107 protein-coding genes (2 of these 107 running past the window's edge) are annotated in these 115,092 nt (G+C 58.1%); 60 read left to right on the top strand and 47 right to left on the bottom strand.

The annotated features are described in order from the left end of the window. The 6 genes from TRM7615_RS13890 to TRM7615_RS13865 all read left to right on the top strand — a co-directional run. A protein-coding gene (locus TRM7615_RS13890; protein WP_108788517.1) for an MFS transporter crosses the window boundary here: on the top strand, positions 1-827 show its 3' portion. 595 nt of this gene lie to the left of the window's left edge; 827 of the gene's 1,422 nt are visible here — the last part of the coding sequence; the start codon falls outside the window, past its left edge; the stop codon is at positions 825-827. 71 nt (positions 828-898) lie between these two features. After that, on the top strand, positions 899-2,338 hold the full coding sequence (locus TRM7615_RS13885; RefSeq protein ID WP_108788515.1) for a coniferyl aldehyde dehydrogenase: 1,440 nt from the start codon (positions 899-901) through the stop codon (positions 2,336-2,338). A 9-nt stretch (positions 2,339-2,347) separates the two neighbouring features. Further along, complete coding sequence (locus TRM7615_RS13880; protein ID WP_108788513.1) at positions 2,348-2,656, top strand: hypothetical protein; 309 nt, start codon at positions 2,348-2,350, stop codon at positions 2,654-2,656. Positions 2,657-2,695: 39 nt separating this feature from the next. Further along, positions 2,696-3,130: a DUF2141 domain-containing protein gene (locus TRM7615_RS13875; RefSeq protein ID WP_108788511.1), complete on the top strand. Its 435-nt coding sequence runs from the start codon at positions 2,696-2,698 to the stop codon at positions 3,128-3,130. 168 nt (positions 3,131-3,298) lie between these two features. Then, positions 3,299-5,071 (top strand): DUF1800 family protein, encoded by a 1,773-nt coding sequence (locus tag TRM7615_RS13870; RefSeq protein WP_108788509.1) that lies wholly within the window; start codon positions 3,299-3,301, stop codon positions 5,069-5,071. A gap of 3 nt (positions 5,072-5,074) precedes the next feature. After that, the gene (locus TRM7615_RS13865) at positions 5,075-6,460 is read left to right on the top strand and encodes a DUF1501 domain-containing protein (protein ID WP_108788507.1); all 1,386 of its coding nucleotides are present in this window, start codon (positions 5,075-5,077) and stop codon (positions 6,458-6,460) included. A 123-nt stretch (positions 6,461-6,583) separates the two neighbouring features. Here TRM7615_RS13865 and TRM7615_RS13860 read toward each other — a convergent pair whose 3' ends face one another. The 9 genes from TRM7615_RS13860 to TRM7615_RS13820 form a co-directional block, all read right to left on the bottom strand. Next, a complete protein-coding gene (locus tag TRM7615_RS13860; protein WP_108788505.1) occupies positions 6,584-7,177 on the bottom strand; it encodes a cyclase family protein in 594 nt (197 codons plus the stop codon). Positions 7,178-7,279: 102 nt separating this feature from the next. After that, positions 7,280-9,049, bottom strand: coding sequence for an acyl-CoA dehydrogenase family protein (locus tag TRM7615_RS13855; RefSeq protein ID WP_108788503.1), 1,770 nt, complete (start codon positions 9,047-9,049; stop codon positions 7,280-7,282). A gap of 12 nt (positions 9,050-9,061) precedes the next feature. Further along, the gene (locus TRM7615_RS13850; RefSeq protein ID WP_108788501.1) at positions 9,062-11,362 is read right to left on the bottom strand and encodes a 3-hydroxyacyl-CoA dehydrogenase/enoyl-CoA hydratase family protein; all 2,301 of its coding nucleotides are present in this window, start codon (positions 11,360-11,362) and stop codon (positions 9,062-9,064) included. Beyond that, positions 11,362-12,543 carry an acetyl-CoA C-acyltransferase gene (locus tag TRM7615_RS13845; protein WP_108788499.1) on the bottom strand — a complete coding sequence of 394 codons (1,182 nt, stop codon included), beginning with the start codon at positions 12,541-12,543 and terminating at the stop codon, positions 11,362-11,364. Before TRM7615_RS13845 ends, TRM7615_RS13850 begins: the two co-directional genes overlap by 1 nt. An 83-nt stretch (positions 12,544-12,626) precedes the next feature. Next, positions 12,627-14,249, bottom strand: coding sequence for a long-chain-fatty-acid--CoA ligase (locus tag TRM7615_RS13840; RefSeq protein WP_108788497.1), 1,623 nt, complete (start codon positions 14,247-14,249; stop codon positions 12,627-12,629). A gap of 75 nt (positions 14,250-14,324) precedes the next feature. Continuing rightward, the gene (locus tag TRM7615_RS13835) at positions 14,325-15,701 is read right to left on the bottom strand and encodes an amidase family protein (RefSeq protein ID WP_165821434.1); all 1,377 of its coding nucleotides are present in this window, start codon (positions 15,699-15,701) and stop codon (positions 14,325-14,327) included. Between the two features lie 39 nt (positions 15,702-15,740). After that, the gene (locus TRM7615_RS13830; protein WP_165821433.1) at positions 15,741-16,118 is read right to left on the bottom strand and encodes a nuclear transport factor 2 family protein; all 378 of its coding nucleotides are present in this window, start codon (positions 16,116-16,118) and stop codon (positions 15,741-15,743) included. A 17-nt stretch (positions 16,119-16,135) separates the two neighbouring features. Continuing rightward, positions 16,136-16,636, bottom strand: a complete 501-nt coding sequence (locus TRM7615_RS13825) for a flavin reductase family protein (protein WP_165821432.1) — start codon at positions 16,634-16,636, stop codon at positions 16,136-16,138. Positions 16,637-16,686: 50 nt separating this feature from the next. Continuing rightward, positions 16,687-17,820, bottom strand: a complete 1,134-nt coding sequence (locus TRM7615_RS13820; RefSeq protein ID WP_108788489.1) for an LLM class flavin-dependent oxidoreductase — start codon at positions 17,818-17,820, stop codon at positions 16,687-16,689. 502 nt (positions 17,821-18,322) lie between these two features. Between TRM7615_RS13820 and TRM7615_RS13815 the strand changes: the two genes are divergently transcribed. Both TRM7615_RS13815 and TRM7615_RS13810 read left to right on the top strand, forming a co-directional pair. Next, positions 18,323-19,015, top strand: a complete 693-nt coding sequence (locus TRM7615_RS13815; RefSeq protein ID WP_165821431.1) for a TetR/AcrR family transcriptional regulator — start codon at positions 18,323-18,325, stop codon at positions 19,013-19,015. Between the two features lie 93 nt (positions 19,016-19,108). Beyond that, positions 19,109-19,699 carry a TetR/AcrR family transcriptional regulator gene (locus TRM7615_RS13810; protein ID WP_108788485.1) on the top strand — a complete coding sequence of 197 codons (591 nt, stop codon included), beginning with the start codon at positions 19,109-19,111 and terminating at the stop codon, positions 19,697-19,699. A 71-nt stretch (positions 19,700-19,770) separates the two neighbouring features. On the opposite strand, the gene TRM7615_RS13805 is transcribed toward TRM7615_RS13810, so the two are convergent. From TRM7615_RS13805 to TRM7615_RS13785, 5 genes are all read right to left on the bottom strand, one after another. Next, entirely contained in the window at positions 19,771-20,472 is a 702-nt protein-coding gene (locus TRM7615_RS13805; RefSeq protein ID WP_108788483.1) for an ABC transporter ATP-binding protein, read from the bottom strand. A 1-nt stretch (position 20,473) separates the two neighbouring features. Continuing rightward, positions 20,474-21,238, bottom strand: coding sequence for an ABC transporter ATP-binding protein (locus TRM7615_RS13800; protein ID WP_085794569.1), 765 nt, complete (start codon positions 21,236-21,238; stop codon positions 20,474-20,476). Further along, entirely contained in the window at positions 21,235-22,527 is a 1,293-nt protein-coding gene (locus tag TRM7615_RS13795; RefSeq protein WP_108788481.1) for a branched-chain amino acid ABC transporter permease, read from the bottom strand. The genes TRM7615_RS13800 and TRM7615_RS13795 overlap by 4 nt, the downstream gene beginning before the upstream one ends. Further along, on the bottom strand, positions 22,524-23,480 hold the full coding sequence (locus TRM7615_RS13790; RefSeq protein WP_108788479.1) for a branched-chain amino acid ABC transporter permease: 957 nt from the start codon (positions 23,478-23,480) through the stop codon (positions 22,524-22,526). Before TRM7615_RS13790 ends, TRM7615_RS13795 begins: the two co-directional genes overlap by 4 nt. A gap of 103 nt (positions 23,481-23,583) precedes the next feature. Beyond that, complete coding sequence (locus TRM7615_RS13785; RefSeq protein ID WP_108788477.1) at positions 23,584-24,831, bottom strand: branched-chain amino acid ABC transporter substrate-binding protein; 1,248 nt, start codon at positions 24,829-24,831, stop codon at positions 23,584-23,586. Between the two features lie 382 nt (positions 24,832-25,213). Between TRM7615_RS13785 and TRM7615_RS13780 the strand changes: the two genes are divergently transcribed. The 11 genes from TRM7615_RS13780 (at position 25,214) to TRM7615_RS13730 (ending at position 37,569) form a co-directional block, all read left to right on the top strand. Next, a complete protein-coding gene (locus tag TRM7615_RS13780) occupies positions 25,214-26,077 on the top strand; it encodes an FAD binding domain-containing protein (RefSeq protein WP_181892876.1) in 864 nt (287 codons plus the stop codon). After that, entirely contained in the window at positions 26,070-28,817 is a 2,748-nt protein-coding gene (locus TRM7615_RS13775) for a molybdopterin-dependent oxidoreductase (RefSeq protein ID WP_108788475.1), read from the top strand. Before TRM7615_RS13780 ends, TRM7615_RS13775 begins: the two co-directional genes overlap by 8 nt. After that, positions 28,807-30,294, top strand: a complete 1,488-nt coding sequence (locus TRM7615_RS13770) for a 6-hydroxynicotinate reductase (protein WP_108788473.1) — start codon at positions 28,807-28,809, stop codon at positions 30,292-30,294. Before TRM7615_RS13775 ends, TRM7615_RS13770 begins: the two co-directional genes overlap by 11 nt. Then, positions 30,291-31,154, top strand: coding sequence for a UPF0280 family protein (locus TRM7615_RS13765; protein WP_108788603.1), 864 nt, complete (start codon positions 30,291-30,293; stop codon positions 31,152-31,154). The genes TRM7615_RS13770 and TRM7615_RS13765 overlap by 4 nt, the downstream gene beginning before the upstream one ends. Continuing rightward, complete coding sequence (locus tag TRM7615_RS13760; RefSeq protein WP_108788471.1) at positions 31,147-31,728, top strand: amino acid synthesis family protein; 582 nt, start codon at positions 31,147-31,149, stop codon at positions 31,726-31,728. The genes TRM7615_RS13765 and TRM7615_RS13760 overlap by 8 nt, the downstream gene beginning before the upstream one ends. Further along, entirely contained in the window at positions 31,725-32,309 is a 585-nt protein-coding gene (locus TRM7615_RS13755; protein WP_108788469.1) for an amino acid synthesis family protein, read from the top strand. Before TRM7615_RS13760 ends, TRM7615_RS13755 begins: the two co-directional genes overlap by 4 nt. 97 nt (positions 32,310-32,406) lie before the next feature. Then, positions 32,407-33,621, top strand: coding sequence for an ABC transporter substrate-binding protein (locus TRM7615_RS13750; RefSeq protein WP_207775238.1), 1,215 nt, complete (start codon positions 32,407-32,409; stop codon positions 33,619-33,621). 85 nt (positions 33,622-33,706) lie between these two features. Continuing rightward, a complete protein-coding gene (locus TRM7615_RS13745; RefSeq protein ID WP_108788467.1) occupies positions 33,707-35,563 on the top strand; it encodes an ABC transporter permease in 1,857 nt (618 codons plus the stop codon). Further along, entirely contained in the window at positions 35,560-36,342 is a 783-nt protein-coding gene (locus TRM7615_RS13740) for an ABC transporter ATP-binding protein (RefSeq protein WP_108788465.1), read from the top strand. Before TRM7615_RS13745 ends, TRM7615_RS13740 begins: the two co-directional genes overlap by 4 nt. Further along, on the top strand, positions 36,335-37,036 hold the full coding sequence (locus TRM7615_RS13735; RefSeq protein ID WP_108788463.1) for an ABC transporter ATP-binding protein: 702 nt from the start codon (positions 36,335-36,337) through the stop codon (positions 37,034-37,036). Before TRM7615_RS13740 ends, TRM7615_RS13735 begins: the two co-directional genes overlap by 8 nt. Before the next feature lie 95 nt (positions 37,037-37,131). Beyond that, positions 37,132-37,569, top strand: coding sequence for a MarR family winged helix-turn-helix transcriptional regulator (locus TRM7615_RS13730; protein ID WP_108788461.1), 438 nt, complete (start codon positions 37,132-37,134; stop codon positions 37,567-37,569). Here the strand turns inward: TRM7615_RS13730 and TRM7615_RS13725 are convergent. Beyond that, positions 37,564-38,676: a CaiB/BaiF CoA transferase family protein gene (locus TRM7615_RS13725; protein WP_108788459.1), complete on the bottom strand. Its 1,113-nt coding sequence runs from the start codon at positions 38,674-38,676 to the stop codon at positions 37,564-37,566. The two genes, TRM7615_RS13730 and TRM7615_RS13725, sit on opposite strands and share 6 nt — an antisense overlap. 364 nt (positions 38,677-39,040) lie before the next feature. On the opposite strand from TRM7615_RS13725, the gene fdxA reads away from it, so the two are divergent. Next, on the top strand, positions 39,041-39,373 hold the full coding sequence (gene fdxA, locus TRM7615_RS13720) for a ferredoxin FdxA (protein ID WP_108788457.1): 333 nt from the start codon (positions 39,041-39,043) through the stop codon (positions 39,371-39,373). A 17-nt stretch (positions 39,374-39,390) separates the two neighbouring features. Further along, a complete protein-coding gene (locus TRM7615_RS13715) occupies positions 39,391-40,197 on the top strand; it encodes a ferredoxin--NADP reductase (protein ID WP_108788455.1) in 807 nt (268 codons plus the stop codon). A gap of 505 nt (positions 40,198-40,702) precedes the next feature. On the opposite strand, the gene TRM7615_RS13710 is transcribed toward TRM7615_RS13715, so the two are convergent. Then, positions 40,703-41,065: a tautomerase family protein gene (locus TRM7615_RS13710; protein WP_108788453.1), complete on the bottom strand. Its 363-nt coding sequence runs from the start codon at positions 41,063-41,065 to the stop codon at positions 40,703-40,705. Positions 41,066-41,180: 115 nt separating this feature from the next. After that, positions 41,181-41,747, bottom strand: coding sequence for a carboxymuconolactone decarboxylase family protein (locus TRM7615_RS13705; protein WP_108788451.1), 567 nt, complete (start codon positions 41,745-41,747; stop codon positions 41,181-41,183). A gap of 101 nt (positions 41,748-41,848) precedes the next feature. Here TRM7615_RS13705 and TRM7615_RS13700 point away from each other — a divergent pair, with 101 nt between their 5' ends. Then, on the top strand, positions 41,849-42,421 hold the full coding sequence (locus TRM7615_RS13700; protein WP_108788449.1) for a TetR/AcrR family transcriptional regulator: 573 nt from the start codon (positions 41,849-41,851) through the stop codon (positions 42,419-42,421). Positions 42,422-42,733: 312 nt separating this feature from the next. On the opposite strand, the gene TRM7615_RS13695 is transcribed toward TRM7615_RS13700, so the two are convergent. Further along, positions 42,734-43,504: a crotonase/enoyl-CoA hydratase family protein gene (locus TRM7615_RS13695; protein ID WP_108788447.1), complete on the bottom strand. Its 771-nt coding sequence runs from the start codon at positions 43,502-43,504 to the stop codon at positions 42,734-42,736. Between the two features lie 11 nt (positions 43,505-43,515). Continuing rightward, on the bottom strand, positions 43,516-44,277 hold the full coding sequence (locus tag TRM7615_RS13690; protein ID WP_108788445.1) for an SDR family NAD(P)-dependent oxidoreductase: 762 nt from the start codon (positions 44,275-44,277) through the stop codon (positions 43,516-43,518). A gap of 210 nt (positions 44,278-44,487) precedes the next feature. Between TRM7615_RS13690 and TRM7615_RS13685 the strand changes: the two genes are divergently transcribed. The 4 genes from TRM7615_RS13685 to TRM7615_RS13670 are packed head-to-tail and all read left to right on the top strand — an operon-like array spanning position 44,488 to position 49,555. Beyond that, entirely contained in the window at positions 44,488-46,332 is a 1,845-nt protein-coding gene (locus tag TRM7615_RS13685) for a feruloyl-CoA synthase (protein WP_108788443.1), read from the top strand. Continuing rightward, positions 46,329-47,969 (top strand): acyl-CoA dehydrogenase family protein, encoded by a 1,641-nt coding sequence (locus TRM7615_RS13680; protein WP_108788441.1) that lies wholly within the window; start codon positions 46,329-46,331, stop codon positions 47,967-47,969. The genes TRM7615_RS13685 and TRM7615_RS13680 overlap by 4 nt, the downstream gene beginning before the upstream one ends. Positions 47,970-47,983: 14 nt before the next feature. Next, the gene (locus tag TRM7615_RS13675; RefSeq protein WP_108788439.1) at positions 47,984-48,394 is read left to right on the top strand and encodes a Zn-ribbon domain-containing OB-fold protein; all 411 of its coding nucleotides are present in this window, start codon (positions 47,984-47,986) and stop codon (positions 48,392-48,394) included. A 12-nt stretch (positions 48,395-48,406) separates the two neighbouring features. Next, on the top strand, positions 48,407-49,555 hold the full coding sequence (locus TRM7615_RS13670; RefSeq protein ID WP_108788437.1) for an acetyl-CoA acetyltransferase: 1,149 nt from the start codon (positions 48,407-48,409) through the stop codon (positions 49,553-49,555). Between the two features lie 246 nt (positions 49,556-49,801). Here the strand turns inward: TRM7615_RS13670 and TRM7615_RS13665 are convergent, their stop codons facing one another. Next, a complete protein-coding gene (locus TRM7615_RS13665) occupies positions 49,802-50,593 on the bottom strand; it encodes a siderophore-interacting protein (RefSeq protein ID WP_108788435.1) in 792 nt (263 codons plus the stop codon). A gap of 135 nt (positions 50,594-50,728) precedes the next feature. After that, positions 50,729-51,865, bottom strand: a complete 1,137-nt coding sequence (locus TRM7615_RS13660) for an LLM class flavin-dependent oxidoreductase (RefSeq protein ID WP_108788433.1) — start codon at positions 51,863-51,865, stop codon at positions 50,729-50,731. Between the two features lie 211 nt (positions 51,866-52,076). Between TRM7615_RS13660 and TRM7615_RS13655 the strand changes: the two genes are divergently transcribed. Continuing rightward, positions 52,077-52,313, top strand: a complete 237-nt coding sequence (locus TRM7615_RS13655) for a hypothetical protein (RefSeq protein WP_108788431.1) — start codon at positions 52,077-52,079, stop codon at positions 52,311-52,313. 13 nt (positions 52,314-52,326) lie between these two features. Here the strand turns inward: TRM7615_RS13655 and TRM7615_RS13650 are convergent, their stop codons facing one another. Continuing rightward, entirely contained in the window at positions 52,327-53,103 is a 777-nt protein-coding gene (locus TRM7615_RS13650) for a Stf0 family sulfotransferase (RefSeq protein WP_108788429.1), read from the bottom strand. 36 nt (positions 53,104-53,139) lie between these two features. Next, a complete protein-coding gene (gene ychF / locus TRM7615_RS13645) occupies positions 53,140-54,237 on the bottom strand; it encodes a redox-regulated ATPase YchF (protein WP_108788427.1) in 1,098 nt (365 codons plus the stop codon). 181 nt (positions 54,238-54,418) lie between these two features. Here ychF and TRM7615_RS13640 point away from each other — a divergent pair, with 181 nt between their 5' ends. From TRM7615_RS13640 to TRM7615_RS13600, 9 genes are all read left to right on the top strand, one after another. Continuing rightward, on the top strand, positions 54,419-54,907 hold the full coding sequence (locus TRM7615_RS13640; protein WP_108788425.1) for an acyloxyacyl hydrolase: 489 nt from the start codon (positions 54,419-54,421) through the stop codon (positions 54,905-54,907). A 92-nt stretch (positions 54,908-54,999) separates the two neighbouring features. Further along, entirely contained in the window at positions 55,000-55,791 is a 792-nt protein-coding gene (gene trpA, locus TRM7615_RS13635) for a tryptophan synthase subunit alpha (protein ID WP_108788423.1), read from the top strand. 145 nt (positions 55,792-55,936) lie between these two features. Next, positions 55,937-57,100 carry an alpha-hydroxy acid oxidase gene (locus TRM7615_RS13630; protein ID WP_108788421.1) on the top strand — a complete coding sequence of 388 codons (1,164 nt, stop codon included), beginning with the start codon at positions 55,937-55,939 and terminating at the stop codon, positions 57,098-57,100. A gap of 302 nt (positions 57,101-57,402) precedes the next feature. Beyond that, positions 57,403-58,554 carry a M24 family metallopeptidase gene (locus TRM7615_RS13625; protein ID WP_108788419.1) on the top strand — a complete coding sequence of 384 codons (1,152 nt, stop codon included), beginning with the start codon at positions 57,403-57,405 and terminating at the stop codon, positions 58,552-58,554. A gap of 132 nt (positions 58,555-58,686) precedes the next feature. Next, complete coding sequence (locus TRM7615_RS13620) at positions 58,687-59,331, top strand: 50S ribosomal protein L25/general stress protein Ctc (RefSeq protein ID WP_108788417.1); 645 nt, start codon at positions 58,687-58,689, stop codon at positions 59,329-59,331. 186 nt (positions 59,332-59,517) lie between these two features. Then, positions 59,518-61,434 carry a DUF3604 domain-containing protein gene (locus tag TRM7615_RS13615; protein ID WP_207775237.1) on the top strand — a complete coding sequence of 639 codons (1,917 nt, stop codon included), beginning with the start codon at positions 59,518-59,520 and terminating at the stop codon, positions 61,432-61,434. Positions 61,435-61,849: 415 nt separating this feature from the next. Then, complete coding sequence (gene pth / locus TRM7615_RS13610; protein WP_108788415.1) at positions 61,850-62,539, top strand: aminoacyl-tRNA hydrolase; 690 nt, start codon at positions 61,850-61,852, stop codon at positions 62,537-62,539. Between the two features lie 265 nt (positions 62,540-62,804). Then, positions 62,805-63,968: a serine hydrolase domain-containing protein gene (locus TRM7615_RS13605; RefSeq protein WP_108788413.1), complete on the top strand. Its 1,164-nt coding sequence runs from the start codon at positions 62,805-62,807 to the stop codon at positions 63,966-63,968. 9 nt (positions 63,969-63,977) lie between these two features. After that, entirely contained in the window at positions 63,978-64,346 is a 369-nt protein-coding gene (locus TRM7615_RS13600; protein WP_108788411.1) for a DUF2237 family protein, read from the top strand. Between the two features lie 307 nt (positions 64,347-64,653). On the opposite strand, the gene TRM7615_RS13595 is transcribed toward TRM7615_RS13600, so the two are convergent. Together TRM7615_RS13595 and TRM7615_RS13590 are read right to left on the bottom strand one after the other, a co-directional pair. Further along, positions 64,654-65,928, bottom strand: coding sequence for a pyridoxal phosphate-dependent decarboxylase family protein (locus tag TRM7615_RS13595; protein ID WP_108788409.1), 1,275 nt, complete (start codon positions 65,926-65,928; stop codon positions 64,654-64,656). Between the two features lie 150 nt (positions 65,929-66,078). Next, complete coding sequence (locus TRM7615_RS13590) at positions 66,079-67,566, bottom strand: aldehyde dehydrogenase (RefSeq protein WP_108788407.1); 1,488 nt, start codon at positions 67,564-67,566, stop codon at positions 66,079-66,081. A gap of 343 nt (positions 67,567-67,909) precedes the next feature. Here TRM7615_RS13590 and TRM7615_RS13585 point away from each other — a divergent pair, with 343 nt between their 5' ends. The 5 genes from TRM7615_RS13585 (at position 67,910) to TRM7615_RS13565 (ending at position 71,447) form a co-directional block, all read left to right on the top strand. Beyond that, positions 67,910-68,656, top strand: coding sequence for an SDR family NAD(P)-dependent oxidoreductase (locus TRM7615_RS13585; protein WP_108788405.1), 747 nt, complete (start codon positions 67,910-67,912; stop codon positions 68,654-68,656). Positions 68,657-68,682: 26 nt separating this feature from the next. Continuing rightward, entirely contained in the window at positions 68,683-69,537 is an 855-nt protein-coding gene (locus TRM7615_RS13580) for an SDR family NAD(P)-dependent oxidoreductase (RefSeq protein ID WP_108788403.1), read from the top strand. 67 nt (positions 69,538-69,604) lie between these two features. Beyond that, entirely contained in the window at positions 69,605-70,222 is a 618-nt protein-coding gene (locus TRM7615_RS13575; protein ID WP_108788401.1) for a glutathione S-transferase N-terminal domain-containing protein, read from the top strand. 9 nt (positions 70,223-70,231) lie between these two features. Next, a complete protein-coding gene (locus TRM7615_RS13570; RefSeq protein WP_108788399.1) occupies positions 70,232-70,429 on the top strand; it encodes a hypothetical protein in 198 nt (65 codons plus the stop codon). Positions 70,430-70,535: 106 nt separating this feature from the next. Next, the gene (locus TRM7615_RS13565; protein WP_108788397.1) at positions 70,536-71,447 is read left to right on the top strand and encodes a DMT family transporter; all 912 of its coding nucleotides are present in this window, start codon (positions 70,536-70,538) and stop codon (positions 71,445-71,447) included. Here TRM7615_RS13565 and TRM7615_RS13560 read toward each other — a convergent pair. The 5 genes from TRM7615_RS13560 to dctP form a co-directional block, all read right to left on the bottom strand. Then, positions 71,444-72,394 (bottom strand): DMT family transporter, encoded by a 951-nt coding sequence (locus TRM7615_RS13560; RefSeq protein ID WP_108788395.1) that lies wholly within the window; start codon positions 72,392-72,394, stop codon positions 71,444-71,446. The genes TRM7615_RS13565 and TRM7615_RS13560 overlap by 4 nt on opposite strands. 28 nt (positions 72,395-72,422) lie before the next feature. Then, complete coding sequence (locus TRM7615_RS13555) at positions 72,423-72,719, bottom strand: hypothetical protein (protein WP_108788393.1); 297 nt, start codon at positions 72,717-72,719, stop codon at positions 72,423-72,425. A gap of 20 nt (positions 72,720-72,739) precedes the next feature. After that, on the bottom strand, positions 72,740-74,053 hold the full coding sequence (locus tag TRM7615_RS13550) for a TRAP transporter large permease (RefSeq protein WP_108788391.1): 1,314 nt from the start codon (positions 74,051-74,053) through the stop codon (positions 72,740-72,742). Continuing rightward, a complete protein-coding gene (locus tag TRM7615_RS13545) occupies positions 74,053-74,589 on the bottom strand; it encodes a TRAP transporter small permease subunit (protein ID WP_108788389.1) in 537 nt (178 codons plus the stop codon). Before TRM7615_RS13545 ends, TRM7615_RS13550 begins: the two co-directional genes overlap by 1 nt. A 146-nt stretch (positions 74,590-74,735) precedes the next feature. Next, positions 74,736-75,776, bottom strand: coding sequence for a TRAP transporter substrate-binding protein DctP (gene dctP, locus TRM7615_RS13540; protein WP_108788387.1), 1,041 nt, complete (start codon positions 75,774-75,776; stop codon positions 74,736-74,738). Between the two features lie 352 nt (positions 75,777-76,128). Between dctP and TRM7615_RS13535 the strand changes: the two genes are divergently transcribed. The 5 genes from TRM7615_RS13535 to TRM7615_RS13515 all read left to right on the top strand — a co-directional run bounded on the left by TRM7615_RS13535 (position 76,129) and on the right by TRM7615_RS13515 (position 82,806). Beyond that, positions 76,129-77,061, top strand: a complete 933-nt coding sequence (locus TRM7615_RS13535; RefSeq protein ID WP_125133688.1) for a LysR family transcriptional regulator — start codon at positions 76,129-76,131, stop codon at positions 77,059-77,061. Positions 77,062-77,365: 304 nt separating this feature from the next. After that, positions 77,366-79,423, top strand: coding sequence for a hydantoinase/oxoprolinase family protein (locus tag TRM7615_RS13530; RefSeq protein WP_108788383.1), 2,058 nt, complete (start codon positions 77,366-77,368; stop codon positions 79,421-79,423). A gap of 18 nt (positions 79,424-79,441) precedes the next feature. Next, positions 79,442-81,235, top strand: coding sequence for a hydantoinase B/oxoprolinase family protein (locus tag TRM7615_RS13525; protein ID WP_108788381.1), 1,794 nt, complete (start codon positions 79,442-79,444; stop codon positions 81,233-81,235). Positions 81,236-81,237: 2 nt separating this feature from the next. Further along, positions 81,238-82,053 (top strand): SDR family NAD(P)-dependent oxidoreductase, encoded by an 816-nt coding sequence (locus TRM7615_RS13520; RefSeq protein WP_108788379.1) that lies wholly within the window; start codon positions 81,238-81,240, stop codon positions 82,051-82,053. 69 nt (positions 82,054-82,122) lie between these two features. After that, positions 82,123-82,806, top strand: coding sequence for an AroM family protein (locus TRM7615_RS13515; protein ID WP_108788377.1), 684 nt, complete (start codon positions 82,123-82,125; stop codon positions 82,804-82,806). 78 nt (positions 82,807-82,884) lie between these two features. Here the strand turns inward: TRM7615_RS13515 and TRM7615_RS13510 are convergent, their stop codons facing one another. Continuing rightward, positions 82,885-83,853: an NAD-dependent epimerase/dehydratase family protein gene (locus TRM7615_RS13510; RefSeq protein ID WP_108788375.1), complete on the bottom strand. Its 969-nt coding sequence runs from the start codon at positions 83,851-83,853 to the stop codon at positions 82,885-82,887. A 974-nt stretch (positions 83,854-84,827) separates the two neighbouring features. Between TRM7615_RS13510 and TRM7615_RS13505 the strand changes: the two genes are divergently transcribed. Then, positions 84,828-86,840: a calcium-binding protein gene (locus tag TRM7615_RS13505; RefSeq protein WP_108788373.1), complete on the top strand. Its 2,013-nt coding sequence runs from the start codon at positions 84,828-84,830 to the stop codon at positions 86,838-86,840. Positions 86,841-87,577: 737 nt separating this feature from the next. Further along, positions 87,578-87,898, top strand: coding sequence for a heme-degrading protein HmuQ (gene hmuQ / locus TRM7615_RS13500; protein ID WP_108788371.1), 321 nt, complete (start codon positions 87,578-87,580; stop codon positions 87,896-87,898). A gap of 140 nt (positions 87,899-88,038) precedes the next feature. On the opposite strand, the gene trpB is transcribed toward hmuQ, so the two are convergent. The 7 genes from trpB to TRM7615_RS13460 form a co-directional block, all read right to left on the bottom strand. Continuing rightward, the gene (gene trpB, locus TRM7615_RS13495; protein WP_108788369.1) at positions 88,039-89,286 is read right to left on the bottom strand and encodes a tryptophan synthase subunit beta; all 1,248 of its coding nucleotides are present in this window, start codon (positions 89,284-89,286) and stop codon (positions 88,039-88,041) included. Positions 89,287-89,354: 68 nt separating this feature from the next. Beyond that, entirely contained in the window at positions 89,355-89,690 is a 336-nt protein-coding gene (locus TRM7615_RS13490) for a DUF3291 domain-containing protein (RefSeq protein WP_108788367.1), read from the bottom strand. A gap of 48 nt (positions 89,691-89,738) precedes the next feature. After that, the gene (locus TRM7615_RS13485; protein ID WP_108788365.1) at positions 89,739-90,038 is read right to left on the bottom strand and encodes a hypothetical protein; all 300 of its coding nucleotides are present in this window, start codon (positions 90,036-90,038) and stop codon (positions 89,739-89,741) included. Between the two features lie 78 nt (positions 90,039-90,116). Then, on the bottom strand, positions 90,117-90,773 hold the full coding sequence (locus TRM7615_RS13480; protein WP_108788363.1) for a phosphoribosylanthranilate isomerase: 657 nt from the start codon (positions 90,771-90,773) through the stop codon (positions 90,117-90,119). An 8-nt stretch (positions 90,774-90,781) separates the two neighbouring features. After that, positions 90,782-91,132, bottom strand: coding sequence for a lipopolysaccharide assembly protein LapA domain-containing protein (locus tag TRM7615_RS13475; RefSeq protein WP_108788361.1), 351 nt, complete (start codon positions 91,130-91,132; stop codon positions 90,782-90,784). 4 nt (positions 91,133-91,136) lie between these two features. Next, entirely contained in the window at positions 91,137-91,418 is a 282-nt protein-coding gene (ihfB, locus tag TRM7615_RS13470; RefSeq protein ID WP_027263109.1) for an integration host factor subunit beta, read from the bottom strand. 697 nt (positions 91,419-92,115) lie between these two features. Continuing rightward, on the bottom strand, positions 92,116-92,505 hold the full coding sequence (locus tag TRM7615_RS13460) for a GFA family protein (RefSeq protein ID WP_108788357.1): 390 nt from the start codon (positions 92,503-92,505) through the stop codon (positions 92,116-92,118). Positions 92,506-92,933: 428 nt separating this feature from the next. Between TRM7615_RS13460 and TRM7615_RS25770 the strand changes: the two genes are divergently transcribed. Both TRM7615_RS25770 and TRM7615_RS25765 read left to right on the top strand, forming a co-directional pair. After that, a complete protein-coding gene (locus tag TRM7615_RS25770; RefSeq protein WP_207775236.1) occupies positions 92,934-93,566 on the top strand; it encodes a DUF1254 domain-containing protein in 633 nt (210 codons plus the stop codon). 27 nt (positions 93,567-93,593) lie between these two features. Continuing rightward, positions 93,594-94,460 carry a DUF1214 domain-containing protein gene (locus tag TRM7615_RS25765; protein WP_207775235.1) on the top strand — a complete coding sequence of 289 codons (867 nt, stop codon included), beginning with the start codon at positions 93,594-93,596 and terminating at the stop codon, positions 94,458-94,460. 56 nt (positions 94,461-94,516) lie between these two features. Here the strand turns inward: TRM7615_RS25765 and rpsA are convergent, their stop codons facing one another. Next, positions 94,517-96,193: a 30S ribosomal protein S1 gene (rpsA, locus tag TRM7615_RS13450; RefSeq protein WP_108788355.1), complete on the bottom strand. Its 1,677-nt coding sequence runs from the start codon at positions 96,191-96,193 to the stop codon at positions 94,517-94,519. A 421-nt stretch (positions 96,194-96,614) separates the two neighbouring features. On the opposite strand from rpsA, the gene TRM7615_RS13445 reads away from it, so the two are divergent. The 3 genes from TRM7615_RS13445 to TRM7615_RS13435 all read left to right on the top strand — a co-directional run bounded on the left by TRM7615_RS13445 (position 96,615) and on the right by TRM7615_RS13435 (position 98,471). Further along, positions 96,615-97,253 carry a hypothetical protein gene (locus TRM7615_RS13445; RefSeq protein ID WP_108788353.1) on the top strand — a complete coding sequence of 213 codons (639 nt, stop codon included), beginning with the start codon at positions 96,615-96,617 and terminating at the stop codon, positions 97,251-97,253. Between the two features lie 126 nt (positions 97,254-97,379). After that, entirely contained in the window at positions 97,380-97,685 is a 306-nt protein-coding gene (locus TRM7615_RS13440; RefSeq protein ID WP_108788351.1) for a helix-turn-helix domain-containing protein, read from the top strand. A gap of 123 nt (positions 97,686-97,808) precedes the next feature. Then, positions 97,809-98,471 (top strand): hypothetical protein, encoded by a 663-nt coding sequence (locus tag TRM7615_RS13435; RefSeq protein WP_108788349.1) that lies wholly within the window; start codon positions 97,809-97,811, stop codon positions 98,469-98,471. A 234-nt stretch (positions 98,472-98,705) separates the two neighbouring features. Here TRM7615_RS13435 and TRM7615_RS13430 read toward each other — a convergent pair whose 3' ends face one another. After that, the gene (locus tag TRM7615_RS13430; RefSeq protein WP_108788347.1) at positions 98,706-99,305 is read right to left on the bottom strand and encodes an NAD(P)H-dependent oxidoreductase; all 600 of its coding nucleotides are present in this window, start codon (positions 99,303-99,305) and stop codon (positions 98,706-98,708) included. 266 nt (positions 99,306-99,571) lie between these two features. On the opposite strand from TRM7615_RS13430, the gene TRM7615_RS13425 reads away from it, so the two are divergent. Beyond that, positions 99,572-101,089, top strand: a complete 1,518-nt coding sequence (locus tag TRM7615_RS13425; RefSeq protein WP_165821430.1) for a HoxN/HupN/NixA family nickel/cobalt transporter — start codon at positions 99,572-99,574, stop codon at positions 101,087-101,089. 126 nt (positions 101,090-101,215) lie between these two features. Here TRM7615_RS13425 and TRM7615_RS13420 read toward each other — a convergent pair whose 3' ends face one another. Then, positions 101,216-102,325, bottom strand: coding sequence for an NADH:flavin oxidoreductase (locus tag TRM7615_RS13420; RefSeq protein WP_108788343.1), 1,110 nt, complete (start codon positions 102,323-102,325; stop codon positions 101,216-101,218). A gap of 71 nt (positions 102,326-102,396) precedes the next feature. Then, the gene (locus TRM7615_RS13415) at positions 102,397-103,038 is read right to left on the bottom strand and encodes an NAD(P)H-dependent oxidoreductase (protein ID WP_108788341.1); all 642 of its coding nucleotides are present in this window, start codon (positions 103,036-103,038) and stop codon (positions 102,397-102,399) included. A gap of 129 nt (positions 103,039-103,167) precedes the next feature. Here TRM7615_RS13415 and TRM7615_RS13410 point away from each other — a divergent pair, with 129 nt between their 5' ends. From TRM7615_RS13410 to TRM7615_RS13400, 3 genes are all read left to right on the top strand, one after another. Continuing rightward, positions 103,168-103,542, top strand: coding sequence for a winged helix-turn-helix transcriptional regulator (locus TRM7615_RS13410; RefSeq protein ID WP_108788339.1), 375 nt, complete (start codon positions 103,168-103,170; stop codon positions 103,540-103,542). A gap of 84 nt (positions 103,543-103,626) precedes the next feature. Next, the gene (locus TRM7615_RS13405) at positions 103,627-105,183 is read left to right on the top strand and encodes an AMP-binding protein (RefSeq protein WP_108788337.1); all 1,557 of its coding nucleotides are present in this window, start codon (positions 103,627-103,629) and stop codon (positions 105,181-105,183) included. Positions 105,184-105,266: 83 nt separating this feature from the next. Then, the gene (locus TRM7615_RS13400) at positions 105,267-106,745 is read left to right on the top strand and encodes a sulfatase family protein (protein WP_108788597.1); all 1,479 of its coding nucleotides are present in this window, start codon (positions 105,267-105,269) and stop codon (positions 106,743-106,745) included. Positions 106,746-107,090: 345 nt separating this feature from the next. Here TRM7615_RS13400 and TRM7615_RS13395 read toward each other — a convergent pair whose 3' ends face one another. From TRM7615_RS13395 to TRM7615_RS13380, 4 genes are all read right to left on the bottom strand, one after another. Further along, positions 107,091-108,608: an adenylate/guanylate cyclase domain-containing protein gene (locus tag TRM7615_RS13395; protein ID WP_165821429.1), complete on the bottom strand. Its 1,518-nt coding sequence runs from the start codon at positions 108,606-108,608 to the stop codon at positions 107,091-107,093. 210 nt (positions 108,609-108,818) lie between these two features. Next, positions 108,819-109,367: a hypothetical protein gene (locus TRM7615_RS13390; RefSeq protein WP_108788333.1), complete on the bottom strand. Its 549-nt coding sequence runs from the start codon at positions 109,365-109,367 to the stop codon at positions 108,819-108,821. Between the two features lie 77 nt (positions 109,368-109,444). After that, positions 109,445-110,062 (bottom strand): (d)CMP kinase, encoded by a 618-nt coding sequence (locus TRM7615_RS13385; RefSeq protein ID WP_108788331.1) that lies wholly within the window; start codon positions 110,060-110,062, stop codon positions 109,445-109,447. 93 nt (positions 110,063-110,155) lie between these two features. Next, positions 110,156-111,367, bottom strand: a complete 1,212-nt coding sequence (locus TRM7615_RS13380) for a serine hydrolase domain-containing protein (RefSeq protein WP_108788329.1) — start codon at positions 111,365-111,367, stop codon at positions 110,156-110,158. 154 nt (positions 111,368-111,521) lie between these two features. Here TRM7615_RS13380 and TRM7615_RS13375 point away from each other — a divergent pair, with 154 nt between their 5' ends. Next, positions 111,522-111,707: a hypothetical protein gene (locus tag TRM7615_RS13375; protein WP_108788327.1), complete on the top strand. Its 186-nt coding sequence runs from the start codon at positions 111,522-111,524 to the stop codon at positions 111,705-111,707. A 15-nt stretch (positions 111,708-111,722) separates the two neighbouring features. On the opposite strand, the gene aroA is transcribed toward TRM7615_RS13375, so the two are convergent. Beyond that, the gene (gene aroA / locus TRM7615_RS13370; RefSeq protein ID WP_108788325.1) at positions 111,723-113,069 is read right to left on the bottom strand and encodes a 3-phosphoshikimate 1-carboxyvinyltransferase; all 1,347 of its coding nucleotides are present in this window, start codon (positions 113,067-113,069) and stop codon (positions 111,723-111,725) included. A 284-nt stretch (positions 113,070-113,353) separates the two neighbouring features. Between aroA and TRM7615_RS13365 the strand changes: the two genes are divergently transcribed. Together TRM7615_RS13365 and TRM7615_RS13360 are read left to right on the top strand one after the other, a co-directional pair. Next, positions 113,354-114,091, top strand: a complete 738-nt coding sequence (locus TRM7615_RS13365) for a GntR family transcriptional regulator (protein WP_108788323.1) — start codon at positions 113,354-113,356, stop codon at positions 114,089-114,091. A gap of 2 nt (positions 114,092-114,093) precedes the next feature. Continuing rightward, a protein-coding gene (locus tag TRM7615_RS13360; protein WP_108788321.1) for an ADP-ribosylglycohydrolase family protein crosses the window boundary here: on the top strand, positions 114,094-115,092 show its 5' portion. The gene runs 36 nt beyond the window's last position; only the first 999 of its 1,035 coding nucleotides appear in the window; it begins with the start codon at positions 114,094-114,096; its stop codon lies off the right edge, out of view.

Below are 115,092 nucleotides of genomic sequence, written 5' to 3'. Positions count from 1 at the left end.
CTTTCCTGATCGCCGGTGCCATCCTGATTTCAGCCTTGGGTCTGCTTTCCTACAAGGGACAGATGACCGAGATCGCCCATGAACCCACCAAAAGCGCGGGCGGCTTCTTCCGTCAATTCACCTCGGCAGCAGGCCTGCCCGCTCTGCGTGCCATCTTTCTGTCCTCGGCGGTCTATGCCATCGGCGCCGGTGTTGGTGCGGCTTTGTGGAGTTACCTGATGAGCTTTTACTGGGAACTCAGCAACGATCAGATCTCGTTGATATTGGTTGCAAACCTTGCTGGTGCCTTGATTGCGGGCTTCCTTATCAAGGTGGTGTCCAACCGCGACAACAAGAAGGCAGCGGCGATCAACCTGTCGATCCTGTCGACCATCATAGGTGCTGGTCCCTACCTGCTGCGGTGGATGGATCTGTTTCCCGCCAACGGCACGGATGCCTTGATCTATGTCCTGTTCGTGCATGGCATTGCCCAGGTCGGCGTGATCGTCTGGACCTCGTCCGTGCTGACATCAATGACTGCGGACGTGGTCGAGGTCGGCCTGCACAAGTCCGGGTTCCAGAACGAGGGGATCATCACCGCATCGATCACCTTCATCCTCAAGGCGGGCACCGCCGGAGGTTTGGCTGTATCGGGTCTGTTCCTGGCCTTTGTGGGTTTCCCGACAGCACCGGACCAGACCAACCTGACACCGGAAATCGTGAGCAGCCTTGGGTTCAACTATGCGCTTCTGACCATTGCAATCTACGCTGCGTCCATCATCTTTCTATTGTTTTACAATCTTGACAAAAAACAATTCGAAGAGATGGTGAGCAACAAACCTGCGTAACCAATTCATGTTTTCCTCAAGCGGTTTTTGGTTTTGGCCAAAACCGCTTGCAGGTCCCAAGGGAGACCCAAATGACCAAGCACGACCCGAACCTGGATGCGGACATGATCAGCCTGCTCGAAGCACAACGCTCGCATTTTCTGACCGCCGGAGCCCCATCGCTGGACGAGCGGATTGATCGCATCAACCGCCTGATCGATTTGATCGCGGACAACCAGGACGCCCTTGCCGACGCCGTTTCTGCCGACTTTGGCAACCGAAGCAAGGCCGAGACCCTGATCGCGGACATCGGCGGCACCCTGACTGAGCTAAAGCACGCCAAATCCCATTTGGCGCAATGGATGAAACCGACAAAAGCCAAGGTCGATTTCCCGCTGAACATGTTCGGTGGCAAGGCCCGGATCGAATATCAGCCCCTTGGCGTCATCGGCATCGTTTCACCGTGGAACTTCCCTATCTATCTGGCCATCGGCCCGATGGGCGAAGCCTTTGCTGCGGGCAATTCCGTGATGTTGAAGCCGTCGGAATTCACCCCAGCGACCTCGGCCCTGATGAAGCAGCTGGTGGAAGAAAAGTTCTCAGCGACCGAAGTGGTGGTTGTTACCGGCGGGGTAGAAACCGGCGTGAACTTCACCAAGCTGCCATTCGACCACATGCTGTTCACCGGCGCGACTTCGATCGGCAAACACATCCTGCACGCAGCCGCCGACAACCTGGTGCCAGTAACGCTGGAACTGGGCGGCAAATCGCCCGCCATCGTGACAGATAATGCCGACATGGATGTCGCGACCTCGCGCATCACGGCGGGCAAGTTGTTCAATGCAGGTCAGGTCTGCCTTGCGCCCGACTATGCCCTGGTGCCCCGCGCAAAGGTTGGTGAGTTTGTCGATCAGGTAAAGACCAAGATGGCCAAGGCCTACCCGACACTGCAAGGCAACCCGGACTACACTCACATCGTATCTGATCGCCAGCACGACCGCCTAAAGGCTTTGGTGCAGCAGGCGCGCGACAGCGGCGCCGAGGTGATCGAGGTCAACCCGGCGAACGAGAGCTTTGATGGCGCGAACGAAAAGGTCATGCCACCCACGATCCTTGTTGATCCATCACCCGAACTTGACGTGATGACGGACGAGATCTTTGGCCCTATCCTGCCTGTAATTCCTTATGACACCGTCGAGCAGGCCATCACCTTTGTGAACGCTCGCCCCCGTCCGCTGGCTTTGTATGTCTTTTCAAAAGACGTGGGCGAGCAGGAAAAGGTTCTGTCAAACACCACCTCGGGCGGCGCCTGCATCAACGATACGATCATGCACTCGACCCAGCAGAGCCTGCCCTTTGGCGGCGTAGGCCCGTCTGGCATGGGCGCCTACCACGGGCATCACGGCTTCAAACTCTTCAGCCATGAAAAGGCCGTCTACAAGCAGATCAACTTGGACGGGCCATTCAAGCCGCTGCGCGCACCCTTTGGAGAGAAATTCAAGAAGGCCGTCGCGCCGATGCTGAAGAAGTAAGGGAAGTCCATGAAATACCTAACCAACCACCCAATCACGTGGCTGACCGTTGTCGCCCTGATCCTGGCAACACTCTTTGGTCACTTTTGGGTCTGGGGATCGCTGTTTCTTTGGTGGGCCTACACCTCGTTCATCGCAGGAGAGGCCTTTATCGGCGAAATCGTGAATATCCGCGAAAACCCGCCGCTGTTCTGGACCGTCACCGTGATGTGGTTCTTTTTGGGAGCCTACTACGTGGTCCAGGACCTCGCGTGGCGCCTGTTCGGCATCTACTTCGACATCTCCCAACTGGTTGGCGTCAATCCCTACGGATTCTGATCCCTGACCCATTCATTTTAGCAAGTGAGGAAAAAGACCATGAAACTGACACACATTCTGAGCAGCGCCCTATTTGCGTCGACCCTGTCTGCGACCGCTGCCATGGCAGACATGGAAATCACCATCGACGGTGTTGATGCGTCGGGTGGTGCGATCCACGTTTTGGCCTTCAACGATCAACGCGCGTTCGAAAACAACATGTTTGCCAAGATGGTGAGCTACGTGAAGATCCCAGCTAACGAAGGCACCGTGACCGGTACACTTCCAGGCCTGGAGGCGGGCACCTATGCGATCATGTTGCACCATGATGCCAACGATAATGGCCAAATGGAAATGAAAGGTCCGGTTCCCGAAGAAGGCTGGGGGTATTCCAACAACGCGGGCGCAGCCGGCATTCCAACCTATGCCGAGGCATCGTTCGAATACACCGGTGACAACAACCCGACCATGAAAATGAACTACGCGCCCAAATAACACGTGCGTTGGCAAAAAACCGCACAAAGGCTCTGCTCCGGCGGGGCCTTTTTTCGTTTCGGCACCTTGTTATGACTGTAGGATCAATTATATTGTCTTTTATGACAGCTAACTGAAGAAACGGCGCTATTCAACGCTTCTCTGAACAGTCGAGGCAAGGCCATCAACATGAAAAACACATTGGACAGCACCAGCCGGTTTCTGATGCAGGCTACGCTTGGGGCCGATCAGAAGCTTTTGGAAACGGTCAGCAACCAGGGCATCGAACCCTGGCTTTCGGATCAGCTCAAACACAAACCCGGTTCGACCCGCGTGTTTGAAAAATCGACCCGCGCGATTTGGCAGGACTTTCGCAAACGGCTGGTCGCCACACATGGTGCGCGCGCGCTCGACGGTGATGGCAACAACCCCGCGCTGCCGTACAAATGGTACTTCCATATGGCATGGTGGGATCACACGCTCAGCAGCAAAGATGATCTGCTGCGCCAACGTATGGCACAAGCTTTGGGCGAAATTCTGGTAATCTCGGACCAATCGTCACTGGAACTCGATTCCATCGGCTTCGCCAGCTACTACGACCTGCTCTACAAGCACGCCTTCGGCTCGTATGTCGATCTGCTTTACGATGTGTCGATGCACCCGATGATGGGTATCTACCTGTCGCATATGCACAACCAAAAAGCCAACAAGCGGAAGAACATACACCCAGATGAAAACTATGCGCGCGAGATCATGCAGCTGTTTTCGATCGGTCTGTTCGAACTGAACCAGGACGGTTCGGAAAAGCTGGATGCCAAAGGCAAGCCGATCCCGACCTACGACAACCGCGACATCAAGGAACTGGCCCGCGTGTTCACCGGCCTGCTGCCTGCGGCCTATGAATACGAATGGACCAACGGGTTCTGGGAACAATCCTATAACGGCTATCAGGTGGGCTTTGATGATGGCATCGAAAAAGCCTATAAAACCGTGCCTTTCATCGACGCGACCAAGCCGATGGTTGTGGATGAAGACTACCATGACCGCAGGTCGAAATCCCTGTTGAATGGTCGCCTGACATTGCCCGGCGGCCAGAAAGGTCCGGCCGAGATCCGCGTCGCAGTGGAACAACTGGTGGCACACCCGTCTACCGCGCCTTTCATCGCGCGCAACCTGATCAACCGGCTTGTGACCTCGAACCCGTCGCCGGACTACATCCGCACTGTATCAAAGGCGTTTGGCCCCACGGGCGATCTGAAAGCCACGCTTGAGGCGGTGCTGACCTATCCGTTGGCCAATGAGGTGTCGGACAAACGTCTGCCGACGGCCCGCAAGGTGAAGGACAAGATGGTGCAATCACAAAAGCTGAAATCGCCACTACACCGCGTGACCCAGCTTTTGTTGGCGTTCAACGCGCAAAACACCAGCGGCAAGCTCTGGTTGCTGGGGGATGATCTGCAGGAAGAGCTGCAGATGCACCCGATGTCGGCGCCCACGGTGTTCAATTTCTACAAACCCGACTTTGCGCCCCATGGTCCGCTGCAGAACGCCGGACTGGTCGCGCCCGAGTTCGAGCTGCACACCTCGGCCACCTCGGTCGCTTACGTCAATCAGATGTACTACTGGTTCTTTGGAGGCTTCCTGCCTCTGGTCTCGACCCAGATCGGGTCCGGGGCCGAGCAGAAGATGGTCATGGAGATGTATCCAGATACCCTCTGGGCACAGAAAAATGACGCCTTGCGGTTCGATCTGAAAGCTGAAATCGCGTCGGCAAAATCTGCGGCCACGCGCGATGCGTTGATTGATCAGATGTCGATCCTGCTCACAGGTCGCACGTCTCAAAAGGCCAAGGCCCGTATCAAAGCGGCCTTTGCGCAATTTTCTGGCAATCCCGATTGGGTGGTGCAGACCATCGCCTTCATGATCGCCGTTTCCCCCGAATTCACCGTGCAGGAGGCCTGAGCCATGTCCCATCCCGAATTCACACGTCGCGGTTTTCTGCACTCCACTGGCCTAGCCATGGCAGGCACCGCCGCCATGACCATGGGCCTGCCCGGCCTGGCGCGGGCCTCTGGCGGTATGATCACGCCGCAGCGCAAGGCGCTGGTGTTCATCATGCTGGACGGGGGCAATGACAGCTACAACATGCTGGTGCCCACCGACCGTACCCACCACAAGCAATACAGCCGCACGCGTGGCAACCTGGCCATCGGTCGGCGCGAGTTGCTGGGTCTGGACGGCCCCGACGATGCGGCAGGTCGCAGCTTTGGCCTGCACTCGTCGATGCCCGAGGTGCAGAAGCTCTATAACCGCAAGAAATTGGCCTTTGTCGCCAACGTCGGCCCGTTGGTCGAACGGTTGCGAAAAGAGCAGTTCTATGATGGTTCGGCGCAACTTCCGCTTGGTTTGCTCAGCCACGCGGATCAGTTCAAACACTGGCAAACCTCGCGCCCCGATGTTCGCGAGAACCAGGGCTGGTTTGGCCATTTCGCCGATCAATTGCAGCCCAGCCTTTCGGCGCATGAGATCCCGATGAACATCTCGCTGGCCGGTCACAACATCCAGCAGAACGGCGCACATAACCTGCCATATTCGATCAAGGCAGAAGGGTCAGTTGGCCTCTATGTCAAGGAAGAGAAAAACCAGTTGAATGAGGTTCTGCTCGACAGCTTTACCAAGCTGATGAACGAAGATTACACGGGTGATCCCTTCATGGAGACCTATCTGGGCCTCACCCGCGACGCGCAAGCCAAACACGAGGTCTTCCGCGACGCCGCGAAAGGCATCAAGGCACCGGGCCGCTTCTCGGGCAGTGATCTGAGCCAGCAGCTGCGAATAGTCGCCCGCACCATCAAGGCCGCGGACCGGTTGGGATTGCAACAGCAGACGTTCTTCCTGCGCTATATCGGCTGGGACCACCACGACGAGTTGCTCAACAACCAGGGGTACATGCTAGGTGTTCTGTCGCGAGCCTTAGGTGAGTTCCAGCATTCGCTGGAAGAGATGGGGATTGACGACCGTGTCGTGACCTTCACCGGGTCCGACTTTGGCCGCACCCTGACCTCGAACGGCAATGGCACCGACCATGGCTGGGGTGGCAACACCATCGTCATGGGCACGCCTGTTCAAGGCGGCCGCGTTTATGGTGAATACCCAAGCCTGGGCCTGGGCAACGACAACCTTCAGGATGTGGGCGACGGGGTGCTGATCCCGACCACCTCGACCGATCAGCTCTATGCCGATCTGTCGTTGTGGTTCGGCGTTCAGGACAGCGCGCTCAACACGCTCTTCCCCAATCTGCATCGGTTCACTGACACAGCAAACGGGGGTCGTCTGGGTTTGTTTGCCTGAGAGGGCGACCCTGCGGTGACACCAGGGTCGGCTTCCCCCTCCTCCACTCCTCTCGGGCTGTTTTCCGAGTAGCACCAGATGACCTTTGGACCGGGGTCGGGCACTTGCCTGACCCCGGTTATTTTATGCGCCGCGGATCAGAACCCGCGTGGGTGAGCCACTCAGGCCGGTGAGTTTCAAGGGTGTCGTGATAATCTCGCCTGTCTCTGGCAAAGGGCCGGTGTCTTCCGCCTTCAGATCCTCAACCAGAAACTTGCCCGCCCCGGCAATACGCTGATGAAACCAAAGCCCGTCCGGATGATCGACGCGCACGCTGCCTGCCATCACCCAGATCGGGATTGACAGTTTCAAAAGCGCCTCGATGTCTTCGACCGAAGCCAAGTGATCCGTCCTTGCATCGAGAAAAAGATGGGTGATCCCCTCCCAATCCTCCGGCAACAGATCCACCTTGGGCCGCGCCGCATCCACCCGACGAAACCGGCCAAAGCAGTACTGCGGGTCAAAAGCATCCATCGTGGCCGCGCCCGGCACGAAATGGCACGGCGCATCGATGTGGGTGCCCATCTGCGTGCCCATGGACAGCGCCCAGACCTCATACCGGCTGGTTTCGGGATCGGTCCACTTCATCGCGCCAAAAGGTGGGTCCGAATAGTTTTCCGCCGAATAAATCCACATGTCGGGGTTCAGATCAAAACTCAGGTCGATCCAATCGGTCATGACGCAGCCTCCGTTGCTGAGACTGATCTAAGGTCGCGCCACCTCCAACAAAAGAGGGCGCCCGATTTCTCGGACGCCCCGTGATGCGAATTGCGACCTGTCTCAGATACAGCGATCGGCGCGGCAGATCATGCCCGGCTCACCGGCCTGCATGATCATCTCGTGGCTCAGGGCGCGCGGCAACGCCCGTACCAGCAGCGCGCGCGCGCAATCCAGACGGTCGGCATAGTAATCCGCCGATTGCGCCCCAGCACCGGTGTGCGCCGCTTTGGCAATGCGCGCGGCCATCCAGGCCGAGAAACTGAGCGCGACCACCTCAAGGTAGTCACAAGCGCCCGACAGAACGTCACCTTGCCTGGCCGACAGCACCCAGTCGGTACAGCGTCCCAAACGGGCTGCCGCGTCGCGCAATGCGGTTTGAACATCTGCCAGTTCTGCGGGCAGATCATCCGCTTCGGCCAGCATGTCGGCGACAAAGCCCTTCATCACCGCGCCGCCGTCACCGCGCACCTTGCGGGTCACCAGATCGCGCGCTTGCACGGCGCTGGTGCCTTCATAGATCTCGGTAATGCGCACGTCGCGGACCAGCTGTTCGACGCCATAGTCCTTGATGAACCCATGCCCACCATGCATCTGCACCGCTTCGTTGGCCATGCGAGAACCCATTTCTGAGAGATAGGATTTCAGCACCGGCGTCAGCACGGACAGTTTCGCATCAGCGGCTTTGCGGTCTTCAGGCGTGGCGGCACGATGTGCCTCATCCAGCAGGCTTGCACCGAAATAGGCAAACGCGCGGCCTGCATCCATTTCGCCTTGCGCCGTCAGCAGGCGGCGACGGACGTCTGCGTGCGCCACCAGCGGATCAGCCCGGCCATCAGGGTTCCAAGGCTCACCATCGGCGCGGCCCTGCAGGCGCTCGTGCGCATAGGCGGTCGCGGCCTGTACCGCGGCCTCGGCCACACCCAGACCTTGCAGGCCAACGGATAGGCGCGCAGCGTTCATCATGACGAACATCGCGGCCAAGCCTTTGTCCTCTTCGCCGACGATCCAGGCTTTGGTGTCCTCGAACGAGATGGCACAGGTGGGCGAGCCGTGGATACCCATCTTGTTCTCGATACCGGCGATGGTGATCGTGTTCTGGGCATCGGTGGTGTTGCCGTCTGCGTCCAGCATGTACTTGGGCGCCAGGAACAGCGACAGGCCACGCGGGCCGGGCTGCGCGCCCTCAACACGAGCCAGGATCAGGTGGGCCAGGTTTTCCGACATGTCGTGGTCGCCCCAGGTGATGAAGATCTTGTTGCCGGTGATGGCATACGACCCGTCATCGTTTTGCACGGCCTTGGTGCGGATCAGCCCCAGATCGGTGCCGCAATGCGGCTCGGTCAGGTTCATGGTTCCGGCCCAGTTTCCGCTGGTCAGCTGCGGGCAATAGACCGCCTTTTGCTCGTCCGAGCCATAGGCCATCAGCGCCTCAACCACGCCAAAGTTCAGCTCGTAGATCAGGGCAAAGGCCAGGTTGGTGCCCGCCATCCCCTCCCGCAGAGCCGCATGGAGGACAAAGGGCAATTGCTGCCCGCCGTATTCCTCTTGCAGCGCGAGCGCGTTCCAGCCGTCTTCACAGAACACCTTGTAGGCGTCGCCGAAACCCGGCGCGGCATAGACCTGCCCGTCTACCAGCTTGGCACCGGGGCTGTCGCCCGCCTCGTTACAGGTCGCCAGGTTGTCGCGCACAAAGCCGTGGATGGCATCGACCACGGCAAAGAATGTGTCCTTGTCGCAATGCTCATATCCCGGCAGCGCCAGTGTATCGTCGAGGTTCAGGACCTCGTCGAGCAGAAACGTGATGTCCCGTTGGGGGAGTTGATAATCCATCGTAATCCTCCGTCAGTTTTTCAGCGGTTTGCCGGTGGTCATGGTGTGACGCATACGCTCGATGGTCTTGTCCTGACGGATCAGGCGCATCATGCCCTCGGCCTCGAGCGCGTGCAGCGCGACTTCGTCCAGCGTGCCGCCCACTTTGCCACCAGACAGAACCTGCGCGGTTTCACGGGCGATCTCGACCGCGTAAGGCGCATCTGCGGTCGCTTCAGCCAATGCAGCAAGTTTCGGCTCCAGGGCGGCGGTGATCGCTTGGGCATCCAGCGTGATCCCGGCCTTGGCTGGTGCGGCGTAGCCCTCGGCCAGTTCCAGCGCAGCCGCTTTCGCATCGGCCAACAGACGGTCGCGGTTCATCACCACTCCATCAGTCGCGCGCAGATACCCGGCGTGCTGCGCCATCGGAGCAGAGCCCACCATCAGCGCTGCAGCGATCGTATCAAACGCGACCTCGGCCCCCTTGACCGGATCGCCCAATTCCGCGGATTTGCGCAGAAGCAGGGCGGTCGTGCCACCCCACGCCGGCAACAGGCCCACGTTGGCCTCGACCAAGCCGATGTTGCTTTCAAGCGCGGCCATCACGCGGTCCGAGTGCATCAGGATCTCGCACCCGCCACCCAAGGCCAGACCGCAGGCGGCCGACACAACCGGGAACGGTGCGTATTTGATCTTGCGCATCGTCGCCTGACCGATGACCAGTTGGTCCGCAACCAGATCCAGCTCGCCTGCATCTGCACGATCCAGCGCTTTCTTCAGGTTGGCACCGACCGAGAAATGGTTGCCGTCCGAGCCGATGACCATTGCCTTGAAGTCGCGCTGAACAACATCCAGCGCCTCGCTGACGCCGGTCATGACCAGATCATCGAGGGCTGCGTTAGGGGCGGTGATGGTCAGCAGGGCAACTCCGTCACCCATATTGCGCAGGACAACTGCGTCGGTGGCAAATACCGGCATGTCTGTCAGGTCCGAAGCAAAGATAACCCCCGGCCCACGTGGCACATCCGCTTGTTCACCGGTCGGCATCAACACCTTACGGTCCAGACCTTTGCCCGAGTAGATACCACCGCGCTCGGCAGCCAAAGCCAGCAGCGGCGGAACGTCCTGACCTTCGGCTTTCAGTCGCGCCGCGATCTTGTCCGCGCCGATTTTATCGATCAGCTTGAACGGACCCATGCGCCAGTTATAGCCAAGCTCCATCGCCGCATCGATGTCCGCCGGGTGAGCGGTAATCTCGGGCACGCAATAGGCAGCATACGACAGGGTCGGCCCCATCACGGACCAGGCAAAATCGGCCAGACGGTCGCCTGCTTGGTCGATGAAATCGACGCCAAAGGTCTTGGCCAGTTCCGGGCCTTTGGCTTGTGCCCGGTACTCAAGCGAGGACAGATCCACGGCCTGCGCCGCGGTCTTGCCGTTTTCGTCCTTGCTACGCTTGTAGAAACCCGCGCCCGCCTTGCGGCCAGCCAGACCTTTGGCGGCCATGTTTTCGAACAGTTCCAGCCCCTTAGTGTGGGTCTGTTGCGGATCGTCAGCCTCAAGCAAGTTGCGCATGGAAAGACGCGATTTGCCCATCAGGTCAACACCGATCAGGTCCATCAGCGCAAAGACACCGGTGCCCGGCACGCCAAAGGGGCGCGATAAAACGGTGTCGGCCTCTTCCACGGTGATGCCACGAGCCACAGCCTCGCGCGCAGCGGCGTTCATCCACAGACCACCCAAACGGTTGGCAATAAAACCGGGGCGGTCGTTGCAGGGCACCACGGTCTTGCCAAGGCGCTCGTCGCTGAAGGCGCGCGCGCGCTCAGTAGCAGCCGGGTCTGTGTCCGGGCCAGTGACCAGCTCGATCAGACGCATGTAGCGCGGCGGGTTGAAGAAGTGGACAATGACAAACCGCTTGCGCAGGCTCTCGTCCATCTCGGCCACCAGATCCGCCAGCGGAATGGTCGAGGTGTTCGAGCTGAGCAGCGCATTGCCCCGCAGATAGGGCGCGATCTTGTCATAAAGCGCGTGTTTGATGGCGAGGTCTTCAAGAACCACCTCAACCACCCAATCGCAATCACGCAGCTGCTCCAGATCATCGTCCAGATTGCCGGCGGTCAGGCGCGAAACATAAGCCGGATCAGCCAGCTGCGGCGCGCGGCCCTTGGTCATGCGGGCAACCGCGCCCTTGGCAAGGACGGAACGGTCCTCTGCGTCTTTGGGCACGATGTCGAGCAGAACCACCTGCGCCCCGGCATTGGCGAAATGGGCGGCTATGCCTGCTCCCATCACGCCCGAGCCGATGACCGCTACTTTATTGATTGCAGACATTACAGAACCTCGAACAGGCCAGCCGCGCCCATGCCGCCGCCGATGCACATGGTGGCAACGATGTATTTCGCGCCGCGCTTTTTACCTTCGATCAGCGCGTGGCCGACCATGCGGGTGCCGGACATGCCATAGGGGTGACCCACGGAAATCGCGCCGCCGTCGACGTTCAGAATCTCGTTCGGGATTCCCAGTTTCTGCGCGCAGTAGAGAGCCTGCGAGGCAAACGCCTCGTTCAATTCCCACAGGCCGATGTCGTCCATTTTCAGGCCATTGCGCTCCAGCAGCTTCGGCACGGCAAAGACCGGACCAATGCCCATTTCATCGGGCTCACAACCAGCAACCACATAGCCGACATAACGACCCAGCGGCTCCAGCCCACGCTGTTCAGCGAGCTTCTCTTCCATCACGACCTGCGCCGAACCACCATCGCTCAACTGCGAGGCGTTGCCGGCAGTGATCCATTTGCCTTCGCCCATGACCGGGTTCAGACCCTGTAGGCTTTCCAGAGTGGTCGAGGGACGATTGCATTCGTCCTGAGTCAGCGTGACCTCTTCATAAGTGATCTCGCCGGTTTCTTTGTTCTTGTTGGCCTTGGTGACGGTGATCGGCACGATCTCGTCATCAAACTTGCCAGCGGCTTGGGCCGCAGCGGTACGCTGCTGCGATTGCAGAGCGAACGCGTCTTGCTCTTCACGGCTAATGTTGTACCGCTCGGCCACGGTGTCTGCGGTCTTGATCATCGGATCGTAAAAGCCGCGGACGTTGTTTTCGATCCAATCCTCTTTCAGGCGGAAGGTGTTGTCACGCCCCATCACCAGCGAGATGCTCTCGGCACCGCCGCCCACAACTACTTCGCAGCCATCGACCATGACGCGCGAACAGGCGCGGGTCAGGGCTTCCAAACCGGACGAGCAAAAGCGGTTGACGGTCACGCCCGACGCGGTCGCCGGCAGACCTGCGCGCATCGCGACCTGACGGCCCAGATTGCCGCCATTTGCGCCTTCCGGAACAGCGTTGCCGATGATGACATCTTCGATCTCCGACGGATCAACACCCGCGCGCTTGACCGCTTCGGCCACGGCGTGACCGCCGTACACGGCCGGATGAGTGTCGTTGAAGGCACCTTTGAAGGCTTTGCCAATGGCGGTACGGGCAGTGGAGACGATAACAGCGGAACGCATGTGAAATTCCTTTCGGAGGAGGAGAAAGAAGGAAAAAGGGGGCGTCTCGCGCCCCCAATCAGTTAGTTGTCAGTGGGCAGCTTTTAGTCTGCGTATTGCTCGCGCAGGTGCAGCTTGGAGACCTTGCCGGTCGCGGTGTGGGGCAGCTCGGCCTGGAACACCACATCATCAGGCGTCCACCATTTGGCGATCTGGCCATCGTATAGCGCCAGCACATCTTCGCGGGTGACATCCGAGCCTTCACGCTTGACCGCAACGATCAGCGGGCGCTCGTCCCACTTGCGGTGTTTGGCGGCGATACAGGCCGCTTCGAGCACATCCGGGTGGCTCATCGCGATGTTTTCAAGGTCGATCGAAGAGATCCACTCACCACCCGACTTGATCACGTCCTTGGTGCGGTCGGTCAGACGCAGATAACCTTTTTCGTCGATGGCCGCGACGTCGCCAGTCGAGAACCAGCCATCCTCGGTAAAGGCATCGGCGCCAGCACCGCCCCAATAGCTGGAGGCAACCCAGTGACCGCGCACCTGCAACATACCCGAGGCCTGACCGTCGTGCGGCAGACGCTCGTCCTCGTCGTTGACGATGCGCATTTCGACGCCATAGAGCGCGCGGCCCTGCTTGGTTTTGATCTGCAGACGCTCGTCGATGGGCAGCTTGTCTTCACCGCGCTTTAGTACGGCCAGCGAACCCACAGGCGACAGCTCAGTCATGCCCCATCCGTGGACAACCTCGGTCCCGTGATCCTTTTCGATCTTTTCGATCAAGGACAGCGGTGCAGCGGAACCGCCCATCATCGCGCGCTTGACCGTCTTGAGCTTTTCGCCGCGCCGATCGAGGTATTCGTAAAGGCCCAGCCAGACCGTCGGCACACCCGAGATCATGGTGACCTCTTCGCCGTCCATCAGCTCTTGCAGCGGTGCGGGGTCCATACCCGGCCCCGGCAGAACCAGTTTGGAACCGTTCATCAGCGCCGCATAGGGAATGCCCCAGGCGCAGGCGTGGAACATCGGCACAACCGGCAGCGTCGCGTCGCGCGAGCTGAGCGCCAGCCAGTCACCGCCTGACACACCCATGGCATGCAGTACGGTGCCACGGTGGGAATAAAGAACGCCCTTGGGGTTGCCGGTGGTGCCCGACGTGTAGCAGAGCGCCATGGCGGCGTTTTCGTCAATCTCTGGCCAATCAAAGACGACTGGCTTGTCGGCGATCAGGCTCTCGTAATCGATGACCTCGGTTTTCATCTCCGGCACGCGGTCCGGGCCGGTCAGGCTGTACCAGCCTTGAACGGTGGGGCAGCGACCCGACACTGCGTCGATCAACGGTGCAAAGGTGGTGTCGAAGAACAGATGCGTGTCTTCGGCGTCGTTGACGATGAACGCGATCTGGTCGGGGTGCAGACGCGGGTTGATCGTGTGGCAGATGGCGCCAATGCAGGCCAGAGCGTAATACAGTTCAAGGTGCTGTGCGTTGTTCCACGCCAGCGTGGCCACGCGGTCGCCCGGTCCAACGCCCAGTTCGGTCAGCGCATGCGCTAGCTGCTGCGTACGGCGGCCCATGTCGGCAAACGTGTGGCGATCGATCGACATGTCCGAGTTGCGCCAGACGATTTCGGCCTCGGGGTGGGCGCGCATGGCGTGACGAAAAATGCTCGTCGCAGTCAGTGGCATGGTCATGATTTGGCCCGGAATGGTTTTTTTGGCCATGGGGTATCCTCCCGTATTGAACTGCCGGGGGGTCTTCGCCCACACGGCAGGTGGATGTTCAGGTTGAGATAGGGTTCAGAGTTTTGGGGGTGTCAGGCGTCCGACGGCTTGTTCCAGAACATGGCTCAAGCCCAGAACACCCACGTCGTCATACCGCTGGCCGATGATCTGAACGCCAATGGGTAGACCGTTGCGGTCCAACCCCATGGGCACGTTCGATCCCGGCTGTTCGGTCAGGTTGAACAGGAATGTATTGGCCCAACTTTCAAAGAGGCGGGTTGGATCAGAGCCGGGCTGCTCGGCGTCAAAAGCGGTGTCAGGGGTCGAGGGCAGGATCAGGAAATCATAGTCATCGATCAGGTTAAAAGTGCGTTCGCGCAGCCTCTGTGTGGCGACAAAATTGGCGTGATGATCCAAGGCGTTGAGGTTTAGTGCCCGGCGTGTCCAGTCGTAGATCACCGGCGTCTTGCGTTGTTCGGCATCCGGGTGTTGGCTTAGCTCGCTCAGCGTGCGCACCATGTAAAAGAGCTCGGCGGGTTCCCACTCGCCCCGTTCAAAAGGAACGGTTTCGAGGCGATCAACATGCACCCCCTGCCCGCGCAGCGTCTCGCCCGCGCGCACGATGGCGTTGGCTACGTCTTCGGCAACCGGCTCGCCAATGCCAAGCTCGGTTATGACCAGCGCGCGCTTGCCCGCTGGATCAAAGCGGTCGAGTTCGGCGATGTAATCAACACCGTCACGTGGCAAGGCCGAAAAGTCGCGCGCATCCGCTGCGGTCAGAACGTTCATGTGCAGCGCCACGTCGGTGATCGAGCGGGCCAAAGGCCCCGCGACCAGCACAGGACTGCCCTGGAAGTAGTAGGGCACGCGGCCGTAAGACGGCTTGTGCCCCGCAAGACCACAGTAAGAGGCAGGAATCCGGATGGAGCCGACGATGTCAGTGCCAATCGACACAGGCTCGATCCCCGCGCAAACGCTGGCCGAGGCCCCCGACGAGGACGCGCCCGTTGTCTTGCTCAGGTTCCAGGGGTTGCGGGTGACACCGTGGTACGAGCTGACGCCAGCCGCCAGAATGCCATAGTCGCACATGGTGTTTTTACCGACAATGACAGCGCCGCTGTTGCGCATTCTTGCGACAGTGGGGTGATCGGAGGAGTGGACCACCCCGCTGCCGGCGGCCGACCCACGATGGGCCGGCAACCCGTTGGTTTCGAGCGCGTCCTTGATCGTAGTTGGCACCCCATCGAGCCAACCCAAGGGTGCGCTGTCACGCCAACGGAGTTCGGATGCCTTTGCCTGTGCCAATGCCCCGTCACGATCCACATGATAGATCGCGTTGATCTTTGGGTTGACCTCTTCGATCCGCACCAGCGTCGCTGCCAGGGCCTCAACCGGTGACAACTCGCGACGGCGGAACAAATCGGTCATTTCGACCGCAGATAGATGGGACACGGAAACGGTCATAATCGTCTCGGACAGGCTAAAGGATTGTTATTCTTCGTACTTCTTCACGTAGTAGACCTTGGAGGCGATCTTCCATTCGCCGTTGGTCTTGATCAGCGACAGGTAGTCGATGAAGTACTTGGGCTGCACCGCGCAGTCGATTTTCACGAACGCCGTGTTGGGGCCGGACTGGTCGATGTGAACCACATGGCCATAAACTGGATAACCCTGTTCCTTGGGGCTTTTGCGGCCTGCGACCAGGTCCTTGTACTGCTGCAGCGTCATGTGGATGTAGCTGCCATCGTCATTGGCGCAGCATAGGTCACATTCAGGTAGAAACTGCTTGTCGATTGCAGCGACATCCCCTTCGTGCAGGCCGATCATGTAGTCCTGCATCATGGTTTCGAGTGTTGCGATATCCGCCATCTTGTCCTCCAACGGGGTTACGCCGCCACCGGCGCGAGTTTGTAAAAGCCACGTTGCGCATAGATCAGCGCCGAGGCGTCGGGGTTCAGGTGCACCGCATCGACCAGACCAAAGAAGACCCGGTGCGTGTGCGCGTCGGTCCATTCGCTGACGGTGCATTCGAACGAGGCGACCGCTTCTTTCAGGATCGGTAGACCGCTGGCCGACCGGTCCCAGGTTCCGGCCATCTGGAACTGCTTTTCCTTGTCCTCTTTCGAAGAGAACGCGCCGACCACATCGGTCAGGCTGTCAGGCACCACGTTCACGGCGAACCTGCCTGACCCCATGATGTAGTCGAATGTGCGTGCGGTTCGATTGGTGCAGATGAGCAGCGATGGCGGGTCTGCCGCCAGCGATGTGACTGCCGTGGCGGCCATACCGGCGCGTGCGCCGTCGTGCTCGGACGTGATGATGGTGGTCGAGGCCGCCAGCAGTTGCATGCCCTGCTTGAACAGTTCTTGCGTATTGTTTTGGGTCATGGCGACCTCCCCTATCGTAGGGGCCGGGCCTTGCTGCCCGACCATGGCGATCAGCCGTTGACCTGTTTGATGACGCCTTCGGCAAATTCGATCAGAGCCTCTTGCTCGATCTCGTCACCGAAATAGTTGACGTGGTGCCAAACAAAGAATTCGTCGATCTGATAGCGTTCGGCCAAGGTGCAGACCTGATCCAGAACCTGCTGGCGCGAACCATCCCAGACCCGGCCAAGCGGCACGTGATAGGGCGGCGCGTCATAGGCCTGTTTCCACAGGGTATCGAACATGCCGCGATACTCTTTGGTCTTGGCGGGCGTTTTGCCCATCATCAGATGCGCACCCAAAGCCAGGACGTCATTGTTGGTGGTCTCTTTCAACCCGTTCTCATGCGCAGCTGCCAAGCATTGCTCCAGGATGACCGGCATGAACTCTTCTTTGTCGGCGGTCACAAAGGACACCATCTTGGCCCCTTCCGAGGCCCAGAAGCGCGCGGTTTCCATCGAGTAGGAGAAGGGCGCGTACACCTTGGGGTGCGGTTTCTGCAGCGGGCGCGGAACGATGCCGGACTTGCGCAGGATCTTGTTGCCGTCAACCGGGTTGTCGCCGCCCCACAGTTTGGTGGGGTTGAATTCCCATTCCACATTCGACGGGAAATTCCAGAACTCGCCCTGATGCTCGGTCAGGTCGTCGGTCCAGAGCGATTTGATCAGGCGCCAGTTCTCGTACATCGCACGACGGTTGCGCTGGTCCGCTTCGGATTTGTCGGATTCGGCCGAGGTGATGTCCAGGTGCTGACCCATAGTCGCGGTCCAGCGCGGAGTGTTACCACGCGAGAAACCCGCAAACACACGACCGCCTGTCATGTGGTCGAGCATCGCGATGTTTTCCGCCGTGGTGATCGGGTTCATCGCGGTCAGGTTCATGCCTAGCTGACCAACCTTAAAGTTCTTGGTGTGTTGCGCGATGTACATGTTCCAGAACAACGGGTTGGTGGTGCATTCCACCCCTTCGACCTGCATATGGTGCTCGGTCAGACAGAACCCTTCGTATCCCAGCTCTTCTGCCAGAACCATCTGATCCCTCAGCGTGTGCATCATCTTGTTAAACCGACCCGGATCGCGACCGGCAAGTTGGGCGTCTTCGCCATGTTGCCGAGCGAACGGGATGGCAAGAATCTTGAATTTCATGGCGTGCTTCCCCTCAATAATGAACGTTCACTAACCTTCACCTGAAAACACGGTGTCGTCAAACAAATTTTGTTGATATGTTACAGAGGTTTAGAAATGACCTTTCGTCAGGTAATTTAGTGAACGATCACTTCTTTTCGCGACAAGGGGTGGAATGTTGCTGGACAACCATCGCTGCGGAACGCATCGTATGCACGGAACGTAAGGGAACTTGAGGCCAGGAATGCACTCGTATTCATCAGCGCAAATGGCTGATTTCATATTGAAAAAACAAAGCGATAGCGCTTTCTCGTCTCTGGCCCTCGAAGCCGCGCGTCACGAATTGGAGCGTGACTGCGATGGTGAACTGCAGCTGATCACAAGCACGGTTTCCGCTTTGGCCCCACCCTCGGGGGAATCACTCGTTGCAAAATCTACACGATTGTCGGCGAAAGGCTCTGATCAGCAGGTGTGTCGGGTGATCTTGTCCCAACTTGCGGAAGGGTCATCCAAAAAGCGCAACGTGGCCGAGGCGCTGTGTGTATTCCAAGTCAAGGAACCCGAAGCTCAGGATCAGGGCGCTGATGCGGAAAAGGCTGAAAAACGTGCCAATACTGGCAAGGACTCGCTTTCCAGCACAGCTGAGATGCGACGTTTGCAGATCTTTGAAGGGGCGTGCAAAGTCATCGCGCGCCATGGTTTCGGCAATTCGACAATGCGTGAAATAGCCCGCGAAGCCGGTCTTTCCGTGCCGTTGATGTACAAGTACATCAAAGACAAAGACGATATCCTTTACCTGATCATGACGGTGAATATGCAAGGCATGTTCACATTCTTCGACAACCAGGAATTCAATTCCGGCAGCCCTGAAGAAAACTTGATCCGAGCGGTGGACAAATACATCGATTACATCGGGGACAATCGAAAATACATCAATCTGGTGTATTCCGAGACCCGGTCACTCAGCGCCGAAAACAGGATGAAAGTGTTCGACACGGAACGCGACTTTATGCGCCGCTGGCAGGCCATCATCGACGACGGTGTGGACAAGGGTTTCTTTCGTCCCGTGAACACCGAACTTCTATCCAATTTCATCTATTTCCTGTGCACAGTCTGGGCGCTCCGACATTGGAGCATCGGGCATTTTCCCGTCGATGAGGTAAAAACTGCGCTGCACGAGTTTGTCTTGACAGGCTTGATGAAAGTCGAAAATTAGCTGTAACCGCGTCAATTGGTGAGCGTTGGCCGCGAAAGTAGTCGTTATTGGACTACTGATCTACGAAATATCTGGAAGAGGCATTTCACGAAGATGGGGCGACCGTCGGTTCAAAAACAACGCAAGGCTGAGGTTCTGGATGCTTTTCTGACCTGTGCGTCCAAATACGGCATAGAAGGTGCCACCTTGGAACGCATCGCCAGTGAAGCAGGGTTGAAACGTCCGCTGATCCGACATCACCTTGGCAATCGCGACGACATGGTCAAAGCGCTTTCCGAATATGTGATCACCGGGATCAACTCATCAGTTGAAGATATGCGCGCAGCACTCGAAGGGTACCCTTCGGCGAAAGACTTCATTGACGCGCTATACGCACCGGAAAGTGAAACGGACCCGCGCCTGAACATCGTGTTTCAATCCCTGACCCATTCTGCAGACAACTACCCCGGCCTGCGTCAGGAATTGATTGCCGCCATGCAGTCGCTCTTTGACTTGGCCAGCGAAGTCATGCAGCGCAATCACCCGAACGCAACCAAGGCCGAATGCGATATCGTCGCTCAGGGTGTCATCGGTCTCTATCTGACAATGGATTCTCTTTCGCCCCTGTCGCCCCCCTCGGATTGGGCCCATTCATCTTACTTTGCGTCATTGCGGCTGGCCAATTCTCTGCTCGAAACGAGCTGAATTTACACCGCCATAGAAAAACGGCCAACAGATCACTGCTGGCCGTCTTGCTGTCCGAAACTGGCTGAGGGTTAAACCTCCAACCACTCTTGCCGGATTTCCACGTTGTTCTTCAGATCCTCTGGCGTTCCTTCGAACACCATGTGTCCGTGGCCCATCACATAGACGCGGTTGGTGACTCGCATGGCAATGGTCAACTTTTGCTCGACCAACAGGATCGACACACCCCGTTCGGCGATCTGGAGCAACAAATCCCCCACCTGCTCGACGATCTTGGGCGCCAGACCTTCGGTCGGCTCGTCGATCATGATGAAATCCGGGTCGCCCATCAGCGCACGACACACCGTCAACATCTGCTTTTCACCACCCGACATCAGCGAGGCATCGACGTCAGCCCGCTCTCGCAAGTTGGGGAACATGTCGAACATGTCCTCCATGTTCCAGCGCCCGTCACCGTCCTTTTGCCCTGGCTTGATGCCCAGCATCAGGTTCTGGCGCGTGGTCAGGCCGGGAAAGATATCGCGGTTTTCGGGTACATAGCCGATGCCCTTCTTGGCGATCTCATAGCTCTTGCGCCCGGCAAGCTCTTCCCCGCGGAACTGGACCGATCCCTTGGGTTCGACCTCGCCCATGATCGCCTTGCAGGTGGTTGACCGCCCCACCCCGTTGCGCCCCAACAACGAGACGATTTCGCCTTCGCCGACTTCAAGGTTGACGCCCTGCAGGATGTGGCTTTTGCCATAGTATGCGTGAAGATCATTTACCTTGAGCATCTTACGCGTCCTCTTCTTCAAGCGTTGTACCCAGATAGGCCTCTTTCACCTTGGCCGAGGCGCGCACCGCGTCCGGCACGTCCGACTCGATGATCTCGCCGTACACGAGGACCGAGATCTTGTCGGCCAGATCAAAGATCACGCCCATGTCGTGTTCCACGATCATCAGCGTCTTGTCTTCGGTCACCTTGCGGATCAGATCCACGATCAGGTCGGTTTCCGAATGGCTCATGCCAGCACAGGGCTCATCCAGCAGGATGATGTCGGCACCACCTGCAATGGTGATTCCGATCTCCAATGCGCGCTGCTCGGCATAGGCCAGCGTACCGGCCAGAAGATCGCGCCGCGCGGTCAGGTTGATCTCTTCCAGGATCTGTTCGGCCTTTTCGGTTACATCCCGCTGACCGTTTATCATGTGCCAGAACGAGTATTTGTAACCCATCGTCCACAGCAGACCGCAGCGAATGTTTTCGAAAACGGTCATATTGGGGAAGATGTTGGTGATCTGGAACGACCGGCTCAAGCCACGTCGGTTGATCTCGAACGGCTGCATGCCGCTGACATCCTCGCCGTGCAGGTAGACACCGCCCGAGGTCGGAGCGAAACGACCCGTGATCAGATTGAACAGGGTAGATTTGCCTGCCCCGTTTGGGCCGATCACCGCATGCCGCTCGCCCTTTTCGATCTTGAGGTTCACGCCCTGGATAATCTTGGCCAGGCCAAAGCTTTTTTCCAGATTGCGCAGTTCAATTGCGGGGACCGTCATTGGGCGTCTCCTGCATGGTTGGCTTCATCCCAGGCTGCCTTGATCGACGGCAGGATGCGCGAGACCAGGAACAGCGAGATGGCAGCGATCACTATGGCAAACCCGAGGGCCTGATAGCCGTGGCTGTCGAAAGTGATCCCGTAAAGCGACATCTCGTGATCGTCACCAAACGAATGGCGTTTGTGGAAACTGATCTCAAGGACTGCAGCCAGTGACAGAACGCTGGTGATCGCAGGGATCGCAACCTTGAGGTAGGGCCCCACAAGCAGGTTCAGTTTCCCAAGTGCCAACGGGCGGCGGTGCATCGCGATGATGCCAGCAAAACCGCCCGGAAAGAACATCACGCAGGATACAAACAGGATGCCCAGATAGAGCGCCCAGATCTCGGTATACAGACCCAGAACCGTCTGCAGCAGGGTGAATACGATCGCTCCGATGATCGGACCTACAAAGAAGCCCACGCCACCCAGGAAGGTGATCAACAGGATCGAGCCCGAGGTGGCCAGGTTCAGGTTCTCTTCGGTCAGGATCTCAAAGTTGATCGCAAACAGCGAACCTGCGACGCCCGCAAAAAAGCCAGACGCGATGAAGGACATCCACCGCACATGGCGCTGCGAATAGCCCAGGAACTCGGCCCGTTCTTCGTTGTCGCGTACCGCATTGGCGATCCGGCCAATGGGCGTGCGTGAGAACAGGTACATCAACACGGTTGCCACCAGCAGCCAGATCACGGTCAGATAGTAGACTTCGGATTGCGCGGCAAAGTCGTACCCCAGAACTTCGGGACCCATTGTCCGGTCGCCCGAAATGCCCTCTTCACCGCCAAAGAAGACAACGATGATGATCGAACAAGCCGCGATCAACTCGCCCACCCCCAGAGAGATCATGGCGAATACGGTGCCTGCCCGGCGGGTCGAAAAGCTACCGATGAGAAAGGCAAAGGTCATGCCAAACAGGCCGCCAACGACGGGCAGCAGCGGCAAAGGCAGCCAAAGCCCGTCATATTCGACCATGTTCATCACGTGCATGGCAAAGAACCCGCCCAGGCCCATATAGACCGCATGACCAAAGGACAGCATGCCCCCCTGCCCCAGCAGCATGTTGTAGCTGAGCGCAAAGACGATGGTGATCGCCATCTGGTTCATGATGGTCAGGGCCGCGCTGGATTGAAACACCAGCGGCAGGCACAGCAGGAACAGCGCGGCAAAGGCCCAAGGCAGAAGGCTCGACAGCGAGATGAGCCGACGATTGGGGTTGGAGACGGCTTGCGTTTTGCTTGCGGTATTCATGTCTCACGTTTCCCCATCAGGCCCTGCGGACGCAGCACAAGGACAAAGACCATCAGAAGGTACGGCAGGATCGGCCCGATCTGTGGCAAGGTCAGAGTCCACAGATCCTGTAAGGGATGGTCCCAGATGTTTTCAGGTTTGGTAAAGCCGAAGAAGGTCAGGATGTCCTCCATCGCGACATTGTAGGCAGCGGCGAAGGTCTGCAGCCAGCCAATGATGAGCGAGGCAACAAGTGCGCCCCAGAGCGAGCCAAGCCCGCCAATGACGATGGTCACGAACACAATCGAACCCAACTGAACCGCCATTCCGGGGAAGGTTCCCAGAACCGGTCCTGCGATCACGCCAGCCAGACCGGCCATGGCAGTGCCCACACCAAACACGCCCATGAACACCAACGGCACATTGTGGCCAAGGTTCTGCACGGTTTCGGGATAGCTGAGCGCGGCCTGAATGGTCATGCCGATGCGGGTCTTGGTCAGGATGTACAGCAGCGTCAGGAACAGTCCCATCGCAACGAAGATCATGAAGACCTTGTATGCAGGGAAAGAGTTTCCCGCGATAGCAAAGGCAGCAAAATTCAGAGCCTCAGGCTCGGAATAGGCCATCTGGCTCTTGCCCCAGAAGAATTGGATCACTTCTTCGATCAGCAACGCCAGACCGAAGGTAAAGATCAATTCGGGGACGTGGCCGTACTTGTGAACGCGCCTCAGCCCATATCGCTCGATAAGCGCCCCAAAGACGCCGACGATGACCGGCGCGACCAGAAGGCCCAGCCAAAATCCGGTTATGGTGCTGATCTGGTAGGCGAAATACGCCCCCAACATGTAGAAACTGGCATGGGCAAAGTTCAGAACACCCATCATCGAAAAGATGAGCGTAAGGCCACTGCACAGCATGAACAGCAGCAACCCCGTAACCAGGCCATCCAAAATATTAACGAGGAACAATGCCATCGTTGTCGGCTCCCTGATGAGATTTTCGGTTTTTTCTTGGTCTTGTCCCGTCAGGAAACCCCTGACGGGACAGTCTGGCAACCTTTAATGCAGTGACGAAACGTTACGGGCGTTTCATCTTGCAGGTGGTTGGCTCATCTGCCGAGGCCAGCTCGACGACGGTCTCGGCAATCATGCCGTGGCCCGAGTTGTCATAGTCAAAGGTCAAACCTTCGCTGGCCTGGCCTTGTACTGTCACCGTCTGGATCGCCTGGTGATCGCTTTCACGCATCACGGTCTTACCCGTCAGAATGCCGTCATGCTCCATACCTTCCAGCGCGTAGGCGATTGCCTTGACGTCATCAGCGTTGCCCACTTCGTTGATGGCCGCGGCCAGCATCGGAGCAACGTTGGCCATTTGCGGCTGACCCAAATCCAGTTCAGGGAACTTCTCGTAGTAGGACGCCGTAAAGGCTTCGGCGTCAGCCGACAGCGGCGGGTTGACCTGACCGGCACCGGCCAGCTTTACGATACCGTCGCCCTGGTCACCAAAGTTCGCGGTGATGCCCGAGGTGGCGCCGTAGTAGGTGTAGATCGGTTTGGTAAACCCTGCGCCCATGATCGCCTTACCCAGGCCAACCATGTCACCACCCCAGTTGCCGGTGATCACGGCATCCGCTTCGCTGGCGATGACCTTGCGCGCATAGGGTGTGAAGTCCTTGACCTTGCCAATTGGGTGCAACTCGTTGCCGACGATTTCGATGTCGGGGCGTTTTTCACCCAGGAAACGTGTGGCCGCAGCCGCAACGGCCTTACCAAACGAATAATCCTGACCGATGATATAGACCTTCTTGATGTCTTCGTTGCCGGCGATATCGTCCGTCAGCGCGTCCATCTTGATGTCGGCATTGGCGTCAAAGCGGAAGTGCCAGAAGTTGCACTTGTCGTTGGTCAGCGCCGGGTCGACGGCCGAGTGATTCAAGAAGATCACCTGGCTGTCAGGGTTGCGCTTGTTGTGCTTTTTGATCGCATCAGTCAGCGCGTTAGCAACACCCGACGATGCACCCTGTGCGATGAAACGGATGCCCTGGTCGATGGCGACCTGCAGCTGAATCAGGGATTCCTTGGCGCTGATCTTGTTGTCAAACGGAACGATCTCGAATTCGGCTGCGCCGTTCAGCAGGGCCCCCTTCTTGTTTACCAACTCGTCAACCGCATGACGATAGATCGACAGGCCCTGGTTGCCCGTCGATGCAAACGGCCCCGACAGCGGGTCGATAAAGGCGATTCGGACTTTTTCCTGCGCCATGGCCGAGGTTGCGGCCAAACCGGCGACAACAGCACCGACCAGCAACGACTTGAACTTATTCATTTGTTCCCTCCCTAAGGGTTTGGTTTTGCGCGTGGGTGGATAGGCACCCATTCGCTTGATCGCGCCAACTTTTGGTTAGTGATCGTTCACAAATTTTGGAAATAATTGTTTGTGTGTCAACGATCTTTTTTGACAATCTACCTATCGATATCGCGACTTGGCAAGCCTCAACTTCACGGCGAGGGAAACCCGGAGGAGTCATCAAGAAACGAACCTCAATCAAGCCAAAGACTCAGATGGCACAGAAACCATCCAAGTTTCACTCGGCTGCTAATGCTCCGACAAAATGGGATTTTACCAAGCAAATACAACGTGATGTCATTTTCAAACTTTACGTTGACAAATTTCCGAATCCAGCAATATCATTAGCATACAAACAACAATGGCACGCTTCCAACTGGGAACTCGCACCTTGGACTACTTTTCGCCCACGACCCTGGACGATGCATTTGACCGCCTGAGCGCGCACAATGTGAACATCGTTGCAGGTGGGACCGACTTTTACCCCGCGCGTCCGCAAGGACCGCTGAAATCAGATCTTCTGGACGTGACCCGCATCGCGGGCTTATCCGGCATCACCAAGACCCAAGACGGTTGGCGCATTGGTGCAGCAACCCGCTGGAGCGAGGTGTTCCGCACCGATCTTCCTGCCGCCTTTGCCGGGCTTCAGGCCTCCGCGCGCGAAGTCGGCAGCCTGCAGATCCAGAACGCGGGCACCGTTGCAGGCAACCTCTGCAACGCCTCTCCCGCCGCCGATGGCGTCCCGCCCCTGCTGACACTGGACGCACAGGTCGAGATAGGATCGGCCCGCGGCACCCGCACGATTGATCTGTCAGACTTCATCACCGGTGTGCGCAAAACAGACTTGCACAACGATGAACTCGTCACTGCCATCCTGCTGCCCGAACTGCCAATGAATGCGCGAGGGGCTTTCGAAAAGCTGGGCTCGCGTCGGTATCTGGTAATCTCGATCACCATGACAGCGAGCGTCATTGGACTGGACGCCAACGGCCGCATCGATCACGCGCGCGTTGCAGTCGGGGCCTGCTCACCTGTGGCCCAGCGTCTCACGGCATTGGAAAGCGACCTGCTGGGCAAATCATTGGATCAGGTCGAAGTGACCGAAGCGCATCTTGCCCCCCTTTCCCCGATCGACGACGTGCGCGGAAGCGGTGAATACCGTCTGGATGCCGTTGCAGAGCAATGTCTGCGGGCCATCAAACAGGCGGGAGGCGAGAATGGATAAGCACGTGAGCGAAACCGTGACCGATTTCATCCTCAATGGCGATCATGTCAGTGCGACGCCCATTGCCGGGGAACGCCTTTCTGAGACCCTGCGCGAACGATTGGGCGCACGCGACGTCAAGATCGGCTGCAACGCAGGCGACTGCGGCGCGTGTACCGTTCTGGTCGATGGCGACCCGGTTTGCGCCTGCCTTATGCCTGCACAACAGGCCGCTGGCCGCTCGGTAGAAACCTTGCGTGGTCTCGCGCGCGAGGACGAAATCACAAAGCGCCTGAGTGAGAGCTTTCAGAACCTTGGCGCAGCCCAATGCGGGATCTGCACGCCTGGCATGATGACGGCTGCTGTCGCCTTGCTGCGCAACACCGATGGGCCCAACGAAGAACAGGTGCAAGACGCCCTTGGCGGCGTGCTGTGCCGCTGCACAGGGTATCGCAAGATCATTGACGCCGTGGTTGCCGCCGGTCAGGCCGAGGTACCGATGCAGGCCGAAGGGCATGCAGGCGAAAGCATCCGCCGTCTGGACGGGCTGGGCAAGGTGCAGGGCACCGAGGCTTTTGGTGACGATGTGGCCCCGGCTGGCACGCTCGAAGTCGTTGTGATCCGCTCTCCCTTCCCGCGCGCCGGGTTCACTTTTGGTGATCTGGATGTCTTTGGCAAAACAGCAGGCGTCGAAGCGGTTCTGACAGCCGCAGACGTCCCCGGACGCAATGTGTTCGGCGTTATTCCGGCCTTCATGGACCAACCTGTTTTTGCTGAAGAAGAGGCGCGCTTTCGTGGCGAGGCCGTGGCCGCCGTTGTTGCGACACCCGAATATGCCCGCGATTTCGACCCAGCCACTTTCCCTGTGACATGGGACGAGCGCGCCGCGGCCCAAGACGTACATGCAGCTATGGCCCCCGAGGCCGCACAATTGCATGAGGGCCGCGATGGTAATGTCATGTGCGGTGGCTTTGTCCAATGCGGTGACGCCAGGGCTGCGATTGCAGAAGCTGATGTCACGGTCGAGGGCAGTTTCCGCAGTGGCTTCGTCGAGCATGGCTATATCGAACCCGAGGCCGGATTTGCTGAACTCGTGAATGGCCGCGTGGAAATCCGCGCCTGTACCCAGGCTCCGGTCATGGATCTCGACTCGATGGAGATCATTCTTGGCATCCCACGTGACCAGATCCGCATCATTCCCACCGGCGTGGGCGGCGGGTTCGGCTCAAAGTTGGACATCTCAGTCCAGCCCTACCTGGCGCTAGGCGCGCTGAAAACAGGCAAGCCTGTGCGCATCTGCTATTCGCGCACCGAATCGATGCAGTCGACCACCAAACGCCACCCGTCCGACATCACCCTCAAGATCGGCGCCACCAAAGACGGCAAGATCATGGGCTTCGACTTCTTTGGCTATTTCAACACCGGCGCCTATGCCAGCTGGGGTCCGACCGTGGCCAACCGGGTGCCAGTTCATGCATCTGGCCCGTATCAAATCACCGACTACCGCGCCGAGTCCAAAGGCATCCATACCAACTGCCCGCCCTCGGGTGCCTTCCGTGGCTTTGGCGTGCCGCAATCGGCCATCGCGCAGGAAAGTCTGTTCGACGAATTGGCGGACAAGCTAGGGATCGACCGGTTGGAGTTCCGCATCAACAACGCGCTGGAAAACAACATGCCCACAGTCTGCGGGCAGGTGTTTGAACAGGGCGTCGGGATCAAACCATGTTTCGAAGCTCTACGCACTGCATGGGATGACGAACGCACCGCGGCAGAGACTTTCAACTCGAACAACGACACGCTCAAACGTGGCGTGGGAATTGCAGGCGGTTGGTATGGTTGCGGCAACACATCGCTGCCGAACCCGTCAACCATCAAATCGGGCATCCGAACCGATGGCACCGTGGTACTGCATCAGGGCGCCATGGATATCGGCCAAGGGGCCAACACTGTTATCAGTCAGATCTTTGCCACCGCATTGGGTGTTCCCGTGGCGCAACTCGAAATCATCGGGGCCGACACGGATGTCACGCCGGATGCAGGCAAAACCTCGGCCTCGCGCCAGACCTATGTGTCGGGCAGTGCCTCGCGCCTGTCGGGCGAAGCAATGCGGGCGCAGATTCTGGCGCGTGTGAACGCGAGCGAAGAGGCCGCGCTGACAATCGGCAATGGCCAAATCAAGGTCACGGATCAGGGAACCGAACATGTCATCGACCTGAGCACTCTGACAGCGGATAACGAAGGCTATGTCCTGCGCGCCGAAGAAACCTATGACCCGCCGACCAAACCGCTGGACGAAAACGGCCAGGGCATCCCCTATGCGCAGTTCGGCTATGCCGCGCATCTGGTGGTGGTTGAGGTCGACACCAAGCTGGGCACTGTCAAACCGCTGAAATTCGTGGCCGCCCATGATGTCGGCAAGGCGATCAACCCCATGCTGGTCGAAGGTCAGGTTCAGGGTGGCATCGCCCAGGGTCTGGGCATGGCCCTGATGGAAGAATACCTGCCGGGACGCACCGAAAACCTGCATGACTATCTGATCCCCACCATCGGTGACATGCCCCCGGTCGAGACCCACATCATCGAAGAGCCGGACGCGCATGGTCCCTATGGGGCCAAAGGGCTGGGTGAGCATGTGCTGATCCCCACCGCTCCGGCCATTTTGAACGCAATCAAAGACGCCAGCGGCGTGCGGCTGACCCAAGTACCGACCACCCCGTCCCGCGTCCGTGCCGCAATCAAGGACAAAAACAATGGCAACTGACCGCGCCAAATCCGAAAAGATCCGCTGCGACGCCTGCCCGGTGATGTGCTACATCGCCGACGGCAAGGCAGGCGCTTGTGATCGCTATGCCAACCATGGCGGTGACCTGGTCCGTCTGGACGCGCTGACCATCATCGAAAACACAGACGAGGCCAAGCTGGTCCCCTTTTTGAAGGACAACCAGGGCCCCGACGATTGGGACGGCAACATCGTGCAGGGCAACCGGCCTTTCGTGACCGCCGTTGGTGCGGGCACGACATACCCTGATTACAAACCTGCGCCCTTCATCGTCAGCCAAGAGGTTCGGGGCGTCGACATGGTCACCGTCGTGACCGAAGGCATCTTCTCGTACTGCGGGGTCAAGGTGAAGATCGATACCGATCGTCACATAGGCCACGAACGTGATGTGGTGCGGGTGAATGGCGAGCCGATTGGCCATGTGATGACGTCCGAGTATGGTTCCAAAATGCTCTCCCTGGGCGGGGTGGAACACCTGACCGGTGGGTCCAAGAAAGAAGGCCGGATCACTTGTGATGCGCTGCTGAAGCTGTGCAATCGCGAGGCGGTTGAGATGGTGATCGGCGAAGAAGGTCATGAGACCACCGTGGTGGTCGAGGCCGGCAAAGCCCCGATCATCAACGGCGTCGAAGAGAAGCTGATGCGTGTCGGCTGTGGTTCGGCCACCATCGGAATGTTCGCCAAGCAATGGGTCGATCATGTGGACGACGTGGTTGTGGTGGATGACCACATCACCGGGGTGCTGAGTGAACACCAGGCAGGGAAACTCCTGGACGTCGAAGCGACTGGCATCAAGATCAACGGTCGCCGCTCGACCCCTGGTCGCTACTTCCAGGTGGCTGAACCCGGCACTGGCTGGGGCGGCACGGATATCGAAGATCCTCTAAAGATCCTGGGCGACTTCAACGCCAAATTCGCCAAAGAGGGCATGAAGCTGCTAATGGTGTCCACCACCGGCGAGCAATACGCCTATTTCGAGTTGGACGCTGATCTGAAACCTCAGCCCGCGGACATTCCGGCGGCTCTTAAAGCATCAGCAGAATTGATCGCTGAAAACTGCGAACCGTCGGTCTGTTCGGTGCTGTTCATGGGCGGCGCGGGCGGCAGCCTGCGTGCAGGTGTCACCGAAAACCCCGTGCGCCTGACCAAGTCGGTCAAGGACTCTCTGACCTTTGTGTCCTGCGGCGGGGCCGAGGCCTATGTTTGGCCCGGTGGCGGGATCACGGTGATGGTGGATGTACTAGACATGCCAACCGGCTCGTTCGGCTACGTTCCGACCCCGGCCTTGGTTGCCCCAATCGAATTCACCATGCGCGTCAGCGACTATGGCACCCTTGGTGGACACATGGAGGAGATCAAGCCGGTGGCCGATGTGGTCTCGGATGAGACCCGCAAAGTCTCGCAGTTCGAGAATCAGCCGGATCCGATGGCGGCCACCAACTATCGTTGGGCCAAGTGAAGCCCGTCGCCGCCATATTGCCTTGTGGCACCCGGCTGCATCTGCAGCACGGGCCGATTGACCTGATCATCGGGACAGATGGCGCGCGGAAAACAGCGTTCGAGGCGGCAGAAGCGCGGTTTCAAACAGTTCTGCAAGAACTGGTTGGCGAACTCGCTGAGTTGCGCCACCCCATGACACTGGATCGACCACGCTTTGAGGGCCGCATTGCTCGTCGCATGGCGCGGGCGGCCAGGCCGCATAGTCTAACATTTGTGACACCAATGGCTGCGGTGGCAGGTTCAGTCGCGGATGAGGTTCTGAACGTCATGCGGCAAGCCACCCCCCTGCGACGTGCCTATGTGAACAACGGAGGCGATATCGCGTTGCATCTGGCTCCGGGGGAGCAGTTCACCTCCGCCATGGCCTCGGTCGAAGGGCAGGATCTGGGTCGGATCGAGATCACGTCTCGCGACCGGATAGGCGGCATCGCGACCTCTGGTCGTGGTGGGCGTAGCCTGTCGCTGGGTATCGCTGACAGCGTCACCGTGCTGGCCCGCACAGCAGCACAGGCCGATGTGGCCGCGACCCTGATTGCAAACGCCGTCGACCTGCCGGATCACCCGGCAATCACCCGCCGCCCTGCCAGCGACCTGCAAGATGATAGCGATCTGGGCGAGCGCCTCGTCACCACCCACTGCGCACCTCTTTCGCGCCCTGATATTCACCATGCGCTGCAAAGCGGTCTGATCGTCGCCGAAAAAATGCGCGACGCCGGATTGATCCGCGCAGCATCCCTTCACCTGCAAGGCGAATCCCGTCATGCAGGACCTTCCGGTTTGGCCGGACAACAAAACAAGCGGACACTCCTAAATGCCTGACGTCATTCTAAGAAAAACAATCGCGTCTTACGAAGAGATCTTTCACGAGGGCGGCCCTGCCCCCGAAACGCCGCAGCGTCGTGCCGCAGTACTGGCGATCATCAAGAATCCCTTTGCCGGTCGGTACGAGCCTGACATTCAGGGCTTCATGGAAGACCTCAAACCGTTGGGTTTGCAGATGGCACAAAAGCTGCTCGACATCCTGGGCGGCCCCGAAAACATCGAAGGCTACGGCAAAGGCTCGCTCGTCGGCGAAGGCGGCGAGCTGGAGCATGGCGCGTTGTGGCACGCACCGGGCGGTTACGCCATGCGGCAACTGCTGGGCAATGCAAACGCCATCGTACCCTCGTCCAAAAAGGTCGGCGGTGTTGGCGCCCGGCTGGACGTGCCGATCACCCATATCAACGCCTCTTACGTGCGGTCGCATTTCGACAGCATGGAAGTGGGCAGCAACGACGCGCCGCGTGCAGATGAACTGGCCTTTGCGCTGGTGATGAGCACCGGGCCGCGCATTCATTCACGCTCGGGCGGGCTGGAGGCCTGGGACATCAAGGGAGAGGACGGTCTGAGATGAGCATGGATATTCGCAAAATCGCCGTAAACGTCGAAGAAACCCACATTGAAGCAGGACGTGACATTGCGCCCGCCACCCGCAAGGCAGTGGCCGTGGCGGTGATCGCCAACCCCTATGCCGGAACCTATCAAGAGGATCTGACACCGCTGATGGATATGGGCGCGGAACTGGGCACTCTTCTGGGCAAGAAATGTGTCGAGGCCCTCGGGATTACACCCGAGCAGGCCGAAAGCTATGGCAAATCCGCCATGGTGGGCGAAAACGGCGAGCTGGAACACGCCGCCGCCCTGCTGCACCCGAAACTGGGCGCGCCGCTGCGCAAAGAGGTCGAAAAAGGGGCCGCACTGGTCCCGTCGTCCAAGAAGATGGGCAGCCCGGGTCAGGTGCTCGACGTGCCGCTTGGCCACAAAGACGCCGCTTACGTACGCAGCCATTTTGACGGCATCGAGGTTCGCCTGAACGACGCGCCGCGCGCCAATGAAATCATGGTGGCCGTCGCCGTCACCGACAGCGGTCGCCCCTTGCCCCGCGTCGGTGGTTTGACCCACGAAGATGCCGAAGGCAAAGACGGCCTGCGGTAAAAGGTGACGTAGGTCAACATTACACTGACAATCAAGCAGAAGCCGGACATAACCGGCCGCATGAAAAGGAAAAACTGAACCAACCGGAGGAATAGAAATGACCATGATCAGACGTACCGTACTGGGTGCCCTGGCGGCCCTACCCCTGATGGGGTTTGGCCCGCAGGTTGCCCAAGCCGCGGACACGATCGTTATCGGCGAGGTGAACAGCTATACCCGCCTGCCCGCCTTTACCGAACCCTACAAGAAGGGGTGGCAACTGGCGATCGAACAGATCAACGCCGCAGGCGGCATCGACGGCAAGCAGCTTGAGGTGATCAGCCGCGATGACACTGGCGATCCAGCCACCGCTATCCGCATCGCCGAAGAGCTTGTTGCCAAGGAAGGCGCAGTCCTGATCTTTGGTACCTTCCTGTCGAACATCGGACTGGCCGTTTCAGACTTTGCCCAGCAAAAGCAGGTTCTGTTCCTCGCATCCGAGCCGCTCTCGGACGCTATCGTCTGGTCCAAAGGCAACAAATACACCTATCGCTTGCGCCCCTCGACCCATATGCAGGCCGCGATGCTGGCCGAGCAGGCCGCCAAGCTGGATGCGGTGAAATGGGCCACGGTTGCTCCGAACTATGCCTATGGCCATGACGCGGTAAAGGCGTTCAAATCCGAGCTCAGCAAGCTGCGCCCTGACGTCGAATTTGTCGAAGAGCAGTGGCCGCCGGTGTTCAAGATCGATGCAGGCTCGACCGTGCGTGCACTTGAAGCTTCCAAGCCCGACGCGATCTTCAACGTGACCTTTGGCGGTGATCTGGCCAAGTTTGTGCGCGAAGGTTCGCTGCGCTTCCTGTTCGAAGACCGCGCTGTCGCGTCGCTGCTCACCGGTGAACCCGAGTATCTGCACCCCCTGGGCAACGAAACCCCTGATGGTTGGATCGTGACCGGCTACCCGCCTGCCGACATTGACACCGACAGCCACAATGCTTTTGCCAAAGCCTATACGGACAAGTTCGGCGAAGCGCCCAAGACCGGCTCGATCGTGGGCTACAACTCGGTCCTGGCGATTGCGGCGGCACTGACCAAGGCAGGATCAACCGACACCGAGGCGCTGCTGGCCGCCATGGAAGGACTGGAAGTAACCGACAGCCCGACCGGTCCGTTCATGTTCCGCGCGGCTGACCACCAGTCGACCATGGGCGCCTATGTGGGCAAAACCGCCCTGGTGGATGGTGAACCCAAGATGGTGGATTGGACCTATGCTGACGGCGCTGCCTATCTGCCGTCCGAAGAAGAGGCCGCCAAGCTGCGCCCTGCTGAATAAAACGACCACTCACGCACACTGAGGTGGGGCGCGGTATCCGGCGCCCCACCCCCGCAATTCACAAGTTTAGGGATGGTGGGCCGAAATGGGCTTCTACTTTGCACAACTGTTGACCGGGCTTGCCAATGCCTCTTCGTTGTTTCTGATTGCTTCCGGTTTGTCGATTATCTTTGGCGTCACGCGCATCGTGAACTTCGCCCATGGCTCGTTCTATATGGTCGGCGCTTATCTGGCCTATACCATCGTCACCGCGCTCAATGGCGGCATCTTTGGCTTCTGGTTTTCGATCATTGCAGCAGCAGCCATTGTGGGCGTCATCGGCCTGCTAATCGAGATGACCATCCTGCGCCGCATCTACCGCGCGCCCGAGTTGTTCCAACTGGTCGCCACATTCGGCGTTGTCCTGATCTTTCAGGACGCCACGCTGGCGATCTGGGGGGCCGAGGATTTGCTGGGTCCACGCGCACCCGGATTGGACCGCGCCGTCCGCATCATGGGCGAACCCATCCCTGAATATGATCTGGCTCTGATCGCCATTGGCCCCGCTGTTCTGGCGGGCATCTGGCTCTTGTTCCACAAGACCCGATGGGGCGTGTTGGTCCGTGCGGCCACCGAAGACCGCGAAATGGTCGGTGCCCTTGGGGTCAATCAGGCCTGGCTTTTTTCTGCCGCCTTTGTTCTGGGCGCTTTCCTGGCCGGTCTGGGCGGTGCGCTGCAAATCCCGCGTGAGGCCGTGAGCCTGCAGATGGACCTGTCGATCATTGGCGAGGCCTTTGTGGTAGTCGTTATCGGCGGCATGGGCAGCGTGAGCGGGGCCTTTGTGGCGGCTGTTCTGATCTCGGTCTTGAACGCGTTTGCCATCCTGATCTTCCCGCAAATCTCGATCGTGCTGCCGTTCATTGTGATGGCCGTGGTGTTGATCCTGCGGCCCTATGGCCTGTTCGGGAAACCGGGCAGCGAACATGTGGGCACCGAAGAGCCCGAACAGCCCCTGAAACTGATGAGCCAGAAATCGACCATGGTCTTGCTGGCCGCCGTGATGGTTTTGGCCTTCAGCCCGGCGGTGACGGCTGATTTTACTTCGATCCTGCTTGTGGATGTGATGGTCGCCACCCTCTTTGCCGTGTCGCTGCATTTCATGATGGGCATCGGTGGCATGGTCAGCTTTGGCCACGCCGCCTATTTCGGTGTCGGAGCTTATGCAGCTGCGATGATGGTCAAGTTCCTGGGCTTTGGCATGTTGCCCGCCATGCTACTTGCGCCGTTCTTCGCGGCCGCCGCGGCGTTGTTCTTTGGCTGGTTCTGCGTGCGCCTCTCTGGCGTCTACCTGGCTATGCTCACAATGGCGGCGGCGCAAATCCTGTGGGGGGTCACCTTCCAATGGCAGGCCTTTACCGGCGGCGACGACGGCATTCTGGGCGTTTGGCCGGCTGAGTGGGCCAGCTCGGACAAGGTCTATTTCTACATCGCCTTTGTACTGTGCCTGGGTGGCATCTGGTTCCTGCGGCGCGTCGCTCATTCCCCATTCGGCTACACCCTGCGCGGCATCCGCGACAGCCAGACCCGAGCCGAGGCCATCGGCGTGGACACCAAGTTCCACCAGTGGATGGGCTTTGTGGTGGCCGGCAGCCTGGCAGGGCTGGCAGGCGTTGTCTTTGCCTTCTCCAAGGGGTCGGTCTTTCCGGACACGCTTGGGATTGCGCAAAGCATCGACGGGCTGATCATGGTTTTGCTTGGTGGAATCCATGCCCTTGCCGGTCCGATCTTTGGCGCTGTGGCTTTTGTCATGATCGAGGATTGGGTGACCCGTCTGGATTACTGGCGCTTCATCTTTGGCGGCATCATTCTGGTCGTGGTCCTTTTGGCACCTGACGGCATTGCCGGCGGCGTCAACCGACTGATACGGGCCATTCTGCCCAACCAGAAAGGAGGCGCGGCATGAGCCCGGTTCTTTCCGTCCGCAACCTGTCCAAGAACTTTGGGGGCATCAAGGCGGTCCAAGACGTCAACTTTGACGTGGCAAAGGGTGAATTCCTGGCCTTGATCGGTCCCAATGGCGCGGGCAAGACCACCTGCTTCAACATGCTCAACGGCTATCTGAAACCCAACAGCGGCGGTTCAGTTCAACTGAACGGCAAGGAATTGCTGGGCACCCCGCCCCGCAAGATCTGGCGCATGGGGGTTGGCCGCACATTCCAGATCACCGAGACGTTCCTGTCCATGACGGTGCTGGAAAACATCCAGATGGCGCTGATTTCGCACCACCGTCGGGTGTTCGACATGTTCTCGCGCGCGACGCGGCTCTATGTCGACGAGGCCATGGCCCTTCTTGATCTCGTGTCGATGTCCGAGCACGCCGAGCGCGCCTGTTCGGAACTGGCGTACGGTGACTTGAAACGGCTGGAGCTTGCAATTGCGCTGGCGCATGAGCCGGCGCTCCTCTTGATGGATGAACCCACCGCTGGCATGGCCCCCTCGGAACGGATCGCGCTGATGGCCTTGACCGCCGACATCGTCCAGCGCGAAGGCGTCAGCGTGGTCTTTACCGAACATGACATGGACGTGGTCTTTGCCCATTCGCATCGCATTCTGGTGCTGAACCGGGGCGAGCTGATCGCCGAAGGCACCGGCGACGAAATCCGCGCCAACCCAACCGTGCAAGAGGTCTATCTGGGCGGCGGCACCCTGTTCGAAGACAAGAAGGAGGCCGCCAATGCTTGAGGTCGCAAACCTGAATGCCCGCTATGGCCGGGCGCAGATCCTGAATGGTGTGTCGCTGTCACTGGGCCAGAACGAGGTGGTCGCGGTGCTCGGTCGCAATGGCGCTGGCAAATCCACCACGATGAAATCCATCATGGGCATGGTACGTCAGAAAACCGGGCAGATCACCTATGAGGGGCAAAGCATCCTGGGCAAACCCAGCCATGCCATCTGCCGCGCGGGGGTTGGCTATGTCCCCGAAGAAAGGCGCATTTTTGGCGAGCTGACGGTTGAGGAGAACCTCGAAGTAGGTCGCCGCGACAAACGCGACGACGCACCGGAATGGACCTTGGAGCATCTGTTCGAACTGTTCCCGAACCTCAGCGAGCGGCGCAAGAACCTGGGTAAGCAACTGTCTGGCGGTGAGCAACAAATGTTGACAATCGCACGGACCCTGATGGGCAACCCCAAGATGGTGCTGCTGGACGAACCGTCCGAAGGGATCGCGCCGGTGATTGTCGAGCAGATGGCTAATGTCATAGCCGAGCTGAAGCGCGAGGGGCTATCGGTTCTGATCAGCGAGCAGAACCTGCACTTTGCCCGCCTGGTATCAGACCGGGCCTATATCATCGAAAAAGGTTCTGTCTGTTATGACGGGACCTTTGGACATCTCGACCAAAACCCCGAAATCTCAAACAAATACTTGGCGGTTTGACGCCTGTCCGGGCGGCGCGCCGCCCGGATTTACCGTTGTGGGCATGCACGTTTTTGTTATACTGCTAATGTTTTTTGCAATTGGCGGATGAGTGGATGACCGAAACGGCAGACCAAGCAGATACGGACTACCGGTTGGATGATCAGGTCGGGTATCTTTTACGATTGGCCAGCCAACGCCACGCCACGATCTTTCAATCAAAGACCATCAATGGGCTGACACCGACACAGTTCTCGGCCCTGATCCGGATATCCGAGCAAGGCACCTGTTCGCAGAACCATCTGGGGCGTCTGGCAGCGATGGATGTCGCCACCATCAAGGGAGTCGTGGACCGGCTGCGTCAAAAGGGACTGACGGTGACGGCCCCTGATCCCAACGACAAACGCCGCACGATGATTTCACTTTCGCCCGATGGCGAAGAGATGGTCACGCAGATGAAAGAGATCGGGCGCGACATCACGGCGGAATCGTTGAAGCCTTTGACAGCCGCCGAACAACGCAGCCTGATCAAGATCTTGCGCAAGCTCTCATGATCTGACCGGCCGCTTGGGCGAGGCTTTGCCCAGCTTCAACTCGGACCGCGAAAAGCGGATCGGGGTGCGCAGGCCAGGCACGCCCTCGGGCGCGATCTGCATCTCGCGGTGCTGGACTTGCGGATCGCTCAACGCTTCGGCAACCGAGTTGATCGGGCCGCCGGGAACTCCGCCCTTTTCAAGTGCTGCCAACAAGTCCCATTTGCCCCACTTCAGGCAAGCTGCGGTCAGCAGTTCGGTCAACACCTCTCGGTTGGCAACGCGATCAGAGTTTGCCACGAACCGCGCATCTTCGATCAAATCTGGCACATCCAGAATGGTGCACAGGGTGGCGTATTGCCGGTCGTTGCCGCAGGCGATGATGATGTGGCCGTCAGCGACCGGGAACACCTGATAGGGCACGATGTTAGGGTGCGCGTTGCCCAAACGCGTCGGACAAGCCCCGGATGCCAGAAAGTTCATCGCTTGATTGGCCAAAACGCCAGTCATACAGTCCAACAGGCTCAGATCTACATGCTGACCCAGACCGGACCGTTCCCGCTCGGCCAGGGCTGCTTGGATACCAATGACCCCATAAAGCCCGGTGAAAATATCGGCAAATGCGACACCGATCTTTTGTGGCTCACCGTTCGGGTCACCAGTCAGATCCATGATCCCACTCATGCCTTGGATCAAAAAGTCATAGCCCGCACGATGCGCATACGGCCCATCCTGGCCAAAGCCAGTGACCGAGGCATAGATCAGGCGCGGATTGACCTCTTTGACACTGTCGTAATCCAGGCCAAATTTCCTCAGCCCCCCGACCTTGAAGTTTTCGATCAACACGTCCGCGTCACGGATCAGATCCAGCAACCTGGCCCGATCATCCGCATTGCCAAAATCCAGTGCGATACTGTCTTTGCCTCGGTTCGCACCATGAAAATAGGCCGCTGTTCTGTCCCCCTCCCGCTCAATGAACGGAGGCCCCCATTTGCGAGTGTCGTCACCATCTGGGCTTTCAATCTTGAGCACGTCAGCGCCAAGATCGGCCAACGTCTGCCCGATCCACGGCCCGGCCAGAATTCGGGCAAGTTCCACAACTTTCAGACCTTGCAGCGGTGCGCTCATCTTATGTGCCTTTCAAAAAAGTCCCTCGGTGTCCAACGCCATCCGAGGGGAAGTTCTGGGAGTATTCCGTTCTGGAAAGCAACCTGTTGTTTCAGATTACTTTCTCACCTCGACGCACCGCTGAAAACAGACGATGCAACTCCGGTGATTGTGGCCATGACGACGACGTCGTCAGCACGTTTCGCGAACATTTGCCCTCTGATTTATCCAGCTTCCAGCGTATCTTTGTTTCGTTAGTACACTAATATAATATCGATTTTAGTCAAGCATCCCTTCACTTGAATTATTGAACGTACACAAACGTATTGACAGGCGATCTCTGAGTCGATTATTCATTAGCATACAAACGAAAGGACAAATGCCGATGACCTATGTGGTTACTGACAACTGCATCAACTGCAAATTCACGGACTGCGTAGAAGTCTGCCCGGTGGATTGCTTTTACGAGGGTGAAAACACCCTGGTCATCCACCCTGACGAATGCATTGACTGCGGCGTATGCGAACCCGAATGCCCCGCCGATGCCATCCGCCCAGACACCGAAGACGGCGCCGAACCTTGGGTCGAGATGAACCGCAGGTATGCCGAGCAGTGGCCGGTGATCACCGAAAAGAAAGACCCAATGCCCAATGCCGACGATTGGAATGGCAAAGAGGGCAAGCTGGATCTGTTGTCCGAAACCCCTGCAGCCGCCTGACCGCCACGGAGAGACCCATGTCGCTTGATGAAGCCCCCAAGACCGAATTCCCGATCCCCGCTGGCGTTTTTGCGCAGACGGTCACCTCGGTCGAGCACTATACCGACCGTTTGTTCAAGTTTCGTATTACACGCCCATCGACCTTCCGGTTCCGGTCGGGTGAGTTTGTCATGATCGGTCTGCCGAATGCGGAAAAGCCGGTGTTCCGTGCCTATTCCGTAGCCTCGCCCAGCTGGGACGAAGAGCTGGAGTTCTATTCGATCAAGGTGCCGGATGGCCCCCTCACGGAGCATCTGCAAAAGATCAAAGTGGGCGACACTGTGCTGATGCGAAAGAAGCCCACTGGCACGCTGGTGAACGACGCTTTGCTGCCAGGCAAACGCCTGTGGATGTTCTCGACCGGCACCGGCATCGCGCCCTTCGCCTCGCTCATTCGCGACCCGGAAACTTATGAAAAGTTTGACCAAGTCATCCTGACCCACACCTGCCGCGAGGTGGGCGAGCTGGAGTACGGCAAGCAACTGGTAAAAGCGCTGAAAGAGGATCCGCTGGTGGGTGAGATGGCGCAGAACCTGCGCCATTACTGCACCGTCACCCGCGAGGATTATCCGTTCCAGGGGCGCATCACGGACTTGATGGCAAGCGGAAAAGTCTTTGAGGACCTGGGCGTTCCGCAAATCTCACCTGAAACGGACCGGGGCATGATCTGTGGCTCAATGGAGATGCTCAAGGACACCAAGACCGCGCTCGAAGGGTTCGGCCTGGAAGAAGGCGCCAACAACAAGCCTGCCACATTTGTGGTCGAGCGCGCCTTTGTTGACTAACAAGTTCAAGGGCTTCGGCCCCTGATCCGAACACCGGGGCCTTCCCTCACGCTCTCACACGAGGCTCCGGTGTTCCGAAATTGAATGCAGACCGGCTTCTCCCTTTGCTCCGGTCGCGTTCAGGGGAAAGCAAACTCTCCTCCAAGCTTTCCCCACTTTTCCCCCTCAATCCAATCAGCGCAATTGCCCGAACGCGGGCAGGGATTAACCTTCTGCTGTTTGGCGCTTTTTACCGGAGCACAATGCGTGCACCAAGCGTGCACCGTCCGTGCACCGCCTTACACAAGACTTTACGCGCGATGAAAGGTTAGCAGAGCGGGCGATGTTGCAATGATCTGATCATGAATGCGACCACGAGACAGCCCGGCCCGAGACCCACCCCATGCCGCAGGTGTTGACGGAAAGGGCACGACAGGACGCGGGGGTCGAAGTCTTGGAGGAAGATCGGCCAGCGCTGGCAGTTTCGTCGTGTTTCGCAATGGGCCGCTTCCGGCGGTGCCACCACTTACTGATCTGCGGGAACCCAATCAGGCAGAGGTGTTCCACCGGTATAATGGTTCTCGGCAGGGTTTTCACGAAAGAGAACATAAAGGTCGATCGGGTCTGAATTCAGCTCTTGCTGCAGGATTGCGGCGATGGCGTCTGACAGGGCTTTTTTGCGACCGGCATCCCGGCCGGGGCGCAGGTCGACGGTCACAAGCGGCAGACCATCGCCAAGGATGCCGAATGCCTCGCGCACCGCGACATAGTCGTATTTGATTTCCTTTGGAGCGAGCGTGTCCAGCACAGCTTGTTTTACGCCTTCGCGGATGCGGGTCTTGGTGTCGTGGTCCGTGCCTTCAGGGACTTCAACGCGAATAACGGGCATGGCGTTCTCCTTTTGGGGGGATTGAATTCCGAGCGTATCGTGTGACAGCGGTTTCGGCCATCTGATCCTTTTCGGGGCGGGTGCACAAGGCAAGCCATCGTGCACCCCGAAGAGATCAAACCTCGAGCGGGGTATTGCCGCGCTGCCATTTCAGCGGGTGGAACACCTCGTCAACGGGGGTCTCGGCCACATGATTGACGTAGTTCGACATCGTCTTCTGGGCGAGGCCGAGGATAACGTCGAGAACCGCGCGATGGCCATAACCTGCGTCAAAGAACGCCTGCATCTGGGCTTTGGACACGTTGCCACGTTCCCGCACCATCTGAACGGTAAAGGTGCGCAAGGCTTCGAGTTTTGCCGTGGGCAGCGGTGTTTCATTGCGCAGGGCTTGGGTGATCTCGTCCGAAACCTTCATCATCTTTGCGATGCCAGTATGCGCAGGAACGCAGTAATGGCAGGCGTGCTCGACGTTGATCGATTGCCAGACGACGGTCAGTTCATCCGCGTCGAAATCCGTTTCGGTGAACAGTTTGTGCAGCAGCTGGTAGCCCTCGTAGGCCTGTGGGCTTTCCGCAAGAACCTTGTGCAATCCGGGAAGGCGGCCAAAGGCTTTTTGCGAGTTTTCCAGCAGGGGCTTGGAGGCTTCGGGGGCAGTTTCGAGGTCGTGGGACGGGAAGTTCATGTTTCAGATTCCATATATTGAACGGGGTATTTGTCATTTAGTCTTTCTTGAGTGATCACTCAAGTATATTATTGAGCAATCGTTCAAGAACGGAACCTCTGATGCCTCGCAAACCGAATTTCGACCGCAATGACTTGATTGAGCGCGCCCGGGATTTGTTCTGGAAGCGCGGATGGTCCGGTACTTCCCTGAAAGACCTTGAAGCCGAGCTGCAGATGAAACCTGGCAGCTTTTATGCGGCTTTCGGATCAAAGGATGCCCTGTTCGGGCTAGCCATGCAGAAATATGTCAATGACGGGTTAGAACACCTTCGGGAACTGGCGGACAAATGTGGTCCGATCAATGCCCTCAAGCAATGGCCTGCGAAGGCCATCGAAAGCGACAATGCTCCGGCCAAAGCCTGTATGCTCTCCAAGACGTTGCTGGAACTGAACGCGCACAATCATCCTTTGGCCGAGCAAGCCAGCCTTCATCTTCTGAAAATGGAAGAGCAGTTTGCCGACTTGTTTCAGCAGGCTCAGTCAGCTGGGGAAATTGACAAAACACATGACCCGCTGGTCCTTGCCCGTAAATACCAGTCGGACCTTTTGGGGTTGCGGGTGTCGGCAGAGCGTGACGGAATCAACGCCCAAGCCATTGCCCAGGAGATCGCAGACGGCATTTCCAGGCTTTAGTGGCATCACCGTCGCGAATGTCAGGTTCCAGAGACGCTTCCGGGTTGGTTTACGCGGGCGCGAAGGCCAGAAACAGACCGTGAAGCGCTGGTCTGGTGACGATGACCGACGGCAGCCTTGTCCGCCTAGAGGACGTTCACTGAGGCTCTGTCAATGTCTGCATTTGGAATATGAATAACCCCTCGAAAATCTTCGAGGGGTTCAACTCGCAAAGGCTCACCATATCTGCGACATTCCGGTGATTTTCAACGTTCACGGTATCGGTTAAGGCCCAAGTTGGGTCAGCCCGGGCCGTATCAGGCCTTTGCTCGGTTACTGATTGTCGCGTTTGCCGGTCTTGGCGAGGAATGCCTCCATCCCGGCGCGCGCCTCGGGTGAGGATTGCGCGATGGCCGCCGCCAAGCTTTCGGTGAAGAGACCGTCGCTGGCGGACATGTCGTTGATGCGGGTGATGGCCTGCATCATCATGTAGTTCGACAGCGGCGCGTTTTCGGTCACGCGTCGGGCCAGTTCCATCGCCTTGTCAAAGGCGGTGCCGTTGGGTTCGACATAGTGTGCGAGGCCAAGGTCCATGCCCTGCTGCGCCAGATAGCGGCGACCGGTCAGCATCATCTCCATCATGCGGCTGGCGCCGATGATCCGCCCCACACGCACCGTGGCCCCACCGCCGACAAAGATGGCGCGGCGACCCTCGGGGAGTTCATAGAACGTGTCCTCTTGGCTGACGCGGACGTGCGCGGTCATGGCCAGTTCCATCCCGCCCCCCAAAACGCCGCCGTTCATTGCGGCCACAACGGGCACGCGGCCGTATTCGATCTTGTCGAAGATCCGGTGCCAGAGGCGGCATTCGTGCATGGCTCCGGCGGCATCGCGCATGGAATGTTCCAGCAAGTCGAGGCCGGCACAGAAATGCTGCCCCGAGGATCGGATCACCACCGCGCCGATCTCATCCGGCAGGGCGTCGAAATAGTGCTCGATCTCGTGCAGCAGACCATGGTTGATGGCGTTGAATTTGGCCGGGCGGTCAAGGGTCAGGATACCAATTTTGCCGTCGGTCTCGCTGGTGATGTGGGTATAGTCCATTGCGGGCGTCCTTATTTCGGCTCCAGACGGATGGCACCGTCCAGGCGCACGCATTCCCCGTTGAGCATGGTGTTCTCGATCATGTGGCTTGCAAGCTGCGCGAATTCAGCGGGTTTGCCAAGGCGTGAGGGGAAAGGCACCTTGGCCCCCAGGCTGTCCTGAATGTCCTGCGGCAGCAGATCCATCATCGGGGTCGAAAAGATACCCGGCGCGATTGCCAAGACGCGAATGCCCGAGCGGGCAAACTCGCGCGCGGCCGGCAGCGTGAGGCTGGCGACGCCACCTTTGGAAGCCGCATAAGCCGCCTGCCCGATCTGTCCCTCGAAGGCCGCGACGGACGAGGTGTTGATGATCACACCGCGCTCGTTGTCGTCGAGTGCGTCGTTGTGGGCCATCTTCTCGGCCACGAGACGCATCACATTGAAGGTGCCGATCAGGTTGATCTGTACGGTGCGTGCAAAGGCGTCGAGCGAGGCCGCGCCATTGCGCCCAACAATGCGTTCACCATGGGTGACACCGGCGCAGTTGACGGCGATGCGCGGCAAGCCGTTGGCGGCGATCGCAGTTTCCAGAGCAGCCGATACCCCTTCGGCACTGGTGACATCGCAGGGTGCTGCAACCGCACCGAGCTCTTTGGCCGAGGCTTCGAGCTTGTCACCCGTCAGGTCAAAGAGAGCCACTTTGGCCCCTTTTTCGGTTAATGCCTTGGCGGTGGCAAAACCCAGCCCCGAAGCCCCACCCGTTACGATCGCGGATGCGTTTTCGATTTTCATGTCGAACTCCTCATATCCCGGCCCAGGGTACGCGACGGCACATCTGCCATCGGCTTGCGTCAAACCCTCGGGCGAATTATCTCGAACTGCGCACTTAAGTGAACGCTCAATAATACATTTGCATACTAACAATATCTTGGGTAGTCTAATTCTCACAAAACCGGCGTCACAGGCGTGATTCCGGCAGAAGACGCCAGGGAGTGAGACGAAATGACCACGGAAGGTCCCGAGACGATGACATCGGCCTACCCAGCCACCAAATTTGCCCCAGCCGAGGTAGTTCGCGACGATTTGGGTAACGGCGCCTTTGCACTGCGAAGCCCACAGCCATTCGAGATCAAGGTCCAGAACCTGTCAGAGCTTTTGGACCGTTGGGCGACCGAAGCCCCGGATCGCCCCTATCTGATGGAGCGCGGTGGTGGCGATACCTGGCAAGGTGTGTCCTATGCCGAGGCGCACGAGCAGGTGCAGTCGCTGGCGGCGTTTCTGCTGGCGCAAGGGTTGGGGCCGAACAAGCCGCTGTTGATCCTATCGGCCAATTCGGTACGCCACGGCGTGCTGATGCTCGCCGCGATGCATGTGGGCATTCCGGTGGTGCCGGTTTCGGTGCCCTATTCCCTGCATGATCAGACGCTGGCCAAACTGCGCCACATCGTGTCCGTGACGTCCCCCGGAATGGCCTATGCCGCGGATTCGCGGGCTTTTGCCAATGCGTTTGACTACCTGGGCGGCGAAGGCATCACTTTGCTGTCCGGCGATGGCACGCTGACCTATGATGCGGCGCTACAAACCCCCATCAGCGGTGATGTGGTGGTTGAGGCCGCCAAGGTCGACCACAAAACCGTCGCCAAGATCCTGTTCACTTCGGGATCGACCGGCATGCCCAAGGGTGTGGTCGTGAACCAGGAGATGATGCTGGCCAGCCAACAGGCGCTGGTGCAGATCTGGCCGTTCCTGGAGGCCGAGCCGCCAGTGATCGTGGATTGGCTGCCGTGGAACCACACATTTGGCGGCAACTTCAACTTCAATCAGATCCTGTGGAACGGCGGCACGTTCTACATCGACGACGGCAAGCCGTTGCCGGGCGAGATCGAAAAGACCATGCGCAATATCCGCGATGTGTCACCGACGCTCTATTTCAACGTGCCCAAAGGGTTCGACATGATGCTGCCGGTGATGCGCGAAGATGCTGCCTTGCGCAAAGCGTTTTTCGAGCGGTTGCAGTTGATCTTTTTCTCGGGCGCTGGCCTGCCGGATCACCTGTGGGAAGGGCTGGAAGAGCTGGGTGTGGCCGAGCGGGGCGAGAAGGTCCCGTTCGTCAGCGCCTGGGGCGCGACCGAGGCGATGTTGATCACTTGCGTGCATTTCCCCGTGCCCAGCGCCGATGTGATCGGCTTGCCGACGCCGGGCTATGAGCTGAAGTTCCTGCCCAATGGCGGCAAGTTGGAAATGCGCGTGCGCGGGCCGCATGTGACGCCCGGCTACCTGAACAACGCCGAAAAGACAGCCGAGGCCTTTGACGAAGATGGTTTCTATCTGACCGGGGACGCGGGGCGTTTGGTGGATCAGGATGACCTGAGCAAGGGCATCTATTTCGACGGGCGCACGTCCGAGAACTTCAAGCTGATGACCGGGACATGGGTGGCCGTGGGCAACCTGCGGATTGCGCTCTTGGATGCGTTGAAACCCGTCGTGTCGGATGCCGTGATCACCGGGCACAACCGCAACGACATCGGTGCGTTGCTGTTTCTGAATGCGGATGAATGCAAATCGTTGGCCGGTCGCGTCGACGATCTGGCGGGCTATGCCAGCGATCCGGCGGTGCGCGCGTTCATTGAGGATCGGCTGAGCGCCTACAACGCGGGCCAGACCGGCAGCGCCACGCGAGTGAAGCGGGTTCTGGTCCAGACCGACGCGCCGTCGGTCGAGAAAAACGAGATCACCGACAAGGGCTATATCAACCAGCGTCTGGCGCTGGAATTGCGCGAGCGGGCGGTGAGCGAACTTTACGAAGGGTCCGAGCGCATCATCGCCTCGGTCAAGGTGCACGCATGATCGACTATACCGCGTCCGAGGCTGACATTGCCTTTGTTCTGAAACACATCGGGCGACCCGAGCGACTGGATGAATGGAGCGATGAGACCGCCGAGGACGTGATCCCGGCGCTGGCCAAGTTCATCAACGCCGAGATCGCGCCGCTGGACCTGATTGGCGACGAAGTGGGCGCCAAGCTGGAAAACGGCCGGGTGCGGATGCCGCCCGAGATGGTCACCGCGTATAAGCGCTATGCCGAGGCCGGGTGGCCGGGGCTTTGCGCTCCGGAAGAGTTCGGCGGCATGGACCTGCCGCATGTTTTTGGTGCGGTGCTGGCGGATATGCTGGCCGGCGCGTGTATCTCGTATGAGATGGTGCTGAGCCTGGCGCAGGGTTGTATCCGGACGATCAAGGCCTCTGGCTCGACCGATCAGAAAGCGCGGTTGCTGCCGCAACTGGTGTCGGGCGAATGGATGGCGTCGATGTGCCTGACCGAGCCGGATGCAGGCTCGGATCTGGGGCGGATCAAGACTTTGGCTGTTACAGGGGCAACCCCGGATGGCGATGGCTATGCGATCAGCGGAGCCAAGATTTTCATCTCTGGCGGCGATCATGACTACACCGACAATGTTATCCATCTGGTGCTGGCCCGGACACCCGACGCGGCACCGGGTGTGCGGGGGCTGAGCCTGTTTGCCTGCCCTGCCGTGCTGCCAGATGGCACCCGCAACACGGTGCAAACCGTACGACTTGAAGAGAAAATGGGCATGCATGGCTCGCCCACCTGCCAGATGGCCTTTGACGGTGCGCGTGGCGAGTTGCTGGGTGAAGAGGGCAAGGGCCTTGCCGCCATGTTCACCATGATGAACGCCGAGCGTCTGGATGTGTCATTGCAGGCTGTGGGGCAGATGGATGTCGCATTCCAACGCGCCCGCGCCCATGCCGCCGGTCGCCGTCAGGGCACCACGTCCGAGGGCACAGCGCTGATCACCCAACATGGCGATGTGCAGCGTATGCTTTTGGACATCTACGCCCACGCCATGGGCTGCCGCGCAATGGTCTACAAGACCTTTGTGGATATGGATCTGGGGGCCGATCAGGGCCTCTTGGACATCTTGACACCAACCTGCAAAGCCTTTGCCACAGATGCGGTGAATGCGACCAGCAGCCTCGCGGTGCAGATCCACGGCGGATACGGCTTTTGCAAGGAATACCGGGTCGAGCAGATCATGCGCGATGCGCGGATCATGGCGATTTACGAGGGCGCCAATGGCGTTCTCGCCACGGGTGTTGCCCGCCGGGCGATCCGGGCCAAGGATGGCGCGGCTGCGGCTGCGTTTGCCGATCTGGTCTCGACCGGCGAGACGTCGATGGAGTTGGCCGATGCGATCGAGGACTGGCGTCAGGCCACCGCCGCCATGCAGACGCGCGGCGACATCGGGCCATCGGTCAACGACTACATGCGCCTGACCGGGCTGGTGTATTTCGGGCGGGTCTGGGCCGACATGGAAGCCGCCGCCGATCAGGCCCCCGAGCCTGCCCTTTTGCGGGCTGCTGCCGCCCATGTGCGCAGCCGCCTGTTGCCCGAGGCAGCATTGCTACGTCGGCGCATTCTGAACCCCGAACCCACACATGACGCGGCACTCTTTGCCGCTTAACCCAAGGAAGCGATATGACTGACTTTGCACTCCCCGAAGCCAGCCCGCAGGCCGACGCGGCGTTCCGCGCGGGCCTGGATGCTGGCAAATTCCTGATCCAGCGGTCGACCACAACTGGCGCATACAACTTCTACCCCCGCGCGCTGTCACCCACCACTGGCGCCGATGATCTGGAGTGGGTCGAGGCATCCGGCAAGGGCACCGTCTACGCCAGCACCATCATCCGCCGACCCGCCAAATTCGGCGGCGACATCAACAACGTGTTGGTTGATCTGGACGAAGGCCCACGCCTGTTCACCCGTATCATCGGCTGCGAGAACGAGGACATCAAGATCGGCATGAAGGTTCAGGCGGTTGTCATGACCCCCGATTTCGGCCCCAACGCCAAATCCGGCGAGCCCGCCGTATTCTTCAAGCCCGCGTAAGGAGTTAGACACATGGCACACGCACTACGCGGCAAATCCGCAATTGTTGGCAAGGGTTACTGGGGTCTGGGTAAAACGCCCAACACCTCGCCCATGGAACTGATCGCCAAGGCGACCAAGAACGCTCTGGATGACGCGGGCATGGACCTGTCGGAAATCGACGGTATCTGTGGCGGCACCTTCTATCACTTCTTCCCCACCCTTTCGATCGCTGAATACCTGGGCGTCAAACCAACCTGGGCAAACTCGGACATGGTGGGCGGCTCGTCCTTCATGTCGTATCTGGTCGAGGCGACCATGGCGATCCAGGCGGGTCTGTGTAAGAACGTGCTGATCTGCTACGGCTCGAACGCGAAATCCGCGCGCGACCTGAACGGTCTGATCGAGACGCCCCAGTGGGAGCGCGCATACGAACCGATGGTGCCGGTTCCGGGTTATGCCTTTACCGCACAACGCTACATGCACGAGTTCAACGTGCCGAAAGAGCATTTTGGCCATGTCGCCATCTCGGCGCGCAAATGGGCGCAGCTGAACCCTGATGCGACCATGCAGGCCGACCTGACGATGGAAGAATACCTGGCCTCGCCTAGTGTGGCCGACCCTCTGACCGTTCTGGACTGCTGCCTGATGTCGGATGGCGGTGCAGCGATCATCGTGACATCCGCCGACCGCGCCAAGGATTATCAGGAGAAGCCCGCCTACTTCCTGGGCGGTGGCAATGCCATCTCGCACCGCGAGATTGCACAGGCCGCGACCCTGACCACCACCTGTGCAGCCGAAAGCTCCAAGCGCGCTTTCGACATGGCCGGGATCACCACCAAGGATGTGGATGTGGTCGAGCTGTATGACGCCTTCACCATCAACACGCTCTTGTTCCTTGAGGATATGGGCTTTGTGAAAAAGGGTGAGGCCGGTGCATTTGTGGCTGATGGCAACATCGCGCCCGGTGGCTCGCTGCCGGTCAACACCAATGGCGGCGGTCTGAGCTGTGTGCATCCGGGCATGTACGGTCTGTTCTGCCTGATCGAGGCCGCAACGCAGATCCGGGGCGATGGCGGCAAGCGCCAGATCGACGACGTCAACATCGCCATCGCGCATGGCAACGGCGGCACCTTCTCGAACGAGTACACCGCCGTTCTGGGCAGCGAAGCCGCGCTGTAAGCGCGCAAGAAGGTCGACTTATCACAGCGCCGCCCTGTATCTTCGGGGCGGCGCTTTGTTGTTGTATCCAGTGTCAGTTGCGCACGGCCTGGGAACAGAGCCTGAGTGTTTGAATCATTCCGCTGGCAACAGAGAACAAGTCGGCAAAGCCGACCAGTCCCCGGCCCTTCCCACGGGAGGGGGCTTCACCCCCACCCAGGGTCAGGGGCTGGTCTATGTGTCTTGCGTAAGCTTTGCTGCTATAGCTTAGCTTGCCGCTTCCAACGCTTTCTGGCGGGCTGCGTCCTCTCCCTTGATCTTCTTGTGTTCGTCCTCGGCAACGCCCGCTTTCCAATAGCTGGAGAGGTAGATCTTGGTCCGGTCCACCCCGCGTTCGTTGCGGAAATATGTCCGCAACTGTTGCATGGATTTGAACTCACACGCCGCCCAGACCGACACGCTGCCGTTGCGCCAGGTGAGCGACCGGATGTGATCGACAAAATCGGTTGAGGTGCCATCGGGGTGCGGGTTGAGGATCAGGTGCAGGGTCATGCCATCCGGCAGAGAGACTGCTGGCGCGTCCTCCGGGCTGGTGAGCTCCATCACCACTTCGCCCTTTGCATCTGCGGGCAGTGCCTCGAGGTTGCACAGAAGCGCGGGCAGCGCGGTCATGTCACCGGCAAGCAGTAGCCAGTCGGACGAGGTGTCGATCCATTTGATCTTGCCGGGACCCGCGATCAGGATGTCATCGCCCACCTTGGCGTTTCCGGCCCAGACAGCGGCGGGCCCGCTTGTGGTTCCATCGGTGTCATCATGAAGCGCAAAGTCGACGGTCAGGCGGTTTTGCTCTGCATCAAAGGCGCGCACCGTGAACGTTCGCATCGCCGGACGGTCAGGGCGCGGGCGCGGGGCGTCAGGAAAAATCAGCTTGATATAGCCGCTTGCGCTGCCTTCGGGAAAGCCCTCCAGCTCGTTCCCGCCCAGTACAACGCGGCGCATGTTTGGTGTCAGGTTCCACACTTCAATAACCTTCAAATTGCGTCCTTCTGCTTCCGCCATTCTCTCACTCCTACGTCCACCGCCATGATTATTACCTGAGTGATTTAGTCATATTTATAACTTGCGCAAGAAAAACATGAAAAACACCTGCGCACGTGGGATGTGCGCAGGTGCAGATTGGCTACCAGATCGGGCTTAGGAGAAGGCTTTGATGACCTTCGAATAGTTCTCGAGCATCTCAAGCTCTTCTTCCTGCTCGAAGTAACCAACGTGGTGCCAGACCACGAATTCCTCGGTCCCGTATTTCTCTTTCAGCGCGCCGACCTGATCGATGACTTGATTGACGGTGCCCTTCCAGACGCGACCCATGGGCACGTGATAGGGCGGTGCGTTGTAGGCGAAATTGAACAGCTCTTCGAAATCGCGATAGTGCTGCTCGGCCTGCACCTCGGTCGAGCCGATGGTCAGGTGACCGCCCAGAACCAGCGTGTTGCCAACGTTCAGATCGGTGTGGCCGTGGTGGTGCGCCTCTTCAAGATAGATGGGCATGGTCATGTCCATGAACTCGTCCTTGGAGACAAATGACACCAGCTTGGCGCCCTCTTTGGCCCAGAACTTGGCGGTTTCCATCGACCACGAAAACGGCACGTAGAGGGGCGGGAAGTCGCGCCCGTCGGTGCGTTTGCGCGGGCGGGGCACGATGCCCATCTTGCGCAGGGTGCCCTTGTCATCAACCGCGCCTTTGCCACCGTATTCCGCCGTTGGCGGGAAGGGCCAAGTGATGTTGTCGGCGGGGATGTTCCAGAATTCACCGTGGTGAGTAAAAGTCTCGTTGGTCCAGGCTTTTTTGACCACGGCCCAGCTTTCCTCCATCAGGCGACGGTTGCGGGCGTCTTCTTTGGAGCGATCCGATTGCGTGGTGGTGATGTCCAGGTGCTGCGCCAGAGTATTCAGCCAGCGGGGCGTGTTGCCGCGCACAAAGCCGCAGAAAAAACGCCCGCCGGACATGTGGTCGATCATGGCCATGTCTTCGGCCAGGCGCATGGGGTGATGCGCGGTGAGCGCCATGCCCACCTGCCCCACCATCAGGTTCTTGGTGTTGGCGGCAATGTGCATGTTCCACAAGAGTGGGTTGGTCGTGGTTTCGATACCTTCGACCTGAAAATGGTGCTCGGTCATGCAAAAACCGGCATAGCCGTTTTCGTCGGCGAACTTCATTTGTTCGGTCGTGCGGTCCAGCAAAGTGGCATAGCGATCCGGGTCCGACCCCGGCAGAACCACATCCTCTCCCTTACTGCGCATATACGGCTGTACCAGCACATGGACTTTCATTGGGTCACTCCAAATTTAGTTATCGTTCACTAAAACTGATGTCACAGCATATGGCCCGCGTATTTGACCTGAATCAAACCCCGCCCCTCACGCAGCGGTGAATGTCGTTGATTTGCCCAAATGGCCCCACAGGCGCAGGTTCAAGACACAGACGTTCATCAAGACCAACAGCATTAAACCGGCCCAACGGCCCGTATCGGAGGTTCAATAAATGACACGACTGACAACAATCCTTGCGATTGCCGCCCTGACGCTGCCCGCGGTTGCCGTGGCAAAGGGCGATGCACAAACGAACACCAAAACGCAAAAGAGCGTGCCGGACGATGACCCGCGCTGGTCGAACTGGCCGCATGCGCCTGAAACTCAGGCGGGGCGGTCTTATTCGAAACTAGTGCGCATTGAATACGGCGGTCCTGTTGAAAGGAATTTCGAATCCGGGCGACGCTGAGGATCAGCCTCGCCTAGGATAGAGAATGGGTCGCGTACTTTTCCCGGTCCCCCCGGTACTGCGCGGCCCATCTTTCGTTCAACTCATCTGCCAGTTTGCGCACACCCGGGATCGCCCGCTCTGCGGCTTCGGCGGGCTGGTTGAGATGAGCAAGGATGCGACGCAATTCGTGCTTGGGGTTATCGGCAAGGTCTGAATATCGAACCTTGAGCGGGTGCACGTCGGTTTGCTCGAACCACCGGGCCCAGGCCGCGTCCTGCGCTTCGAACTCCACCACCTTTTGATGGATGCGGGCAAAGTCATAGCGCGGCGGTTGTGGTGGGCCTTTTTGTTCGACCGCTTCGCCGTTGGGCCCGACGTGCCACGTGCCCGTCTGTTCCGCCCGCACATATGAGATTGCCTGATCGACCTTGTCCTCGCGGATCAGATGGACAAAGACAGTCTGCCCAAAGACCGCTTTGATCCGAGCGCAATCATCCTTTGCATCGGGATGCAGGCACGCGGTCATCGCCATCAGATCAGGCAGGCTTTCGTGCATCAGGCGACAACCAAAGAAATCGCCGCCGCCTTTCCCCTCGGCCAAAGCCGCGGACAAAAAGGCCGCGCAAAAGGCGGGGTCTGTCAGATCGACCGCCTCGGGCACCTGAAGGTGATCTGCCCACCATTGCCGCGAAGGCCCGCGAAAGAAGGAATCCGGATTTCCTGCCACACCGGTCTGCGCCAACAGCCCACAAAGCAGGGTGCTGCCCGACCGGGGGTTGGTGCAGATGATGTAACTGCCGTTCGTCATGTCCCCTCGCCCTATCCGGGTCCGGGAACAGTCGTATCAGGTGTTGAACAAGAAGTGCATCACATCGCCGTCCTTGACGACGTAGCCCTTGCCCTCGGCCCGCATCTTGCCCGCATCCTTGGCGCCGCTTTCGCCGTTACAGGCGATGTAGTCGTCGTAAGCGATGGTTTCGGCACGGATGAAGCCTTTTTCGAAATCGCCGTGGATAACGCCGGCCGCCTGCGGTGCGGCAGTGCCTTGGCGGATGGTCCAGGCGCGCGCCTCTTTCGGGCCGACGGTGAAATAGGTCTCCAGATGCAGCAGCTCGTAGCCCGCTTTGATCAGACGATCCAGACCAGCCTCTTCGAGCCCCATTTCGGACAGGAACATCTCGGCCTCGTCGTCTTCCAACTGGCTGATCTCTTCTTCGATCTGGGCCGAGATGATGACGTGGCTATTGCCTTGGGCCGCGGCCATCTCGGCCACTTTGGCGGAGTGTTCGTTGCCCTCTGCCGCCTCGGACTCGCCGACGTTGCAGACATAGAGCACGGGCTTGGTGCTGAGCAGTTGCAGCATCTTCCAGGCCTTGACGTCTTCGGCATCCACCTCGACAAGACGCGCCGGCTTGCCGTCTTCGAGCATCGCCTGAGCCTCGGCCAGCAGACGATCCTGCTGCTGTGCTTCTTTGTCGTTGCCCTTGAGCTTGCGCACCAGGTTGGCGCGGCGCTTTTCAATGCTTTCCAGATCGGCAAGCATCAGCTCTGTCTCGATGGTTTCGGCGTCGGCCACCGGATCAACACGACCGTCCACATGGGTCACATCGCCGTCCTCAAAACAACGCAGCACATGGGCGATCGCGTCGGTTTCACGGATGTTGGCCAGGAACTGGTTGCCCAGGCCTTCGCCCTTGGAGGCACCTTTGACCAGACCTGCGATGTCCACGAATGTCATGCGGGTCGGAATGATCTGCTTGGAGCTTGCGATTGCGGCCAGCTTGTCCAGACGCGCGTCAGGTACACCCACCTCACCCACGTTGGGCTCGATGGTGCAGAACGGAAAGTTCGCTGCCTGCGCTGCTGCTGTTTTGGTCAGCGCGTTGAACAGGGTCGATTTGCCCACGTTCGGCAGACCCACGATACCCATTTTAAAGCCCATGACCGACTCCTGCTGTCATTCCAGTGGGCCTTCTATTGGCGTGGGTCCAAATTGGCAAGCCGCCCCGGTTTCCTGGCAGTCAGATCACAATCCTGCAACGGCTTTGTGAACGGCGGATCATTGCAAGTGTACCGATCGGTAAACACTTAGATCAACACCACAAGATTACTGGAAGACCGCCATGAAACACCTCGCAGTTGCACTCTCTCTGGCCCTGACAGCGGCCGCCCCCTTGCACGCGCAATCCTTGATCCTGGGCGTGGGATTTGCGGATTTTGAATTCGCAGGCTCATCCGATCAGGCACTGGTCTCACTCGAATACCAACATACCCCCTTTCACGAACGCGAGCGGTTCAGCGCGGCTTTGGCGGGTGCGGCCTCTGTCCACTTTAACGGCGATGTGCACCTGGGCGTCGGGATCGCGGCGGAATACAAGCTGAACCAGCATTGGTTTGTCGAGGCCAGCGTTTTGCCCGGCGTGTTCATCGAGGCCGACAGCAACAACGATCTGGGCAGCAAGTTCGAAGTGCGCAGCCTGTTGGGGCTGGGCTATCGGTTCGATCGGGGCGACGCGCTGTCGCTGGCGATCACCCATAAATCCAACGCCTCGGTGTCAAGCTTCAACCCCGGCGTCAACGCGGTGCTGCTGCGTTATCACGTTGCGTTTTGACGACCCATTCTGACCCAAGCGCACCAAGCGGGATTGATTTTCCGCCCAAGTTTCTGCACATCGGGCGTAACCCACAGTTTCAAGGACGCCCGATGACCCGTATCGACGCCAAATTCGCCGAGTTGAACGCCCAAGGTAAAAAGGCTTTTGTGTCTTATGTCATGGCGGGCGACCCCGATTTCGACACCTCGTTGGAGCTGGTCAAAGGCCTGCCAGGTGCTGGTGTGGATGTGATCGAACTGGGCCTGCCCTTTACTGATCCGATGGCCGATGGCCCCACCATTCAGCTCGCCGGTCAACGTGCGCTTGAGGCTGGCATGACGCTGGACCGCACGCTGGAACTGGCGACCGAGTTCCGCAAGGAAGACAACACCACCCCAATCGTGCTGATGGGATATTACAACCCGATCTACAGCCGCGGGGTCGAGACGTTCCTGAGCCAGGCCAAGGCCGCGGGCATCGACGGGCTGATTGTGGTGGACCTGCCGCCAGAAGAGGATGATGAGCTGTGTATTCCGGCGCAACAAGCCGGTTTGAACTTCATTCGCCTTGCAACGCCGACCACCGACGATAATCGCCTGCCCCGCGTTCTGCAGAACACATCCGGTTTCGTTTACTATGTCTCGATCACCGGCATCACCGGCGCGGCCGAGGCCGAAGCCACCGATGTGGGCCCCGAAGTGGCGCGCATCAAAGCGGCCACCGATCTGCCGGTCATCGTGGGCTTTGGCATCAACACACCCGCAAAATCGCAAGCCATCGCCAGCGTCGCGGATGGAGCTGTGGTGGGCTCGGCCATCGTCAGCCAGATCGGCGCAGGCAAACCAGTGGGCGAAGTGCTGGAGTTCGTGAAGTCGCTGTCCGACGGGGCGCACGCAGCCTAACTTACTGTTATCATGTCAGTATCACACAAGGCGCGGGAGGCCACTCCGGCGCCTTGTCGCGTTCTGGATCCGAAAATTTAGGCCACTTGCGCAACAAAACAAGAATTGGTAAAAACTTCTAACCAATTTTGGATCGGAGTCTGCAATGCCCGTCATTACCAACATCAACGACCTCAAGCGCCTCTATCAGCGGCGTGTCCCGCGGATGTTTTATGACTATGCCGAAAGCGGCAGCTGGACCGAGCAGACGTTCCGCGAGAACACATCCGATTTCGACCAGATCCGCCTGCGTCAGCGCGTGGCCGTGGACATGACCGGGCGCAGCACAGCGACCCAGATGATCGGCGAAGACGTCGCCATGCCCGTGGCGCTCGCCCCTGTTGGTCTGACCGGCATGCAACATGCAGATGGCGAGATGAAAGCAGCCAAAGCCGCCGAAGACTTTGGTGTGTCCTTCACGCTCTCAACCATGTCGATCAACTCGATCGAAGATGTGGCGAGTGCCACAACCAAGCCGTTCTGGTTCCAGCTCTACACAATGAAAGACACTGATTACGTCAGCCGATTGATCCAGCGGGCCAAGGACGCGAAATGCTCGGCTCTGGTGATCACGCTGGATTTGCAGATTCTGGGCCAGCGACACAAAGACCTGAAGAACGGCTTGTCTGCGCCGCCAAAGCTGACGCCCTCTACTCTGTTGAACCTGGCCACGAAATGGGGCTGGCTGGCCGGTATGGCCCGTGCCCATCGGCGTGAGTTCGGCAACATCGTGGGCCACGTCGAGGGAATCTCGGACGCCTCGTCGTTGGGGGCCTGGACGGCAGAACAGTTCGATCCAAGCCTCGATTGGGGCAAAATCGAAAAGCTGATGAACGAATGGGGCGGCAAGGTGATCCTCAAGGGTATTCTTGACGCCGAAGACGCCAAGATGGCAGCCAAGCTGGGGGCCGATGCCATTGTGGTGTCGAACCATGGTGGGCGGCAACTTGATGGCGCGCTGAGCTCGATCCGTATGCTGCCCGAAATCCTGGATGCGGTCGGCGATCGGGTCGAAGTGCATCTCGACAGCGGCATCCGCTCGGGTCAGGACGTGCTCAAGGCGATGGCGATGGGGGCCAAGGGCACCTACATCGGACGCGCCTTTGTTTATGGCCTGGGGGCAATGGGACAGGCCGGGGTCACCTCGGCGCTTGAGGTGATCCACAAAGAGCTGGACACCACCATGGCTCTGTGCGGCGAACGGTCGATTGACGGGTTGAACCGCGACAACCTGCTGGTGCCCGAGGGGTTCGGCGGGCATTGGGCGTGATCTGAATACTTGTGACACGCCCGAACCAGGGCCCGCACTGTTTCCTTAGGCTAAATTGGCTGGCAGCAGCCTGAAACCCCAGAGACCAAATCGCAGCGCCGGCGCCTAACGGTACCGCGCCGCGCGTCAGCGCGGCGCCCGGCCCAACGGGAGGAGGTTTTTCGTCAGAAAAATTGACGACGGACGGGAGCCCCCCAGATCTCGCGCACAAGATCGGTGTCTCCCTAGGTCGCAAACAGGCAATCGTCACCATTCTTTCTTCGTACTCTGGTCCGAACCAAGACCAGAACAGGGAGAGAGACATGAGCCAGTTTGCCGACCGGATGACCCGGTTTCGCCAAAAACTGACTGACGCCGGGATCGACGTGGGGCTCATCACCGATGACGACAATGTCTATTACCTGACCGGTTACTACGACTATCTGCACATGGAGTTTGGACGCCCCACCATTCTGGTCGTCCCTCGCGATGGCGACAGCCTGTTGATCACGCCAACCATCGACCTCAATACCGCCTTGGCTGCGGCCCGCGTGGATCGGATTGCGGCCTGGAACGACGGTATTGGGGAGGAATGGAGGGCTGAGCTGCACGCAGCGCTCAAGAACAGCGCGCAAATCGGGATCGAGCCCGATCATATGCCGCCCCTGGTGCGGGCCTATGTCAGCGATCTGGTGCCCGCAGAGCGGATCCGCTCGGTCTCTCCGATCCTGGCAGACATGCGCATGATCAAATCGGCGCAAGAGCTACAACTGGCCCGCCACGCGGGACAGGTTGCGGGTGCGATGATGGCCGCGGGGCGTGCAGCCATTGGCGATGGGGTGCCCGAGTTCGAGGTGGCGATTGCCACTTCGCAGGCCGGAACCCGCAAGGCGGCCGAGCTGCTGGCCGCGCATTACGATGACGCCGACATGTCACCCAACACGCATTTCCTGCAGATCATGGCCTCAGGGCGTGAAATCACAAAGACCCATCACCGCGCCTCTACCCGGGTCATGCGGCAGGGCGAACCGGTGTTTTTGTGTTTTTGCGGCATGACCAACTTCCACCGCTTCAAGTTGGGGTTCGATCGCACCTTCTGGATCGGAGAGATCGGCGACCTGACGCAGCAACACATCTATGAGATCGCGGTCGAGAGCCAGGCGGCGGCACTGCGGGCCTTGCGGCCTGGAGTGACGGCGGAAAGCGTGCATGCGGAATATGCCGAGGTGATCCAGGGCGCCGGTTTCGAGTATCCGTTCCGCTGCGGACGTGCCACGGGCTTTAGCTATCTGGAGCAGCCACAGCTGGTCACCGGCGATACCACGGTGTTGCAGCCTGGCATGGTCTTTGCCGTCGATGGCTCTGCCACGACCGAAACGTTCCGGGCGCAGGTGGGAGACAGTTTCATCATCACCGAAGACGGCTATGAGCAGATCACCGATCATCCTAAAGCCGTGGCAGATATGATATTGTGACCAGGTGATGGCTCTCAGGATTAACGGCCTCTGATTCAGCCCTTTCCAACCCGCAAAAATTGGTCTAAGAGCGCGGCTTCACGCGGGGATACAGCCTTGGAGGATTCCCGCCCTAACTTATGGAGAATTCATATGGCTGGTCAGATTCCTGATCTTGAGTGCCAGGAACGTGCGGGGACAGGCAAGGGCGCCGCTCGCGCAGCGCGTCGCGCTGGCATGGTTCCGGGTGTTGTTTTTGGCGGTGACGTAGATCCGCTGGCAATCCAGATCCCGTTCAACGTTCTGTTGAAGAAACTGAAAGCAGGCCGGTTCAAGTCGACCCTGTTCAACCTGAAAGTCGAAGGCCAGGAAGACGTCCGCGTCATCTGCCGTGACGTTCAGCGTGACGTGGTCAAGGACCTGCCGACACACTTCGACCTGATGCGCCTGCGCCGCACCACCCGCATCAACCTGTTTGTTCCGGTTGAGTTTGTGGGCGAAGAAGAGGCCCCCGGCATCAAGCGCGGCGGTGTTCTGACCGTTGTGCGTCCCGAAGTTGAACTGATGGTCACCGCAGGCGAGATCCCCGAGAAGATCACCGTTGATCTGGCCGGTCTGGCCATCGGCGACGTTGTCACCATTTCGAGCGTCGACCTGCCCAGCGGCTCCAAGCCGATCATCGACCGTGATTTCGTGATCGCCAACATCTCGGCCCCGACTGGCTTGGCTTCCTCGGATGACGAAGATGGCGAAGGTGAAGGCGAAGAAGCCGAAACCGAAGCGGCAGCAGAAGAGTAATATCTGCGCCAATTGTCCCTTTCGGGACAAGACTGAATTACGCACCCCTCGACCGTTGGTCGGGGGGTGTTCTTTTTTGTTTTCGCCATCTTTTTCGATTTTACGCAAGCTGCTGCTACACTTTCATTGATTCGAATACTTTCCAGAATCGAACTGCGGCCCTTTTCGCCGATTGGGAGAGACATAATGAAAAGCACTTTGAAGCGCACCTGCGCCACTTCTGTTGTTGCATTGATAGCATTTGGCACACCGGTCTTAGGGCAAGTACAGGACATGCTCCCGGACAAGGATGACGTGTCACAGAAGTTCGTAACCGACCATTTCTCGCCTCATGCCGGGCGCACTTTCCCAACCAAACTCCTTTGGGGCGACACCCATCTTCACACCGAAGTGTCCGTAGATGCAGGCACTATGACCACTGTCAGTCAGGAAGATGCTTTCCGTTTTGCCAGAGGAGAAGAGATTACCACCACCCATGGCCTGCAGGCCAAACTCGGTCGGCCGCTGGACTGGCTCGTGGTATCCGATCACGCCGAAATGTACGGTTTGATGCCACAACTTCTGGGCGGCGATCCCGAAGTGTTGTCAACGCCGCAAGGCAAAGCCTGGTACGACGAGTTGACATCAGGCGACACCGACCGGGTTTTTGCCACCGCGATGGAAATTGTCGCCTCGCTGTCAACAGACACACCGCCAATTGACAACCCCAAGGCCACAAAGAACGCCTGGCGGAACTACACAGCCTTGGCGGACCAATATAATGATCCAGGCCGCTTCAGTGCCCTCATCGGCTATGAGTGGACGTCTGAGGGCGGCGACAACATCCACCGCAACGTGATTTTCCGCGACGATGCATCTATGGCCAACGCAGTGGTGCCGTTTTCGCAGTTCGACAGCAAGAACCCCGAGGATCTGTGGCGCCATCTGGCCGACTTTGAAGAGCGCACCGGTGGTGACGTGCTCGCCATTCCACACAATGGCAACCTTTCCAACGGACGGCTGTTTTCGGTGTCGAACTTTGACGAGACCCCGCTGACCGAGGAAAACGCGCGGTTGCGCGCCCGGTTCGAGCCGGTGATCGAGACCACCCAGATCAAAGGCGACAGTGAGGCGCATCCTTTCCTGAGCCCCGATGACGAGTTCGCCGATTTCGACACCTGGGACGCGTCGAACCTGAATGGCACCGAGGCCAAGACCGAGGAAATGCTTCAGTATGAGTATTCGCGGGAGGCCTATAAAACCGGGCTGCTGCTGGAAGAGCAGCTGGGCATCAACCCATACAAAGTCGGCCAAATCGGCTCGACAGATGCGCACACTGGCATGGCCGCAGTGGAAGAGGACAACTTCTTTGGCAAGCATTCGGGCGTTGAACCCGAACCCAACCGCTGGGAGCATCTGGTGATCGAGGCGCCGGACCCGTTGTTCTCGATCTACGGATGGCAGCAGGCATCTGGTGGCTATGCAGCCGTTTGGGCGACCGAAAACACCCGTGCCGCCATATTTGACGCCCTGGAGCGGCGCGAGGTGTATGGCACCACCGGTTCGCGGATCATGGTTCGGTTCTTTGGCGGCTGGAACTTTGGCGCAGAGGATGCCTTGTCGCGCCTGCCCGCTGACCTGGGTTATGCCAAAGGGGTGCCGATGGGCGCTGATCTGCCCGCGCGGAATGGTGACGGGGCGCCGAATTTCCTTGTTGCCGCACTCAAGGACCCGTTCAGCGGCAATCTGGACCGGGTGCAGGTGATTAAGGGCTGGCTGAATGCGGACGGCAGCCGCGGAGAAAAAGTCTTCGATGTCGCCTGGAGTGGCGATCGCGCACCCGAAGCGGATGGCAAGTTGCCACCGGTCGGCAATACGGTGGACGTGGCCAATGCGACCTGGACCAACACCATCGGCGCGCCTGAGCTGATCACCTACTGGCAGGATCCGGACTTCGACCCGGATGTGCGCGCATTCTACTATGTCCGCGTGATCGAGATCCCCACCCCGCGCTGGACGGCGTATGAGGCGAAACGGTTCGGCGTCACGATGGACGAAACCGTGCCGATGATCACCACCGAACGCGCATATACATCCCCCATCTGGTACACGCCGAAGGAATAAACTTGGCACCTCGGGGGCGTGCGTTGTCCCGTAGATGCCGCTTTTGCTCGATGTTCGGCAGCATCTTTTCCCAGGCTGGTCAGACAGCTCATAGACTTGCGGGGCGCAAAGCTGTGACAGGATCCCGGCCTTTGCCCCAAACACTCCGAAATGTCTCATAGTCGCTCAGATGATCCCTGAGAGGGCCTATTCCCACTTGGCAACAAGTGAAACCGAATGATCGGTTTCCGCACGCAGCCATTTGGCCAGGGCACTGTCCAGCGCTCCATGTCCTGACCACAGTTTTCACCCTTTCGATGCATCCGATCAGACAACGGCACCGTCTCGACAATTTTTCCAACCTGCTGCTGCTGGATTTTTCACGCATTTCGGTGCATCTAGGCGCCGAACCTGTGACAAACCCGAGAGGCGCGCCATGAAACTTTTTGTCGGGTTGGGAAATCCCGGTGGCAAATATGCCCGCAACCGACACAACATCGGCTTTATGGCGCTGGACGAAATTGCCCGCGACCATGGGTTCGGACCGTGGAAGGCCAAGTTTCAGGGTCAGATCTCCGAGGGTCGGTTGGGCAGTGAAAAAGTGCTGCTTCTCAAGCCTGAGACCTTCATGAACCGATCAGGCCAGTCTGTGGGTGAGGCGATGCGGTTCTACAAGCTGGTCAGCACCGACGTCACCGTGCTGCACGATGAGCTCGACCTTGCGCCGGGCAAGGTCCGTGTGAAGGCAGGGGGCGGTCACGCGGGACACAACGGACTGCGATCGATCCATGATCACATCGGAGCGACATATGACCGGGTCCGTCTGGGCATTGGGCATCCGGGCCGCAAGGAGCTGGTTTCGGGCTATGTGCTGCACGATTTTGCCAAGGCGGACGAAACCTGGCTGGACAATGTGTTGCGCGGCGTGTCCGACGGAGCGGCGCACCTGGCGCAGGGCGACGGTGGCAAGTTCATGAACGCTGTGGCCTTGCGAACGGCGCCGCCGCGGTCGTCCAAGTCAACCGCCGCCAAGGCCGAGACGGCGGCAAAGCCAAAAGACGCCGAAACTCAAACCACTGACGACAATCGATCGCCCCTGCAGAAGCTCATGGATCGTTTCAACTAATCAAGTCGTACACCCGAACGAGGGGCACCTGCGCGGCCTGTCGGCCTTGCGTCCTGCGGACGGCACGAAGAGGGGGGCCAGGCTCAGGCGGGCAAAGCCCGCCTGAGCCTGGCCCAACGGGAGGAGATGTCCCGCAAGGGGCATTGACGACGGGCGGGAGCGCTTCGAGTCCGATCACTCTTACAGGCCCGCGCTTCCGTGACGTTCCCGTTGCACCCAGGCACGCGCGCCCTCAGGATGTCCTCAAATCGAGGAGGTTTTTAACATGCGCACTTTCGGGAAATGGCTTGGCCGGGTTCTGCTGGCGTTGATCCTTGCGGCAGTTGTCGTAGGCGTCTGGAAACGAGAAGAGATCACACGCCTTCTGGCCGTCAACTCGCTGTTTTCCGAAGAGAAGATCGTGAACAATTTCTCGAACATGAACGCCGCCTTTCTGACCACCACCCTACCGCGCGGGGAAGGCCCCACATCGGAGCTGGGGTATGGGGCGGAATACGACTTGCCTGACGGAGCGGATCAGTGGATCGAAGACCGCGCCGTGACCTCCCTGCTGATCATGCAAAACGGCCAGATCCGTTACGAGCAGTATTTCCTGGGCACCGGCGCCGATGACCGCCGCATTTCGTGGTCGATCGCCAAGAGCTATCTGTCGGCGCTCTTTGGGGTGTTGATCGCGGAAGGAGAGATTGCCTCGCTAGACGACAAGGTCACCAAATACGCGCCCCAACTCGAGGGCAGCGCCTATGAGCATGCGACCATCCGCAACGTGTTGAACATGGCCAGCGGCGTGGTCTTCGACGAGGACTATCTGGACTACAACTCAGACATCAACCGCATGGGCCGGGTCGTCGCCCTGGGCGGCGAGCTGGATGACTTCGCGGCCTCGCTCAAGAACAGCTTTGCCCCTCCCGGCGACACCTGGCAGTATGTTTCGATCGACACCCATGTGATCGGCATGGTGATCCGCGGAGCCACCGGACGTTCTGTCTCCGAGCTCTTGACCGAGAAGATCCTGGCGCCGCTGGGGCTGGAACGGGATGGGTATTACATTACCGATGGGGCGGGCGTGGCCTTTGTTCTGGGCGGGCTCAACTTCACCACGCGGGACTTTGCGCGCTTTGGCCAGATGATCCTCCAGGATGGTGAATACGGTGGCCAGCAGGTGGTGCCCGCAGATTGGATTGCAGAATCCACCGCTACCTCGGCCCCCACGGCGTCGGGCAAGATCGGCTATGGCTATCAGTGGTGGATCCCGGTCGGCGCGCATGAGGGCGAGTTCATGGGCCGTGGCGTCTATGGTCAGTACCTGTACTTCGATCAATCACGCGGCGTGCTGATCACGACCACGGGCGCAGACCGCAAATTCCGCGACAAGGGCGTAAGCGCCCAGAACATAGAAATGTTCCGCAAGATCGCGCAAAGCCTGTAAGCTGACCCCATGGAACGCGACGAGAGTGTGAACGTACTGGGCGGGGCGCTGGAGCCCTGCTCGATGGACCCGGTGACCGGGTTCTTTCGCGATGGGCACTGCAACACCTGCGCCGCCGATCAGGGCAGCCATACGGTCTGTGCCATCATGACGGCCGAGTTCCTGGCCTATTCCAAATACGTCGGCAACGACCTGAGCACCCCGCGCCCTGAGTTCAACTTTGCCGGGTTGAAGCCCGGCGACCACTGGTGCCTGTGTGCGGCGCGTTTCATGCAGGCCCATGACGAGGGCTGCGCGCCCAAGGTGTCGCTGGAGGCCACCCATCAGCACGCGTTGGAGATCGTGCCGTTAGAGGTTTTGCGGGACTGTGCGGAGTGATCTTGAGTATTTCTGGTTCGAGTATTTCAAGTAGAATAAATTTTACTTCACATGTCTGCCGAGCGCAGAAAGTGGGCTTTTCAAAGTCTAGTTTAGTATGTCAGCTTGGCGGACAAAGGGTGAATTCGCTGCGACCGTTCCAATGGCGGATTCCTGCGCATCGCACTATTTGCTCTTGTTCGGATGGCGAGACGTGGGCACCGGCAATTGGCACGGCGTTACACATCACGGCATGGGCGGACAAGACTGAAAAAGCCACCGATCAATGGCTTAAAAGATTGAGCTCACTCGCAAATACACCAACATGTCAGTAAGTCCGCTCGTCGTATTCGCCCTTCAATCCCTCTCGCCGGACCTTCTCCACCGCCGCAGCGATGTCTTTCAGAAACTTCTCGACGCCCGACAGATGATGCGGCGTCACCGAGTGCTTGATTGACAACGGCTCGCGCATGCGGCTGCAGTGCCATCCACCCGCGTCGAGAAGATCGGCGACGGCCATAATGTCGACCTCGGGGTCGATGGACATGACCGCCATAGAGTTGCCTTCAACGGGCGCACCGTCGCGGACATCGCGCAGTCCTTCAATAGCATTCACACCATCCGTCAGTTGGACGGTCGCGTCCATCGCCGCCTTTGCGGTCTTGAGATAGCCCTCGTTTCCGAGGAACTTGATCATCGCCCAGGCCGAGGCAATCGACCCCGCGCCGGACGAGCCTTGAAATGACGGCGTTTCATACGTGCCACAAGGCCAGTCATTGATTGAGAAAGTCTCGTACGTGTCTTTGTTCTCCTGATAGCGCTGCAGCATCAAAGACGCACCCTTTGTGGAGAAGGCGAATTTGTGCAGGTCGGTGGACATCGACATGACACCGGGAACTTCGAGGTCCCATTTGGGAACGGCATAGCCAAGTTGTTTGGCAAACGGATTGATAAAGCCGCCCCAACAACCGTCCACATGCAGCCAGATGTCATGCTCAAGCGCGAGCGCACCGAGTTCTTCGATGGGATCGTAAATGCCGTAAGGATAGCAGACGGCTGATCCCAGAATGAAAAAGGTCTTATCGTTTATCGCGGCGGCCATGGCTGGCACGTCGGCGCGGTATTCTGCGTCGACTGGCACACGGATTATATCGATTTCCATAATCTGTGCAGCTTTGTCGATCGCTGGATGTGCCGTGTATGGGATGATCAAATTGAGACGACCTTCCATGCCGCGAGCGCGCGCACGGTTCCTGGCTGTCCGGATCGCCTCGAACAAGCTTTCGGTTCCTCCGGATGTGAAGGTCATGCCCATCGTCTCAGGGCCGTGATAGAGGTCCTGAGCCCAATCGTAGATGTCTTTCAGCATCTTCTCGAGGCTAAAAAACGTTACGCCAGCGCCCAGCCCATTTTCGAGGGAGTAGAGGTTGTGGGCCTCAAGCTGATTTTCCAGAATTTCTTCGCCGAAGTAATAGAGGTAACCGGGCAGCGGGTGGTTCAACCAGTCAACATCAAGCTTCTTAAGCTCGTGCAGTTCTTTTTGGATCTGTTCCCAAGGGGTGCCTTGCTGCGGAAATGTATTCATGTTGGTTGCGTCTTTCATCTCAATCGTCCCCTGGGGTATTGGTCATTAGTCGGTCATTTTGCAGTGTCACGCGCCCACCGTCCAATTCTGGACAGTGGGCCGGGTGTTAGTTGATCTGATAGGCGACAGTTCCAACTCAAGTTTGGTTGGTGAGCGTTAATGCGCGCATCAGAGTTGAATCCAGATCGCCTTTTGTTCGGTGTACTGGTCGTGTGCCGCCAGACCGTTGTCTTTGCCTCCGAACCCAGATTCCTTGTAGCCACCGAACGGAACACCGAAGTCGCCCTCGCCATAGCAATTCACCGATACGGTGCCAGCACGGATCGCCTTGGCCACACGGTGAGCTGTGCTCAAGTTCTCGGTATAGAGCGATGCCGCCAAGCCAAAATTGGTGTCGTTGGCGATCTGCACGGCTTCTTGCTCGTCCTGGAAGGTGATGACGGACAAGACAGGACCAAAGATTTCTTCGCGGGCGATGGTCATATCGTTTGTGACGCCGTCAAAGATCGTCGCCTCCACATAGTATCCGCCGCTGTCTTTGTGGATTTGATTGCCACCCATGAGAACGTTGGCACCTTCTGACTGACCCTTCTCAATCAGCCCGGTCACTTTGCCCAGGTGACGTTCGCTGATCATCGCGCCAATGCGTGTGTCCTCGTTGAGCGGATCGCCCACTGTCCAACTCTCAAACTCGGGCTTCAAAGCCTCGAGCAATTCATCTTTGCGGCTTTCGTGGACGATCAGACGAGACCCGGCCGAGCAGTTTTCGCCTTGGCAAAACAGGATACCGGCGGCGATGTTTTCGACAGCTTTTGAAACGTCAGCGTCTTCCATGAAGACCGCTGGACTCTTTCCGCCGCATTCAAGCACGATCCGCTTCATGTTCGACTTTGAAGCGTACTCAAGAAAATACCGTCCAACTTCACCCGAACCGGTGAAGCTGACACAGTCGATGTCATTATGCAGGCCGATGGCTTTTCCAGCCTCGTGGCCGAGGCCCGGAACGACGTTCAGAACACCTTCGGGCAGACCAGCCTCAGCGGCCATTTCGGCGATGCGGATCATTGACAAAGAGGTGTGTTCGTCAGGTTTCATGATTACGGAATTGCCGCCAGCAAGCGCTGGCCCGAGTTTCCACATGGCAACGAACAGCGGGAAGTTCCAAGGGATGACAGCTCCGACCACACCGATGGGTTCGCGCACATACATTGATACGACGTCGTGTGGGGCAGGCGTAATCTGGTCGTAGATCTTATCCGTCGCTTCCGCGTGCCAACGCAAAGTATCAATCATCCCCGGGATATCTTCGGCGCGCGCGTCGCTAATCGGCTTGCCCGACTCCAGCACTTCGAGCAGTGCCAGTTCTTCGGAATTTTGCTGCATAAGATCGGCCCACTTCAGCAACACGCTCTTGCGATCCGCCGGTGACATGTGGGCCCAGGATCCGGCATCGAATGCTGTCCGAGCCGTGGCGACGGCTCTGTCGATGTCTTCGTTATCGCAGGCCGCGATGGATGTGATAACTTTGCCGGTGGCTGGGTTGATCGAGTCGAAGGTTTTGCCGGATGCGGCATCGACATAATTGCCCCCGATAAAGGCGCGTGTTTCGAATTCGAGCTGAGAAGCGGCGGTATGGAAGTTCGTAGGCTTGTTCATTTTTTTCTCCCGTCGGAAGCGTCAGTTGTGGGGATGAAAGAGCGACGCGACACGTGAACGCCGTGACCCCCGAGCTTGTTCACAGTCTGTTGGCCGTCAGGCTATTGGTCAATCAATGCAACTATGAGAAATGGTGGGCCTCGAATAACTAGCCATTATATCTTCATGCATCGCCCAGAAATCGCAGAATAAAGTTCAAATCCGCGGCCGCCGAATAACGCTTGCTTATAGGCCAACGCGATAATCGACTAGCTGCTTGAATTGACCGGAGGAGGATAGGTTTTCATCCTAGCGGAACGCGCCCCGTCGCTTTGGGCCGAGCCGCAAGAAAGGATACCAACAGATGTTTTCACTTGAAGGTAAGGTCGCTGTGGTGACCGGTGCCGCGAGCGGCATAGGGTATGCAACAGCGAAGAGGCTGCTTGCGGCGGGTGCAAAAGTTGTGATGAGCGACCTCGCCGATGCTGCAGACAAGGCGGAAGAACTTGGTGCCACCTTCCAACAATGCGATGTTTCGAAAGAAGACTCCGTCACAGCACTCATGCAGAGGGCCATAGACGATTTCGCGCAATTGAACATCTTGGCAAACATCGCGGGCATTCCCCCGTCAATAGAAACTATCGAAGACGCAACTGCAGACGCTTACGCCAAACAATTCAATGTCAATTTTATGAGCCAGGTATTTGGGATGAGGGAAGCGGCCAAGAGGATGGTTGAGCGGGGATCGATTATTAACTTCGCCTCGCTTGCTGCGCATCGATCGACGGCAGGCGTGGCAAGTTATGCCGCGGTCAAGGCCGCCACCGTGGCACTCACGCGTTCGGGCGCTCTGGAACTTGGATCCAAAGGGATACGCGTCAATGCAATAAGCCCTTCAACGACACGTACACCGATGGGTTATCCGGGGAAGTTTCCAGAACTGTCCGCTCCGATGAATCGGATTGCAGAACCCGAAGAAATGGCTGCAATCGTTCACTTCCTCGCCTCTGATGACGCGTCATGGGTCAATGGCCAGACCTTGATTGCTGATGGCGGCATGACATCCGGCGTGATGCCCGCGGTCGCACAGATCGTCAACGAGTCCGCATAAAGAACAAATCCAAAGGAAAATATGAAATGATCCAGCTTGAACGCAGCCTCGAGGGCAAAGTCGCAATTGTTACCGGGGGCACGCGGCAGTCGGGAATGGGCCATCAGGCGGCTCTTGCCATGGCGGCACTTGGCGCAAACATCGTCACCTGCGGTTTGACAGAGTCCCGTCCTGACCTGACCGGCAAGTCGCATCACAAGGTGGGTGGGTCGGCTTCGCGGTTGGATGATCGAGTTGCGGAGATCAAGGAGTTTGGCGTCGATGCAGTCGGCGTACCCTGCGACGTTACCAAGAAGAAAGACATTCTACGCGCTGTTGAAGTCGCGAAGGAAAAATTCGGTGGTGTCGATATCCTGTTCAACAATGCCGGCGTTCCGACTGGAGGTGGGCCGTTCCTCGAAGTTCAGGATGATGCCTGGGAAATCCAGTGGAACATTTGCGTCCGTGCCATGGCTTGGTTTTGCCAGGCCGTCATTCCAATCATGCAGGAACGCGGTGGCGGCTCGATCATCAACAACTCCTCGATGTGGGCTTTGAAGCCGCTTCCGGGTGCATCGCCATATGTTGCAGCGAAGGCAGGAATGATTGCGCTGACAAAATCGCTGGCGCAGGAGTTTGGACCGGACCAGATCCGAGTGAACTGCATGCTTCCCGGCACCTACATGACCGAGATGCACGATAGCCGCGCATCAATGGAGATGGATCGTCAACAGGCATCCCTAGAAGACGTGCGAGCAAAAATGGCGGCACCCACCTCTTTGAAACGTCTTGGGAAAGGCGAGGAAATGGGGTCCACTGTCGCGTTCCTGGCCGGTCCGGGCGCGAATTACATCACTGGAGCCGTTATCAAGGTCGATGGTGGCTTGACCAATGGGCTCTGAGGTTTGCGCAGATTGGCTGGCGTCCAGACCATTTTTGCCTCCCATGGACTTGAAAGGATTTTGACCAATGGAACTACTTGGCTCGCCCACCTCGCCATATGTTCGAAAGTGCCGTGTTGTCGCCCATGAAACAGGACAAGCTGACGACGTGAAGATCAGTTTTCTCGGCCTGACACCGGTCTCTCCCAATGAAACAGTGACACAGCAAAACCCGTTGGACAAAGTTCCCGTCCTGCTGCGGAATGACGGTGTGGCGTTGTTCGATAGCCGTGTCATCGTCGAGTTTCTCGACACTCAGAGCAAAACGAAAAAGTTGTTTCCTGAGACCGGTCCCGCCCGGTGGAACGCACTGCGGCTTCAAGCCATCGGTGATGGAATCATGGATGCCGCCGTATTTACCCGTTTTTACACTGGTGCCGGACCCAAACAGTATCATTGGCCCGAGTTTCTTGAGGGCCAGATCAAAAAGGTGACGCAAGCCCTGGACGTCTTAGAGATGGAGGCGGACGAACTTGGACACGAGGCCAATATCGGCACCGTCGCGGTTGCCTGCGCATTGGGCTATTTGGATTTCCGCTATTCCGAGACGCTCGACTGGCGCGCCGGGCGAGATTCTCTGGCTGGATGGTGTGCAGCCTTCTGCAAGCGTTCATCGATGCGTGAAACCGAGCACTATCAGCCTTGAGGCACATTTATGAAAACGCTTATCAAAGCTTTGCGGAGATGGTGGACAGAAAGTGGAGTCATTCCGGAAGACAAGACTGTTCCTGATACAGACAAATCTGCCCGCGAAACGGAAGAAGACTATCGGGTCGTTGTAGTCGCGGAAGGTGGATTTGCCATTGCAATCAAAGAGCCCTTGAACCCGACGAAAAAGAGCGAAGAGCTTTGACGTGTCACAGCACCAATCGTACAGCCCCTATAAGGCTGCGCGCCAAAGGCGTGCCTAGATGCTCCATCCTAAATCCTGAAAACCCCTGGCTGGGTTGAGCGTTGCGATGACCCAAGACGCAAAACTCGCTGTGCTGTCCATCACCCTGATGTTTGTCGCTAGTGCGATGTTCGCATGTGTGACCGGGCTGACCAAGATCGCCGGCACGGCAAACGCCCCAATGCTCTGGTTCACAGCAGCTGCGATGACGGGTTCCGGTGCTGTGCTTGTCGGCATTTCCCACATCTTGGGAAAAGCAAATGTAATCCTACGGAAGGATGTTTTGATCTACGGCGCAGTGTCAGGTGCTCTGATGGTGGCTTACAATGCGATCAATTTCCTGAGCGTTGCACATGTCGGGGCGTCTTTCGTATCGCTCGCATTCATATTGCCGACTTTGCTGACCTATACATTTGCTGTTGTGTTGCGCATGGACCGGCTGGACTTCGCAAAAGTGTTTGCCGTGGCTTGCGGCGTTGCTGGCGGTGCCATCTTGGCCTTGGCCAAACTTGGCGCGGTGTCCGGGGCCGATGCCGCTTGGGTCGTTCTGGCAATCTGCAATCCAATTCTTATGGCCATCAATAACATCTACCGCACGCGGTTTTGGCCGGTCGGAATGGGACCGCTGCTCGCATCCGCGCTGATGCTGTTTCTTGGGGGAATCCTTTGCGTGCCTGTGGCCGCACTCGCGGACGGTGATGCCTCTGGTCTCGTTTCCACTCCAAACCTGAAAGTACTTGTGGCCGTGACTGTCCTGTTCGCATTGCAATACCCGGCCTTTCTTGGGGTCCAGTACCTGTCTGGTCCTGTTTTCCTGAGTCTGAGCGGACCGTTGATCGGCGTTTTTGGCGCTTTTGGTGCCTTCCTCTTCTTGAATGAAGCGGCACCGCCTGGATTGTTGCTCGCCGCCACACTGATGTTGGGCGGCGTGATTGTCTTTCAATTTGCACTCCGTCGGGAGCAAAGGCGAATTGGTTAGGAACTGTGTCGGGATCCCGGCGGCCTATGCGGCGCGGTGGCAAGCAAGATGCCAGTTCCAATTGCGAGCATTGCCACGACATGGAACCATCGCACGGCTTCGTCCAAGAATACGCCTCCGAGGATCGCAGCGAAGATGGGAATAAGATTTAGATAGAGGCCCGCAACCGGCGGACCCGCAGCGCGGACGCAAAGCATCCACAAAGAGACGGCAAACGCGCCGACAACTGGCCCCAGAAAGATCAAGTAACCCAAATGCTTCCAACTAAGCTGTGCCGGGCCAGTAAATTGGGCCTCGAGAAACGCAAGAAAAAACAGCACCGGCAGTGCAAATAGGATTTGCATCGACAGGGAGACCATCGGGCTAAGCGGAAGGGGGTCTTTCATCAGCAAGGTTGAGAATAAAGCCCAGCACAGGACTCCGGTCAGCACAAATAAGTCACCAGGCAACAGGTCCACTTCCAGCAGAGTCTCCATGTGACCCTGGGAAAGTACCAGCAATACGCCAAGAGCAGAAAGACAGACGGCTACTATCTGAATGGGCCTTAGTCTGAGCCCCAAAAATGCCCGAGACAGGACCAAGATCAGTACCGGAACCAGAGTTTGCCATAGCCCCGCATTGATTGCCGTCGTTGTCTGCAGCCCGACATAGAAAAGCGTTCCGAAGCAGATCACGCCCAGGGTCGACAGCAAAGCTATGCTGCGCCACCTTGCCCGCACGTCCGGTCCGGACCGAAGCAATGGCCGGAATGTGAATGGCAACAGCACTGCTAAAGACAACAGCCATCTAAGAAATGACAGCTGCAGAGGCGGGATTTCTGTGACGACGTGCCGTCCGAGCACGGCGTTTCCTCCCCAGAGCAAGGGCGGTATTATCAGCAGCAGATACGGGGTGGCCGACGGCCAATCGGGGCTATGCCCGCGGCGGGCTCCACTACCGCCGATCATCAAAAGCGCCCCCTAGATTGGGCACTTGCTACAAATACTCTCTCAATGTCGCGCCGTAGTGCGCAATCTGAGGGACTTCGACCAGCATGTGGGAGAACTTGTTCCATTCCTGCTGCACTTTCTCGGTCGCAGCCCGCGCACTCGCCTCGTCGTCATAGACAGTAATCACCTCATACTTCCCATCGACTTTGGGCATAACCGGACTGACCGAGCGCATGCCTTCAGTATCTTTAAAGGCCCGGGACAAAGCTTCACGCATTTCCTTGTGGTCTTTCTCGGTGTCGAATTCAGGCTTGAACTGATAAGTGATCTTGCGGATGAACATGTCGGCTCAAGGCCTCCTCGCTAGCCAAAGACTTTGTCTGGTAACCACGTGATGATGCCCGGGAACGCGATGCAGATCGCCAGTCCAAGGATCATCAACAAGACGAACGGGATAACCGATGTGTAGATCTCGGTGAGTTTCACACTCTTCGGCGCGACCCCTTTCAGGTAGAAAAGGTTGTAACCGAAGGGCGGGGTTAGGAATCCGATTTCCATATTGATGATGAAGAGCACGCCGAACCAGATAGGGTCAAAGCCCAGTGCGGTGGCAATTGGAACCATGACCGGCACCGCAATCATTATGATGCCAGTAGTCTCAATTACCATCCCCATGACGAGAAGGATGGCCATCATAACCGCCAGGATCACATAGCGGTTGACCTCAAGGCCAAGCACCATGCCCTGGATCAAGTTCGCGGCACCCATTGCCGTGTAGAGTGTGGCAAACGCGGCCGCACCAATAACGATCCAGAATATCAACGACGAGACCATCAGTGTGTTAACCGCAGCTTCGTGGAACATTCGAAAGTTCAAACCGCGTTTTAATAACGCCGCTAGCATTGATCCGATGGCACCGACAGCGGCCGCCTCCGACACACTGGCGGCGCCGGTAAGGATAGAGCCGAGAACGGCAACCACCAATCCGATGGGCAATATCAGGCCCGTGAGCGAGCGAAGTTTTTCAGGCCAAGAAACCAGTTCTTCTTCGGGCAGCCCGGGCGCAATCTCGGGATTCAGCCGCGCCCGCACGATGATGTAAATCAGGAACAAAACCACCAACAGCAGTCCCGGACCGACGCCGCCAGCATAAAGCCTGCCGACGGAAACCTGCGCGATGACACCATAAATAATCATCGTGACAGACGGTGGGATTAAGATACCAAGGGAACCGCCCGCGGCGATGGACCCCAGAGCCAGTTTGGTGTTGTAACCGCGCGATAGCATCGCCGGCAGTGCCAGAATGCCCATGGATACAGTCGCAGCGCCTGAAATACCGGCCATAGCGGCAAAGATCATGCAGATCAGTACTGTGCCTGCTGCCAGACCTCCCGGTCGCGAACCGGCAAACTTGCTCATGGTCTGGTAAAGGTCGTCCGCGATCTTTGACCGCTCAAGCATATTTGCCATGAACACAAAAAGCGGAACGGCCAGTAGTTCAAAGGCCGAAGCCATCCCGTAAGACCTTAGGACCAGCATATTCAGAGGGTTCGTTCCCCAAAATAGCCAGACCAAAGCAACACTGAGCCCGCCGAGAGCTACGGCGATCGGGACACCGATCCCAAGGAAAAAAAACATGGAGCCAAAGAATATGAGTGAGAATTCGATCGCGCCCATTAGCCCACAGCTCCGGCATCTTCTTCGTCTTCGATCGCCATTGGATCAATTAATCGGACAGCCGCGCGAATGGCACGAGACGCCCAGGCGAGTGATAATAGGATCATCCCGACAGGCATGATCAACTTCGCCGGCCATACCCTTCCTTCCCATGCCCCATTCGCCGCCGTTTCACCTACGTTGAACGACCTCATTCCAAACTCGAATCCCCTAGTGATCATGACCCACGCAAAGAGCGCCATGAGCGCAGTTCCTACAAACAATTCAATCGCGGCCTGAATACGCGCAGGAAAGTGCATGTAGGCGACATCGACCCGTACGAAGTATCCTTTTTGAAGGGCCCAGGCCCCCCCTAGAAAGACGTAAAAGACAAGAAGCCACCCGCTTACGTCGTGCACCCAGGCCGTTGGCTTGTTGAAAAACGTGCGCATCACCACTTCGTATCCGATGATGGCCATAATCACGTAAACCAGATAAGCAGCGACGGTGCCGATCTTGGCGTTGATCGCGTCAATGATGGATGCCAGCTTCAACATTGGCCCTGCTCTCAATTATTCCGTATTTTTCTGAGCTTCTCACAAAAACGCGCTTCTTGCGAATTTACGGGGGACTAACCGGTCCATCGATGGTCCCAAGTCCAAAAAGCTCCGGCGATCACGCCGCCGGAGCCTAGGGGCGTGTGTCAGCGCCCGAGTTCTTTTAGGAACTCTTGCAGAAGCGCCACAGCCTCTGCGGCCCGTTCGTCCTCTTCGCCATATTTGGCCCAGATGGCACGAACCTTTTGCTGCATGGCAAGCCATTCATCAGCAGGAATTGTTGTAAACTCCATGCCTGCGGCCTCAAGCTCGGCGCGAGCCGGTCCGCGCGACAATGCAGTCAAAGTAAGGTACTTCATTGAAGCAAGCTTGGCTGCCCCTTCCATGATCGCCTGCAGATCAGCCGGCATCGAATCCCAAGTCGCCTGATTCACCAGTATGTGGTTATTCGGGGCAGGCATGGGGGCCGGTTTGATATAGTACTTTGCGATCTCTTGAAGCCCCTGCGCAAGGTTCTGAGATTCGTCACCCCACCGCACCGCGTCAACAACGCCAGTCGCCAACGCGGTATAGATTTCCGCGCCACCGACATTCACCGGCTCGGCACCAAGCGAACTCCACCATTCGGCCTCGATTCCGAAACCACGAATCTTTTTACCTTCGAAATCTGCTGCCGAATTCAGCGGAACTTTCGACACGAGTTCCCAGGGCGAGCCGAGGTTCGGTGCAAGATAATGCACACCATGCTCAGCATAGGCATCGCGCACGATATTGATGAATCCCTTCTCGTAGAAGAAAGCATTGCGTTCCCACGGATTTGCCTCGGCGCCGGGCAGCCCGGACTCCATCGTCGCGATCGGCCCCATTTGACCAGCGAAGTAGCCGCCCGTTGTCAGGCCGAGTTCTACGATGCCAGTTGCGACTGCTTCCAAGCCCTCATTCGGTGGGAAGAGAGCGCTAACTGGGAACAACTGCACTTCGACCCGACCACCAGACATCGCCTTCACGTTCTCTGTGAATTCTTCAAGCGCGATGTAAGGTGTCAGGCCGGGACCGGTGTTTGCCTGCATGCGCAGGCTGAATTCTTGCGCCCATGCGGGTGCAGATGCACCGAATGTAGCCAATGCGACGCTGACGATTGCCCCCAGCGACGACCGTCTCGTGAGCTGTAAAGCTTTGAGTTTCATGATCTTCCTCCTGTTGTGGGACCGCCGCGTTGATTTGTGCGATCCTTGTGATATCCGCTTCGAGTCAGCCGAAAGCAGCACGTTTTTTCATTCTTGCTGATCATCGCTCAGGTGGTCGACAACGTGCAACAATGCTTCGAAGCCTATGAGCTCCGATCGCAAAAAGCTTCAAAAACGGTATTCAACCTCTTATCTGAACTTATACATCACTATTTTATTGTTCTTTTTCATTGACATAGGTGGTTTGTATTGCTGTGGTGTCTGCGTGTAAGAAAGCGGATGGGCATAGTATGTGATCCTACACAGGATCGGGTGCTTATTTTTCGAGCACCAGAAAAACGGAGGTGGCTTAGTGAACCTACGACAGCTTGAGATTTTCGGCGCAGTCATGTCGACCGGGACAACTGTCGGCGCAGCGAACATGTTGAATGTTTCGCAACCTGCTGTGAGTCAAATGATCCTCCACATGGAAGATCAGTTGAAATTCAAGCTGTTTCATCGGCATCGTGGACGCCTGGTTCCAACGCAAGAAGCACAGATCCTTTACGAAAAGGCACAGCGGGTATTCGAGGCATTCGAGTCGACAAACTTTGTCGTGGACCAAATTAAGGGTAATCTGATTGGAGAGCTCAGAGTTGTGTCAACGCCAGCTCTCGGAAACGCGGTGCTGCCAGTGGCGATTGCACGATTTAGAGAGGCACGCCCCGAAGTAAAAGTCAGTCTCGAGCTTGGCTCATTGGACTATGTTCAAAACAGTGTTGAAACCGGCCGCGCGGACATTGGAGTACACTATTATCCCGACGAACACCCCTTATTTCAAAGAGTGAAATTAGGCGATGTCAGCATGGTTTGTGTGATGCCGAAAGATCATGCCTTGGCGGACAAAGCGATTATTGAGCCGCAGGATCTTAGGGACAGCCCCTTCATCTCAGTAAGTTCTAACGACCCAATCGGAGCGGTCATCAGAAATGCGTTCAAGCAGTCCAACATCGATCTCGAACTGGCCATAGAGGTCCGTTATCACTACACGGCGCGCGACCTAGTTTCTCTCAACCAAGGTCTTGCATTGGTCGAGTCCTACCTGCTTCTGTCTGCCCACCGATATCCTGAGCTGGCCTTTCGCGCGTTCCATCCTCAAATCGTGACAAGCACCGAGGCCATCCATTTGAAGAGCCGTCCTCTCAGTGCCGTTGCACAGCTTTTCCTAGAGGACTTGCACGACACATGCAGTAGCATTCTTGATCACGAGGAAGCGCGTGTAATTTTGCCATCAGGGTCCGGCTGAAGTTTCCGCAAGCCTGGATTGGGCGCTTCCCCTGGTCGGCAGATTTGGATTTGCGCCATGTTGGGCCCCGGTCGGCTCTTTCAGATGTGAGTTTAGGCTCACCTTGATTAAGACGGCAAAAAATTCGCATATATTTCAATGATTTGATTTAGTGTATCAGTTCAACTTTTAGCCTCTTCCCAATTCAGAATTCGACCTCTTGTTCTGGCTCGGCAAAGATTGCTGAACCTATACCGCGACGTTTCACGTCAAATTGTTTGGCCGCCGCCACGTGGCGAAACGATGGATATTTCGAGAGGATAACATGCACAAAATCGGCATCGACATCGGCGGAACGTTCACCGATATCGCCGGGTACATCAACGGCAAGACGTACTATGCGAAAGCACCGTCTTCACCTGACGTGGTGGAAGGTGTTGTGGGTGGCGTAAAAATGATGCTGGAAAAGACAGGTGTCGACCCACAACGCGACAATGTCGAAATCGTACACATTCACGGTACCACCATCGCGACGAACGCATTGCTGGAACGCAAAGGCGCTCGTCTGGGGCTATTGGCGACCGAAGGTCATCGTGATGCGCTGGAGATGGGCCGCATGAAACGCAGCAATCTCTATGATATGCGCGCTGGTCCGGAAACTCCCGGTTTCTTGGCGCGAGGACGTTTCCGTGTTGGCATTCGGGAACGGATTGACGGCAAAGGAAATGTCATCACGCCGTTGGACGAAGCTCAGATGGTTGAGGAAGTCCGCAGGCTGGTGGAGGACTTTCAGATCGAAGCCCTGGCTGTTTGCTTTCTAAACTCTTACATCAACAATCAGCACGAAGAGCGGGTGGCCGAGATTCTGGCGGAGGCTTTTCCGGACCTTATGGTCTCACTTTCTTCGCGGGTAAATCCGACCTTCCGAGAGTACGAGCGCGTCTGTGCGACCGCATTCGACGCTTATGTACGTCCCAAAGTCGAGCATTACGTCAAACAGCTTGAGGGTGGTTTGGCGCATGAAGGTGAGGGCGCAAGGCTCCACTTGATGCAATCCGGTGGGGGGATCGCCTCTGCTGATATGACGGTGGCCAAACCGGTTTCAATGTTCTTGTCCGGTCCGGCAGCTGGTGTGATTGCAACCCGCTACGTGGGTGAGATGTCTGGGCGTGGAGACCTTGTAGGTTTCGACGTCGGAGGCACCTCGACGGATGTTTGTCTTATTCGTGGTGGCAAAGCCCAGATCACGCGAGAAGGCCGGATTGGAAACTATCCCCTTCGCGTTCCGATGGTAGACATGGATACCGTTGGTTCCGGCGGCGGCTCTATCGCCTGGATCGACGAAGCAGGCGGCCTGCATGTAGGACCGGAAAGCGCGGGCTCATATCCTGGCCCCGCCTGCTACAACAGGGGCGGTGAAAAACCCACGTCTTCCGACGCGACCATGGTTCTTGGGTATCTCAATCCGGACTACTTCGCGGATGGAACGTTCAATCTGCGCCCTGATCTGGCCGAAAGTGCCTTGGCCAAACTTGGTGACAAGCTGGGCATGACAAGCACTGAGGCCGCATTGGGCGTCTATCGTATTCTTGTCAGTCAAATGGCCGAGGCCATCAAGCTCGTCACGATCAAGCGGGGCATCGACCCAAGGGAATTGACGATGGTTTCCTTTGGCGGTGGGGGTGGTGCCTTTGCGCCTGCAGTGGCTAAAGAAATAGGGATCAAGGAGGTCCTTGTTCCACGTTCTCCTGGAACGCTTTCCGCATTCGGCATGCTCGTGGCGGATTTTGAAACAGATGGTGTCAGGACGTTTTTCATCCGCGATACCGCGGTTGCGGATTGCGATGCTGTGGAGCAGGAAATCCAGAAGCTGGAAGCGCAGGGCGAAGCTACGCTCGCGGAGGAAGGCCTGAAGGGTGAAAAGGTCCTGCACCGACGGACCGCAGAAATGCGCTATGAGGGTCAGGGCTATGAATTGGAAGTGCCTCTTGGAGCCAAGTTCGACGAACAGGGCAGAACGGAAGCAATTGATGCGTTTCACCGGGTTCACAACGATGTCTTCGGTCACTTCAATCTAGACCGGACTGTTGAATTGGTGAATTTGCGCCTGGTCAGCTACCAGCCAGCGGGTGCGCTTCCGAACGACGCCGTTTCCGGCACTCTCACAAATGCAACTTCCGAAGTGAAGTCCGCAGGCGTGTGCAAGGCCTCTTTCCCAGAATTGGGCGAAGTCGACACGCCGAGATATCGGCGGATGGATCTTCCGGTCGGATGTCGGATCGAAGGCCCTGCGATCTTTGATCAGCCAGACACAACTGTGGTGATCACAAATGGTCAGGTCGCGACCATTGACGCTGTCGGCAATATGATCATCCGGACCTAAGGTTGAAAGGCGAACGATATGCTCAAACGAAATGTCGACCCGATTACGATCGAAGTTGTTCGCAACCGCCTAGAATCCATTGCGAACGCGATGCAGTATACATTGCTCAGATCGGCTGTTGCCGTCATCGTCAAAGAGGGTGAGGATTGTTCCTGCGGGATATTCAAACCAAATGGCGAGACCATCACGCAAGCCCGTGCTTGTCCCATCCATCTGACGACGATGCGGCCAGGCATCGGGGTCATCACCAAAGAGTTTCCACTCGAAGATATGAGACCGGGTGACACGTTCATCCTGAACGATCCTTATCAAGGCGGTGGTCACCTGCCCGATATCTTGATGGCCGCACCAATCTTTATCGAAGGTCAGGATTTGCCTGTCGCCTTTGCCGGTGCTCTTTCACACCATGAAGATGTTGGTGGCCAGGAACCAGGGTCCATGTCTGCCAACACAACCGAGTTGTTCCAAGAGGGTTTGATCATTCCTCCGGTTCCCTGGATGAAGGAAGGCAAGCTGGTTAAGACCAGCGTAGACTTCATCCGCTACAACGTTCGTATCCCGAAAACCGTCCTCGGTGATCTCGAAGCACAACTTGCCGCCTGTATGGTTGGTGTGCGTGGCTTCCAAGAAATGATCGAAAACATGAAGTTCGATGTTGTCGATGCATCCATCGATATCCTGTTCGACCAGGCCGAAACGCGGATGCGCGCCGAGCTTTCCAAGCTCAAAGATGGCGTCTACGAATTCGAGGATTGGGTGGACAATAAATCGCGCGACCTCCCACGCCTACCAATCAAATGCAAAGTCGAGGTCAAAGGCAGTTCGATCAATGTCGACTTTGCCGGAACAGCGCTTCAGCAGCCCGCTCCTGTAAATGTAAACCTTGCGGGCGCAGAGTCCGGCGCGCACACGACGATCAAGGGCATGACCGATCCAAACCTGCCATTGAACGAGGGCGCGGTTAAACCAATTTCTGTGACTGCGCCGGAAGGCAGCCTTTTTAATCCGTTACGCCCGGCGCCGGTGGCGCTCCGCGGCCAGATCGCGCAACGCGCCTATGATGTCGTGCAAGGTGCGCTTATTCAGGCAATTGAGCCAGAGGACGCCGTGTCCAGCCCGTCTAGCGGTAATATGGTGACTTCCTTTAGCGGGTTAGATGACGCGGGCGATATCTACGGATCATCGGATCTGACGACCGGCGGCACGGGTGCGCGGTCCGATAGCGACGGTCTCGACCACATGGAGCATGGCTTCACGAACGTTCAGACGACGCCCTCAGAAGCCTGGGAGACCCGATATCCGATCCGGGTGCGGGACCATGAGTTGCGCATGGATTCAGGCGGGCCCGGCAAATTCCGTGGCGGGCTTGGCATTCGGCGTTCTTTCGAGGTTCTCAAGGGGCCAGTGCGGAGTTGCCACCGCCACGACCGTTCACTGTCCAGTTCTTGGGGCATCTACGGAGGCAAGCCGGGCGAACGCTGGCGCTCGTACATTGAACGCGTGGATGGATCGGTCGAGCATCTTCACTCGAAGGAGGTCATTGAGCTACAGACTGGTGACATATTTGTGCGTGAAACTGGCGGCGGCGGAGGCTATGGCGATCCGCTTGAACGCGATGCGCGGATGGTCGTTGATGACGTGTTGGACCGGAAGATCTCCGAAAGCTCGGCACGCGCAGACTATGGTGTGGTTTTGAGTGCCAACGGGTTCGATTTCGATGACGCTGCAACTCAATCTCTACGAACAAAAATCAAGGCTGAGCGTGGTGCCGTTAATTGGCTTTACGACTTCGGTGAAGACGGAAAGCGCTGATCATGCCAAACTTAAAAGACAAAGTCGCTATCGTCACGGGTGCCGCAGCCGCGCGCGGTATCGGTTTCAATGCAGCGAAGGTGCTTGCCGGCTATGGCGCGACGATTGTTCTGGCTGACCTGACGCAAGATGACCTAGTCGAAGGCGACACGCCGGAATTGGAAAAGCGTGCCCAAGAGCTTCGAGCGATCGGTGTCAAGTCCGCTTGGTGCAATCTGGATGTGACAGACGAAGACGACATCGCCGATTGCGCGGCCTTCGCTATCGAAACATTTGGTGGCGTAGACATCCTGTTCAACAACGCGGGTGTCACAGTCGGCTACGGTCCAATCCTTGAAACGGAGAAGCGGTTTTGGGATCTACAGTTTGCGGTCCATGTCACCGGCCCGGTTTTGCTTGCTAAAGCTGTGATTCCGTCAATGCGTCAACGTGGCGGTGGATCGATCATCAACAACTCTTCAATCTGGGCACTCAACGCACATGAGGGCGCGGCAATATATGGTGCTACTAAACTGGCCATCACCAACGCCAGCAAAGTAATCGCGATTGAACATGGGCCAGACAATATCCGTTGCAACGCCATCGCGGCCGGACCAATCAGAACCGACATGCAGGATCGCCGCGTCAAACGCGAGTCCGAACTCTACGGTATCACCGAAGACGAGGCGCGCGCGACGCTGGCCGAACCACTCGCCTTAAAACGCGTTGGAGAGCCGCATGAATACGGCGAGGTCGTCGCGTTTCTTGCCAGCGACATGTCCAGCTTTGTAACCGGAACAACAATTCAGATGGATGGCGGTGAACAAGGTGGCCTGTGATGGCCGCTGGCCAAATTCAAACCTCCCAAATCAGTTAGACAATGAGACCTTGGACAGAAAGCACAACCGATGACAAAACCCACGCTCTGCATCATGCCGCTCGGCCAGACCCCACGAAACGACTGGCTGGACCCAATTCAAAGGCTCGTCGGTGACTCAGTTGAAGTGGTCCAACATGGTTGCCTTGATGGCCTAAGTTACGAGGACATCCTCGCTCTGGATCAGCGGGCAGACGATCATATGCTCGCCACCGCGTTACCTGCCGCTGGCGGCAAGAGGGTGACCTTTGCCAAGCGGCATGTTCTCGACCGCATGCAGGAAAACCTCGACAAGGTTGCCGCCGAGGGCGCGGATATTGTTGCGGTCTGTTGCTCTGAGAAATGGCCGGTCAGCTACACGTTCGACGGCCAGTGGATCGAAGTGTTTTCGGTGATGCACGACTTGGTCACCGGCATGGGCTACAAGGGCAAGGGAGCGGTCTTCTACCATGTCGAAGGTCAGAAACAGGCCACGATCGACCGCTGGGCTGATGTTGAAGATCAGGATTTTGTCTACCTCGCCGACGGTCGCAGTGATGCGGAGCACGAAGCGATCATGCAAGAACTCGAAAAAGCAGGCTACGAATACGCGGTTCTCGATTGCTTTGGGTTTAGCTTGGAGCTTCGGGACCAGATACAAGAGCGACTTGGAATTCCCGCCTACTTGCCCTTGACTGCCCTCGCCAACGGCGTGCGAGCAGCCTACTCTTCTTAATTCATTCGAACATCTGAAACGGCAAATGGCGGCGTACCGGAACTCAGAGAAGCCGCCAATTCCGGACTGGGCTTGAGCTCAGACTGTCGGCAGACCGGCGCGAGTACGAAGCATGTCGATATTCTTACGCAAGCCTTCGTCCAGAGAGTACTCTGGCGTGTAGCCAATCTCATCCGCTGTCGTTTTGGCATCATAAAGATACGGAGGGAACTTCCAATCGCCCGGTGCCACGTCAAGCTGAGCATCGGGGATGAACTTTCGCACCGTTTCCGCGACCTCGTTTACGGTGGCGCGCTGGCCGCAGACGTTCAATCCACGCGAAGGTGTATTCGGTGTATTTGCGGCCAGAACAGTGGCGCGGGCACCGTCCTCAACATAGAGCCAGTCCAAGAGCGCATCGCCGTACGGTGCCTTGCCAGGCTTGCCCAAAGCAGGGTTGTCGATCAGCTCGGTATGGAATGGCGAAAGGCTGCCGCGGGCCGCATTGAAGGCTTTTCCGTAGCCATAGATCGACATGTAGCGCAGCCCCGTTGAATCCAGCCCATATTTTTCCTTGAACAGACGCGACAGATGCTCGGTGCCGATCTTCTGGACCCCGTAGAAGTCAGCCGACGTCAGAAACGCGTCGTTTGGCACTTCATTCCCTTCGAAGAGATGTGGCAATCCGGTTACGTTGGCAGAGCTGGCATAGACGAGCTTCTCGACATCGAGTGCAACGCAGGCGGTCATGATGTTGTTGGTGCCGCCTTGGATCACGCGAATGGCCAAGCCCGGATTGGCATCGCTGGCCGCACCCAGGAGGGTTGCCATATGGATGACCCGCTGGGGCTTGTGTTGTTTCATTGACAGGATCATTGCGCCCAGATCGGTCACGTCCAAACGCTCGATGGTGACCTGCTTCATAAGGCTTTCGTCACCGACCATGTCCGCCACGAATTCCGGGTGCGGAGCAAGATCGGTCACGACCACCTCATGCCCATCTTTCACCAGATCGCGAATGATATAGGCAGACAAAAAACCGGTCGCGCCTGTCATATAGTACTTCATTGAATGATCCTTTAGCCTCGTGCTGTTCGAATTCGGTCACGACCGAACCAATTGATATTGCCTTGTTGGTCGCGGGTTCTCTTCGCATTCGGCGGCCTGGGAGAATGCCAGGCGCTGCCCCGGTTCAATTTCAGAGCGCGTTCCGCGCATCCTGTCCGCAACGAAGGCGATCCTGCATCGAGCGCCAACGTGTATTCGTCTCAACAATTTCTTGTAGAGTTTGACCAATCGGCGAAACACGGTCAATTCGATCGCCTACGCCAAATTCTCTCGTGGCAATAACACGGCCTTATAGCCGTCTTCGGCGAATGAGTTTGCGGCGGACGGCCTGAAACTATGTCCGGAGCATGCCGAATGAAGCCATTCGTTTGACGCGCAGCATCGGTAGATTTGGGCTCGAAACAGTCGTTCGCTACGTCATGCCTGGGTGGCTGCTGTCAGCCCAAAGCGGACATAGGAATCCTCAGGAGCTTTGAAAGCCCATCATGCTGGAAAGGGCGGGAAGCCAGCTTTCGCCGCCTTTGCAAACAAGGCTACACCTGGGATGGAAAGCGGCCATTCAGTTCGATTTCAGAAAGGAAGGCGGTTGGGGGTTCCTCGTATCAGATTGCGACACGGCACCAGCCTTTCAGCCTGTCGAACACCCTTTCGATCTTTACGTGTCAGTGCATTTCGCAACAGTGTCACGAGAGGAGTGCTCTAGGGCTTTCTTACGTGATTAGCGTCCCGGGACGCAGGGCTTTAGGCGGCCATCTGCGCCTCAGAAAACCAGAAAAGATCAGACATGGTCACCGTTCGTTTTCCAACCATGAATCGCGTGACAAGGCGGAAATCAATGGGTTCTGAGCCTAGGAGAAAGGCCATCTCCGACAAAGAATAAAAGCACCTCCACGATAAAACTTGACAACTTGGGGGGAGCCATTGAACCCTTTGATTGCAACTACTAAGCGCATATTCCACAAAGGATTTTCAACATGGCCGAATTTAGACTGACCACCGGGAGCGACCTCTTCGTTGGCACCAACGGCCGCGACTTATTCACTGAGGTGCAGGCCGGCGGCAGCGACAACCTGCAAGGCGAACGCGGGTTCGATCGGTTTTTTTCGGAGGTCCGGGACGCACATATCGTCATCGATCTGAACTTCGATTCCGGCGCGCGGCTTGACCTGTCCGCTGATCCCGCAACTTGGGAACCCGGCGACCCAAGCCTGAGCCAGTACAATTTCGTCGATATCGAACAATTTCACATCGTCAATTTAGACGGGGTCACGATCCTTCGGGGCGATTCCAACAACAACCACTTCCAAGGCACGTTCGGAAAGGGCCTTTTGGAGGGGGGGCGCGGCGACGACACGCTCCACGCCTCTGAAGGTAATGTCACGTTGAACGGCGGTGCCGGGGACGACCTCCTGCAGGTTGACAAAGACATCAAGACCGGGCCCGTCCGGTTCATCGGCGGGGTCGGAACGGATACTGCACAAATATCACTGGGCGAGTCGGGGGGCGTTTTGCGGGGCCGGTTCACCGCCACGTCGCTGGACGACGCGATCCAGATCACCACGGCGCAGGGCGAGGTCTTCATCGTCGATGACGATGTGGAGTTCTTGGAAGCGAACGATCCTACCTCTCCGGGTCGCGTAATCTATACCTTTGCTGAACTGTCCGCGCTGGCCTCCCCGCAGATCACCGGCACGGACCGTGCCGAGACGCTCATCGGCACGGATACGGACGAGGCGATCATTGCGCTGGCAGGCGATGACTGGATCGTGCCCGGCGGCGGCGGCGACACGGTTGATGGCGGTGATGGCAATGACATGGTGTCCTACGCCGGGCTCGCGGGGATGATCCGCTTGTTCGAGACGGATGCCGGTTTTTTGGTCTCGCATCAGTCGCAGAGGAGCACGCTGATCGACATCGAACGGGTCACAGGCACCTCGCAGAGAGATGTTTTCAAGGCCGCCGAGGGCAGCTTCCGCGGTCTTGGCGGCCCGGACAGCTTTCGTGCCAGTGGCGTGGGCATAGGCGATTATGACGGGGGCGCAGGGCGCGACTTTGTCGAATACAACTCTTCCTCCTCCGGAATCGTCGCCTCGCTGTTCCGCGGCCTCGGCTGGGAGGGGGACGCGCAGGGCGACAGCTACACTGACATCGAAAACCTTTCCGGTACGAATTTTGATGACCGGCTTTGGGGCGATGATGGCGACAACTTTCTGGAGGGATTGCAAGGTGACGATACCTTTGTACGGGCTGCGGGCGATGACATCATCTATGCTGGGAATGGCTTTGATACGGCGATCTTCTTTGAAAGGGCGTCGTCCTATGACATTGATTTCGGCTCTAACTTCGATTCACCCATCACCGTTAATGATATCAACGTTCGTGACGGCGATGAGGGGACCAACCTTCTGCAAAGTGTCGAGGTGCTGCGATTTGCCGACACCGTCTTTACCATCGGTCGCAACTCCCGAGACCCCCAATCTTGGGACAGCTTCGCCATTATGGAGGGAGGGTTTGTCTATCTGAGGGCCGGCCATGATATCCTTAGCGTGCTGGGCGGCGACGGCAGCGGTGTTTATGATGGCGGATCAGGAAAGGATATTCTCAGTTTCGCAGAAGCAAATGAAGGGGTCTATGCCTCACTCCTGCGGGGGCGCGTCTGGGAAGGTGAGACTGCAGGCGACCGGTTCGACAATTTCGAATGGCTGCGCGGGTCTGACTTCAACGACACCCTCGACGGCAGCCGCGGCAACGACACGCTGGAAGGCGGGGCGGGCGATGACTTGATCGCGGGCGGTTTCGGGGATGACTACATCCTTGCTGGGGTTGGAACGGATACCATTTTATTTTCCGGCGCACGCGCGGAGTATAACATCGCTTCCAATGGATTTCGCACCGAGGTAACGCATCTCAACAATGGCAGCGACGGGTTTGATGTAATCGGCCATGCCGAGGTGCTGCAATTCACGGACGGGGATTTCATCCTGTAAAATCGAAACACAATTATTCGGCTCCTATCAACGGCAAGTGTTGTTGGAGTCTGTGCCGTCTATTTAGGGGTTTTCAATCAAGCTTTAGCTGTAATTTCTAAATCTGCTAGATTGGAGGAGTTGTTGAATGCGACATATTCTGCTGACCGAAGCGACTCGTATGAAAGCGAAACGAGCAAAGTGCAAGATTTGAATTTTTCAGGTGATGCGACGCCAGAAAATGTATGGGCAAGATGCCGCGAAAGTGTGTTTTTGATTTGAGGTCTTCGGGCGCGTTAAATAGCGGGTTGGGTGAGACCGGCTGCTAGAATGCAACGTATTTTGACGCACCTTCGAAGAGATATCCCATTGCAATAATTGCGGCTGCAAAGGTGCTTTTTGTCAACAACCTGGCCACCCTCACTCTGAGAATGCTGCAAGATTTACGAATGTCTGCAATGTGGGCTGTGGCTGCCGTGTCCAGAAGAATATTCGAACGTCGGCTCTGGGCCGTCAGCGAAACTTTGCAAAGGTCGCTATCTGCGCATAGCTGAACTTCGCAACTGGTGCAGCATTTGACACTCTGGGCTCCAAGCAAGCGTTCGCTGCTTTGGGAACAAATGTCCTCAATGGGCTGCAAGCCGACCTGCCCGCTTGCACCTGCGCACAACTTTCGCTCTAATGTGCCGCAGCCAGCGGTGAGGGGCAGAGGCCCGCCGTGCGCCATCCTCTTGCAATCTTAGAAGAAAGCACAGCCGATGAGCTTTATTGCCATGAACCGTTTCAAGATCCGTCCGGGGTCAGAGGCGGAGTTTGAAACCATCTGGGCATCGCGGGAAAGCCGCTTGAAGGAACTCAAGGGTTTTCGCGAATTCCGCCTGCTCAAGGGGCCGTCGAGCGGCGAGCACACGCTCTATTCCAGCCACGTGATCTGGGACAGCCGCGCCGATTTCGAGGCCTGGACCAAATCCCAGCAGTTTCGCGATGCGCACAAGAACGCAGGCAAGCGCGAGGGCGAAAGCCCGATCCTCGGCCATCCGCAGTTCGAAGGGTTCGAGACGGTTTTGCACGAGGCGTGAGCGCCGGAAAGGCGCCAACCCGAGCCAGCGGATCAACCGATGGTATCCACTCGGATGCCCATTCTGGCGGACCTGAAACAAAAAACCCGGCAGATCACTGTCTGCCGGGATTGGGTTCATCCTGTCAATTTGGCCTGCGATTAGCCTGCTGTACGACCTTCGGTATCGGACATGTCGAAACCAAGGTAATTTGCAACCGTCTGCACGTCCTTGTCGCCACGGCCACACATGTTCATGCAGATCAGGTGGTCGGCGGGCAGCTCAGGCGCGATCTTCATCACATGGGCCAGCGCGTGGGACGGCTCAAGTGCGGGGATGATGCCCTCGGTCGAGCAGCACAGCTGGAACGCCTCGAGCGCCTCCATATCGGTGATCGAGACATATTGCGCGCGGCCAATGTCATTCAGCCAAGCGTGTTCAGGGCCGATGCCGGGATAATCGAGACCGGCCGAGATCGAATAGCCTTCGAGGATCTGGCCGTCGTCATCCTGCAGCAGGTAAGTCCGGTTACCGTGCAGCACGCCGGGGCGGCCGCCGGTGAGCGAGGCACAGTGCTCCATCTTTTCGTTGACGCCTTTGCCGCCTGCTTCGACCCCGATGATGTTGACGTCTTTGTCGTCAAGGAAGGGGTAGAACAGGCCCATGGCGTTCGACCCCCCGCCGATGGCAGCGATCAGCGTGTCGGGCAGACGGCCCTCGGCCTTTTGCATCTGCTCTTTGGCTTCTTTGCCGATGATCGACTGAAAGTCACGGACCATCGCCGGGTACGGGTGCGGACCGGCCACGGTGCCGATGCAGTAGAAGGTGTCGCGCACGTTGGTCACCCAGTCGCGCAGCGCATCGTTCATGGCATCCTTGAGCGTGCCACGACCAGAGGTAACCGGGATGACCTCGGCACCCAGAAGGCGCATGCGGAAGACGTTAGGGGCCTGGCGCTGCACGTCGTGCGCGCCCATGTAGACGACGCATTTCAGGCCGAACTTGGCGCAGACGGTGGCGGTGGCCACACCGTGCTGACCCGCGCCGGTTTCGGCGATGATGCGGGTCTTGCCCATGCGGCGGGCCAGGATGATCTGCCCCAGCACGTTGTTGATCTTGTGCGCGCCGGTGTGGTTCAGTTCATCTCGCTTGAGATAGATCTTGGCCCCGCCCAAGTGCTCGGTCAGACGCTCGGCGTAATAGAGCGGGCTGGGGCGGCCTACGTAATTGGCCCACAGATCGTCCATCTCGGCCCAGAATGTCGGGTCATCCTTGGCCTTTTCATATTCCTCTTCCAGCGACAGGATCAGCGGCATCAGGGTTTCGCTGACGAACCGCCCGCCAAAGATACCGAAGCGCCCGCTTTCGTCGGGGCCGGACATGAAGGAGTTAAAAAGGTCGTTGGCCATGAGAGTCTCCGTCGTCGTGCCAGATGTTCATAGGAGGTGCGCGCCAGATTTGCCATGCAAAAAAGGCATCAGGCTGCGGATTGCCCCTGTTGCCGCCACAGCTGCCACGCGACGTCGGGGGCTGGGATGTCAGTGCAGGGGAAGTGGTGGAAGTAGAGCACATGCGCAAGGCGCGGCGTGACCTTGAGCAGACGTGCATGCGGACCGCTGTGCGCGTAGGCCATCATGTCTTTGGGAGTGTTCCAGACGCTAAGTGAAAAATAGATGTCATCGCGGGGAAAAACGATGGCGTGGTGGCATCCGGGGCTGTCCTTGGCCTGTTGCAAAGCCTGCCGCGCACGCCAGAAGAACTCAGGTGCTGTCAGCCAGCTTTTCAACCTTACACCACCGATCGCTCCCATCATCGCCCTGCCCTCCTGTCAAAGGGGATACGCCAGAGCGCGCGGGTCGGATCAGTTGTTGCTGACTTGTTTTTCGGAGATCCGCCGTTCGATCTCGCGCCTCAGTTCCAGGTTCTTTTGCGTCTGGCGCACGGACGAGCGGTTGATCAGCAAAACAGTGACCGCCGCACCGATCAGGGCAGCCCCCAATTCGAAGAAGAGATCCACAAAGACGTCGCTGATCAATTGCTCGATCTCATCAGGGTATCGCGCAACGATGATCTTGGACAGGATGATCAGCCCGACGGCGCAGACCAGCAAGGCGATCAGGCGTTTGTCGCGCCCGCCCTCGCGCGCTTTGATCAGCTCCAACCGGCCGGGATCTACTGCGAAAAAGTCGATGTCTCCGGCGTGACGTCGTCCCGCTCGCCCAGCAACAGATCGTAAGGATCAGGCATCCCGAACTTCGGTTGCCGCCAGAAATGCGCGGATCTTGTCCGCATCCTTGACACCTGGGGCGCTTTCGACGCCGGACGATACATCCACCTGGCGCGCGCCGGTCATCCGGATTGCTTCGGCCACGTTTTCGGGCGTCAGGCCACCGGCCAGCATCCACGGCGTCTGCCAGTATTTGCGACCCGCCAGCAGACGCCAGTCGAACGCCAACCCGTTGCCACCAGGCAGGTCCGCGTTCTTGGGCGGTTTGGCATCGATCAGCAGTTGGTCGGCCGCATCCGAATACAAATCGATCTGCGTCAGATCCTCGGCATCGGCGATGCCGATTGCCTTCATCACCGGCAGGCCATAGCGCGCCTTGACTTCGGCCACGCGCTCGGGGCTTTCCTTGCCATGCAGTTGCAACATGTCGAGCGGCACCACGCTCGTGATCTGATCCAACTCGTCGTCCGTGGCATTCACCGTCAACGCAACCTTGGCGACACCAAGGGGCACTTCGGCGGCCAACGCCGCAGCCTCCTTGACCATCAGACACCGTGGTGATTTCGCGAAGAACACAAAACCCACATAGCGCGCACCCGCCTGGGCCGCGGCCACAACATCCGCGGGCGACTTAACCCCGCAAATCTTTGCACTGAGAGTCTGAGACATGGTCTAAATCAGCTGGCCTCGTCGAGGATCGCCAGTACCTCGTCCTTGCCTTCGTTGCTCTTGTCCTTGAGCTTGGTCACTTCGCGTTCCAGCTTGCGGACCTCGCGGTGCTTGACCGAGGCCTCTTTGCGGTGTTTGTGCTCGCGCAGCCATTCCCAGACAAATCCGATGATGATCCCTGCTGCAATACCGCCCAGAACCACCACAAAGAGCGGCAGTGAAATGGTCAGGTTGAAGCCCAGCACACCGGCCAGATCCTCGGGCACAAGTTTGAGGGTCACAAAGTTGCGGTTTGCCAGCGACACGGACACCAGAAGAATGCCAAGGGTCCCCAGAAACGCGTAGCGAATGTAGCGCATGTTGTTACTTTCCGTTCAATCGATCCCGCAGCAGCTTGCCGGTCTTGAAGAACGGCACGTGCTTTTCTTCGACATGCACTGTTTCGCCGGTTCTTGGATTGCGACCAATCCGCGCGTCGCGCTTTTTCACCGAAAAGGCGCCAAAGCCGCGCAGCTCAACCCGGTCGCCCCGCGCCATGGCGCCTGTGACCTCTTCGAACACCGTGTTGACGATCCGCTCCACGTCCCGCTGATACAAATGTGGGTTCTCATCGGCGATTTTCTGGATCAGTTCCGAACGGATCATGGTCAGTTCCCCTCCCAAGGCAACATGGTGGCGCGTAGCTATTTTTGTGATCGTACAGGAAAACTAGAGGCATGGGGAACGTTAAGTCAAAGCGTTAACGGGAAAATTCGGGATTGACGCCCAAATTTTGCGCCCCCTTTTGAAAGAATTTCAACTGGCAGCCGTGCTGCATCGCCGCAATTGGCTCACGCTGCGGGGGCGGCGACAGATGATTCGGTGCCGCAACGTCACATGACAGACCGTAACGGGGCGCCTCGACTGCCCCGTGCCTGATGCAGATCCACCTGTCGCGGCCCATCTGCCGCGCACGACCTTGAACGCGCTGCCGCTTGAAAAATTGCCTGTCCCTTGTAGCGGCTTCGCAGGCATCTGTCTTTCACGTGACCCGCAAGTCTGGAGCTCGGCACAGACTGCTCCGCCCCCCGCGCGCCACGTCGAAAATCCAGCACGTCGCCCTGAGGGCAACACTTCGCCACAACCCCAAGCTCAACCGTATCGCAGCCATGCTGCCAATCACCGCAAATCAACGTTGCCCATATGCTGATGTCGACACCGCCGAGATCTGTCGTCGTTGCCTCGTCGCGGGGGATCAGACCATCCCACTAGTCGATGATAAAGGACGCCTATGTGCTTGCAGACCAAGATGGCAACAGGAGGGACGTTGGCCAGATCTTGTTCGGATCAACATGAGCATGGCTCACGGTTCGTCGTCGTGCTCCTCGCGGTTCCCCTGGTAAAGTGTAGCGCCCACAATCCGAGGCAGCCAATTCTCGCGCCGTATGGTCCAAAGCTCGTAGGTTGGGTTAAACTGATTGGGGCCGTCCAAGGCGCCCAGGTGCAGTTCGATCTCCTCCTCGGAACAGGAAAACACCGACGAGCCACAGCGTGGACAAAAATGCCGTCCCTCATAATGCTGCGTCTGACCGGTCACGGTGACCGCGTTCTGGGGGTAGATCGCCGAGGCATGAAATGGCGCACCGTGGTGCTTGCGGCACTCCATGCAATGGCAGATCCCCACGCGGAGGGGCTCGCCTTGGGCCGCAAATCGAACCTCACCGCACAGGCATCCGCCCATAACCTCGGTCATATGCTGCCTCCTCCCGCGCAGGCCCCGCTCTCGTAAATAGCACATTCCCAACCACAAAGGTTCCGCCCTGGCGAAATGTTTCCCCGCCCCGATGCCGCGGGCAAAATACTGCGTCAAGCAGTGCCGCGCCGGGCGCAGCCCGGCGCCCGGCCCAACGGGAGGAGGTTTTTCGCCAGAAAAATTGACGACGGGCGGGAGGGCTTCGTGGATGAGGGCCTCGTCATTTGTCCTGTTCCGCTTATGTCGCCAGATCGAAATCCCTGTGTCTCTCAGCGCAGCGGAGGGTCGCCCTCGTCCCAGTGCTGCATGTCATGCGCCATGCCACATCATTGCCCTTTTGCGATCAAGGCTATTCAATAGCCATTGAGACGCTTGTCTTGATCATGACGTTGAATTGAACATCTGCTTGAAACTATTGGGACAAACATATGAAAAATCTACTTGGCTCAACTGCTCTCGCTTTCTCTCTTGTGGCTGGCGCTGCTTTGGCTGTCTCGCCCACCGGCTCGGATTTCAACGATACCGGCGACATCCTCGCGCGTTCTGCGCAGCACACCGACATCGACTATGACATTATGGTGCAGCGCGCGACCCAGGCCGCGATCTACTACATGCCTGCCGTTGCCCAGGTTGACTTCATCAAGGCCACAAAGCGTGTAGGCGGCGATTACGATACCGTGAATTTCGTGACCAAACCGTTTGGGTCAGAAAAAGGGTTCCTGACTGCCAACGATACGACCGCCTACGCATGGGGTTCCATCTCGACCAAGAACGGCCCGATGGTGGTCCAAGTTCCCCCGATGAGTGACAAGGTGGACTATTTCGGATCCTTCATCTCGGCCTGGCATGTGCCCATGGTGGATGTTGGCTCCAAAGGCGCAGACCAGGGCAAGGGCGGCAAATACCTGTTCTTGCCACCCGGCTATGACAACGCCTTTGGCACGGCAGCCGACTTGGAGGCACAAGGGTACATTATCGTTCCAGGCCTAGACACGCATGATGTGTCTTACTCGTTCCGCCCGACCCTTCTGAACGGGGCCACCCATGTCGAGGCTGGCTAACACGCCAAGGGCATCAAGGTCTATACCTTGGAGGAGGACGTCAATGGCGACATCGAACCGACGCACTATCTGGACGCCACTGACCTGCCATACGACTGTCTGCCTTACTACAACATGACCTTCATCGAAGACATCAATGATGTGGTGCAAAACAACCCGGTGCGTGAGAAAGACCGTGCCATCTATTCAATGCTGCAAAGCATCGGCATCCAGAAGGGTGAAGCGTTTGAGCCGACCGACATCCAGAAGAAAGCCGCGCTAGAGGGCCTGGAACTCGCTTACGCCTACATGCAGAACAAGTTCATCACCGAAGGTGAGACCGTTGCCCCGCTTTGGGTCAAGGATGGCGAGAAGCTGTCCGAATGGTCGTTCTGGAATTTCGGCCCCCAAGCGCAGATGGGATTCCCCTTCGAAGATGGGGACGAGATCCTGATCGACAAACGCGCCGCGACCTATTTCTACGTCACCTTCCTGCCGAACAAATTGGGTGGTGCGACGTTCTATCTGACCGGTCTGCGCGATTCAGATGGCAACATGCTGAACGGCACGGACACCTACAAGCTCAACGTGCCTGCCGATGTCCCGGCCAAGGACTTCTGGTCGGCCATCGTCTACAACATGGAAACCAAGAACTTTAATCGCGGCGTCGATCGTGTGGGCGCGTCGACCAAAGACCTGGACGACATGGTCAAGAACGACGACGGCTCGGTCGACGTATACTATGCGCCCAACCTGGATCAGGTACCAGAAGGATATGAGGCAAATTGGGTGACCACCCAGAGCGCAACAAATGCCAACGACTGGTTCTTCCTGTTCCGCCTCTACCGCCCTGAAACCAAAGACTGGTTCAAGAACTGGGTGTTGGGCGACGTCGAAAACATCTCGAAACGCTGACAAAAAAGGGCCCCGCAACTTGCGTTGCGAGGCCCCAAATTTTGCAAGCGGATGGATCAGTCGCCCGATTTCAGAGCTGCGCCCAGGATGTCGCCCAGCGATGCGCCGGAATCCGAGGAGCCATACTGTTCCACTGCTTCTTTCTCTTCCGCGATCTCGCGTGCCTTGATCGACAAGCCCAGACGGCGGGTCTTGCTGTCGACGTTGGTGACGCGGACGTCGACCTTGTCGCCGGTGTTGAAGCGCTCGGGGCGCTGCTCGGCACGGTCACGCGACAGGTCCGAACGGCGGATGAAGGATTTCATGCCTTCGTATTCCACCTCGATGCCGCCATCTTCGATTGCGGTCACTTCGACAGTCACGATCGAGCCGCGCTTCACGCCGCCAACGGCTTCGGCGAACTTGTCACCACCCAGGTTTTTGATCGACAGCGAGATACGCTCTTTGTCGACGTCAACCTCGGAGACAACAGCCGAAACCATGTCGCCTTTGCGGTAGTTCTGGATCGCATCTTCGCCACGCTCGTCCCACGACAGGTCGGACAGGTGAACCATGCCGTCGATGTCGCCGTCGAGGCCGATGAACAGACCAAACTCGGTGATGTTCTTGACTTCGCCTTCGACCTGAGTGCCCTCGGGGTGTGTTTCTGCAAACACTTCCCACGGGTTGCGCATGGTCTGCTTGAGGCCCAGGGAAACGCGACGCTTGGCGCCGTCGATTTCCAGAACCATGACGTCGACTTCCTGGCTGGTCGAAACGATCTTGCCGGGGTGGACGTTTTTCTTGGTCCAGGACATCTCGGACACGTGAACCAGACCTTCGACGCCCGGCTCCAGCTCAACAAACGCACCGTAGTCGGTGATGTTGGTGACGCGGCCCTTGTGTACCGATTCCAGCGGGTACTTGGCAGCAACCAGATCCCACGGATCTTCTTGCAGCTGCTTCATACCCAAGGAGATGCGGTGGGTCTCTTTGTTGATCTTGATGACCTGAACCTTGACGGTTTCGCCGATCGACAGGATCTCGGACGGGTGGTTCACACGACGCCATGCCATGTCAGTGACGTGCAGCAGGCCGTCTACGCCACCCAGGTCAACAAACGCACCGTATTCGGTAATGTTCTTGACCACGCCGTCGACTGCCTGACCTTCGGACAGGTTACCGATGACTTCGGCGCGCTGTTCGGCACGCGATTCTTCCAGGATAGCGCGACGCGAGACAACGATGTTGCCACGGCGGCGGTCCATTTTCAGGATCTGGAAGGGCTGCTTGAGACCCATCAGAGGGCCAGCATCGCGCACGGGGCGCACGTCAACCTGCGAGCCGGGCAGGAACGCAACTGCGCCACCCAGATCGACGGTGAAGCCACCTTTGACACGACCAAAGATCGCACCTTCGACGCGCTGGTCGTCGGCATATGCTTTTTCCAGGCGGTCCCATGCTTCTTCACGGCGGGCCATCTCGCGCGAGATAACAGCTTCGCCGCGGGCGTTTTCAGCCGCGCGCAGGTAAACCTCAACTTCGTCGCCGACAGCGATTTCAGGGGCTTCGCCTGGGTTTGCGAATTCTTTCAGCTCGACGCGGCCTTCCATTTTGTAGCCTACGTCGATGATGGCTTGGCCTGCTTCGATAGCGATGACCTTACCTTTGACAACCGAACCCTCTTCGGGGGTGTCCATTTCGAAGCTTTCTTGCAGGAGGGCTTCGAATTCCTCCATGGATGTATCAGCCATGTGGCGTGTGTGTCCTTTACAACGGTTTTTTTCTGGCCGTGCGGTTGTCTCCGCCGGTCTTGGTTAATCCTGCCCAGAACGTGGACCGGAACACATCTGATCAAACAAACACAAAGGGCCGAGGTGTACCCCAGCCCTGCTCAGACATGTCATCCGGACGTTGACCGCCCATGTACAGACACCGCGCGATATAGACAGATTCCCCCACGTACGCAAGAGAAAGCAACGGTCTTGCTCACATAGCAAAGCAACGCCCCTGAAGTTCAGGCCACCTTAAGGGGCTTCAAGGGGCTTCGCTAGGACATGTCCTAATTTTGCAACGGGCACGGCCCCTTCTAATTGAAATGGCAATTTTTCTTGATATTCATTTTGTTTAGTCATAATGATTATGTTGTAGCGTGTAAATTTTGAGGGGAGCAAAATGAACTTGAGCAGATCTTATGAGAAGTCCACATCGCTGTTGACCCTGCTTTACGCGAGTTTGTTTGCCCGCTTCTCAAAGTCGGAAACTGAAGCTTGTGACCGCCCGACGAACGGTTCCCTGACCAAAAGGCTTATGCAGACTTTTGACGAAAAGGCCACCGAGGCTCGACATCCAATTTCACCCGATTGCCGAAATCTGGACCTAGTCATAATGACTTCTGAGAACTTTGACTTCCGAGCACAGGCGACCACCTTACACCCCTACGCTCGATCGATAAGTTACTGCATGGATCCAGCTCAAGCGTGGATGCGCGTTGATCAACTGGAAGAAGAAATGACTGTGTTTTTTATTGACATTGATACATTCGAGGAAACAGTCAATGTTGTTGAAAAACTGCTGTCCTTGAGACAGAAAAAACCTAGCCTCAGTATAGTCATATTGTCTAGAACATTTGCGCGCAATGACTTCTCCATAGTGCGCCAGGCAATTGCGGATTGCTCGTTGAAGCTACCCACGACAACTATGACACTTGGCCTTTCAATTGGCGCTGCTCGAAGCAACGCCCGCGCGCGTCAATACACAACGTTCGAAGACTTCACGAACGCGTCTCATATGGATACAAATCAGTTGACTTGACAACTGTTAAGCACTAGTTAGAACCACGTCAAGTCCGCACACCAAAGACAATCAAGTTGACTGGACTTCCAATCTAAAATACCGTCTTTGCACTTACTACGTCGGTACAAAGCATGGGATTTGGTTATGAGCGCAGGCATTTTTGCCCAAATCGCACAACTGCGAGATTTGCTTAACACGATGGAGCGAGACCTTGGGATTGACAAGCTTTCCCCCAATGAGAGGGATGTGCTGCTTGCCTTCTATGCCAATGCTTGGTGTGATGGCGACGACCGCCCCGTCTGCACAACAGATGTTGTGCGAGAACATCCGACTGTTCAGCGGATTTCTCAGCCTACATTCCATAGAACGCTCAAAAAGTTGGTGGAAAAAGGCCTGGTTTTGCAGGATCGCTCGCTGGGGGCGGGCCTGTATGCTCTCCCCAAGGGTTAGGGAATGGCGCACTCTTCCGGATACATCCAAAACCGCACATGCCGCAGAACAATCGACACATTCAACACTCTCAGTTCACACAGAGTTTTCCTATAGAGGCAGTCGCGACCTCGGACGAAACCAATGAGTGGTGGCCTACTGAGCATAAAACGCTCTGAACTAGCCACAAAGACCCTAGTCTACAGTTCGATCGTGTTCTTTGCGACGAGCTTTAAGGCAGAACTGATCACTCCTTTGAAACATATGTTCCTGTTTGACCCTCTCACAGATACGAACGTTGTGTTCTTGCCATTAGGAATCATTGTAATCATTAGTTTTTTCGAAGGCAAACAGGCACCGTTGTTCATTTTGCCCGGTGCACTGATCAGTCAATTGACCTACTTTGACGTCTCGGTGTCTGGCATAGAATTCTTCGCAATTTTGGCTGTTAACGTCTGTGCAGCATCATTGGTGTTCTGTGTTTTGGATTGGACAACTCTTTGCAATCGTCGAGAAGACATGATGCATTCAAGCGCTTGGAGATTGCTGCTTTTTGGTGGGTTTGTATCTTCGGTGTTAATTTCATTGATGGTGCACAGCATTGAGCAGCAGCATTCGATGATTTGTGCACATACGGCGCAAGTCGTGCTTCTTAACGCGGTTGGATATCTGATCGGGCTGTTCGTGGTGTTAGGGCTGCTGGCTGTTTTCTTTCGCTGCGCCCCGAGATTCAGAAGAAATGCAACCATTGTACGCTGCAAGCAGAACAAACAAGAAGCGGACAGTTGGAACAACAACACCAGATAAAAATGGGGGCTAGTCCGATTGAGGAATACAGAATGCCGTTCCCCACCATTGCCACTGGCAATGCCACTCACACACACTCACGGTTGAACGGCAGATTCCGGGCCACGATATCCATCGTGGCCCGGGTCTTGACTCGAATTTTCGTCGATCAGGCGAACTCAGTTTCGAAGCCGCCATTGCAGATCACAATGGAAAAAAATCGAACACTTCGCTGTCCGCAATCAGTGGTGTGAACTACCCGGCGTTGGGCCTTGTCCCGCTGCCGGGTTCCGGCAGGGTCAACCCAATCTGGTGGCATCTGTCCAACAAAGCTTGGCGGCGGTCCAGCGAGCCGGTTGAGCCGCACAAAAGCTCCATACGGCGCGGCGACCAGCCGAAATAGCCCAACGTGCCCTTGATCCAGGCAGTGTCCAGTGATTGCCCATAGCCCTCTTGCTCGATCTCGTCCGAACGGGCACCGGCGGGGATCAGCAGAACACCCGTACGGGGTTTTTGCAGCGACACCTCGCGATCGTCGAGTTGATCATAGGCCCAGCCCCAGCTCCAGACGCGATCCACCCAGCCCTTGGTCATCGACGGCATCCCCCACCAGAACAGCGGAAACACCAGACAGATGGCATCAGCGCGGGCAATGCGATCCTGCTCGGCCAAGACATCCTTGGGCGTGTCGCCCTCTGACTCTTGCAAGGTCCAAAGCGGATTGAACCCTTCGGCATGCAGATCGGCCAATTCCACGGTATGCCCGGCAGCCTGCGCGCCCTCCATGAACCGGGCGGCGGCAGCGGCGCTGAAAGAGGCAGGGTTCGGGTGGTCAAGAACGGTGAGTACGTGCATGTCATCCTCGGGCTGGTGTCTGAGGGCGACTGTGCAAGCTCAACCTACCTTGAGAGCAAGGGAAAAATGACCCACTTCTGTGCGACAGACACGGTTTGACACGACGTTTGCCTGGGCACCTCCTCTGGTCTGCCCGCCAAATCTTGCCCAATTCAAATATGTGTACTTGACGAATTCCGGCAGTGCTTCACGATGTTATACAGTATCAGCAGAGGGGCCTGAGCTTGTTTCAACGTAATCGGCGACAGTTTTGGAGTACTTTGATCTTGCCAGCTTTGCTGGTTGTCACGCTGCTGTTTCCCGTGGCGTCCCGGTCTGCGCCGGACTTGGTGCAATGGGATGCCTTGGCTTCGACCAGAACCACAGAGGGTGCGCAACAGAGCACCGCAATATCCGTGCCCCCGGCACACGGGCTGGATCCGGACAAACTCGACGAATTTACCGCGTTAGGGTTGGATGTTTCCGTTCTTCAGTCCTCGTCCATAGCCTCGCATCTGCTGGATCAGGCCCTGGTCCTGGATGGCTATGTGCTCCCCCTGACGTGGGAGGCGGATCGAGTTGTGGAGTTTTTGCTGGTGCCCTGGGTTGGGGCCTGCATTCACACGCCTGCGCCACCGCCCAATCAAATCATCCATGTATCCTATCCCGACGGGTTGAGCCTTGCCAAACAGTATGACCCCGTACGGTTGACTGGTGTTTTGAAGCACAAGCCAGACTACCATCCCCTTTTCCTTGTCGATGGCAGCCGGGCGATCCCCACGGTCTATGAGATGGAAAACGCAGCCCTGTTCGGCAAGCCGGGCGATATCGTTGCCGCCTCGGCGTCCAATATCCCGGCCATGGCGCGGGCGCAGATCTGGGTCAACGGGCTGTTCACGCAAAGCATGTCAGCCCTTGGCGGGGGCGGCTCCATTTGGGCGATGGGGTTCGCTTTGCTTTTGTCTTTCGGTTACGGCGCGCTGCACACCCTTGGGCCCGGTCATGGCAAAACGGTTGTCATCTCGTACTTTGTGGGAACCGGAGGAAGCCTGAATCGTGGTCTGAAGATGGGCGTTCAGATTTCCGTGATTCATGTGCTGTCTGCTGTGGTGGTTGTGTTTGTGCTCGACTTCACCGTGCGCTACGCGACCGGGTCCGCACCATCTGACTATCGCGGCATTCGGTTGGGCAGCTACGCGCTGATTATCGCGATCGGAGCCATCATGGTCTGGCAAGCGGTGCGCGCCATTCTGGCACGGCGGTCCGTGCCGCATGAGCACGATCATCACGACCACCACCATCATTCGCATGATCATGATCATCACCACGACCATGGGCATGACCACGATCACGCGCATCATCACGGGCACGCGCACCATACACACGATGCACACAGTGGATGTGCTGCCTGCGCCAGTGCAGCGGCTGCAGAAAGCAGCGGCGGTTGGCTCGCGGCTTCGGTGGGCGTGGTGCCTTGTACCGGGGCGCTGTTGGTGATGCTGTTTGGGTTGGCAAACGACCTGATCTGGCCCGCAATCCTGATGGTTGTGTTCATCTCGATCGGGATGGCCGTGGCCATGTCGGCAATCGGTGTCGCCGCGTTGTGGGGGCGCCAATGGGCGGCCAGCAAGTTTGATGCTGGTTCAAAGGGCCTTGAACGGTTTGAGCTGGGTATTCGTTTTGCCGGTGCGATGTGCGTGCTGGCGATCGGCCTGGTGTTGTTCAGTGTCACCTGGTCCTTGAGCCCGATGCCCGATGTTCCTGTGACCAATATCGCCCAACCTTCGACGGAAAGCACTGGCTGAGAATCGTCGCGAGCAATGCTCCCCCGTTGGTTGGATGGGTCAGAGAAAGAGCCTCTCAAACGAACAGCCCGCCCATCGAGGGGCGGGCCTTTTTCATCTCTGAAGGCCACTTAGCGGCCAAGAGCGTCAGTACAGCTTGTGCAGCATGTCCTTTTCGTAAGCAGCCAGATCAGCCAACTTGCCGGCTTGGACCTGATTGGCCCAATCAGGGTTGGCGATCAGGGCGCGACCGACGGCGACCATGTCGAACTCATCCCGATCCATCCGGTCGACCAGATTGTCGATACTGGCGGGTTCCGCCGCTTTGAAATCGGCGGTGCCATCTTCGGGCAGGAAGTCGGCGTTAAGGCCAACCGAGCCCACGGTGATGCAGGGCTTGCCCGTAAGCTTGCGGGCCCAGCCAGCAAGGTTCAAGTCGGAACCGTCGAACTCGGGCTCCCAAAAGCGGCGGGTCGAGCAATGGAAGATATCGACGCCGGCCTCGGCCAAGGGTTGCAGAAACGCACCCAATTCTTCGGGCGTTTCGCACAGGCGGGCGCCGTAATCCTGTTGCTTCCACTGCGAGAAGCGGAAGATCACTGGAAAGTCCCGGCTGACGGCGGCGCGGACGGCCTTGACCACCTCAAGCGCGAACTTTGAGCGGGCGGTCAAATCTCCACCATATTCGTCGTTGCGCTGGTTGGTCCCGTCCCAAAAGAACTGGTCGATCAGATAGCCGTGCGCGCCATGGATTTCGACCGCATCAAAACCGATCGCTTCAGCGTCCTTGGCGGCTTTGGCAAAGGCGGCGACAACGTCGTTGATGTCGTCCTGGGTCATGGCGTGGCCACGAACCTTGCCCGGCACGGCCATGCCGCTGGGGCTGTAGCCCGGAGTGTCGCCTCCGGGGTTGATGCCCGGCTTGCGAATGGCGCCCACGTGCCAGATCTGGGGCGCGATCTTGCCGCCTGCCTCGTGCACGGCGTCAACCACTCGCTTCCAACCGGCCAGCGCCTCGTCGCCAAAGAAAGCAGGCACATTCGGATAGGCGATGGCGGCAGGGTGATCGACAAAGGTGCCTTCGGTGATGATCAGGCCCACGCCGCCTTCGGCCCGGCGACGGTAATAGTCGATAACGGCATCATTGGGCACGTTGCCGGGCGACATGGTGCGGGTCATGGGCGCCATCACAACGCGGTTCTTGAGGGTCAGTTTTTCGCTTTCCAGCGGGCGAAAGAGGGCGTCGGCCTGGGTCATGTTGTTGGTCCTGCAATCTATGTCTGACAAAAACCGGGGCGGCCTTTCGGACCGCCCCCGCAAGGTGCAAATCAGGCGATCTCGGTCACGAATGTCTCTTTCGACTTGCGGACCTTTTTCATCGGCAGCAGCCAGTCGGCGTCTTCCTGACGGTAGCCAAGCGGCAGCAGCACGACCGAGCGCAGGCCCTTTTCCTGCAAGCCCAAAATCTCATCTACTTTGGCGGGATCGAACCCTTCCATCGGGGTGCTGTCGACGTCCAACTCAGCAGCAGCAGCCAGGGCAAAGCCCAGCGCAATATAGGCCTGACGGGCGGCGTGGTCGTGGTTCACCCGCTCGTCACGCGGCAGGTAGTTGGCTTTGAGGTTCTCGTAATACTGGTTCAGCATCGGGATCTCGCCGCGCTCGTCCGTCATCTGCTGCGTCACCGCGTCGATGCGGTCGGCCGAGTAGTTGTCCCAGGCCGCGAACACCAGCAGGTGCGACCCTTCGGTGATCTGGGCCTGGTCCCAGGCGTGCGGGCGGATCTGGGCGCGGATGTCGGGGTTGGTCACAACAAACAACTCAAACGGCTGGGTACCGCTCGAGGTAGGGGCCATGCGCACGGCCTCGACGATCTGGTCGACCTTGTCTTGCTCAACCGGTTTGGCGGGGTCCATCTTCTTGGTTGCGTAGCGCCAGTTCAGCTTGTCGATCAGGGTGCTTTTGGTCATGTCTTGCGTCCTTTGATGGGCATCTGCCCAGGGGTGGTATAATTTTGTAACCGGCTATATATGTGACACCAGATAGCCCCACAAGAAGGCACATGTCTGAGCCTCGGTCACATAGAGGGAACCACCGCCATGAACAAAGCCAATCAATGCCCTGAATGTGGACGCATAAACGAGGTTCTGGGCCGCGTCGGTGACCGGTGGAGCGTGCTGATCGTGATCTCTCTGGCGCAGTACGGTACGCTGCGGTTCAATGAACTCAAGCGGCATCTTGGGATTTCGCAACGCATGCTCAGCCTGACGTTGCGTGCTTTGGAGCGTGACGGCCTGGTCAACCGCACTTATCACCCGACAATCCCGCCCAAGGTCGAATATTCGCTGACGCCATTGGGGCAGTCGTTCCGCAAACCGGTCGAGGTGATGGGCCTTTGGGCGCTGGAAAACCTGGGCGCCATCGACAAGGCCCGCGCAGCCTATGATGCCGAGGCCGTAGCGGAAGACGCATAACCTCTCAAAGAATAGTCTTTTGGTTTGCGCGCAGACGCTCCTAGAGTGGTGGCAATCAAAAGAGAATTCAGGGAGGGTTTTTGCGTGGGTATCATCACCAGCACATTTCCGGACGTGGCACTGTCCGATTTGACCATTACGCAGCGGGTGTTTGCGGGGATCGACCCCGAGATGACCATTCTGATCGACGGTCCAACCGGGCGCAGCTACACGGGCGCGCAGTTCATGGGAGCCGTCAAATCTCTGGCCGGGGGCCTGGACGCGCGCGGCATGGGTGCAGGCAAATGCGTGGCATTGATGCTGCCCAACATCCCCGAATACTGCATCGCCTTTCATGGCGTGGCCTGGGCCGGGGGCACGGTGACCACGATCAACCCAACCTATACCGCGCATGAGGTGAACCATCAGCTGCGCGATGCCTCGGCCGATACGCTGGTCACGATCGAGATGTTTCTGGAAACCGCCCGCGAGGCGATCAAGGGCACAGGCGTGACCAAGATCGTGGTGATTGGTGACGCGCCCGAAGGCACGGTGGCCTTTTCCGATCTGATGGGCGCCCCCATGGCCGAACAGGCCCCGGTGGATGTGGCCGAACACGTGGTGGCGCTGCCTTACTCGTCGGGCACGACCGGCCTGCCCAAAGGGGTGATGCTGACCCATCAGAACCTGGTGGTGAACACCGATCAGACGCTGGTGCCCTCGGACCTGACAAATGGCGAGCGAACTGTGGTGTTTCTGCCGTTCTTTCACATCTATGGCCTGCAGGTGATGATGAACATCTACCTGGCTGCAGGCGGTGCGCTTGTCACCATGCCGCGCTTTGACCTGGAGCAATATCTGGACCTGATCAGCGAAAACAAAACGCCCAGGCTGTGGATCGTGCCGCCGGTGGCGCTCGCTTTGGCGATGCATCCGCTGATTGACAAGTATGACCTGTCGTTCACAGATCAGATCTTTTGCGCAGCTGCCCCACTCGGGGCGGACGTCGGCGATGCTTTGGCCAATCGGCTGAGCGCGCGGGTCAATCAGGGCTATGGCATGACCGAGCTTAGCCCGGTGAGCCATATTTCTCCCAACGGGGTGGGCAAATCGGGGGCTTCGGGCGTCACCATCCCCAGCACCGAATGCCGGATCGTGAACCCCGAGACGATGCAGGATGCCGCAGACGGCGAAGACGGCGAGCTGTGGATCCGCGGGCCGCAGGTGATGAAGGGATACCTCAATAACCCCAAAGCCACCGCCGAGACAATCACCGAAGACGGTTGGCTGCGCACCGGGGATATCGCGCATTTCGATGACGAAGGATTCGTCTATATCACGGACCGTCTGAAAGAGCTGATCAAGTACAATGGGTTTCAGGTCGCGCCTGCCGAGCTGGAGGCTGAGCTGTTGACCCATCCCGACATCGTGGACGCTGCTGTGATCGGCAAACCGGACGATGCCGTTGGAGAGTTGCCCATGGCGTTTATCGTGGCTGCTCCGGAACAGACCGCGCCCGATCTTGAGGCCGTGCAAGCCTATCTGGGCGATCGGCTGGCGCATTACAAACAGGTTCGCGTGCTTGAGGTGATCGACGAGGTGCCAAAATCGCCGTCGGGCAAGATATTGCGTCGTTTTCTGAAAGACCGCATCACAGGTTGACATGCTAGGGCTTGGATGAAGGGATCAGGCGGGTGTTTTCGGCACCCGCCTTTTTCGTCAGGTACGATACGAAAGGCAGCCTCATGAGCAACCACACCAATTTCCTGGTCATTATCTCGGATGAACATCGCAAAGATGCGATGGGTTGCGCGGGTCATCCGATCGTGAAGACGCCAAACCTGGATGCCTTGGCTGCACGTGGCACGATTTATGACGCAGCCTATACCCCCTCGCCCATGTGCGTGCCCACGCGGGCCGCGCTGGCGGCGGGCGATTGGGTGCACAAGACCGGCAATTGGGACAGCGCCACACCCTACACCGGGCATCCGCGCAGTTGGATGGGCCAACTTCGTGACGCGGGGCGCGAGGTGGTGAGCATCGGCAAGCTGCATTTCCGCTCTGGCGAGGATGACAACGGGTTTTCCGAGGAGATCCTGCCAATGCATGTGGTGGGGGGCGTGGGCTGGGCCGTGGGTCTGCTGCGGGAAAACCCGCCGCCCTATGACTCTGCTGCAGAACTGGCTGGCGATGTCGGTGTCGGCCCGTCGACCTACACCGACTATGACCTGGCCATCACGGACGCGGCCGAGGCCTGGCTGGCCGACCCTGCACGCCAAGAGCATCCCTGGGCGGCTTTCGTGTCGCTGGTCAGCCCACATTACCCCCTCACCTGCCCCGAGGGGTGGTCGGCGCTTTATGACCCCGCGGATATGGATTTGCCGGTGGGTTACGGCCAGGACATCCCCGATCACCCCGAGCTGCGCAACATCAAGGACTTCTTCCACTACGACGACTATTTCGACGAACAGAAGATGCGCGAGGCCAAGGTGGCCTACTACGGGCTGACGTCCTTCATGGATGACTGTGTGGGCCGCGTCCTGAAAGCGCTGGAAGAGAGCGGGCAGTTGGAAAACACAGTGGTCCTGTATGTTTCGGACCACGGTGACATGATGGGGGATCAGGGGTTCTGGACCAAACAGGTGATGTACGAGGCCAGCGCCGGTGTCCCGATGATCGCCGCAGGTCCGGGGGTTCCCGCCGGGCACCGGGTGGCAACCTGCACCAACCTGGTCGATATCGCGGCCACCGCGCGCGAGGTCTGCGCAGTGCCCGAGGACGATGCCAGCGCGGAGCTGCCAGGCATGTCCCTGCGCAATATTGCCAATGCGCCGGATGATTTGGATCGCACAGGGTTCAGCGAGTATCATGACGGCGGCTCCAAGACCGGGACGTTCATGGTGCGGTGGGGACACTGGAAATACGTGCACTACGTGGGCCATTCACCGCAGCTTTTTGATTTGAACACGGACCCGCATGAACAGGTGAACCGTGCCGTGGACGGCGTAAATGATCCCGAGGTTCGGGCAGCCCTGATCGAAGGCGAACGGCGCCTGCGCGAGATATGTGACCCCGAGGACATCAACGCCCGCGCCTTTGCCGATCAGCGCCTCAAGATCGCAGAACTTGGCGGGGAAGAGGCCTGTCGCACGGCCTTTGTGTTCAACCACACGCCAACACCCGTTGAGCAAGCGGAGCTGAACAGGCAAAAGGACACGCATTGACGTAAGGTCATGAGTGGGAAATCGCCAGTTTGGGCTAAGTCTCGACGCTTTTTCCGCTTCGAACTATGGAAAACCTTAATTGAACCCTTCGTTCCGGGGACATAGGTACGTCCGACAGATTGCCTCCCCGGACCGGATTTTGACGATGTTCCGACGGCGGCACGGTCTTTGCTCAGCAAGGATCAGATACACCCGCCGTGGACTACGACGTCCTGCCATCACTCACGAACGGCGGGTTGGGCCGGAGCGCCGAAAGGTTGCTCCGGCCTCCTCTCTTGTTGACGAGAACACAACTCTTGGAATGGGCCGCGTTGGTTCCCAACAATTTCGTATGAAGGACAAGTCCTAAGCTGCAGCCTGCTTTCCAGACAACCACCAGGTCTCCACCTCGCCAATACCTTTGACGTCGACCAGCCCGCGTGGAACAAATTGGAACCCCGGTTCCAGCTCTGCCTTTACCTCTGCAGTGACTTGAATGCGGCCCGGTTCCCCGAGGCTTTCCATTCTAGAGGCTGTATTCACCGTCTCGCCCCAAACGTCGTAGAACAGCTTTCGGCTCCCGATAACACCAGCCACGGCCGGACCTGCGTGAAGCCCGATGCGAACCTCAAGGCCTTCGGGAAACTCCGAAGACATCTCGATCACGACCCGTTGCATGTCCAGGGCCATCTCTGCCACGCGATGGACCGGGTCCCCGACTGGGGACGGCATCCCGGCGGCAACCATATAGGCGTCCCCGATGGTCTTGACCTTTTCCAGCCCGTGTTTTTCCGCCAGCTCATCAAAGGCACTGAATATCTTGTTCAGAAAACCCACGACATCCTCGGGCGGCAATGAAACGGCCCTGGGCGTGAAATCCACGATGTCGGCAAACAGGATCGCCACCCTGGGGAGGCTATCGGCGATTGTCCTGTCCGGTTCGAGCTTCAGGCGGGCTGCTATGTCGGCGGGCAGCAGGTTGTACAAAAGCGCCTCAGACTTGGCATGCTCTTTTGCCAACTCTGCACGCTGGCTTTCGACTTCTTGGTAGAGGTCGCCAAGCTGCTCACTCGTGGCGTTGACATTGTGAGCCAACTCGCCGAGCTCATCCCGATTTGGAACAGAGACACGGGCGTCAAAGCCCCCTTTGGCAACTGTATCCAGCGTTTGTCCGATCCGCCGAACCGGCCAGATCAGAGAGGACGAGATGGCATAGCCCAGCAAGAGCGATATGCCTACGGCGACCATTGCCGAAGTAACCACCAATTGGCGCGAGGTCTGATAGGCCACAGCCGTCGACCTGGCCTTGGCGGCCATGTCTCTTTCGATGCCTTGGACGACGGTATAAACATCGCGCTGAATGCTGCGCAGCGGTTCAAACAGTTTTTCCATGGCATAAGGGGCTGCCACCGGCTTGCCTTCTTCGCGACGCAGGCGTTGCACCTCGATGGCATGTGGCCGGAGAACCGCCAACTCAAACCGAAGGCGCGCAACTAGGTCCGCGTCCTGCATGCCAGCTTGCCCGAAGTGCCGAACGCCCTTGGCAACGAACAATTGAAGGTCGCCGACACGAGCATCAACTGGGGCGCCAAAAAATCCCCCTGACCCCGCATTGTTGAGCCCATAGGGTGTGTATTGTCCGACAGTCATCGCGATAAGATCGCCGACATATGCGTGGATTTGGGTGAAATACTCGATGCGCTCCTGATCTCGGATCAATGCTTGGGTACGGGCGTGAGACTGCTGCAATGAGTAGAGCCCAAAAAGCGACAAGGCGACAAGCAGACCGGTGATGCCCATGAATGCAATCAGCAGTTTGGAGCGGATCGATAAGCCAATCGCTGCAACGCATCGCGTCAGAATATTGGGTTGTTTAACCACCATCGGAAGAAATCCTAGAGGGAAATCTAGAAAACAATCTGCGTCCAAGTATGCCCTTTTGACCAGGGTTTCGCAAAATACATTCATTTTGGGGGCCATCACCCGCGCTGTAGAAATACGGGGGTTGGTGCAAACAGCGCTGTCGCGACAGCATGTTTCGCTTCGCAGTCTTGCAACATTGGCTCCGATCGCCGCCAATCCGCTTGCACCTGCTTAGATCTCTTCGCCCTTCTTGAGAAGTTCCTCGATCAGCGCGCGTTGCAGATTGCCGCTGTCGCCGCCGCCATATTGCGCGGCGCCCCCCGAATAAAGCGTTCCGTAGGTTTTGGCGATGTTGACGGTCTGCGCCAGGCCCGAGATGAACTGATCCTTTTCCAGCGGCGACAGCGGGTGAATGAACGCAGCCCATAGCGTGCCGTTGGCAATGGCATAGCGGGCGTCGAGCGCGGTATCGAAATTGGCCTGCATCATCCGCTGCATGTCTTCACTTGTCAGTTCGTCTGCTCGGCGGATCGGAACCATGGCGCGCATGCGGTCGGCGACCGGATCAGTCACCACGATAATCGGCACGCCTGCAACGGACAGCTCGAACCCCGGACCGCGTGGCTGTGCATCAGGATCGAGGACAAAGATGATCTTACCCAGCCGTTCATAAGTCATCGGCTGTTCGGCTTCGCTGGCCTTGGGCGCTTCCTCCGCGTCCTGAGCAGCGGTCATCGTGCCCAGGGACAGCATCGACAAGAGCAGGACAAGACGGATCATGGCGGGCCTCCGGGTTTGGGATATTCCAAGCCTAGGGAGGCGCGCACCGATGAGCGATACACAGGTTGGTGATCGGCTCAACCGTCATGCGGTAACCTGCCCTGCACGATGGCGATGGCTGCCGCCAGCGCGTCGTCGATCGACAGCTCGCTGGTGTCCACCAAATTCGCGTCCTTGGCAGGGATCAGTGGGGCCTGCGCGCGCTCCATATCGCGGGCGTCGCGTTCCTTGACATCGGCCAGCACCTGTTCGCGGCTGATATCCGCTCCCTTGCCCGCCAACTCCAGATAGCGGCGCTCGGCGCGCACTTCGGGCGTGGCGGTGACATAGAGCTTTACCTCGGCTTCGGGACAGATCACCGTACCGATATCGCGGCCGTCCAGCACCGCCCCACCCTCGCGGCGGGCAAAGGTGCGCTGGAAGTCCACCAATGCCGCGCGCACTTCGGGGATGACGGCGACCTTGCTGGCGGCCTGCGCCACATGCGCAGTGCGCAGGTCGTCACGCTCCAGATCTTCGGGCCTCAGCTCCAACGCGGCGGCCTCGGCCGCTTCACCATCCAGCGTCCGACGGCCAACGGCGCGGTAGAGCAGCCCGGTGTCCAGATGCGCAAAGCCGAAATGCGCCGACACGCCCTTTGAAATCGTGCCTTTGCCGGCTGCGGCCGGTCCGTCTATAGCGATGGTGAAACGCATGGAGCTCCCCTAACAAGGTCTGTCTCACCTTATTTGATCTGGGCGCCGCTTTGGCAATCCCCGGCGCTGCGTTTTCCATGCCGGGGACAGCGCTTAGTTGCCTGTCAGAGCCTCATAGACCGCGTTGCGCAAGACCGGGCGGTAGTATTCGCGCTGTTCAGGATTCTGAATCATGAAGACAACGGCCATGTCCTTCGCCGGATCAATCCAGAAGTAGGTTCCGGCAAAGCCGCCCCACCACATGTCCCCGACCGAGCCCTTGCCAGTTCCCGCCTCAGACTGACGCACAGCAAAGCCCAGGCCAAAGGTGTTCTCGTCCCCCAAGAGGTCATAATTGCCCGGACGCACACCAATCAATTGATCCCTACCCATATCCGCCACGGTTTCGGGTTTCAGGATGCGAACGCCATCCAACTCACCGCCGTTCAACAGCATACCTACAAATTGCAGGTAATCCGGCGCGGTCGACATCAGGCCACTGCCGCCCGAGTGATAGGCAGGTTCGATCATGGGATCGAACAGGAACCCCTGCTGGCCTGGCAGGGCGATACGGTCGTCCTTGTCCTGTGGCACAAAGAATGCGGTGTCGATCATGTTCAGGGGATCCAGGACCTCGGCCTGCAGGAACTGATCGAGCCGCTGCCCTGAAACAACTTCGATCACATGGCCCAAAACATCCGTTGACCTGCCGTATTCCCAGGCCGCGCCGGGTTCATGTTCCAACGGCAGCCTGGCGATCAGACGGGCGTGATCGCCGGTACTGACCGCGGTGTCCAGCAGGTTGTGTTTCTTGTATTCGTCGCGCGCAAATGTGTCGCCGAAGAACCCGTAAACGATGCCCGAAGTGTGTCGCAGCAGATCTCGGACAGTGATCTCGCGTTCGGGCTCATAAAGACCGCTCACCTCGATCAGTTTGGTTTCGGCAAATTCGGGGATGTATTGGCTGAGTGGCGCGTCGAGTTCCAAATGCCCGCGTTCGACCAGTATCATGGCCGCGACCGAGACGATGGGTTTGGTCATTGAAAAGATCCGGAAAATGTCGTCGATCTCTTGGTTTGGGCCATCGGGTGTCCGTTTACCCGTCGCGTGGTGCAGTGCCAGCCTGTCGTTCCGCAGGATCGAAACCGTGCCGCCCAGAATACGCCCTTCGGCCAAGTCCCTGTCCAGCATCTGCGCGATACCGGCCACCTTGTCCGGATCAAAGCCCACCTCGGCCGGATCCACTTGATCAAAGGCAGCGACCCATGTGGGCAAAAGCGCAAACCCGGTCACGGTCAGCGCCTGAATAATGGATTGTTTGAACATCTATCTCTCCCTGATTGCGCCTGTTCAAAACGGCGCAATCAGAGTGTAACATGAAAATTGAGTTATCGTTCACTTATTTCCCCGTCAATCGCAATTGCAGGGCTCGGATGGAGTATGTTAAAGAACGTACACTCACTCAATTCAAGAGACGATCATGGATATCTGGTTTTACGTCGGCATCGGCCTGATCCTTTGGGCGGTCAAGGATCTGTTCATGGGCTACACATACCTGTGGGAACCCGTCGCAAGCGACGAGGATCCGTGGACCTATTGGACCGTATTGCTGGTGTGGTTCGCCCTTGGCATCGGCACCGTGGTCTGGTCACTCGGCTATATCTAAGCGACAGCGAGGGGGTTAACCCCGCGCGACCTTTGCCCCAAGGCTGGCCATCAGCGGCTCGAAGATCGGGAAAGACGTGGCGATCGGGCCACCGTCATCGACCGAAACTGGCGATTGCGCACCCATGCCCATCACCATGAAGGACATGGCGATGCGGTGATCCAGATAGCTTTCGCAGGTGCCGCCACCCGGAACGTTGCCGATGCCCAGTCCTGTGACCGACCACCAATCGTCACCCTCGTCCACGGTGACACCATTGGCGCGCAGGCCTCGGGCCATGGCATCAATCCGGTCACTTTCCTTGACCCGCAGCTCCTTGACGCCCGCCATCATCGTGGTGCCGGTAGCATTTGCGGCGACAACGGACAGCACCGGGTATTCGTCGATCATCGACGCCGCGCGCTCGGGCGGCACCTCAATGCCCTTCATGTTGGGCGAATACCGCGCGCGCAGGTCCGCGACCGGCTCGCCGCCCTCTTCCCGCTCGTTCTCATAGGTCAGATCAGCGCCCATCTCGCGCAGCGTGGTAAACAGCCCTGCGCGCGTCGGGTTCAGGCCAATGCCCGGCACCAGAACGTCCGAGCCCGGTGCAAGCAGAGCGGCACAGACGGGAAAGGCCGCCGAGGACGGATCACGCGGCACGGCAATGACCTGCGGTTTCAGCTCAGGGCGTCCTGTCAGGGTGATCACCCGACCCTCGTCGGTGTCCTCGACCGTGATCTCGGCACCAAATCCTGCCAGCATCCGTTCAGAATGGTCGCGGGTGGCTTCCTTCTCGATCACAACGGTCTGGCCCGGTGCATTCAGGCCCGCCAGCAGAACGGCGGATTTCACCTGAGCCGAGGGGACTGGCACTTCGTAGCGCACCGGCACAGGGTCCGCTGCACCCACGATGGTCATCGGCAAGCGCCCGCCCTTGCGGCCCACGGTCTGCGCTCCAAACAGCGCCAGCGGGTCGGTCACCCGGGCCATGGGGCGGCCATTCAGGCTGGCGTCGCCGGTAAAGGTCGCCGTGATCGGAGAGGAGGCCATCGCCCCCATGATCAGCCGCACACCGGTGCCCGAATTGCCGCAGTCGATCACGTTGTCGGGCTCGGCAAAACCACCAACGCCCACACCATGCACCGACCAGCTGCCATCCTCATGTTTGGTCACCTCGGCTCCAAAGGCGCGCATGGCCTTGGCGGTATCCAACACATCCTCGCCCTCAAGCAATCCGGTGATCCGGGTTTCACCCACCGCCATGGCACCCAGAATGAGTGAACGATGCGAGATCGACTTGTCGCCCGGCACCTCGGCCACACCGCTCAGCGGACCACAGGGGCTTGAGGTCATCGGGATGGGCGTGCCGTGTCCGGACATGGGGCGGTTCCTTTTCGTGCGATCAGTCCCGACCCGATTACCCAATTGCCCCATCAGCGTCCAGCGGCAAAGGCGTTGACAGATTGTTGGCGATAGTGGGAGTGCGAAAACCAGGCGCTTTTGGCTCAGCGACACCTGTCTGGTTCAAGCACACTTTGCCAAATGCTGCGTCGTGTTTGAACGACTGCACCTCGCTGCTGAACAAACCGCGGCTTTCTCCAGGTCAAACGCAGCGGTGTCTTCTGTTATTGACATCGCAGATGTGAGTCAGATAAGGAACAAGTGTGAACAAGTATAAACATGACTCTACAGGTAGCGAACTGATTGGCGCCTCCAAGTCCGTCAAGATCGCGCATTTGCTCGAGAACGAAATTCGTTCAGGCGTTCTTGGCAAGGGGGCACCGCTGGCCAGCGAGAATGCTCTGGTCAAGCGGTTCTCGGTAAGTCGCAATACCGTGCGCAAGAGCCTTGAGATTCTGAGCAGCAGAGGGTTGATCACAACCAAGAGCGGCATCGGCTCATTTGTGACCTTTGGCGGCAAAACCATCGACGACCGATCCGGTTGGAGTGTGGCCCTGTCTTCCGGTGAAACGGAGCTTGGCACACGGGTACTGCGACTATCACGTGGAGCGATGGACATTCCGGGGGCACCTGACAACCTGGGCTCCGACTTTCTTTCCGTGGATCGCTTGCGGTTCCGACTTCAGACAGGTGAAGGAGTGTCGCTGGAACGTAGCCGTATCGCATGGCGGGACGGGCTTTCTGAGGTGCTCGACGAGGGGCTGAAGAAAGGATCCTTGACCGAGACGCTGCGGTCCAAGGGCCTTGTCGTCGCAAGTGGGGATGAATGGGCAAGCGTGCTGCCTGCGCTTTCCAATGAAGACGCGCAACTGATGGGGCGCAAGGCAGGCGAACCGATGTTGCGTTTGCGCAGGCTTACCAAAGCGGCGGATGACACGGTCATCGAATATGTCGAAAGCACATTGGACCCTGTGCTGTTTGGCTTGCATATGGAATTCTGAGGATGACTACCGAGCTTCAGCTTGATCGTGCATGTGGAGCCCTTGCAGGGGTCGCAATAGGCGATGCGCTTGGAATGCCGTCCCAAACTTTGCCCTGTGAAGATATTGAACGCCACTACGGGGTGATTTCAGATTTCCTGGCACCTTTTCCGGATCATCCTGTCTCTCATGGCTTGCAGGCCGCACAAGTTACAGATGACACCGAACAAACGTTCCTGTTGGCCAACCGGTTGATCACGGATGGCGGGCGCGTTGACGAGACCCGTTGGGCCAATGATTTGCTCGCATGGGAGGAAGACATACGCGCGCGCGGGTTGCGTGATCTGTTGGGACCGTCCTCAAAGGCCGCGCTAGACGCCATTCTGGCAGGATCATCTGCTGAAGAAACCGGTCGAAACGGAACAACCAATGGGGCGGCCATGCGCATCGCGCCCATCGGAATTGCAACCCCGTTTGATCCAATGTCGCGTTTTATCGACAGTATCGAAATGGCTTGCCGCATGACTCACAACACGGGCGAGGCAATTGCCGGTGCCGCAGCTGTGGCGGCCGTGATCAGCTGTGGCATTGGCGGACTTGATTTTGACGATGCGATTGAAACCGCATTGCATGCCGCCGCCAAAGCGCAAGATCGGGGTTTCCCGGTCGGGCATCTCGACATGCGCGACCGCATTGTGAAGGCTCTGGATGTCGCTGAAAAACACGCCTCTGAAAAAGCATTGGCCGAAACAATCGGCACATCGGTTGCCTCTTGTGAATCTGTCGCCACCGCCTTTGGCGTGGTTCGTCTGGCTGACGGGGATCCATGGGAAGCGGCCAAAATAGCCGCAAACATTGGGGATGACACCGACACAATCGGAGCAATTGCCGGAGCGATGGCAGGTGCTTGCGTGGGACTGAAGGCAATACGTCCCGACGCCGTGAAAACAGTTCGTGACGCCAACGATCTGCCGATTGAAGCCACCGCCTCTGGCTTGCTTGCTCTGCGTGCAGATGGCGAG

It is taken from the genome of Falsiruegeria mediterranea M17 (assembly GCF_900302455.1).
In the GTDB taxonomy this organism is placed as follows: domain Bacteria; phylum Pseudomonadota; class Alphaproteobacteria; order Rhodobacterales; family Rhodobacteraceae; genus Falsiruegeria; species Falsiruegeria mediterranea.
The sequence above is the reverse complement of the archived record's forward strand: the minus strand, read 5'-3'. Positions and strand labels throughout refer to the sequence as shown.

Excerpts from the sequence above, each read along its gene's own strand:
- TRM7615_RS13885 (WP_108788515.1), top strand. The coding sequence starts at position 899 with ATGACCAAGCACGACCCGAACCTGGATGCGGACATGATCAGCCTGCTC.
- TRM7615_RS13880 (WP_108788513.1), top strand. The coding sequence starts at position 2,348 with ATGAAATACCTAACCAACCACCCAATCACGTGGCTGACCGTTGTCGCC.
- TRM7615_RS13875 (WP_108788511.1), top strand. The coding sequence starts at position 2,696 with ATGAAACTGACACACATTCTGAGCAGCGCCCTATTTGCGTCGACCCTG.
- TRM7615_RS13870 (WP_108788509.1), top strand. The coding sequence starts at position 3,299 with ATGAAAAACACATTGGACAGCACCAGCCGGTTTCTGATGCAGGCTACG.
- TRM7615_RS13865 (WP_108788507.1), top strand. The coding sequence starts at position 5,075 with ATGTCCCATCCCGAATTCACACGTCGCGGTTTTCTGCACTCCACTGGC.
- TRM7615_RS13860 (WP_108788505.1), bottom strand. The coding sequence starts at position 7,177 with ATGACCGATTGGATCGACCTGAGTTTTGATCTGAACCCCGACATGTGG.
- TRM7615_RS13855 (WP_108788503.1), bottom strand. The coding sequence starts at position 9,049 with ATGGATTATCAACTCCCCCAACGGGACATCACGTTTCTGCTCGACGAG.
- TRM7615_RS13850 (WP_108788501.1), bottom strand. The coding sequence starts at position 11,362 with ATGTCTGCAATCAATAAAGTAGCGGTCATCGGCTCGGGCGTGATGGGA.
- TRM7615_RS13845 (WP_108788499.1), bottom strand. The coding sequence starts at position 12,543 with ATGCGTTCCGCTGTTATCGTCTCCACTGCCCGTACCGCCATTGGCAAA.
- TRM7615_RS13840 (WP_108788497.1), bottom strand. The coding sequence starts at position 14,249 with ATGGCCAAAAAAACCATTCCGGGCCAAATCATGACCATGCCACTGACT.
- TRM7615_RS13830 (WP_165821433.1), bottom strand. The coding sequence starts at position 16,118 with ATGGCGGATATCGCAACACTCGAAACCATGATGCAGGACTACATGATC.
- TRM7615_RS13825 (WP_165821432.1), bottom strand. The coding sequence starts at position 16,636 with ATGACCCAAAACAATACGCAAGAACTGTTCAAGCAGGGCATGCAACTG.
- TRM7615_RS13820 (WP_108788489.1), bottom strand. The coding sequence starts at position 17,820 with ATGAAATTCAAGATTCTTGCCATCCCGTTCGCTCGGCAACATGGCGAA.
- TRM7615_RS13810 (WP_108788485.1), top strand. The coding sequence starts at position 19,109 with ATGGGGCGACCGTCGGTTCAAAAACAACGCAAGGCTGAGGTTCTGGAT.
- TRM7615_RS13805 (WP_108788483.1), bottom strand. The coding sequence starts at position 20,472 with ATGCTCAAGGTAAATGATCTTCACGCATACTATGGCAAAAGCCACATC.
- TRM7615_RS13800 (WP_085794569.1), bottom strand. The coding sequence starts at position 21,238 with ATGACGGTCCCCGCAATTGAACTGCGCAATCTGGAAAAAAGCTTTGGC.
- TRM7615_RS13795 (WP_108788481.1), bottom strand. The coding sequence starts at position 22,527 with ATGAATACCGCAAGCAAAACGCAAGCCGTCTCCAACCCCAATCGTCGG.
- TRM7615_RS13790 (WP_108788479.1), bottom strand. The coding sequence starts at position 23,480 with ATGGCATTGTTCCTCGTTAATATTTTGGATGGCCTGGTTACGGGGTTG.
- TRM7615_RS13785 (WP_108788477.1), bottom strand. The coding sequence starts at position 24,831 with ATGAATAAGTTCAAGTCGTTGCTGGTCGGTGCTGTTGTCGCCGGTTTG.
- TRM7615_RS13780 (WP_181892876.1), top strand. The coding sequence starts at position 25,214 with ATGGCACGCTTCCAACTGGGAACTCGCACCTTGGACTACTTTTCGCCC.
- TRM7615_RS13775 (WP_108788475.1), top strand. The coding sequence starts at position 26,070 with ATGGATAAGCACGTGAGCGAAACCGTGACCGATTTCATCCTCAATGGC.
- TRM7615_RS13770 (WP_108788473.1), top strand. The coding sequence starts at position 28,807 with ATGGCAACTGACCGCGCCAAATCCGAAAAGATCCGCTGCGACGCCTGC.
- TRM7615_RS13760 (WP_108788471.1), top strand. The coding sequence starts at position 31,147 with ATGCCTGACGTCATTCTAAGAAAAACAATCGCGTCTTACGAAGAGATC.
- TRM7615_RS13755 (WP_108788469.1), top strand. The coding sequence starts at position 31,725 with ATGAGCATGGATATTCGCAAAATCGCCGTAAACGTCGAAGAAACCCAC.
- TRM7615_RS13750 (WP_207775238.1), top strand. The coding sequence starts at position 32,407 with ATGACCATGATCAGACGTACCGTACTGGGTGCCCTGGCGGCCCTACCC.
- TRM7615_RS13745 (WP_108788467.1), top strand. The coding sequence starts at position 33,707 with ATGGGCTTCTACTTTGCACAACTGTTGACCGGGCTTGCCAATGCCTCT.
- TRM7615_RS13740 (WP_108788465.1), top strand. The coding sequence starts at position 35,560 with ATGAGCCCGGTTCTTTCCGTCCGCAACCTGTCCAAGAACTTTGGGGGC.
- TRM7615_RS13735 (WP_108788463.1), top strand. The coding sequence starts at position 36,335 with ATGCTTGAGGTCGCAAACCTGAATGCCCGCTATGGCCGGGCGCAGATC.
- TRM7615_RS13730 (WP_108788461.1), top strand. The coding sequence starts at position 37,132 with ATGACCGAAACGGCAGACCAAGCAGATACGGACTACCGGTTGGATGAT.
- TRM7615_RS13725 (WP_108788459.1), bottom strand. The coding sequence starts at position 38,676 with ATGAGCGCACCGCTGCAAGGTCTGAAAGTTGTGGAACTTGCCCGAATT.
- fdxA (WP_108788457.1), top strand. The coding sequence starts at position 39,041 with ATGACCTATGTGGTTACTGACAACTGCATCAACTGCAAATTCACGGAC.
- TRM7615_RS13715 (WP_108788455.1), top strand. The coding sequence starts at position 39,391 with ATGTCGCTTGATGAAGCCCCCAAGACCGAATTCCCGATCCCCGCTGGC.
- TRM7615_RS13710 (WP_108788453.1), bottom strand. The coding sequence starts at position 41,065 with ATGCCCGTTATTCGCGTTGAAGTCCCTGAAGGCACGGACCACGACACC.
- TRM7615_RS13705 (WP_108788451.1), bottom strand. The coding sequence starts at position 41,747 with ATGAACTTCCCGTCCCACGACCTCGAAACTGCCCCCGAAGCCTCCAAG.
- TRM7615_RS13700 (WP_108788449.1), top strand. The coding sequence starts at position 41,849 with ATGCCTCGCAAACCGAATTTCGACCGCAATGACTTGATTGAGCGCGCC.
- TRM7615_RS13695 (WP_108788447.1), bottom strand. The coding sequence starts at position 43,504 with ATGGACTATACCCACATCACCAGCGAGACCGACGGCAAAATTGGTATC.
- TRM7615_RS13690 (WP_108788445.1), bottom strand. The coding sequence starts at position 44,277 with ATGAAAATCGAAAACGCATCCGCGATCGTAACGGGTGGGGCTTCGGGG.
- TRM7615_RS13685 (WP_108788443.1), top strand. The coding sequence starts at position 44,488 with ATGACCACGGAAGGTCCCGAGACGATGACATCGGCCTACCCAGCCACC.
- TRM7615_RS13680 (WP_108788441.1), top strand. The coding sequence starts at position 46,329 with ATGATCGACTATACCGCGTCCGAGGCTGACATTGCCTTTGTTCTGAAA.
- TRM7615_RS13675 (WP_108788439.1), top strand. The coding sequence starts at position 47,984 with ATGACTGACTTTGCACTCCCCGAAGCCAGCCCGCAGGCCGACGCGGCG.
- TRM7615_RS13670 (WP_108788437.1), top strand. The coding sequence starts at position 48,407 with ATGGCACACGCACTACGCGGCAAATCCGCAATTGTTGGCAAGGGTTAC.
- TRM7615_RS13665 (WP_108788435.1), bottom strand. The coding sequence starts at position 50,593 with ATGGCGGAAGCAGAAGGACGCAATTTGAAGGTTATTGAAGTGTGGAAC.
- TRM7615_RS13660 (WP_108788433.1), bottom strand. The coding sequence starts at position 51,865 with ATGAAAGTCCATGTGCTGGTACAGCCGTATATGCGCAGTAAGGGAGAG.
- TRM7615_RS13655 (WP_108788431.1), top strand. The coding sequence starts at position 52,077 with ATGACACGACTGACAACAATCCTTGCGATTGCCGCCCTGACGCTGCCC.
- TRM7615_RS13650 (WP_108788429.1), bottom strand. The coding sequence starts at position 53,103 with ATGACGAACGGCAGTTACATCATCTGCACCAACCCCCGGTCGGGCAGC.
- ychF (WP_108788427.1), bottom strand. The coding sequence starts at position 54,237 with ATGGGCTTTAAAATGGGTATCGTGGGTCTGCCGAACGTGGGCAAATCG.
- TRM7615_RS13640 (WP_108788425.1), top strand. The coding sequence starts at position 54,419 with ATGAAACACCTCGCAGTTGCACTCTCTCTGGCCCTGACAGCGGCCGCC.
- trpA (WP_108788423.1), top strand. The coding sequence starts at position 55,000 with ATGACCCGTATCGACGCCAAATTCGCCGAGTTGAACGCCCAAGGTAAA.
- TRM7615_RS13630 (WP_108788421.1), top strand. The coding sequence starts at position 55,937 with ATGCCCGTCATTACCAACATCAACGACCTCAAGCGCCTCTATCAGCGG.
- TRM7615_RS13625 (WP_108788419.1), top strand. The coding sequence starts at position 57,403 with ATGAGCCAGTTTGCCGACCGGATGACCCGGTTTCGCCAAAAACTGACT.
- TRM7615_RS13620 (WP_108788417.1), top strand. The coding sequence starts at position 58,687 with ATGGCTGGTCAGATTCCTGATCTTGAGTGCCAGGAACGTGCGGGGACA.
- TRM7615_RS13615 (WP_207775237.1), top strand. The coding sequence starts at position 59,518 with ATGAAAAGCACTTTGAAGCGCACCTGCGCCACTTCTGTTGTTGCATTG.
- pth (WP_108788415.1), top strand. The coding sequence starts at position 61,850 with ATGAAACTTTTTGTCGGGTTGGGAAATCCCGGTGGCAAATATGCCCGC.
- TRM7615_RS13605 (WP_108788413.1), top strand. The coding sequence starts at position 62,805 with ATGCGCACTTTCGGGAAATGGCTTGGCCGGGTTCTGCTGGCGTTGATC.
- TRM7615_RS13600 (WP_108788411.1), top strand. The coding sequence starts at position 63,978 with ATGGAACGCGACGAGAGTGTGAACGTACTGGGCGGGGCGCTGGAGCCC.
- TRM7615_RS13595 (WP_108788409.1), bottom strand. The coding sequence starts at position 65,928 with ATGAAAGACGCAACCAACATGAATACATTTCCGCAGCAAGGCACCCCT.
- TRM7615_RS13590 (WP_108788407.1), bottom strand. The coding sequence starts at position 67,566 with ATGAACAAGCCTACGAACTTCCATACCGCCGCTTCTCAGCTCGAATTC.
- TRM7615_RS13585 (WP_108788405.1), top strand. The coding sequence starts at position 67,910 with ATGTTTTCACTTGAAGGTAAGGTCGCTGTGGTGACCGGTGCCGCGAGC.
- TRM7615_RS13580 (WP_108788403.1), top strand. The coding sequence starts at position 68,683 with ATGATCCAGCTTGAACGCAGCCTCGAGGGCAAAGTCGCAATTGTTACC.
- TRM7615_RS13575 (WP_108788401.1), top strand. The coding sequence starts at position 69,605 with ATGGAACTACTTGGCTCGCCCACCTCGCCATATGTTCGAAAGTGCCGT.
- TRM7615_RS13570 (WP_108788399.1), top strand. The coding sequence starts at position 70,232 with ATGAAAACGCTTATCAAAGCTTTGCGGAGATGGTGGACAGAAAGTGGA.
- TRM7615_RS13565 (WP_108788397.1), top strand. The coding sequence starts at position 70,536 with ATGACCCAAGACGCAAAACTCGCTGTGCTGTCCATCACCCTGATGTTT.
- TRM7615_RS13560 (WP_108788395.1), bottom strand. The coding sequence starts at position 72,394 with ATGATCGGCGGTAGTGGAGCCCGCCGCGGGCATAGCCCCGATTGGCCG.
- TRM7615_RS13555 (WP_108788393.1), bottom strand. The coding sequence starts at position 72,719 with ATGTTCATCCGCAAGATCACTTATCAGTTCAAGCCTGAATTCGACACC.
- TRM7615_RS13550 (WP_108788391.1), bottom strand. The coding sequence starts at position 74,053 with ATGGGCGCGATCGAATTCTCACTCATATTCTTTGGCTCCATGTTTTTT.
- TRM7615_RS13545 (WP_108788389.1), bottom strand. The coding sequence starts at position 74,589 with ATGTTGAAGCTGGCATCCATCATTGACGCGATCAACGCCAAGATCGGC.
- dctP (WP_108788387.1), bottom strand. The coding sequence starts at position 75,776 with ATGAAACTCAAAGCTTTACAGCTCACGAGACGGTCGTCGCTGGGGGCA.
- TRM7615_RS13530 (WP_108788383.1), top strand. The coding sequence starts at position 77,366 with ATGCACAAAATCGGCATCGACATCGGCGGAACGTTCACCGATATCGCC.
- TRM7615_RS13525 (WP_108788381.1), top strand. The coding sequence starts at position 79,442 with ATGCTCAAACGAAATGTCGACCCGATTACGATCGAAGTTGTTCGCAAC.
- TRM7615_RS13520 (WP_108788379.1), top strand. The coding sequence starts at position 81,238 with ATGCCAAACTTAAAAGACAAAGTCGCTATCGTCACGGGTGCCGCAGCC.
- TRM7615_RS13515 (WP_108788377.1), top strand. The coding sequence starts at position 82,123 with ATGACAAAACCCACGCTCTGCATCATGCCGCTCGGCCAGACCCCACGA.
- TRM7615_RS13510 (WP_108788375.1), bottom strand. The coding sequence starts at position 83,853 with ATGAAGTACTATATGACAGGCGCGACCGGTTTTTTGTCTGCCTATATC.
- TRM7615_RS13505 (WP_108788373.1), top strand. The coding sequence starts at position 84,828 with ATGGCCGAATTTAGACTGACCACCGGGAGCGACCTCTTCGTTGGCACC.
- hmuQ (WP_108788371.1), top strand. The coding sequence starts at position 87,578 with ATGAGCTTTATTGCCATGAACCGTTTCAAGATCCGTCCGGGGTCAGAG.
- trpB (WP_108788369.1), bottom strand. The coding sequence starts at position 89,286 with ATGGCCAACGACCTTTTTAACTCCTTCATGTCCGGCCCCGACGAAAGC.
- TRM7615_RS13490 (WP_108788367.1), bottom strand. The coding sequence starts at position 89,690 with ATGATGGGAGCGATCGGTGGTGTAAGGTTGAAAAGCTGGCTGACAGCA.
- TRM7615_RS13480 (WP_108788363.1), bottom strand. The coding sequence starts at position 90,773 with ATGTCTCAGACTCTCAGTGCAAAGATTTGCGGGGTTAAGTCGCCCGCG.
- TRM7615_RS13475 (WP_108788361.1), bottom strand. The coding sequence starts at position 91,132 with ATGCGCTACATTCGCTACGCGTTTCTGGGGACCCTTGGCATTCTTCTG.
- ihfB (WP_027263109.1), bottom strand. The coding sequence starts at position 91,418 with ATGATCCGTTCGGAACTGATCCAGAAAATCGCCGATGAGAACCCACAT.
- TRM7615_RS13460 (WP_108788357.1), bottom strand. The coding sequence starts at position 92,505 with ATGACCGAGGTTATGGGCGGATGCCTGTGCGGTGAGGTTCGATTTGCG.
- TRM7615_RS25770 (WP_207775236.1), top strand. The coding sequence starts at position 92,934 with ATGAAAAATCTACTTGGCTCAACTGCTCTCGCTTTCTCTCTTGTGGCT.
- rpsA (WP_108788355.1), bottom strand. The coding sequence starts at position 96,193 with ATGGCTGATACATCCATGGAGGAATTCGAAGCCCTCCTGCAAGAAAGC.
- TRM7615_RS13445 (WP_108788353.1), top strand. The coding sequence starts at position 96,615 with ATGAACTTGAGCAGATCTTATGAGAAGTCCACATCGCTGTTGACCCTG.
- TRM7615_RS13440 (WP_108788351.1), top strand. The coding sequence starts at position 97,380 with ATGAGCGCAGGCATTTTTGCCCAAATCGCACAACTGCGAGATTTGCTT.
- TRM7615_RS13435 (WP_108788349.1), top strand. The coding sequence starts at position 97,809 with ATGAGTGGTGGCCTACTGAGCATAAAACGCTCTGAACTAGCCACAAAG.
- TRM7615_RS13430 (WP_108788347.1), bottom strand. The coding sequence starts at position 99,305 with ATGCACGTACTCACCGTTCTTGACCACCCGAACCCTGCCTCTTTCAGC.
- TRM7615_RS13420 (WP_108788343.1), bottom strand. The coding sequence starts at position 102,325 with ATGACCCAGGCCGACGCCCTCTTTCGCCCGCTGGAAAGCGAAAAACTG.
- TRM7615_RS13415 (WP_108788341.1), bottom strand. The coding sequence starts at position 103,038 with ATGACCAAAAGCACCCTGATCGACAAGCTGAACTGGCGCTACGCAACC.
- TRM7615_RS13410 (WP_108788339.1), top strand. The coding sequence starts at position 103,168 with ATGAACAAAGCCAATCAATGCCCTGAATGTGGACGCATAAACGAGGTT.
- TRM7615_RS13400 (WP_108788597.1), top strand. The coding sequence starts at position 105,267 with ATGAGCAACCACACCAATTTCCTGGTCATTATCTCGGATGAACATCGC.
- TRM7615_RS13395 (WP_165821429.1), bottom strand. The coding sequence starts at position 108,608 with ATGGTGGTTAAACAACCCAATATTCTGACGCGATGCGTTGCAGCGATT.
- TRM7615_RS13390 (WP_108788333.1), bottom strand. The coding sequence starts at position 109,367 with ATGATCCGTCTTGTCCTGCTCTTGTCGATGCTGTCCCTGGGCACGATG.
- TRM7615_RS13385 (WP_108788331.1), bottom strand. The coding sequence starts at position 110,062 with ATGCGTTTCACCATCGCTATAGACGGACCGGCCGCAGCCGGCAAAGGC.
- TRM7615_RS13380 (WP_108788329.1), bottom strand. The coding sequence starts at position 111,367 with ATGTTCAAACAATCCATTATTCAGGCGCTGACCGTGACCGGGTTTGCG.
- TRM7615_RS13375 (WP_108788327.1), top strand. The coding sequence starts at position 111,522 with ATGGATATCTGGTTTTACGTCGGCATCGGCCTGATCCTTTGGGCGGTC.
- aroA (WP_108788325.1), bottom strand. The coding sequence starts at position 113,069 with ATGTCCGGACACGGCACGCCCATCCCGATGACCTCAAGCCCCTGTGGT.